Origin of the sequence: Paenibacillus piri, from assembly GCF_004354045.1 — a bacterium.
Classification (GTDB): Bacteria; Bacillota; Bacilli; order Paenibacillales; family NBRC-103111; genus Paenibacillus_S; species Paenibacillus_S piri.
Genome location: NZ_SMRT01000018.1, coordinates 57,672 through 173,014, shown reverse-complemented (window position 1 = coordinate 173,014; position 115,343 = coordinate 57,672). Strand labels below are relative to the sequence as shown.

At 46.7% G+C, this 115,343-nt stretch carries 111 protein-coding genes and 8 pseudogenes (2 of these 119 cut by a window edge); 96 read left to right on the top strand and 23 right to left on the bottom strand.

Annotated elements, in window-relative coordinates:
• From E1757_RS28685 to E1757_RS37000, 3 genes are all read left to right on the top strand, one after another.
• On the top strand, positions 1–184 hold the 3' portion of the coding sequence (locus tag E1757_RS28685; RefSeq protein ID WP_133234670.1) for an ArsR/SmtB family transcription factor. Its footprint begins 140 nt before the window's first position; the window shows 184 of its 324 coding nt (coding positions 141–324); its start codon lies beyond the left edge, outside the window; it ends in the stop codon at positions 182–184.
• Positions 185–316: 132 nt separating this feature from the next.
• Entirely contained in the window at positions 317–2,338 is a 2,022-nt protein-coding gene (locus tag E1757_RS28680) for a sensor histidine kinase (protein ID WP_133234668.1), read from the top strand.
• 57 nt (positions 2,339–2,395) lie between these two features.
• Complete coding sequence (locus tag E1757_RS37000) at positions 2,396–2,527, top strand: hypothetical protein (protein ID WP_281282549.1); 132 nt, start codon at positions 2,396–2,398, stop codon at positions 2,525–2,527.
• A gap of 159 nt (positions 2,528–2,686) precedes the next feature.
• On the opposite strand, the gene E1757_RS28675 is transcribed toward E1757_RS37000, so the two are convergent.
• Genes E1757_RS28675 through E1757_RS28665 form a run of 3 tightly spaced genes read right to left on the bottom strand, consistent with a single transcriptional unit; the run spans position 2,687 to position 7,932 of the window.
• The gene (locus tag E1757_RS28675; RefSeq protein ID WP_133234666.1) at positions 2,687–2,914 is read right to left on the bottom strand and encodes a hypothetical protein; all 228 of its coding nucleotides are present in this window, start codon (positions 2,912–2,914) and stop codon (positions 2,687–2,689) included.
• On the bottom strand, positions 2,911–3,192 hold the full coding sequence (locus E1757_RS28670; RefSeq protein ID WP_133234664.1) for a DUF5132 domain-containing protein: 282 nt from the start codon (positions 3,190–3,192) through the stop codon (positions 2,911–2,913). The genes E1757_RS28675 and E1757_RS28670 overlap by 4 nt, the downstream gene beginning before the upstream one ends.
• Before the next feature lie 48 nt (positions 3,193–3,240).
• The gene (locus E1757_RS28665) at positions 3,241–7,932 is read right to left on the bottom strand and encodes a cation-translocating P-type ATPase (protein ID WP_220446546.1); all 4,692 of its coding nucleotides are present in this window, start codon (positions 7,930–7,932) and stop codon (positions 3,241–3,243) included.
• A 170-nt stretch (positions 7,933–8,102) separates the two neighbouring features.
• Here E1757_RS28665 and E1757_RS28660 point away from each other — a divergent pair, with 170 nt between their 5' ends.
• The 3 genes from E1757_RS28660 (at position 8,103) to ppk1 (ending at position 11,273) form a co-directional block, all read left to right on the top strand.
• Positions 8,103–8,312: a hypothetical protein gene (locus tag E1757_RS28660; protein WP_133234662.1), complete on the top strand. Its 210-nt coding sequence runs from the start codon at positions 8,103–8,105 to the stop codon at positions 8,310–8,312.
• A gap of 183 nt (positions 8,313–8,495) precedes the next feature.
• On the top strand, positions 8,496–8,873 hold the full coding sequence (locus E1757_RS28655) for a hypothetical protein (protein WP_246079610.1): 378 nt from the start codon (positions 8,496–8,498) through the stop codon (positions 8,871–8,873).
• Positions 8,874–9,104: 231 nt separating this feature from the next.
• Positions 9,105–11,273 (top strand): polyphosphate kinase 1, encoded by a 2,169-nt coding sequence (gene ppk1, locus E1757_RS28650; RefSeq protein ID WP_133234660.1) that lies wholly within the window; start codon positions 9,105–9,107, stop codon positions 11,271–11,273.
• Here the strand turns inward: ppk1 and ytfJ are convergent.
• A complete protein-coding gene (ytfJ, locus tag E1757_RS28645) occupies positions 11,267–11,641 on the bottom strand; it encodes a GerW family sporulation protein (protein ID WP_133234658.1) in 375 nt (124 codons plus the stop codon). The genes ppk1 and ytfJ overlap by 7 nt on opposite strands.
• 396 nt (positions 11,642–12,037) lie before the next feature.
• Between ytfJ and E1757_RS28640 the strand changes: the two genes are divergently transcribed.
• From E1757_RS28640 to E1757_RS28545, 20 genes are all read left to right on the top strand, one after another.
• Positions 12,038–13,648, top strand: a complete 1,611-nt coding sequence (locus E1757_RS28640) for a gamma-glutamyltransferase family protein (protein WP_133234714.1) — start codon at positions 12,038–12,040, stop codon at positions 13,646–13,648.
• A gap of 24 nt (positions 13,649–13,672) precedes the next feature.
• A complete protein-coding gene (locus E1757_RS28635) occupies positions 13,673–14,656 on the top strand; it encodes an N-acetylglucosamine kinase (RefSeq protein ID WP_133234656.1) in 984 nt (327 codons plus the stop codon).
• Positions 14,653–15,990 (top strand): 6-phospho-beta-glucosidase, encoded by a 1,338-nt coding sequence (locus E1757_RS28630; protein ID WP_133234654.1) that lies wholly within the window; start codon positions 14,653–14,655, stop codon positions 15,988–15,990. The genes E1757_RS28635 and E1757_RS28630 overlap by 4 nt, the downstream gene beginning before the upstream one ends.
• A gap of 324 nt (positions 15,991–16,314) precedes the next feature.
• Positions 16,315–17,652 (top strand): extracellular solute-binding protein, encoded by a 1,338-nt coding sequence (locus E1757_RS28625; protein ID WP_133234652.1) that lies wholly within the window; start codon positions 16,315–16,317, stop codon positions 17,650–17,652.
• Positions 17,653–17,719: 67 nt separating this feature from the next.
• Entirely contained in the window at positions 17,720–18,541 is an 822-nt protein-coding gene (locus E1757_RS28620) for a sugar phosphate isomerase/epimerase family protein (RefSeq protein WP_133234650.1), read from the top strand.
• A gap of 1 nt (position 18,542) precedes the next feature.
• Positions 18,543–19,670, top strand: coding sequence for a Gfo/Idh/MocA family protein (locus E1757_RS28615; RefSeq protein WP_133234648.1), 1,128 nt, complete (start codon positions 18,543–18,545; stop codon positions 19,668–19,670).
• Between the two features lie 24 nt (positions 19,671–19,694).
• Positions 19,695–20,567, top strand: coding sequence for a carbohydrate ABC transporter permease (locus tag E1757_RS28610; protein ID WP_133234646.1), 873 nt, complete (start codon positions 19,695–19,697; stop codon positions 20,565–20,567).
• Between the two features lie 24 nt (positions 20,568–20,591).
• Positions 20,592–21,419, top strand: coding sequence for a carbohydrate ABC transporter permease (locus E1757_RS28605; protein WP_133234644.1), 828 nt, complete (start codon positions 20,592–20,594; stop codon positions 21,417–21,419).
• Positions 21,420–21,533: 114 nt separating this feature from the next.
• Complete coding sequence (locus E1757_RS28600) at positions 21,534–23,327, top strand: sensor histidine kinase (RefSeq protein WP_165972328.1); 1,794 nt, start codon at positions 21,534–21,536, stop codon at positions 23,325–23,327.
• Positions 23,324–24,904, top strand: a complete 1,581-nt coding sequence (locus tag E1757_RS28595; RefSeq protein WP_133234640.1) for a response regulator transcription factor — start codon at positions 23,324–23,326, stop codon at positions 24,902–24,904. Before E1757_RS28600 ends, E1757_RS28595 begins: the two co-directional genes overlap by 4 nt.
• Before the next feature lie 11 nt (positions 24,905–24,915).
• Positions 24,916–26,199 (top strand): MFS transporter, encoded by a 1,284-nt coding sequence (locus E1757_RS28590; protein ID WP_246079609.1) that lies wholly within the window; start codon positions 24,916–24,918, stop codon positions 26,197–26,199.
• Positions 26,200–26,260: 61 nt separating this feature from the next.
• Entirely contained in the window at positions 26,261–27,328 is a 1,068-nt protein-coding gene (locus E1757_RS28585) for a Gfo/Idh/MocA family protein (protein WP_133234638.1), read from the top strand.
• Positions 27,329–27,358: 30 nt separating this feature from the next.
• A complete protein-coding gene (locus E1757_RS28580; RefSeq protein WP_133234636.1) occupies positions 27,359–28,234 on the top strand; it encodes a sugar phosphate isomerase/epimerase family protein in 876 nt (291 codons plus the stop codon).
• A 28-nt stretch (positions 28,235–28,262) separates the two neighbouring features.
• Positions 28,263–29,108 carry a sugar phosphate isomerase/epimerase family protein gene (locus tag E1757_RS28575; RefSeq protein WP_133234634.1) on the top strand — a complete coding sequence of 282 codons (846 nt, stop codon included), beginning with the start codon at positions 28,263–28,265 and terminating at the stop codon, positions 29,106–29,108.
• 24 nt (positions 29,109–29,132) lie between these two features.
• The gene (locus E1757_RS28570; protein ID WP_133234632.1) at positions 29,133–30,221 is read left to right on the top strand and encodes an alanine racemase; all 1,089 of its coding nucleotides are present in this window, start codon (positions 29,133–29,135) and stop codon (positions 30,219–30,221) included.
• A gap of 85 nt (positions 30,222–30,306) precedes the next feature.
• Positions 30,307–31,926: an N-acyl-D-amino-acid deacylase family protein gene (locus E1757_RS28565; protein WP_133234630.1), complete on the top strand. Its 1,620-nt coding sequence runs from the start codon at positions 30,307–30,309 to the stop codon at positions 31,924–31,926.
• Positions 31,927–31,957: 31 nt separating this feature from the next.
• Entirely contained in the window at positions 31,958–32,422 is a 465-nt protein-coding gene (locus E1757_RS28560; RefSeq protein ID WP_133234628.1) for a RidA family protein, read from the top strand.
• A gap of 529 nt (positions 32,423–32,951) precedes the next feature.
• The gene (locus tag E1757_RS28555) at positions 32,952–33,845 is read left to right on the top strand and encodes a sugar phosphate isomerase/epimerase family protein (protein WP_133234626.1); all 894 of its coding nucleotides are present in this window, start codon (positions 32,952–32,954) and stop codon (positions 33,843–33,845) included.
• A 345-nt stretch (positions 33,846–34,190) separates the two neighbouring features.
• Positions 34,191–35,159 carry an NAD(P)-dependent alcohol dehydrogenase gene (locus E1757_RS28550; protein WP_133234624.1) on the top strand — a complete coding sequence of 323 codons (969 nt, stop codon included), beginning with the start codon at positions 34,191–34,193 and terminating at the stop codon, positions 35,157–35,159.
• A gap of 351 nt (positions 35,160–35,510) precedes the next feature.
• Entirely contained in the window at positions 35,511–36,491 is a 981-nt protein-coding gene (locus E1757_RS28545) for a phosphotransferase (RefSeq protein ID WP_133234622.1), read from the top strand.
• Positions 36,492–37,019: 528 nt separating this feature from the next.
• On the opposite strand, the gene E1757_RS28540 is transcribed toward E1757_RS28545, so the two are convergent.
• The 5 genes from E1757_RS28540 to E1757_RS28520 form a co-directional block, all read right to left on the bottom strand.
• A complete protein-coding gene (locus tag E1757_RS28540; protein WP_133234620.1) occupies positions 37,020–37,490 on the bottom strand; it encodes a DUF2306 domain-containing protein in 471 nt (156 codons plus the stop codon).
• A 66-nt stretch (positions 37,491–37,556) separates the two neighbouring features.
• Complete coding sequence (locus E1757_RS28535; protein ID WP_133234618.1) at positions 37,557–38,201, bottom strand: TetR/AcrR family transcriptional regulator; 645 nt, start codon at positions 38,199–38,201, stop codon at positions 37,557–37,559.
• A 673-nt stretch (positions 38,202–38,874) separates the two neighbouring features.
• A complete protein-coding gene (locus E1757_RS28530) occupies positions 38,875–39,684 on the bottom strand; it encodes a YheC/YheD family protein (protein ID WP_133234616.1) in 810 nt (269 codons plus the stop codon).
• A 150-nt stretch (positions 39,685–39,834) separates the two neighbouring features.
• The gene (locus E1757_RS28525) at positions 39,835–40,629 is read right to left on the bottom strand and encodes a DUF6492 family protein (protein ID WP_425464867.1); all 795 of its coding nucleotides are present in this window, start codon (positions 40,627–40,629) and stop codon (positions 39,835–39,837) included.
• Between the two features lie 78 nt (positions 40,630–40,707).
• On the bottom strand, positions 40,708–41,736 hold the full coding sequence (locus E1757_RS28520; protein ID WP_133234612.1) for a mannose-1-phosphate guanylyltransferase: 1,029 nt from the start codon (positions 41,734–41,736) through the stop codon (positions 40,708–40,710).
• A gap of 397 nt (positions 41,737–42,133) precedes the next feature.
• On the opposite strand from E1757_RS28520, the gene E1757_RS28515 reads away from it, so the two are divergent.
• The 8 genes from E1757_RS28515 to E1757_RS28480 all read left to right on the top strand — a co-directional run bounded on the left by E1757_RS28515 (position 42,134) and on the right by E1757_RS28480 (position 49,802).
• Positions 42,134–43,075: a DNA-binding transcriptional repressor DeoR gene (locus tag E1757_RS28515; protein WP_133234610.1), complete on the top strand. Its 942-nt coding sequence runs from the start codon at positions 42,134–42,136 to the stop codon at positions 43,073–43,075.
• A 234-nt stretch (positions 43,076–43,309) separates the two neighbouring features.
• A complete protein-coding gene (gene deoC, locus E1757_RS28510; protein ID WP_133234608.1) occupies positions 43,310–43,975 on the top strand; it encodes a deoxyribose-phosphate aldolase in 666 nt (221 codons plus the stop codon).
• Between the two features lie 25 nt (positions 43,976–44,000).
• Complete coding sequence (locus E1757_RS28505) at positions 44,001–44,396, top strand: cytidine deaminase (RefSeq protein ID WP_342774605.1); 396 nt, start codon at positions 44,001–44,003, stop codon at positions 44,394–44,396.
• A gap of 87 nt (positions 44,397–44,483) precedes the next feature.
• On the top strand, positions 44,484–45,662 hold the full coding sequence (locus tag E1757_RS28500) for a NupC/NupG family nucleoside CNT transporter (RefSeq protein ID WP_133234604.1): 1,179 nt from the start codon (positions 44,484–44,486) through the stop codon (positions 45,660–45,662).
• Positions 45,663–45,692: 30 nt separating this feature from the next.
• Positions 45,693–46,874, top strand: a complete 1,182-nt coding sequence (deoB, locus tag E1757_RS28495; RefSeq protein WP_133234602.1) for a phosphopentomutase — start codon at positions 45,693–45,695, stop codon at positions 46,872–46,874.
• Positions 46,875–46,893: 19 nt separating this feature from the next.
• Positions 46,894–47,601, top strand: a complete 708-nt coding sequence (gene deoD / locus E1757_RS28490) for a purine-nucleoside phosphorylase (protein WP_133234600.1) — start codon at positions 46,894–46,896, stop codon at positions 47,599–47,601.
• 53 nt (positions 47,602–47,654) lie between these two features.
• Complete coding sequence (locus E1757_RS28485; protein WP_133234598.1) at positions 47,655–48,956, top strand: pyrimidine-nucleoside phosphorylase; 1,302 nt, start codon at positions 47,655–47,657, stop codon at positions 48,954–48,956.
• Positions 48,957–49,247: 291 nt separating this feature from the next.
• Entirely contained in the window at positions 49,248–49,802 is a 555-nt protein-coding gene (locus E1757_RS28480; protein ID WP_133234596.1) for a dihydrofolate reductase family protein, read from the top strand.
• Between the two features lie 663 nt (positions 49,803–50,465).
• On the opposite strand, the gene E1757_RS28475 is transcribed toward E1757_RS28480, so the two are convergent.
• Positions 50,466–50,912, bottom strand: a complete 447-nt coding sequence (locus tag E1757_RS28475) for a YybH family protein (protein WP_133234594.1) — start codon at positions 50,910–50,912, stop codon at positions 50,466–50,468.
• An 89-nt stretch (positions 50,913–51,001) separates the two neighbouring features.
• Entirely contained in the window at positions 51,002–51,694 is a 693-nt protein-coding gene (locus tag E1757_RS28470; protein WP_133234592.1) for a nitroreductase family protein, read from the bottom strand.
• A gap of 107 nt (positions 51,695–51,801) precedes the next feature.
• Between E1757_RS28470 and E1757_RS28465 the strand changes: the two genes are divergently transcribed.
• From E1757_RS28465 to E1757_RS28425, 9 genes are all read left to right on the top strand, one after another.
• A complete protein-coding gene (locus tag E1757_RS28465; protein WP_133234590.1) occupies positions 51,802–52,566 on the top strand; it encodes an ArsR/SmtB family transcription factor in 765 nt (254 codons plus the stop codon).
• A gap of 354 nt (positions 52,567–52,920) precedes the next feature.
• Positions 52,921–53,319, top strand: a complete 399-nt coding sequence (locus E1757_RS37125; RefSeq protein ID WP_342774604.1) for an FAD-dependent thymidylate synthase — start codon at positions 52,921–52,923, stop codon at positions 53,317–53,319.
• Between the two features lie 107 nt (positions 53,320–53,426).
• Entirely contained in the window at positions 53,427–53,846 is a 420-nt protein-coding gene (locus tag E1757_RS28455) for a hypothetical protein (RefSeq protein ID WP_133234588.1), read from the top strand.
• 430 nt (positions 53,847–54,276) lie between these two features.
• Positions 54,277–54,609 (top strand): winged helix-turn-helix transcriptional regulator, encoded by a 333-nt coding sequence (locus E1757_RS28450; RefSeq protein WP_133234586.1) that lies wholly within the window; start codon positions 54,277–54,279, stop codon positions 54,607–54,609.
• Between the two features lie 231 nt (positions 54,610–54,840).
• On the top strand, positions 54,841–55,569 hold the full coding sequence (locus tag E1757_RS28445; protein ID WP_133234584.1) for an NAD(P)-dependent oxidoreductase: 729 nt from the start codon (positions 54,841–54,843) through the stop codon (positions 55,567–55,569).
• A gap of 14 nt (positions 55,570–55,583) precedes the next feature.
• Positions 55,584–56,042: a DUF2269 family protein gene (locus E1757_RS28440; protein ID WP_133234582.1), complete on the top strand. Its 459-nt coding sequence runs from the start codon at positions 55,584–55,586 to the stop codon at positions 56,040–56,042.
• A 427-nt stretch (positions 56,043–56,469) separates the two neighbouring features.
• A complete protein-coding gene (locus E1757_RS28435) occupies positions 56,470–57,339 on the top strand; it encodes a phosphotransferase (protein WP_133234580.1) in 870 nt (289 codons plus the stop codon).
• Between the two features lie 491 nt (positions 57,340–57,830).
• A complete protein-coding gene (locus E1757_RS28430) occupies positions 57,831–58,466 on the top strand; it encodes a hypothetical protein (protein ID WP_133234578.1) in 636 nt (211 codons plus the stop codon).
• A gap of 203 nt (positions 58,467–58,669) precedes the next feature.
• Complete coding sequence (locus E1757_RS28425; protein WP_133234576.1) at positions 58,670–59,380, top strand: aspartate/glutamate racemase family protein; 711 nt, start codon at positions 58,670–58,672, stop codon at positions 59,378–59,380.
• Between the two features lie 172 nt (positions 59,381–59,552).
• Here E1757_RS28425 and E1757_RS28420 read toward each other — a convergent pair whose 3' ends face one another.
• Positions 59,553–59,942 (bottom strand): MmyB family transcriptional regulator, encoded by a 390-nt coding sequence (locus E1757_RS28420; RefSeq protein WP_165972327.1) that lies wholly within the window; start codon positions 59,940–59,942, stop codon positions 59,553–59,555.
• A 195-nt stretch (positions 59,943–60,137) separates the two neighbouring features.
• On the opposite strand from E1757_RS28420, the gene E1757_RS28415 reads away from it, so the two are divergent.
• The 20 genes and pseudogenes from E1757_RS28415 (at position 60,138) to vanX (ending at position 75,260) form a co-directional block, all read left to right on the top strand.
• On the top strand, positions 60,138–60,377 hold the full coding sequence (locus E1757_RS28415) for a hypothetical protein (protein ID WP_133234574.1): 240 nt from the start codon (positions 60,138–60,140) through the stop codon (positions 60,375–60,377).
• 113 nt (positions 60,378–60,490) lie between these two features.
• Complete coding sequence (locus tag E1757_RS28410) at positions 60,491–61,138, top strand: HAD family hydrolase (RefSeq protein ID WP_281282548.1); 648 nt, start codon at positions 60,491–60,493, stop codon at positions 61,136–61,138.
• A 251-nt stretch (positions 61,139–61,389) separates the two neighbouring features.
• Positions 61,390–61,596 carry a barstar family protein gene (locus E1757_RS37340; protein WP_133234710.1) on the top strand — a complete coding sequence of 69 codons (207 nt, stop codon included), beginning with the start codon at positions 61,390–61,392 and terminating at the stop codon, positions 61,594–61,596.
• A gap of 55 nt (positions 61,597–61,651) precedes the next feature.
• The gene (locus E1757_RS28400) at positions 61,652–62,095 is read left to right on the top strand and encodes a cell wall hydrolase (protein ID WP_133234570.1); all 444 of its coding nucleotides are present in this window, start codon (positions 61,652–61,654) and stop codon (positions 62,093–62,095) included.
• A 342-nt stretch (positions 62,096–62,437) separates the two neighbouring features.
• Positions 62,438–62,947 carry an AAA family ATPase gene (locus tag E1757_RS28395; RefSeq protein ID WP_133234568.1) on the top strand — a complete coding sequence of 170 codons (510 nt, stop codon included), beginning with the start codon at positions 62,438–62,440 and terminating at the stop codon, positions 62,945–62,947.
• 414 nt (positions 62,948–63,361) lie between these two features.
• A complete protein-coding gene (locus E1757_RS28390; protein WP_133234566.1) occupies positions 63,362–64,057 on the top strand; it encodes an HAD-IA family hydrolase in 696 nt (231 codons plus the stop codon).
• Positions 64,058–64,092: 35 nt separating this feature from the next.
• Complete coding sequence (locus E1757_RS28385) at positions 64,093–64,521, top strand: GNAT family N-acetyltransferase (RefSeq protein WP_133234564.1); 429 nt, start codon at positions 64,093–64,095, stop codon at positions 64,519–64,521.
• Positions 64,522–64,697: 176 nt separating this feature from the next.
• Positions 64,698–64,799 (top strand): annotated as a pseudogene (locus E1757_RS37335) (VOC family protein); the annotation flags it as partial.
• Between the two features lies 1 nt (position 64,800).
• Positions 64,801–65,112, top strand: coding sequence for a hypothetical protein (locus E1757_RS36695; protein ID WP_246079606.1), 312 nt, complete (start codon positions 64,801–64,803; stop codon positions 65,110–65,112).
• Positions 65,113–65,309: 197 nt separating this feature from the next.
• Positions 65,310–65,891, top strand: a complete 582-nt coding sequence (locus E1757_RS28375) for a TetR/AcrR family transcriptional regulator (protein ID WP_133234560.1) — start codon at positions 65,310–65,312, stop codon at positions 65,889–65,891.
• Between the two features lie 69 nt (positions 65,892–65,960).
• Positions 65,961–67,229 (top strand): phytoene desaturase family protein, encoded by a 1,269-nt coding sequence (locus E1757_RS36995; RefSeq protein WP_133234558.1) that lies wholly within the window; start codon positions 65,961–65,963, stop codon positions 67,227–67,229.
• Complete coding sequence (locus tag E1757_RS28365; protein ID WP_133234556.1) at positions 67,219–67,494, top strand: EamA family transporter; 276 nt, start codon at positions 67,219–67,221, stop codon at positions 67,492–67,494. The genes E1757_RS36995 and E1757_RS28365 overlap by 11 nt, the downstream gene beginning before the upstream one ends.
• A gap of 408 nt (positions 67,495–67,902) precedes the next feature.
• On the top strand, positions 67,903–68,454 hold the full coding sequence (locus E1757_RS28360) for a dihydrofolate reductase family protein (RefSeq protein WP_133234554.1): 552 nt from the start codon (positions 67,903–67,905) through the stop codon (positions 68,452–68,454).
• A gap of 406 nt (positions 68,455–68,860) precedes the next feature.
• Positions 68,861–69,307 (top strand): dihydrofolate reductase family protein, encoded by a 447-nt coding sequence (locus E1757_RS28355; RefSeq protein ID WP_220446545.1) that lies wholly within the window; start codon positions 68,861–68,863, stop codon positions 69,305–69,307.
• 324 nt (positions 69,308–69,631) lie between these two features.
• The gene (gene vanR-A, locus E1757_RS28350) at positions 69,632–70,327 is read left to right on the top strand and encodes a vancomycin resistance response regulator transcription factor VanR-A (protein ID WP_133234552.1); all 696 of its coding nucleotides are present in this window, start codon (positions 69,632–69,634) and stop codon (positions 70,325–70,327) included.
• On the top strand, positions 70,317–71,474 hold the full coding sequence (gene vanS / locus E1757_RS28345) for a vancomycin resistance histidine kinase VanS (protein WP_133234550.1): 1,158 nt from the start codon (positions 70,317–70,319) through the stop codon (positions 71,472–71,474). Before vanR-A ends, vanS begins: the two co-directional genes overlap by 11 nt.
• A 189-nt stretch (positions 71,475–71,663) precedes the next feature.
• Positions 71,664–72,491, top strand: coding sequence for a glycopeptide resistance accessory protein VanW (vanW, locus tag E1757_RS28340; RefSeq protein ID WP_133234708.1), 828 nt, complete (start codon positions 71,664–71,666; stop codon positions 72,489–72,491).
• Between the two features lie 162 nt (positions 72,492–72,653).
• Positions 72,654–73,622: a D-lactate dehydrogenase VanH gene (vanH, locus tag E1757_RS28335; RefSeq protein ID WP_133234548.1), complete on the top strand. Its 969-nt coding sequence runs from the start codon at positions 72,654–72,656 to the stop codon at positions 73,620–73,622.
• Entirely contained in the window at positions 73,615–74,646 is a 1,032-nt protein-coding gene (vanA, locus tag E1757_RS28330) for a D-alanine--(R)-lactate ligase (protein WP_133234546.1), read from the top strand. Before vanH ends, vanA begins: the two co-directional genes overlap by 8 nt.
• Before the next feature lie 5 nt (positions 74,647–74,651).
• On the top strand, positions 74,652–75,260 hold the full coding sequence (gene vanX, locus E1757_RS28325) for a D-Ala-D-Ala dipeptidase VanX (protein ID WP_133234544.1): 609 nt from the start codon (positions 74,652–74,654) through the stop codon (positions 75,258–75,260).
• A gap of 7 nt (positions 75,261–75,267) precedes the next feature.
• Here the strand turns inward: vanX and E1757_RS37330 are convergent, their stop codons facing one another.
• A complete protein-coding gene (locus E1757_RS37330) occupies positions 75,268–75,438 on the bottom strand; it encodes an FAD-binding oxidoreductase (protein WP_133234542.1) in 171 nt (56 codons plus the stop codon).
• A 133-nt stretch (positions 75,439–75,571) separates the two neighbouring features.
• On the opposite strand from E1757_RS37330, the gene E1757_RS28315 reads away from it, so the two are divergent.
• From E1757_RS28315 to E1757_RS28300, 4 genes and pseudogenes are all read left to right on the top strand, one after another.
• Positions 75,572–76,261 carry a FadR/GntR family transcriptional regulator gene (locus tag E1757_RS28315; RefSeq protein ID WP_133234540.1) on the top strand — a complete coding sequence of 230 codons (690 nt, stop codon included), beginning with the start codon at positions 75,572–75,574 and terminating at the stop codon, positions 76,259–76,261.
• Between the two features lie 91 nt (positions 76,262–76,352).
• Positions 76,353–76,568: pseudogene (locus tag E1757_RS28310) on the top strand (FtsW/RodA/SpoVE family cell cycle protein); the annotation flags it as partial.
• A gap of 6 nt (positions 76,569–76,574) precedes the next feature.
• Complete coding sequence (locus E1757_RS28305; protein ID WP_133234538.1) at positions 76,575–77,639, top strand: undecaprenyldiphospho-muramoylpentapeptide beta-N-acetylglucosaminyltransferase; 1,065 nt, start codon at positions 76,575–76,577, stop codon at positions 77,637–77,639.
• A 129-nt stretch (positions 77,640–77,768) separates the two neighbouring features.
• Positions 77,769–77,915 (top strand): annotated as a pseudogene (locus E1757_RS28300) (IS110 family transposase); the annotation flags it as partial.
• A 112-nt stretch (positions 77,916–78,027) separates the two neighbouring features.
• Here the strand turns inward: E1757_RS28300 and E1757_RS37325 are convergent.
• The 4 genes and pseudogenes from E1757_RS37325 to E1757_RS28280 form a co-directional block, all read right to left on the bottom strand.
• Positions 78,028–78,235, bottom strand: a pseudogene (locus tag E1757_RS37325) (transposase); the annotation flags it as partial.
• Between the two features lie 127 nt (positions 78,236–78,362).
• Positions 78,363–79,139 (bottom strand): YheC/YheD family protein, encoded by a 777-nt coding sequence (locus E1757_RS28290; protein WP_133234536.1) that lies wholly within the window; start codon positions 79,137–79,139, stop codon positions 78,363–78,365.
• Between the two features lie 575 nt (positions 79,140–79,714).
• Complete coding sequence (locus E1757_RS28285) at positions 79,715–80,455, bottom strand: YheC/YheD family protein (protein ID WP_246079605.1); 741 nt, start codon at positions 80,453–80,455, stop codon at positions 79,715–79,717.
• A gap of 38 nt (positions 80,456–80,493) precedes the next feature.
• Positions 80,494–80,830, bottom strand: a pseudogene (locus tag E1757_RS28280) (aspartate 1-decarboxylase).
• A 918-nt stretch (positions 80,831–81,748) separates the two neighbouring features.
• Here E1757_RS28280 and E1757_RS28275 point away from each other — a divergent pair.
• Positions 81,749–82,318: a dihydrofolate reductase family protein gene (locus E1757_RS28275; RefSeq protein WP_133234534.1), complete on the top strand. Its 570-nt coding sequence runs from the start codon at positions 81,749–81,751 to the stop codon at positions 82,316–82,318.
• Positions 82,319–82,812: 494 nt separating this feature from the next.
• On the opposite strand, the gene E1757_RS28270 is transcribed toward E1757_RS28275, so the two are convergent.
• The gene (locus E1757_RS28270; RefSeq protein ID WP_133234532.1) at positions 82,813–83,730 is read right to left on the bottom strand and encodes an AraC family transcriptional regulator; all 918 of its coding nucleotides are present in this window, start codon (positions 83,728–83,730) and stop codon (positions 82,813–82,815) included.
• Between the two features lie 288 nt (positions 83,731–84,018).
• On the opposite strand from E1757_RS28270, the gene E1757_RS28265 reads away from it, so the two are divergent.
• The 4 genes and pseudogenes from E1757_RS28265 to E1757_RS28250 all read left to right on the top strand — a co-directional run bounded on the left by E1757_RS28265 (position 84,019) and on the right by E1757_RS28250 (position 87,583).
• A complete protein-coding gene (locus tag E1757_RS28265; RefSeq protein ID WP_133234530.1) occupies positions 84,019–85,026 on the top strand; it encodes an aldo/keto reductase in 1,008 nt (335 codons plus the stop codon).
• Between the two features lie 151 nt (positions 85,027–85,177).
• Positions 85,178–86,059, top strand: a pseudogene (locus tag E1757_RS28260) (aldo/keto reductase).
• A gap of 113 nt (positions 86,060–86,172) precedes the next feature.
• Positions 86,173–87,024, top strand: a complete 852-nt coding sequence (locus E1757_RS28255; protein WP_133234528.1) for an aldo/keto reductase — start codon at positions 86,173–86,175, stop codon at positions 87,022–87,024.
• Positions 87,025–87,286: 262 nt separating this feature from the next.
• A complete protein-coding gene (locus E1757_RS28250; protein WP_133234526.1) occupies positions 87,287–87,583 on the top strand; it encodes an RNA polymerase alpha subunit C-terminal domain-containing protein in 297 nt (98 codons plus the stop codon).
• 202 nt (positions 87,584–87,785) lie between these two features.
• Here E1757_RS28250 and E1757_RS28245 read toward each other — a convergent pair whose 3' ends face one another.
• Positions 87,786–88,481, bottom strand: a complete 696-nt coding sequence (locus E1757_RS28245; protein WP_281282547.1) for a glycosyltransferase — start codon at positions 88,479–88,481, stop codon at positions 87,786–87,788.
• Positions 88,482–88,637: 156 nt separating this feature from the next.
• On the opposite strand from E1757_RS28245, the gene E1757_RS28240 reads away from it, so the two are divergent.
• The 10 genes from E1757_RS28240 (at position 88,638) to E1757_RS28195 (ending at position 97,876) form a co-directional block, all read left to right on the top strand.
• Positions 88,638–88,826 (top strand): dihydrofolate reductase family protein, encoded by a 189-nt coding sequence (locus E1757_RS28240; RefSeq protein WP_246079604.1) that lies wholly within the window; start codon positions 88,638–88,640, stop codon positions 88,824–88,826.
• A gap of 231 nt (positions 88,827–89,057) precedes the next feature.
• A complete protein-coding gene (locus tag E1757_RS28235; RefSeq protein WP_133234522.1) occupies positions 89,058–89,492 on the top strand; it encodes a DUF1801 domain-containing protein in 435 nt (144 codons plus the stop codon).
• Positions 89,493–90,668: 1,176 nt separating this feature from the next.
• Complete coding sequence (gene plsY, locus E1757_RS28225; RefSeq protein WP_133234518.1) at positions 90,669–91,292, top strand: glycerol-3-phosphate 1-O-acyltransferase PlsY; 624 nt, start codon at positions 90,669–90,671, stop codon at positions 91,290–91,292.
• A gap of 235 nt (positions 91,293–91,527) precedes the next feature.
• On the top strand, positions 91,528–92,007 hold the full coding sequence (locus tag E1757_RS28220; protein WP_133234516.1) for a DinB family protein: 480 nt from the start codon (positions 91,528–91,530) through the stop codon (positions 92,005–92,007).
• A gap of 141 nt (positions 92,008–92,148) precedes the next feature.
• Entirely contained in the window at positions 92,149–92,796 is a 648-nt protein-coding gene (locus tag E1757_RS28215) for a class I SAM-dependent methyltransferase (RefSeq protein WP_133234514.1), read from the top strand.
• A 552-nt stretch (positions 92,797–93,348) separates the two neighbouring features.
• Complete coding sequence (locus E1757_RS28210) at positions 93,349–94,533, top strand: NAD(P)/FAD-dependent oxidoreductase (RefSeq protein WP_133234512.1); 1,185 nt, start codon at positions 93,349–93,351, stop codon at positions 94,531–94,533.
• A gap of 56 nt (positions 94,534–94,589) precedes the next feature.
• On the top strand, positions 94,590–95,450 hold the full coding sequence (gene sigJ, locus E1757_RS28205) for an RNA polymerase sigma factor SigJ (protein ID WP_133234704.1): 861 nt from the start codon (positions 94,590–94,592) through the stop codon (positions 95,448–95,450).
• A 353-nt stretch (positions 95,451–95,803) separates the two neighbouring features.
• Positions 95,804–97,003, top strand: coding sequence for an NAD(P)/FAD-dependent oxidoreductase (locus tag E1757_RS28200; protein ID WP_133234510.1), 1,200 nt, complete (start codon positions 95,804–95,806; stop codon positions 97,001–97,003).
• Positions 97,004–97,051: 48 nt separating this feature from the next.
• Positions 97,052–97,186, top strand: coding sequence for a hypothetical protein (locus E1757_RS36990; protein ID WP_281282546.1), 135 nt, complete (start codon positions 97,052–97,054; stop codon positions 97,184–97,186).
• A 42-nt stretch (positions 97,187–97,228) separates the two neighbouring features.
• Positions 97,229–97,876, top strand: coding sequence for an HAD family hydrolase (locus E1757_RS28195; RefSeq protein WP_133234508.1), 648 nt, complete (start codon positions 97,229–97,231; stop codon positions 97,874–97,876).
• A 354-nt stretch (positions 97,877–98,230) separates the two neighbouring features.
• On the opposite strand, the pseudogene E1757_RS28190 reads toward E1757_RS28195, so the two are convergent.
• Positions 98,231–98,971 (bottom strand): annotated as a pseudogene (locus tag E1757_RS28190) (MerR family transcriptional regulator).
• Positions 98,972–99,671: 700 nt separating this feature from the next.
• On the opposite strand from E1757_RS28190, the gene E1757_RS36985 reads away from it, so the two are divergent.
• Positions 99,672–99,800, top strand: coding sequence for a hypothetical protein (locus tag E1757_RS36985; protein ID WP_281282552.1), 129 nt, complete (start codon positions 99,672–99,674; stop codon positions 99,798–99,800).
• Positions 99,801–99,845: 45 nt separating this feature from the next.
• Here E1757_RS36985 and E1757_RS28185 read toward each other — a convergent pair whose 3' ends face one another.
• Positions 99,846–100,754 (bottom strand): AraC family transcriptional regulator, encoded by a 909-nt coding sequence (locus tag E1757_RS28185; RefSeq protein ID WP_246079603.1) that lies wholly within the window; start codon positions 100,752–100,754, stop codon positions 99,846–99,848.
• A gap of 363 nt (positions 100,755–101,117) precedes the next feature.
• Between E1757_RS28185 and E1757_RS28180 the strand changes: the two genes are divergently transcribed.
• The 6 genes and pseudogenes from E1757_RS28180 to E1757_RS28155 all read left to right on the top strand — a co-directional run bounded on the left by E1757_RS28180 (position 101,118) and on the right by E1757_RS28155 (position 106,922).
• A complete protein-coding gene (locus E1757_RS28180; RefSeq protein WP_133234506.1) occupies positions 101,118–101,807 on the top strand; it encodes a GntR family transcriptional regulator in 690 nt (229 codons plus the stop codon).
• Positions 101,808–101,830: 23 nt separating this feature from the next.
• Complete coding sequence (locus tag E1757_RS28175; RefSeq protein WP_133234504.1) at positions 101,831–102,991, top strand: Gfo/Idh/MocA family protein; 1,161 nt, start codon at positions 101,831–101,833, stop codon at positions 102,989–102,991.
• Between the two features lie 85 nt (positions 102,992–103,076).
• Positions 103,077–103,256, top strand: a pseudogene (locus tag E1757_RS36675) (SDR family oxidoreductase); the annotation flags it as partial.
• 120 nt (positions 103,257–103,376) lie between these two features.
• Positions 103,377–104,342 (top strand): ABC transporter permease, encoded by a 966-nt coding sequence (locus tag E1757_RS28165; RefSeq protein ID WP_342774602.1) that lies wholly within the window; start codon positions 103,377–103,379, stop codon positions 104,340–104,342.
• Positions 104,343–104,355: 13 nt separating this feature from the next.
• Positions 104,356–105,216 carry a carbohydrate ABC transporter permease gene (locus E1757_RS28160; protein WP_133234503.1) on the top strand — a complete coding sequence of 287 codons (861 nt, stop codon included), beginning with the start codon at positions 104,356–104,358 and terminating at the stop codon, positions 105,214–105,216.
• Between the two features lie 80 nt (positions 105,217–105,296).
• The gene (locus E1757_RS28155; RefSeq protein WP_246079602.1) at positions 105,297–106,922 is read left to right on the top strand and encodes an extracellular solute-binding protein; all 1,626 of its coding nucleotides are present in this window, start codon (positions 105,297–105,299) and stop codon (positions 106,920–106,922) included.
• Positions 106,923–108,132: 1,210 nt separating this feature from the next.
• On the opposite strand, the gene E1757_RS28150 is transcribed toward E1757_RS28155, so the two are convergent.
• Positions 108,133–109,101 carry a helix-turn-helix transcriptional regulator gene (locus E1757_RS28150; protein WP_425464866.1) on the bottom strand — a complete coding sequence of 323 codons (969 nt, stop codon included), beginning with the start codon at positions 109,099–109,101 and terminating at the stop codon, positions 108,133–108,135.
• A 377-nt stretch (positions 109,102–109,478) separates the two neighbouring features.
• Between E1757_RS28150 and E1757_RS28145 the strand changes: the two genes are divergently transcribed.
• The 4 genes from E1757_RS28145 to E1757_RS37320 all read left to right on the top strand — a co-directional run bounded on the left by E1757_RS28145 (position 109,479) and on the right by E1757_RS37320 (position 111,190).
• Complete coding sequence (locus E1757_RS28145) at positions 109,479–109,958, top strand: hypothetical protein (protein WP_133234502.1); 480 nt, start codon at positions 109,479–109,481, stop codon at positions 109,956–109,958.
• Positions 109,959–110,072: 114 nt separating this feature from the next.
• Positions 110,073–110,549, top strand: coding sequence for a GyrI-like domain-containing protein (locus E1757_RS28140; RefSeq protein ID WP_133234501.1), 477 nt, complete (start codon positions 110,073–110,075; stop codon positions 110,547–110,549).
• Positions 110,550–110,744: 195 nt separating this feature from the next.
• Positions 110,745–110,960, top strand: a complete 216-nt coding sequence (locus tag E1757_RS28135; RefSeq protein ID WP_133234500.1) for a hypothetical protein — start codon at positions 110,745–110,747, stop codon at positions 110,958–110,960.
• Positions 110,948–111,190 carry a GNAT family N-acetyltransferase gene (locus E1757_RS37320; RefSeq protein WP_133234694.1) on the top strand — a complete coding sequence of 81 codons (243 nt, stop codon included), beginning with the start codon at positions 110,948–110,950 and terminating at the stop codon, positions 111,188–111,190. The genes E1757_RS28135 and E1757_RS37320 overlap by 13 nt, the downstream gene beginning before the upstream one ends.
• Positions 111,191–111,361: 171 nt before the next feature.
• Here the strand turns inward: E1757_RS37320 and E1757_RS28125 are convergent, their stop codons facing one another.
• Positions 111,362–112,144, bottom strand: a complete 783-nt coding sequence (locus E1757_RS28125; RefSeq protein ID WP_133234498.1) for a stalk domain-containing protein — start codon at positions 112,142–112,144, stop codon at positions 111,362–111,364.
• A 357-nt stretch (positions 112,145–112,501) separates the two neighbouring features.
• On the opposite strand from E1757_RS28125, the gene E1757_RS28120 reads away from it, so the two are divergent.
• The 3 genes from E1757_RS28120 to abc-f form a co-directional block, all read left to right on the top strand.
• Positions 112,502–113,098 carry a class I SAM-dependent methyltransferase gene (locus E1757_RS28120; protein ID WP_133234496.1) on the top strand — a complete coding sequence of 199 codons (597 nt, stop codon included), beginning with the start codon at positions 112,502–112,504 and terminating at the stop codon, positions 113,096–113,098.
• Between the two features lie 27 nt (positions 113,099–113,125).
• Positions 113,126–113,377: a DUF6756 family protein gene (locus E1757_RS37120; RefSeq protein ID WP_342774607.1), complete on the top strand. Its 252-nt coding sequence runs from the start codon at positions 113,126–113,128 to the stop codon at positions 113,375–113,377.
• A 478-nt stretch (positions 113,378–113,855) separates the two neighbouring features.
• On the top strand, positions 113,856–115,343 hold the 5' portion of the coding sequence (gene abc-f / locus E1757_RS28115; RefSeq protein ID WP_133234494.1) for a ribosomal protection-like ABC-F family protein. 432 nt of this gene lie beyond the right edge of the window; 1,488 of the gene's 1,920 nt are visible here — the first part of the coding sequence; it begins with the start codon at positions 113,856–113,858; the stop codon falls past the right edge of the window.

The following is a 115,343-nucleotide window of genomic DNA, read 5'->3' as shown; positions in this document are numbered from 1 at the left end:
CATCTGTCCGGAGGATCTGAAGCTCGGTTTGGGCGACATTTCGTCGTCCAAGCTGTCGTATCACTTGAAGGAATTGAAGGACGAAGGCTTCATTCAGGAGTGCAGGGAGGGAAAGCGGATATACTATCTCCTTAAGCCTGACCGGTTAAAGCGCTTGATTGAATTGCTCCTCGGGTTCTACTAGACGTGAAGCAAATAGTATTGGCGCTTGACGGAGCTGCACATGCTGGTCATATCCCCTCACACATCCCGACAGGAAAAGATCCCGAATTTATCCGAGAATATATTATAATATCCGAATGGAGTGGAAGTCGGCGTGGCAGCATGGTTGAGAAGATGCGGCATTGTATTGATTTGGCTCACTATAGCGGGAATGCTTGCCGCCTCCCCGACCGTAACGGCTGCACAAACACAAGCCGGCGGCGGCATGAAGCTGTCCCTCGTCGATGAGATTTCGACTTACAGCTTGAACAGGCAGATGGACATTCTGGAAGATCCGCAAGGAAAGTGGTCGATTGAGGACGTTCAGTCGCCGGCCATGCAGGATCAGTTCCGGCCGGCCAAGGGCAAATCCTCGTTCGGGTATACCTCGTCCGCGTATTGGGTGCGGGCTGTCATTGTCAATGACTCTTCCAATTCGCGGTGGGAAATCAGCGTATTGAATCCGCTTATGGATCGGATCGCCATCTATCCCGCGGCCGAGATGATCTCGGTCCACCGGCACTATCCCACCTATCAGGTGCTGCTGCAGCCCGGAGAACAGACGACGATATACATGCGGTTCGAAACGTACGGCTCCATGATGTTGCCTCTGCAGCTGATCGCCCAGTCTGCACTGTACGATTCGATGCACAACCAATTGCTGTATAGCGGGATCTATAACGGAGTGCTGTTGGTCATCATGGTTTTCCAGATGGTCCTGTTTCTGTATACGCGCAATCGCGCTTATTTATATTATGCGCTGTACGTCATTTCGTTTTGTATTGCCGTCTTGATCTGGAACGGATTTACGCTGCGATGGTTCGGTCTCGAACCGGTTGAAGGGAGCGGAATGGCTGCTGCCGGCTTCTGGAGCAGTCCGTCCGGCTTGTATGACATGTTTTACGTGCTTGGCCGGTGGTTCGGTTGTTTGTTTGCGGTGAACTTGTTGATGCCCCGCGATTATTCGCGTTTGTCGGACTGGATTTGCCGCGCGCTGAACGTGTTTTGTCCGCTTCTATGCATCAGCATGCCCTTCTTATATCCGTACGGGATGGCAAGTTTTCTGTTCTGGTTCAAGTATGTCAGCCTGTTCCTCATGATGCTCGTTCTCATCTTGTGCGCGGTCAAAGGGAGCCGGATCGCCTTCTTCCTGGCCATTCCCAAGGTTCCGGTCGTCCTGATCGCGATCGTGCCGAAAGCCCTGCTTATGTACGGGCTGCTGCCGAACAATTTTTTGACGCGCAATATTGCGCAATTCGGTGTGATCGGCGATTTCGTCTTCATGGCGGTATTACTGTACGCCCTGATGAATCAAATGCGCAGGAAAGAGGAGACGACTCTGCAGGCGCTCGTCGTAACTTTGTCAAGCTGGAACGCCAGTCTGAACAAGCGGGTGGAAGAACAGACGGAGAGCCTGAAGCAGGCGAACGTCAAGCTGATCGAATCCGAAGCGTTCCGTACCCGGATGCTGCAGAACATCTCGCACGATGTCCGCAATCCGTTGTCCTATGTCCAGAGCGGCGTTCAGGCGCTGCATGCCAAGCTGGAGATGAGGCCGGAGGAGCAGGATCGTCTGCTGCGCAAACTTCGCGATAAAGTGCAGGATGTCAACCGGTTTATCGACGATCTGCTTGACTTGACCCGGTGGGACGAAACGACGGAAGACAGGGAGGCCCGGTTGGTTATTTTCAACGAGTGGATGGAAGAAATGGGCGAAGCGCTGGCTGCGGATATTGAGTATGCCGGGCGTCGTTGTGTGCTGAGTCTGGAGCCGGCCGGGACGGACGTCGACGTACGGATGAATCCCCATGCAATCAAGAGAGTGCTGGCCAATCTAATCCATAATGCATGCAAGTATACACCGCCCGGCGGCACGATCACAATCCATGTCAGCTATCCGGCCGATGCGGTTCGCGTTGTGGTCGAGGATACGGGACCCGGGATCAGCCCGGAACTGTTGGAGCGCATATTTCAACGGCATTATTCGGGCGTGGGGTCAGAGAGCAGCGGTCTGGGCCTTGCTATCGCCAAAGACCTTGTGGAACGGCACGGAGGTGCGATCGGGGCGGAAAGCGGTGTGGGGCAAGGAAGCCGATTTTATTTTACACTGCCTGTCGTCAGGACGGATGATCGATGATGAACTGTGCCTTTAATTAGGGAGACTTTTGTGGACATCCGTTTTAGAGGAACGGAAATGTCCATTTTTTTTGTGAAGATGAAGGTAGGAGGAGGAGGCCGAAATCGGGCTTACCCGGTAAGCTTGGACAGCGCATTGGACGGAGCGGAAGCCGTCATTTTGGCAGCGCCGGATACCTCGGCCGGGTAACCGGCGACATTGTTCCGCGGCTGCAGCCCGATACGCTGCTTGTGCTGCGGCGGCCTTTCTAGGTCAGCTGCCGGAGCGCGGCGACGTCGCCAATGAGCCTGGAGGGCTCCTCCAGCATCCCCCTCCGGAAATTTGGCGGGAAAAAGGTTATTATCTAATTTATGACTTCATCCGCGGAAAAGTTATCCAGCTTAGAAGATTTAATCTCGACTTTTTCCCTTTTTCCCGGACTAGACCGATAAATTCTCCAAGAAATTGTTCCCATTTCAAACCTATTTCCTTTTTTGCACTATCATTCTCAAGAACGCATCTTACGCTTTGATTTAATGCCAGCTCCAGATGGGATAATGCTTCGCGTAAATGAGTATCTATATTTTGCTCTGTCATTTATAAACGTTCTCCTCGTATTTGTCGTCATCAAGTAATGCAATTTCTTTGTCCAGCTGTTTTTTCATCCTTTCAAACTGGGCTTCCGCTATGATATCTTCCACTTCCTGCCGCGCAATTTGCACCAAGGATTTGCCGCGGTTGATTAAATTGGAGCCGCCCTCCAATCCTGTTGCGGCTATAGGTCGAAAAATCGATTTGGCGATTGGAAGCAAAGCCGAAGCCGCCACGGCAAGGGCTGCGCCGATTATTAATTTGTCAACATTTTTTTGCAGCATACAGATGCAGATCCTCCTTACAGTGCTAATGTGTAATAACTGCGGCGGTTAGGCCGCAGCATAAGTGTTGGCCGGATAGACAGGTTTACGTTCCCTTATTTTTGAAATCAGAGTTAATACCGGTTTCGACAAGAGCGATACTGACCCGGCAACTCCGAGGATTGGAATCCAATATTGGAACGGCATGCGGGCAGTATGGAAAAATCCGGCCAATGGCGGAATGTATAAAGCTCCTAACAAAGCCAGCCAAGAAATACATAACGAGCCAAGTAAAAACCGGTCCTTCATCCAATCGCGCGCCGTTTCTTCAGAGCCTTCTCGCCGCCAGGAGAAGGTTTGGATCAATTGTCCGGCGACCAACGTTGCAAACGCAACGCTCTGGGCAACCGGTAAAGGTGTACCGGCTGCGAGACTTGCCGCAAATAAGCCCAGCGAGCCTAACCCTAACAGAACGCCTCTTGTTACAACCTTTTGGTACAGCTCCTTGTCAACAATATCCGTTCGTTTCGTCTGCTTTGTTTTATTACCCGGATTTACAGCCAAAACCATTGCCGGTAAAGCATCGGTCAACAAATTCATAAGCAGAATTTGAATGGGGACTAATGGAATGGGCAGCCCGGCCATTACGGCGGCGCTCGTTACGATAATCTCCGCCAAATTACCGGTTAATAGGCAGCCGAGCGCTTTGCGGATGTTGCCGATAATGGTCCGGCCTTCTTTGACCCCGTCAACAATCGCGCCAAAATGATCTTCGGTCAGCACAAGATCTGCAGCTTCCTTCGTTACTTCCGTCCCCGTCCGTCCCATGGCTATTCCGACATTGGCTTGTTTGATGGCGGGGGTATCGTTGACGCCGTCTCCGGTCATGGCGACAATATGACCCTGGTTTTGAAAGGCCGTTACAATACGAAGCTTGTGCTCCGGCGTAACCCGAGCAAATATCGATACTTGATCAACAATCCGGCTCAGTTCATCGTCAGGCATCCGGTCAAGCTCATAACCGGATACAACCTTCTGCGACCCGTCGTAAATTCCGAGCTGCTTCGCGATGGCAATGGCGGTAATCGGATGATCGCCTGTTATCATAACCGGCTTTAATCCCAAGGCAAATGCCTCCCGGATATTTTCCGCGACCTCGGATTTTGGAGGGTCTATCAGCCCTGCCATCCCTACATAAATCAGTTCCTTTTCATCGTCGATTGTTTCCCCGTCGTTTATACGCTCATCAACGGGCTTATATGCGAAAGCGAGAACACGCAGCGCTTCGGCTGAAAATGTTTCGTTTTGCTGCAAAATTTGCTGCTTTTGATCTTCGGTTAAGGGGTAAACATCCCCGTCTTTCTGATACCGGTTGCAGTGGCGGAGAATGGTTTCTACCGCTCCTTTGGAAAAGAGGTAGCATTCCTTTTCTTGCCGGGTATCCTTGCAGACGACGCTCATTTTGGCCGTATTGGAATCAAAAGGGATTTCCATTCCGCGGTGCCAATGGGACATATCCTTCAGCCACAGGCCGTTTTTGGCCGCAAGCGCAAGAAGAGCGCCTTCCGTCGGGTCCCCCTTGGTCGTCCATTGGCCGTCCCGCTGTTCGAGCAGGCTGTTATTGCATAATAAGCAAATATGCAGCATTCGATCCAAATCAGGATCGGCGATGGGGCCGTCGCAATGCTCCGGTTCCATCACTGCTGCGGCAGTAGCTGCGACCTCGGGAGAAAGCTCCTTCAATGTCCCCGACGGTTCATAGCCGTTGCCCGTTACAGTCCATGTACGGTTTACCGTTGAAAGAGACTTTACGGTCATTTCATTTTTGGTCAAGGTTCCTGTCTTATCTGTACAAATAACGGTTGTCCTGCCTAAAGTTTCCAAGGAGGAAAGCTTTCGAATCAGCGCATTTTTCTTCGCCATACGGTAGATCCCCGCACTTAACGCTATCGTTATGGTAACGGGTAGTCCTTCAGGAATAGCAGATGCCGCCAAGGTGATCGAAGTCGTTATCATCTGCGGTAAAGGGATGCCGCGGATCAGTCCGGCTGTAAATACTAATCCTCCGGCCACAAGAGCGCCTTTGAAAAACTTTTTGCTAATGGACGTAACCTTGTGCTGTAATGGCGTAACATCTTTTTCCTGCTGCTTCAAAAGGGACATTAAATGGCCCATTTCGGTATTCATCCCTGTTCTGACTACAATGCCTTTCCCTTTGCCTCCACATACATCGGTCCCCATAAAAAGCATGTTGGTCCGTTCGGATAGAGGACAATCCCCGGTCAGAGCATGTTCGTTCTTTTCCACGGGAATAGATTCCCCGGTCAAAGCGGACTCGTTGACGCGTAAATTCCATGAACTGATCAACCGGATATCCGCCGGAACGCGGTCTCCCGCCTCCAGGCAGACGATATCCCCCGGTACCAATTCCGCTGCATTAAGCTCCGTTTGTTGTCCGCCCCTAACTGCCTTGCACACCGGAGACTGAAATTGGCTTAACGTTTCCATCACTTTTTCCGCTTTGCGTTCTTGAATTGTGCCGATCGCCGCATTGGCGAGCAGGATTGCGCCCATTGCAATACCGTCAAATATTCCTCCGGTGAAAATGGCTAAAGCGGTTGTGCCGAGCAGAACCAAGGTTGTAAATTCCTTAAATTGCCTCAAATAGGAAACAAGCCAAGGGGGCGTTTTTTTGCCGTCAAGCCGGTTCCAGCCGTACTTATTCCTTATGGAAGCAACCTGCTTAGGTGTCAGTCCAACCTGTTGATCCGCTTGCAGCCTGTCAATAACCTGATCGCCGGAAAGGGCATGCCACACGGATGCTTCCGAAGCGGCCGCAATCTCTGCTTTGTACGCCGGCGGCGGCGGAGAAACTAAAGCTTCGCTAACTTTTTTGGTTCTCGTCATGAAAACAAGGGATAATGCATCCCCCGCCAAATTGGCAACAGGTGCGCTAAGCAGACCTAACGTCGCCAGCGCGGATCCCAGAACATTCCACTTCTTGGTAAGCTGAACATGCCGGTTAACGGTATGATTCATTTTCTCTGCAAACAGAGCGCTTTCTTGCACTTGGTTCAAATCATCAATTGAAATCGACGGTACTCCGGCTTCCTTGTAAAACCGGTTAACCGGATTCGATTCCTGTCCGGCGACAAATAATACTTCCTCGCCTTGCTGCTGCAGTCCCGCGATCCGTTCAATCACTTCGCCTTGCTCTAACATGGACCAGCTAGTATCTATGCGGTATTTAGAAATTTCGGCGCCGCTAATGTTCAAGCTGTTATGTAATAAACCAAGCCGCCAGCCCTTCTCAATAAAGGATGCGGCGACAGAGCCGTAACCGTTAACGGAAGCCCCCTGATGTCTGGCAATCAATCCGAGGCATCCGCCGTTCATATTCCCTTGTTTGCCGGCAAATAGAACGTCATATCCTTTTCTTGTAAGCCGTTTGGCCTTAAGCTCATAGGAGCCGCAATCAATTCCGTGCTCCTGCAAATATTTGCAGCTGCCGAGCAAGATCTGGCTATCGCTTATTTTGCCTCTTATTCCTTGTTCTTCTTCTTCCACGTGAAAAGCGGTTCGGATAGTCCGGCACGTTTGTTTCGCCTTGATCCGCATTTCCTCTTTCCACGGATGGCTGCTTCTTTCCATTAATGAAGCTGCTAAACAAATCATTTTATCGGAATCTTGTTCATTATTGGTATAGCATTGGATTTCTTCAATTTCCGGGTTGTTGAAAAGGAGCGGCGAATCTTCAAACAAAATCGTTTTTGTCCGGGCCAGCCGGGATAAGGAGCCCTTTTCCGGAACTATATAGCTCCTCTCATCAGAAACAAGCTCGGCCTGATTCCAGGCTAATTGAGCGGGTATGGCCACCGGCCGCGGATTTGCAGCCAAAAGGACGGCAATGGCCCGCAGCGGATTGCGCGTTATAGCCCAGGTAGCCGCCGCGGCGATCATGCCCAGCTTGCCCGCCTTATCGCAATAGCTTTGTATTTCCGGCGGCAAGGAAGCCGATTGATGTCCGTTCCATACGGAACGGCTTCGTTTCCAATTCACATATTGCAATAGGCTGAGCCCGGCAAGCACCACCAGGTTTTCGCGCATTAGCGCCAGAGCAAGCGCGCCTGCACCCAAGATGAGATCCGCATTGATTTGTTTCTTATCCGAATACGTTTGAATGCCCCTCTTCAAGAACGGATAACCGGTTGCTATAGATATGAACGCTGATAAATAAAAGGGAGCCGGACTTCTTGCCAAGGCAGAGCGTCCCGTAAATAGCTGCTTGGCTCCCAACACGGCCAATCCGCCCATGGATAAAGCCAATGGTATCGGTATTTTTTCCGCAGGTTCTTTCCTGTTTTGATCTGTTAACACAGGGAGGACCCGCATTTCATCGGGAAGTTCCGCTTCCGGCTCAACTGCAATTGCAGCTGCGGCTTCCTTCTTGGCTTCATCCCGCCCGCCAGAGTCGGTGCCGGCATCGGAATGAACAGCGGTCTTGTTTTGTGAACAAATGTGTTCTTCTATTTCTTGAATGTACTTGAAAATATGCCCGGCTTTAACCTGCTTTTCATCATAAACAAGCAGCAATCTGCCCGTTACAATGCAGGGCTCGGCTTTATAAATCCCTTTGCAATCGGACAATCTTTCGGTAAGAATCTTTGCAGTATATTGATTTCCCTGCAAGCCGCAGATTTCCATGCGTATTCTTCCCGGTATGGCGCGAAGAAATCTGGTCTTGTTTCGTAATTCTGTCATCTTAATTCTCCTCGCCCGTGTGTAGAGGTAACAATTATTGGGTTATTATTCACCGCTTTGACTGAAATATGCATTCGCTGAAAGCGGTTTGTCATTCGGTTTGGATACAAAGTATAAAAAATTTCAAATTATGGAATTATTTAATTAATCTTATTTATGGAGGGATAGTTATGATTAAATCGCCTTTAGGTTTTATCTTTGCCGCTGCGGCTATTGTGCTCGCCGTGTCTCCGGAAGCAAGAAAAGCCGCCCGTAAGCTTGCTGTAAAAGGAACGGAAATGTTGCTCGAGGTTGCAGATCAAATAAAAGACCGTACCCCGGCATTTCAAGCCGAAATAAAGGACAATCAGAAGCATGCTGAACAACCGTTGCTGCCGTAATTCCGGGAAATTCAGGCAATACGCTTTCGGATGAATTATAAAAGAACAACGGGGAACAATTTCTCCTATATAGGATTCCAATAAGAAAAAACAATTTAAGGAGAGATTCAGATGCTGCAAGGCGGTTCTTTATACGGAGGTCTTATTACCGGAGGTATATCTCAAATACAGGATACAATGAGCTTGACTAAAGGACAGATGGACAAAAAAGAATTCGCGGTTCAAACGACAGGGAATGTAACGGGAGCATTGGGCGTAATGGCGGGGATTGAATACGGAGCTGTAGTCGGCACTGCGCTTTTACCGGGAGTAGGGACGGTTATCGGAACCGTAATCGGAGGGATTCTGGGAAATAAATTAGGACATACCGTCGGAGTTCAAGCAGGCCATGCGCTTGTTGACAACAAATTCGTAAACAGTATAACGAAATCTGTGGCTGATGTAACGCAATCGGTCACACAATCGGTTGCCAATGTTACGGAATCGGTAACGCAATCGGTTGCCAATACAGCGGAATCGGTAACGGAGTCTGCGGCCAACATAACGAAGCAGGCAACTTAAACGTTTCTATATCCCATGTATCCTTTTGCATTCGGAAAAACACTCGCCGGCTTTTGCCGCGGCGGGTTTTTCTCCATCTTTACAGTGAGAGGAGGAGTAGAAATGGAAAATAAAAGCGATGAAAATAACCCCGGCACTATTGTGTTCCGGCCCAGTGCAACATGGAAACTGTTTCGAAAACTAGGGGCTTTATTATTGAGAAAAAAAGGATAAACCGGGTGGAGGCGCGCTGTGAAAACCGTTGCGGAACGCAAATCTGACATCAACTACATCAATCGCGAAATAAGCTGGCTTCAATTTAACAAGCGCGTTCTTCAAGAGGCTCAAGACGAGAGCACTCCCTTATTGGAACGGACTAAATTTATATCCATTGTTTCAACCAATTTGGATGAGTTTGTAAGCATTAGGGCTGCCGGGATTATCGATAAAATCAAATCGGGCCATAACGATGCGGATTTCACTGGTTTTACCCCGCGGCAATTACTGGAAAACATCATCACGATAATAGAGCAATTGGTTGCTGATCAGTATAAAACCAATGAACGAATTACGGAATTGTTGAGGCAAGAGGGGATTGAGTTTGCCGCTTACCGTGATCTGGAGGCCGGGCAGAAGAAGGAAATCGAAGCCTACTATTTTCAAAAAGTATTTCCTGTGCTTACTCCTTTGGCCATTGACAAAAGTCGTCCTTTTCCATTACTTCGCAGCAAAAGCGTGTATGCGGCCGTTGTTTTAAAACAATCTTCCGATGTAAACGGGAAGGAACTGTTTGTTGCCTTGGTTGAAATCCCGCCTAATTTAACGCGGTATATTGAAGTGCCTGCCGGGATGAAGGGAAACAAACGGCAATATATACTGCTTGAGGATGTAATAAAGGAGTACATTCACACGTTGTTTTCCATGTATACGCCGCTTTCCGTCCATACGTTCCGCTTAACCCGCAATGCCGATTTGGAGGTAAACGAAGAAACCGCAGACGATCTCCTTGATGAAGTAGAGAAGGTATTGCGAACCCGGAAGTGGGGGACGCCGATTCGTCTGGAGGTTGAAAAGGGATTCGATCCGTTTATATTCGATCTGTTAAAGAAAGAACTTGAACTGGATCACAGTATATTTATAACGATCGACGGGCCAGTTGATTTGAGCTATTTAATGATGTTTTCCAATTCCATGCAAGACTACGCGCATCTCAAGTACCCGCGGTTTGAACCTGCCTATCCGGGAGAATTTAAGAATACGGCTGATTTCTTCTCCGTTTTGCAAAAAAAGGATGTGCTTGTATTTCACCCCTACGAGTCATTTGAGGCGGTAAACGATTTTATTTTTCAATCGGCGACGGATCCTTTGGTAATGGCTATTAAGATGACCTTATACCGTGTAAACGGGGATTCGCGAATTATCCGGTTTCTTAGCCGGGCGGCAGAAGCGGGTAAGCAAGTGACGGTTGTTGTCGAACTAAAAGCCCGGTTTGATGAAGCCAGAAATATTGAATGGGCGAAGGAGCTGGAGAAAGCGGGATGCCACGTTGTATACGGACTGGCCGGATTGAAAATCCACGCCAAAATGATTTTGGTAGTCCGCAGGGAAGCGGATGAGCTTAGACGTTACATCCATGTTGCAACCGGAAATTACAATGAAATTTCGGCGCGTATATTTACAGATATAGGTTTGTTTTCCTCTAACCCGGGTATTGGTGAAGATGTGTCCCAACTATTTAACAAAATTACCGGTTTTTCCACTCCGAGCCTTTGGCATTTCCTTAACGCGGCTCCGGAGCATTTAAAACAGCGGTTGTTCAGCCTTTTTCAACGCGAAGCGGAAAATGCCGCATCGGGAAAACCTGCAAAGATCATCGCCAAGATGAACGCATTATCGAATAAAGCTTTAATCGATGAATTATATGCGGCATCCCAGGCTGGAGTCCGTATCGATCTGATTGTTCGCGGCATATGCTGCCTGCGTCCCGGAGTATCCGGTTTAAGCGGCAATATTACCGTGCGCAGCATAGTAGACCGCTTTTTGGAGCATTCCCGGATATTTTATTTTGAGAACGCAGGCGCTCCGCAAGTGTGGATATCCAGCGCGGACTGGATGACCAGAAATATGGACAAGCGCATCGAGCTGATGTGTCCTGTCTTACATGAAGATCATAAATCTAAAGTCATCCAATATTTATTGCTGCTGCTGCAGGATAATGTAAAAGCCCGGCAGCTGCTTCCCGATGGGCAGTACACTATGGCTCACAATGATCTGCCTCCTTGCCGCAGTCAATTTGCAGCGGGCGATGCGATTGTTGAGCTAAATAACGTTGTGGATATTCATGACGGCTATATTGTCCCTTTAACGGCTTCGGTACACGGGGTAGCTCCTTATAACAACGGGTCGAGCTTAGTTCACTGAATGTTGGTCGAGCCTGACTGGTAATGATTGATTAAAGATTGCAACTTATCTAGCAGATGGGGCGCCATATCCAACATTTTATTGTATATATTGGACGAATCTCCAAGACATACCGTTTGAACGCCCGTTTTGCCTATGATTAAAAAAGCAAGCGGTGTTACGGACACGCCTCCTCCCGTACCGCCGCCGAATGACTCACTCAAGTTGTTCCCTCCTGCCGCAAATCCGTAGCTTACTTTACAAACCGGTATGATCAAGGTGCCGTCCGGCGCCGAAACCGGTTGGCCAATCGTTGTATTGACGTTCACCATCTCTTTTAACTGTTCCATCGCCGTTTGGACAAAAGCTTGCAGCGGATGCTCCGACATAAGATTCACCTTCCGCATCATACTTCTTTTATGTCATTGTGGACATGATCGGGTAAGAATAAACGGTCTCTATTCAAAGAGAAGATACTTGCGTACTTTAATCGGGCAGACGAAAGTGAGAAGAGGTTTGAAAAACAAGGGTTTGTTGGCAAATAACGAATGAAGCGGCATGGTAGAAAAGCCGACGCAACCGTAAATATGAAATTTTTATGAATCTTTTGTAAGCGCTATCATTAAACTAGTTATAGGAAAAGAGATGCTGTTCCATACTTGGTAAGGGCATTTTGAGTATTGACACTGGAGAAAAACAAAGGCAATATATTCATCAAATCGCTCCCCCAAGGTGGGATTTGCCGATTTCAAACGATGCAGAAGAAGGGAGAAATGCTGGTGACGATGCAATATGATGGGCTGTATTATCCTTATTATTCCAGAAGAATGGTCCAATATGCAAACCGGGGCATGGTTTCAACTACCCAACCTTTGGCGGCAGAAGCCGGGCTTGAAATGCTTAAGCGGGGAGGGAATGCCATCGATGCCGCCATTGCTACAGCCGCTTGTTTGACAGTTGTTGAACCCAACTCCAATTCCATCGGCGGTGATACATTTGCCTTGGTATGGACGCAAGGCAAGCTGCACGGACTCAATGCAAGCGGACCGTCGCCCGGCTCTATTTCGCTCGATCAAGTGCGGGCGGCCGGTCATGACAAGATGCCGACCTACGGCTTGCTCCCGGTAACGGTTCCCGGAACGCCGGCCTCCTGGGCGGTATTGTCCGAGCGGTTCGGACGGTTGCCCCTGTCGGAGGTGCTGGCCCCGGCCATCCGCTACGCCGAGGAAGGCTTTCCCGTATCCCCAACGATCAGCAGCTACTGGAAGCTGGGCTATCACAACATCAAGGCTCTGAATGATGACGCTTTGTACGGCTCATGGATGGAGGTCTTTGCCCCAGGCGGCCGGACCCCGCACAGCGGCGAGCTCTGGCGCTCATCGGGACATGCCCAAACGCTGCGCTCTATCGCCGACACGAACGCGGAATCGTTTTATCGCGGCGAGCTGGCCGAGCGGATCGATGCTTTTTTCCGGGAGCATGGCGGCTATTTGAGCAAGGAGGATCTAGCGGCGTACAGTCCGGAGTGGATGGAGCCGATTAGCGTGAATTATCGGGGGTACGACGTCTGGGAGATGCCGCCCAACGGACAAGGCCTTATTGCGCTGATGGCGCTAAATATTCTCAAGGGACTAGAGTTCAATGCCAAGGATACGCCGGAAACGCTGCATAAGCAGATAGAAGCCGTAAAGCTGGCGTATGCTGACGGGCTTCGCTACATCACCGATCCCCGAAACATGGAGGTAACGGCGGAGGAACTGCTGTCCGAGAGTTATGCGGCGCAGCGCCGTTCGTTAATTGGCACGGAAGCGCTGATGCCGGCTCCCGGGGAACCGCCGAAGGGCGGGACCGTGTATTTGGCGGCAGCGGACGGGGAAGGCAACATGGTGTCGTTTATTCAAAGCCATTCCGGGGATTTTGGCTCGGGGCTGGTGATCCCAGGCACCGGCATCTGCATGCAGAACCGGGGTGCGGGTTTCTCGCTGGATCCCGATCATCCTAACGTGTTGGCTCCCCGCAAAAAAACGTACCACACCATCATTCCCGGCTTTATCACCAAGGATGATCGGCCGGTGGGCTGCTTCGGCGTGATGTGCGGTTCGATCCAACCGCAGGCGCATGTCCAGGTCGTCATGAATGCGATTGATTTTCACCTGAATCCGCAGGCATCACTGGATGCTCCGAGATGGCGCTGGCTGAGGGAGAAGACGATTGAGGTCGAACCTCAGTTTCCGGACCATCTCGCGCAAGCGCTGGCACGCAAAGGCCATAACGTGCAGCGGGCGCTTGATTCGGGCATGTTCGGACGCGGACAAATTATTTGGCGTGACCCCGAAACCGGTGTGCTGGCAGGAGGCACCGAACCGCGGGCCGACGGCCACGTGGCGGTATGGTAAGCAAATAGCGAACAGGAGGCTAATATGCCGTACGTACTAGGGATCGATGGAGGAGGCAGCAAAACCTATACGGTGGTTACCGACGAGCAGGGCAATCGGCTGGGCCAGGGTGTCTCCGGGCGCAGCAATCATCAAAACTTCGGCGTGGATAAAGCAATGGCGAATATTCGCGAATCGATAGACATCGCGCTCGCGGAAGCGCAGCTGGCGTACGAAGATATCGCTTTTGTGCAATACGGCTTGGCAGGGGCCGACCGGCCCAAAGATTTTGAATTGCTGCTCCCCGCCTTGGGCCAGCTTCCGTTCCGCAGCTGGGATTTGGTCTGCGACACGATGACGGGCTTAAGGGCGGGCAGCCCTAACAATATTGGCGTTGTGCTCGTTTGCGGCAACGGCACCAATGCAGCCGGGCGCAACTGCCAAGGCCAATCGGTGCAGACCGGCGGCCTTGGCCCCTTGTACGGAGACCGAACGAGCGGTCCCGATTTGGCCCGGGAAACGTTCAGCAGCGCAGTCCGTTCATGGGAGCTGCGGGAGCGTCCGTCGCTGCTGACGGACCTTGTACCCCGCTATTTCGGCTTTGCGACGATGGAAGAGCTTGTAAACGACTTTCTCGACCGCGATGTCCAGAAGGTGCCGGGCGAACTGGCGATTGTACTCCATCAGGCGGCGGATGCAGGCGATGAGCTGGCGATTGAACTGCTGCGCGGCTCCGGGAAGGAGCTGGGGCTGGCGGCTAATTCGGTCATCGAGCGCTTGGGCGGGTTCGATGCTTCTGCGACCATACCGATCGTGCTGGTCGGCAGTGTGGTGCAAGAAGGCCGCAACCCCCATTTGCTGCAGGCTTTACGGGAGAAGATTGCGGAGAAACATGCCCATTTCGAGCTGATTGTGCCCAAGCTGTCACCGGTATACGGCTCGGTGTTGCTGGCGATGGATCATCTGAAACTGCCCGTAACGGAGGAGATCATGGATAAATTCATAAGCTACGGAGGGTACAAATCATGAAAAAATCAGGTTTGAAAATTGCCGTTATCGGCGGAGGATCGTCGTACACGCCCGAGCTGGTGGAAGGATTTATCAAGCATTACAAGGAGCTGCCGGTTACGGAGCTGGTGTTGGTCGATGTCGAAGAGGGCAAAGACAAGCTGGAGACGGTGGGCCGTCTGGCAGAGCGGATGATTGCGGCGGCCGGAGTTCCCATCCGGCTCGGCATGACCTTGAACCGGCGGGAAGCCATTGCCGGAGCCGATTTTGTGGCTACGCAAATGCGCATCGGCTTATTGGCGGCACGCTCTCGCGACGAGAAAATTCCGCTCAAGCACGGGCTGATCGGACAGGAAACGACCGGTGCCGGAGGGTTCGCCAAGGCGCTGCGCACTATTCCGGTCATTCTGGATATTTGCAAGGACATGGAGGAGCTCGCGCCTGACGCATTCCTCGTCAATTTCACCAATCCTGCCGGAATCGTCACCGAAGCGGTAATCAAGCATTCGAGCGTCCGTACGGTAGGGCTGTGCAATCTGCCGATCGGTACCCGTATGCAGATTGCGGACATTTACGGCATCGATGCGGCGAGGGTGCAAACCGAAATGGTGGGCATCAATCACTTGAACTGGACGACCCGTATTTGGGTAGACGGCGAAGATATGACCCGCAGCTTCTTGAGCAAAGCGGCGGGATCGAGCGGACTGACGATGAAAAATATTCCTGATTTCGAGTGGGACGATGAGTTTCTGCAAGCGGTTGGCGCATTGCCGTGCAGCTATCACCGGTATTACTACATGCGCAATAAGATGCTCAGCCATATGCAGGAAAAATTTCAGGAGCACGGCACTACGCGGGCGGATGATGTGCTAAGGGTTGAAGAGGAGCTGTTCGAGCTGTATAAGGACAAGGCGCTGACCGTGAAGCCCCCTCAGCTGGAGAAGCGGGGCGGAGCTTTTTACTCCGAAGCTGCGGTCAATCTGATCCGGGCGATTTACAACAACACGGGCAATATCCAGACGGTAAACGTCAAAAACAACGGAGTTTTGCCGTTTCTGCCGGACGACGCCTCGGTCGAAATCAACTGTGTCATCGATGCCGCAGGAGCGCATCCGATTCAGCCTTCAGCTCCGGTTACCGCCCATATGCGAGGTATGCTTCAAGTGGTCAAGGCGTACGAAGAGCTAACGGTGAAGGCTGCAGTCGAAGGCAGCTATGAGGCTGGATTGGAGGCTTTGACCCTGCATCCTTTGGTGGGCGACGCGACTCTCGCCAAAGTGGTGCTGGATGAGATTTTGCAAGAAAATAGGGTGTGGCTGAGTCTATTCCAACAAATTCCAACGCCATCCAAATGAGTTAAAACAGAGCAGCGGTGTCACATTATCTGCGGTAAAAAAGCGAAAATAGCCGGCGATTTGAGATCGCTTGGCTTTTTTCTTTTTTCGGGACACACTAAAGCTGACATAAACATTGAAAAATCAGATTTCAAATGAATACGCTTACTTTAATGTTATAAAAACTAACATAAAATCAAGAAAACAGTCAAAAAAATGGATCCAGTTTAAAAATTTAAACATTTTTATATTTCTATGGGATGGTTAAGCGGATACAAATGAGCTTATAATTGGTATGTGAGGTTTGGTGTTAAGGATAATGACATTGAAAAGGGGAATGGTCTAGTGAAAAACGCGATTCGCAAAACAATGTTGGTTACTGCTTCGGCTGCAATGGCAGCTGCGATTTCAGGCTGTGGAGGTACGGAAGCGCCTGAGCAGGCCAGTGGCAATGGAGGCACTGCCCCGGCAAATGATTCGAAAGAACCCGTAACATTGACCATGGAATACAACTGGTCCAGTCCAAACGTAGACAATTTGATTTACAAGGAGCGGATCAAAAAGTTTTTGGAACTGAATCCCGACATCAAGATTGAAGCCCAGGATGTCCCGTCAGCCCAATACCGCACCAAACTTCGTACAGAAGCGGCGGGCAACAGCTTGCCGGATATGTTTGTCATGTTCCCGAGTGTAGAGATTGAGCCGTACATTGCCGCCGATGTGCTCATGCCGCTTGATGAAATTATGGGCACCTGGAAAGATATATTGCCGCCTCAAGCGCTGGCAGGATACAACGTCAACGGCAAGCAATATGCGGTTCCGACCAAAATGACATTTGTTGACATTATTTATTATCATAAGGATATGTTGGCGAAAGTCGGCTATAATGAGTTCCCTAAAACTTACGAAGATTTCCTCGATCTGGCCAAAAAATTAAAGGATTCCGGTGTTACCCCGCTGGCGATCGGCAATAAAAACAAATGGCCGATGCAATCGACCTTTATGTCGCCAGTAGAAGACCGGATTCTCGGCAGTGATTTCTTGATAAAAGTAAACAAAGGCGAAGCTAAGTTTACCGATCCTGACTATGTCAAAGCTTTAAACGTCATTTCCGATCTCGTGAAGATCGATGCCTTTAATGCGGATATCAACACCATGGATGAAGTTCAGCAGCAAGATTATTTCTTGCAGAAGAAAGCGGCTATGACGATGACCAGTTCCACCATCGATACGAAGTTTAGAGGCGGCAATCCGGATAAAGCGGCTGCCGAAAATATCGGTATCGCCTTGTTTCCGGCGATCAGCGGAGGTAAAGGAGATCCAACGAAGAGCGCGGGTGTTATTCAATACGGTATCAGCTTGAGCAAGAACCTGACCGGCGCTAAGAAGGAAGCGGCTTTCCGGTTCCTGAAATATTTCTACGCGCCTGAATTGTACCAAAACCTGATGAGCAAAGGCATTGTCGTGCCGGCCAAAGTTGAGGCGCCTGCAGACACCAGCCCGTACTTGAAAGAAATGCTGAAGTTGACGCAGAACGGCTCCGCACTCGTGTTTGACGCCGTAATGCAGCCTGCGGTGAAAGATTCGATCGAAAACGGCATTCAAGCTATCATTACGAAACAAAAGACGGCCGAGCAAGTGGCTAAGGAGCTGCAGGAAGCCGTGGATAAATCGAAAAAGTAGTACATGGGAGTATGAGCATTGTTAACGCCAGCATTGTGAATTTGACCGGATTAGGGAGGTTAGGGCATTGAACGTTTCTATCGGAGGCTTCTCCTTTTATCAGCTGCTTAGCTCTGGGGAAATGGACATTTACGGTTATTTGGAAACCGCCCGGCATCGTTTCGGATTAAAGTCCGTCGACTTATGGAACGGCTTCTTCACGGATCGGAGCAACCCTTACTACCCGGTTGCCGATGACGGTGATTTACGGAAAATTAAACGATCCTTGGATGAGAAACAATTGACGGTTGCCAACTTTGCGATTGACCGGGCCCATTTATGGGACCCGGACCCCGGCATCCGGGAGATCCTGCACAAGAATGCGCTGGACTATCTGCGGGCGGCTGAGCTTCTGGGAGCCCGGACGGTGCGGATCGACACAAGTCGCGGACCTGTGGAGCCTTCGGAGGAACAGTTCGAATACACCGTGATGCGGTATAAGGAATACGCGCAGCGAGCGGCGGACTTCGGATACACGATAGGGCCGGAAAATCATACCGGCATATCGCTCGATCCGCATTGGATGAAGCGTCTCGCTGAAGCGGTCGACCATCCGGGTTATGGCGTGCTGCTGCATATCGGACGATGGCAAGACGCGGAGGAGCCTGGTGAACCATTGCTTGCACCTTGGGTGAATCATGTTCATCTGGATGCAGCCAGGTTATCCTCGGAAACAACAGCGGACATCATGCGAATGCTGATGGATCAGGGCTATCAAGGAGACTGGGCTGTTGAATATAACGCCCAGTCTCATCCTTACATTGAGCTGGAATGGGCATTAGCCTCCGCCAAGCGCCTGTTGGCCAAGGCCGGAGCCGCCGGCCCGGAGCAAGGAAACGGAGGACAATAGGGTGCAGCGAATAAGAATCGGCGTCATCGGCGCGGGCATTATCGGAAAAGTGCATTTGCAGGAGTATGCCGGAATTCCCGGCGCTGAAATTGTAGCTGTGTGCGATATCAACGAGCAAGAAGCGCGCTTGTCGGCGGAAAAATTCGGGATTCCGAATGTGTATACGGATTACAAGGAAATGCTGGCAAGAGACGACATCGATGCGGTGGATGTGTGCCTGCACAATAATTTTCATGCTCCTCTTACGATCGCCGCTCTCAGGGCAGGGAAGCATGTTTATTGCGAGAAGCCGATTGCCGGCTCTTATTATGATGGAGTTTCGATGCTGGAGGCAGCCCGCGAATGCGGGAAGAAGCTGCACATTCAGCTCGGAACCTTTTACAAGAAAGAAACTAAAGCCGCTAAGGCACTGATTGAAGACGGACAATTAGGCCGGGTGTTTCATGCACGTTCGAACGGTTTCCGCCGCAGGGGCCGGCCATATGCAGACGGTTTCGGCACCGTGCATTTTACCCGAAAAGCCAGTGCCGGAGGCGGCGCTTTGTTGGATATGGGCGTTTATCATATCGCCCAGATGCTTTATTTGCTTAATGTGACGGAAGTGGAGCGGCTTACTGGAAGAATGATCCAGGAGATGGATATGGACCCGGAACGCCGGCAGATCAGCGGGTTTGACGTAGAAGAGCTGGCGCTGGGCTTCGTTACCTTCAAAGGCGGGGTGACGCTGGATATTTTTGAAGCTTGGGCTGTAAATCTGGGTGGAATTGAAGGCAGCAGCATTGTTGGCTCGAAGGGCGGCATCCGCTTGCCATCGTACCACTCAGGCGAGCAGACAGGGGAATTCAGCTTCCATACGACAGTGGTGGATCTCGACCTGAACAGCACGATTGATCTCAATCGCATGGATGTCCGCTGGCATCGGATGCGGGAAACCGAAGAGGCCTACGATTCCTCGCAGAAGCATTGGATTGCCTCTTTGCAAGGAAGAGTGGAGCTCCTGCCAACGGCGGAAATCGCGCTTGCGACCATGCTGATCAGTGAAGGCTTATATTTATCGGACGCATTGGGGCGCGAAGTCACGGCGGGTGAAATTGCAGCCAAATCCCGATCGCTTGCTGTCAATATGTAACTTAACTGTGAACGGAGGCTGCATATGCATGCATTAAAACGAGCAGGATGGACGGCGTTTTTCGGAATGCTGCCGGCCATGGTGATTTATATCGGAATCGCGCTGGTACCGATCGGCATGTCCTTTTATTATTCGTTCTTCAACTGGGACGGACTGTCTCCGATGAAATTTACCGGATTGGACAACTATGTGATGACCCTGAAGGACGGTATTTTCTGGAAGGGGGTTTCCAACAATATTTTTATGATGGTTACCGGGATTTTCGGCCAATTGCCGGTAGGGCTGTTGTTTGCGCTGCTGCTCAACCGCTCGCTCAGAGGGATCAAAGCCTATCGTTCGGTCCTGTTTATGCCGGTAGTTATTTCAGCGGTTATCGTGTCGATTATTTGGGGCATGGTATTTAAGATTGAATCGGGTTTGCTGAACGGCATGCTTGATTTGATCGGCCTGGATGCTTGGAGGCAGGATTGGCTCGGCAGTCCGAAATTCGGAATGCTTTCCGTCAGTATCACGTACATTTGGCAAAACTACGGATTTTTTATGGTCATTTTTTTAGCGGGCTTGCAAAATATCCCGGAAGAAATCAAGGAAGCCGCCGTTATGGACGGAGCGACCGGATGGAAGCATTTCTGGTATGTTACGCTGCCGATGCTGAAAGAAACGATCTGGGTCACACTGATTTTCGCCATTAGCAATAGTTTCCGCGTATTTGATCTGATTTATGTAATGACGGGCGGAGGTCCGGCTCATAACACCGAGGTCATGACGATTTACATGTACAACAGTGCTTTCCAAAACATGAGTTTCGGCAACGGAAGCGCGGTTTCCATGCTCATTTTATTGTTCAGTCTTATCGCCATTTACGCCGCCAAATTGCTCACACAACGCAACCGATAAGCAACTATGGCGAAAGGAGGCACTATGCAGCTATCACGGGTTAAAACTTCGTCGCTTCATATATTTCTGGCAATTGTCAGTTTGGCGAATGTGCTTCCTATCCTTTGGATGATGATCAATGCCTTTAAGGCCGAAGAAGAGTTTTCGGTCAATCCCATGGGACTTCCGAAAGTGTGGGACTTTAGCAACTTTTCAAAGGCATGGCAGGTCGCCCATCTGGGAACATATTTCTGGAACAGTTTGTACGTAACGATTGCTTCTATTATTTTAACGGTGCTGCTTGGCGCGTTGGCTTCCTATTTTATCGCCAGATTTGAGTTCAAGTGGTCCAAATGGGTATACGGCTTATTCGTGATCGGGATGACCATTCCGATTCATGCTACCCTGGTGCCGATCTTTATATTAATGAAGAAACTCGGAATTTTGAACACACATCTGTCTCTCGTATTGCCGTATACAGCGTTCCATCTTTCGATTACCATCTTCATTCTGGTTGGTTTTATGAAGTCGTTTCCGAAGGATATTGAAGAATCGGCGATCATCGACGGGGCCGGAGCTTACCGGATTTTCTGGTCCATTATTTTGCCGATGACCCGCCCGGCTTTGGCGACTGTCATCATTATCAACTTCATTTATAACTGGAACGAGTTTTTGTTTGCCCTGGTGCTGATCAGTAAAAACGGCCTCAAAACGCTGCCTCTCGGACTTGCCAACTTTGCCGGGACTGAAATGAAATTCCAGACGATGCAGATGGCCGCTTTAACCATGGCGCTGCTGCCTGTGGTGACATTCTATCTGCTGCTGGAGAAACAACTGGTACAGGGGATGACCGCGGGAGCGGTAAAGGGATAACGAATTTCCAGTAGCATCCCGCTAGAACCTTCCTATATGATAGAAGGAAGAAGACGGATACCGGACAACCTGGCTCGTCAGCTCCAGGAATCCGTTAGGGGGAGGCACCAGGCAATGAAGAAGAATCCATTCAGATGGGCAAACATCAACTTGAGAAAAAAATCGGTGGCAATCTTCGTCCTGTTGGTTACGCTCCCATCGCTGCTGGTCGGCTATGCGTTTCTGAACCGGTACGATATTATTTTACGCCAGCAGTTTATCGATTCTACAGAAAAAAATCTGAACACCATTGAGATGAACCTCTATGAAAAGATTAAAACCGTAGGCGATATGACCGATTATATGATTTATCAAAAAGATTTCCGGGGATTTATGCAAACGGTGGAAACGCCGGAGACGCTGGATCAGCTTAATGCCTACCGGGCCTCTATCGAAGGCTTCGTCGCTTTTCAGCTGATGTCCAAAAGCTATATTAAATCGATTACCTTAAAAGGGTTAAACGGCAATACGATGCAGTTGGGCGAGCCGGTCGAGGGGCCGGAGCAGCCCTGGATCGATCTGGCGAAGCAAAACCGGGGCGGGATCGTATGGTCGAATTCTTATCCGCTGTTCAGTCCCTGGTCCGGACCGAAACGCGTAATTTCCTTATTCCGCATTATTAATTCATTTGATGATTTATCGAAAACGGCGGGACTGGTCATTGTCCGGTTGAATGAATCGGAAATTTCCACTTTGCTGAAGGCGGCGGTTCCCGAGCAGCAAGGCTCGATCTTTATTTTGCGGCCGGACGGTACGGTGATGGCAGGTGGGGAAGAGCAGCTTATAGGCAGGCTCTATCCCAATGAAGAACTGCTAAAGACCGTATCCAAGTCTTCGGGCCAAGTTGCGGAAATGGAAATTAACGGAAGCAACTATGTAGTCATTTATAAGAAAATGCGCTCCACCGGTTGGAGCATTGTCACCATGATCAAAGAGAAAACGATGGTCGCGGAAACGAATGGACTGAAGGTTACGCTGCAAATCTTGTTCTTGCTTGTATTTATATTCGGTTTGCTCGCATTAATCGGCTTCGAGCTGACGATTATCCGTCCGATTCTTGAGCTGAAAAAACAAACAAGCCGGTTGAAAATCGGCGATTTCTCAGCCCGTGTGACGGCCCGCTCCCGTGATGAAATCGGGGATTTGGGCCGGCAGTTCAATAACATGGTGTTAACGATCAAGGATTTGATCGACAAGAAATATAAGCTGGAAATTCAGCAAAAGGAGTCCGAGCTGCGTATTCTGCAGAGCCAGATGGACCCACACTTTCTGTACAATACGCTGGATATGATCAGATGGACGGCACGACTGGAGAAGGCGCCGGAAACCAGTCAGCTGATCGAAGCGTTATCCGGGTTTTTCCGGATGAGCTTGAACCGCGAGAAGCAGACGGCGACCTTGGGCGATGAGCTGGAGTTCGTCCGCGCTTACCTGAATTTACAGCAGAAGCGGATGGGCAGCAAGCTGAGCTTCTCGTTGCTGATGGAGGCGAATCTGGAACAGGTTGTACTGCCTAGGCGGCTTATTCAGCCAATGGTTGAAAACAGTATCAAGCATGGCTTCGTCGCCAGACGCCAAGGGATCATCCGTGTCCGCTGCTACCGGAGCCCTCTGGACGAGCTAATTATCGAGGTGGCGGATACAGGAAGCGGATTCGCGGCGGATCGTTTGAATGCCGTCTATAACGCAATTCATGGAAAAGGCCTTGATGAAAGCGTATCAGGGCATGCGCTCAGCAACATTAACGAGCTGATCTCACTTGTTTATGGAAGCGGATTTGGCATTGAATTTCCAACGGAGTACAACCAGGCTGGAGCTTGCGTTCGATTAAGAATTCCAATTCAAACGAACGGTCAGGAGGCCCTATGACTATCAAATTGCTGATTGTAGATGACGAGCCTATCATTTGCCGGGGACTGAGGGAAACGATCCCGTGGGAGACAATCGACGCGGAAGTCACGGGCGAAGCTTCCGACGGAGCGGAAGCGCTGGAACTGATCGACCGATTGCCGGTCGATCTGGTGTTGACGGATATTCATATGGACGGCATGGACGGGATCGCCTTATCCAAGAAGCTGCGGGAGCTTTACCCGCAGATACGGATTATGATCTTGAGCGGGTATGACGATTTCGAATACGCGCGGCAAGCTATCCGCATCGGTGTCGAGGATTACCTGCTGAAGCCGGTCGATGTTGATGAACTGATGGCGATGGTGAAACGTATTGGCGGTGAGTTGACGCAGGAGGCGGAGCGCAACAAGGGGATCGTTCGCGATGGATGGCTCCATTGGCTGAATCACTTGCTGAATAGCGGCGGTGCTTTGTCTGAAGGCATCCGGCCGCCGGCGATTCCAGCTGAAGTGCGCAGCTTCCGGTTTTTGGCAAGCCAGCTGGAGGATTATGCGATCTGGGCCGAAGAGGCTGCGGAGGAAGAACAGCAGACGGTTCGGCAAACCTGGGAACAGTCGGTGCATCATGCACTGACTCAGCTTGGATGTGAAGCCGTATCTTTTTTTCATCATCCGAATTTGCTGATTACGTTGTGCATGGAGGCCAAAGAAAACAACCGGGAGCAGCTGATTGCCGCGTTAAGCGATGCAGCATCGCCGACTGCGGAGAGACCGTGGACCCTTTTTGGCGTATCGGCTGAATTTCACGATTTGAACGGCGCTTATGCTCATTGTGAAGCGGCTATTGCAACCGTTCAGCTCGGCGGCGCGATGGAAGACCGGACCGTATTATTTCAGGAGGAGATAGCCCGGAGGCAAAAACCACAAGCCCTGCTCACATCTGTGGAGATTGAAAAGCAGCTGCTGAACGCGTTGTTCAACGGGAGCATCGGCGAACTTGAAGAGGTGCTGGAGAAATTAATGGCACAATCCAGGGAACGGGAGTATTTGCCGGCGGATATGATCCGGGCCGCCAAAGAGCTGAAGATTGTGATTCGGCGCAGGTTAAGAACAAGCAGTGTTGAGCTGACCGATGAAATCGAAGCCTTATTATCCGGTGATGTCGATCCGTATGCCTGCAACTCGTATCGGGCTCTGGAGGCGCGGATCCGCCGTGAGCTATTGTCGCTGTTTACTCTGATCCAAGCCTCGGTCAACGGGAAAAATCATTGGACGATCGATCGTGTCAAAAAGTACATCGAGGCGCATTACAGCACGGATTTAAAAGCGTCTGAGGTAGCGGCCTGGTTGAAAATTACGCCGAATTATTTCAGCATCGTCTTTAATCAGTCGTTTGGCAAAGGGTTTGCCGAATATTTAAATGAAGTGCGGATCGGGCATGCCAAAGCTTTTCTCAGCGGAACACATGACCGGGTATTCGAAATTGCCGAGAAGGTCGGGTACAACGACTATAAATATTTCTGCTCCATGTTTAAGTCAAATACAGGAGTTACGCCTACACAATACCGCAAGCTTGCGGAAACGACACCGACCTAGGAGCCTGTCCGGTGATTGACTTTCGCGACGAGCGATGGAATGCCGTCCCGTTGGACAGACTTGCTTGTTCGGATAAGGAGATGAAGCGCATCATGGAGGCGGCTTCCGGACTGAAGACGCGGTCATTTGCCGTTATCAAGAGCTTTAACTTTTTTGTTTACGGCGCAATTGCGATTTACTCTTCATTTTTTCCGCTTTATCTAAAAGAGGTCGGGGTACCGTCGCTGCAGATCGGCATGCTGCTCGCCGGGGGGCCGTTTATTGCCATACTGGCCAATCCTTTCTGGGGATACTGGAGCGATCGGTGGCGTAATATCAAGCTGGTTCTGATTGTGCTGCTGATAGGCAATGCGGTTGTTATGCAATCCGTCTTTTTGGGAGTTACGGGCACCTTGCTGTTCGTGCTAATGCTGGTCTACTTTTTTTTCCAAAGCCCCTTGTTTTCACAAAGCAGCAGTCTGATTCTGGATACGATTGAACATACGGGCCGGCGATTCGGAGAGTTTCGGGTCTGGGGGTCGCTGGGTTGGGCGATGATGGCTGCAGCGGCGGGGCCGATACTCAGTTTTCTGGGGATTGAGCGGTTTTGGGTCGTATACAGCGTGCTGATGCTGATTGCTATAGCCATAGCCTTCGTTCTTCCACGGGGCAAACCGCGGCCGAAAGCGGACGTGCAGCGAGGCGGTTATATGCGGATTTTTGCGAACAGGCAATTTGTCGCTTTTCTTGTCATCAGCGTTTTAATTTCCGTTCCGAACGGGATGAATTTGACGTTTATGCCGATTTACATTTCCGATTTGGGGGGAAAGGAAGGGCTGGTCGGGCTGGCGGCCTTTTTAACGTCCATCTTTGAAATTCCGGTTTTTCTGCTGTTTGACCGGCTGCTGCCCAAAAATAACCGGACGATGATTTTATGTCTGGCCGTGGTCAGCTTGCTGTATGCAGGCAGATGGCTGCTGATGTCACTGGCGACCTCGCCGTATGAGGTGGTCGGCATTCAAGTTCTTAACGGGGTCACGTTTGGCGGCTACTATTATATCGGCACGCAGTTGACCTTTAAGTTGGTTCCGATGGAATACCGGGCTTCGGGTCAGGCGTTATATGCGCTTAGTTGGGGCGGCTTGTCCGGAATTATAGCCGGCATTGCCGGCGGCTGGGTGTTCCAAAATTTGGGTGCAGTGGCCATGTACCAGTTTGGTTCGATATTGGCCTTGATGGGGCTGGCAGGGTTTTTGGGCGTTTTTGCGCTTATGAAACGGAGCGCGTCTGCTGACATGAATTTAGATGAAAAGTAATAACATGAAGAGGAATGCAACACGGTTCAAATACGATACATTCCCAGGAGGCGTAATAACGGTGAATAAACTAAAAGTTGGCGTCATTGGCTCAGGCTCTATTTCCACCATGCATCTGGATTTGTACGCAAACAATCCGGAGGTTGAACTCGTTGCAATATGTGATATGAACCGCGCGCGTGCTGAGGAAAAAGCGGCCAAATACGCGATTCCCCATGTATATGCGGATGTCCGCGAGCTGTTGGCCAATACCGAGGTAGAGGCGGTCAGCATCTGCACCTGGAACAATACTCATGCCGAGTTCAGCATTGCGGCGCTCGATGCGGGCAAGCATGTGCTGTGCGAAAAGCCGCTCTGTCAGACGGTAGAGCAGGCGCTGCAGGTTGAGGAGGCGGTTCGCCGCAGCGGCAAGGTATTCCAGGTCGGCTTCGTACGCCGTTACGGCCAGACGACGCAGATGCTGCGCAAGTTTATCGACTCCGGTGACCTGGGCGACATTTATTATGCCAAAGCCAGTTGTTTGCGGCGTTTAGGCAACCCTGGCGGTTGGTTTTCCGATAAGGAGCGGTCTGGCGGCGGTCCTTTGATCGATTTGGGCGTACACGTGATCGATTTGTGCTGGTATCTGATGGGGCGGCCGAAGGTGGTATCGGTGTCGGGCAATACCTATAACAAGCTGGGTAACCGGGCGAATGTAAAGCATTTATCGTTTTATCAGGCCGCAGACTACGAAGCTTCCAACAATGATGTCGAGGATTTGGCCAATGCCTTGATCCGGTTTGAAAATGGCGCTTCCTTGATGGTGGATGTCAGCTTTACTCTCCATGCGGTTAAAAACGAGCTTTCCATCTCGGTACATGGCACCAAGGGCGGTGCTCAGGTCGAACCGGAACTGCAGATCGCTACGGAGAAGCATGATATGATGCTCAACTTGCTGCCGCAGGCCGATAAGCTGACGTTCGATTTTGTCGCTGGTTTTCAAAATGAAATCAACCATTTTACCGGCTCCTGCTTAGGCCGTTTGGAGACGCTTAGCCCGGTGGAAGACGGCGTTGAAATGATGAAGATGCTGTGCGCGGTTTATGAATCGGCTGCTCTAGGTCAAGAAATTCGGTTTGACGGTAAGTAAGCGTTATAATTAAGAGAGGGAGGGTGTCTGATGAAGCTGACGAATAAGGTTGGTGTTATGGTAGATAGCTTTGGTATCGGCGTCCGGGAAGGTTTGCTGAAAGCGCGTGAGGTTGGAGCGGACGGCGTACAGATCTATGCCGTTAGCGGAGAAATGGACCCGCAGAATTTGAACGCAACCGCCCGGCGCGAATTAAAACAATATATTGAAGGTTTAGGCCTGGAGGTATCCGCCTTGTGCGGCGATTTAGGCGGCCACGGTTTCCAGGACCGCAAGGCCAATCCTGAGAAGATTGAGACATCCAAGCGGATTCTGGACCTTGCACTCGAGCTTGGAACCCAGGTTGTGACGACTCACATCGGTATTATCCCGGACGATCCCGGCAGTGAAGTCTACGATGCGCTGCAATCGGCCTGCGAGGAGCTGGGGCAATATGCGAAGAGCATGGGGTCTTATTTTGCCATCGAAACAGGGCCGGAGCCTGCCGCCCATCTCAAAGCTTTTCTGGATACGCTCAGCACAAACGGCGTGTCCGTCAATTTTGATCCGGCCAACATGGTCATGGTGACCGGGGACGATCCCGTCAACGGAGTCTATTTGTTGAAGGATTATATCGTCCACACCCATGTGAAGGACGGAATCCGTCTGCGTGAAGTTGATCCGCGGATCGTGTACGGCGCGCTTGGCTTTGACCCGATGGCTCATGAGCATATCGCCCAAATGGCCGCTGGCGGCGACAGCTTCCGCGAAGTGCCGCTTGGGAAGGGCCGGGTTGATTTCGACCGCTATTTCGCGGCTTTACAGGAAATTGAATACGGCGGGTATCTGACCGTTGAAAGAGAAGTGGGTGAACAGCCGGAGGCAGATATCCGCAAGGCTGTTCAATTTATACGCGCATATAAATGATAATGAAGCCGGGAAAGGAGGATTTGAAGTGAAGACGAGTTTAAGCGTGTGGAGCTGCCATAAATATTTTTATGATCAAACCTGGAAAAACATAGATTTCATCCGGTTTGCCGGACAACATACGCGTGCCGAGGGGATTGAGCTGCTGCATCGCTTCTGGTACTCCGATGTCGAGAGCCGGAATGAAATTGAGCAGGCGCTTCAACAGGAAGGGCTTGAGGCTGCCTGCGTAGGCGCAAGCAACAACTTTGCTTTGCCGGATGCGTCCGGACGTGCCGAGCAGCTTCGTCATATTACGGAGTCGGTCGATATTGCAGCCGGATTCGGAGCGAAGACGGTGCGCGTGTTCTCAGGCAACCGCCAGGAAGGGGTTAATTTTGAAGCGGCGCGCGGCTGGATCGTGGAAGGCTTGAAAGCGGCGGCGGATTATGCCGGAAGCCGTGGAGTAGTGCTCTGTCTTGAAAATCACGGCTTGTTTGCCGGAAAGTCGGCACAGGTGCTGGACATTATCCGGGATGTGAATTCAGAGGCCCTGCGCAGCACGTTTGACATGGGCAATTTCCTGCTTGTTGACGAGCAGCCGGCAAACGCGCTGTCTGCCTTGCTTCCCGTTGTTGCCCATGTTCATGCCAAAGATTTTGTGCGGGTGCCGGAAGGCTTTGCAGGCGAAACCTATACCGCTCTGAGCGGCGGCCGGTATGCAGGCAAAGTGCTTGGAGAGGGCGGCGTAGATGTGAAGGGGCTGTTGTCACAGCTGCATACCGGCGGTTATGCCGATTGGGTAACCGTGGAGTATGAAGGCAATGATGAGCAGAAGCTTGGCTCCATCCAGTCGGTAGAGTATGTCAAACAAGTTTTGGAGTCAATCAAGTAGACCAATTAGCAGAGGAGATCGGACATGCGGGAAACTCCATGCCTTGTAATCGATGTTACGAAGATGAACGCCAATATCAAGACGATGGCCGAAGCTGTGCGGCAACGCGGCGTAACCCTTCGGCCCCATATAAAAACACATAAGACCCCATCTATCGCCAAAGCTCAGCTGGATGCCGGGGCCATAGGTATTACCGTAGCCAAAGTTTCAGAAGCCGAAGTGATGGCGGCACATGGCATTGACAATATTTTTATAGCCTATCCGCTTATTGCGGCTTCCAAAATCGAAAGAGCGGTGAAGCTCAGCCAGCAGATTCAACTGGTTGTCGGCGTCGACAGCGATGAAGGGGCACGCCGCCTGTCGGAAGCGGCCGGGCGGCTCGGACATGAGCTGCAAGTAAGGCTGGAGATTGACACAGGGCTGCAGCGGACGGGCATCCCCTACGACCAGGCTGTCGCATTGGCCGGCCGGATTCATGCACTCCCGCATCTGAAGCTGACGGGAATCTTCACTTTCCGTGGGGCGCTGCTTGATGGCAAACCGACGATGGACCTGGAGCGGGCGGGCCGGGAGGAAGGCGAGCTGATGGTTCGTCTTGCCGGGCTGATGCGGGCGGAAGGTATTCCGATCGCCGATGTGAGCGTCGGTTCTTCACCGACAGGTTTATATGCCGCTCAAGTGGAGGGGGTGACGGAAGTCCGTCCGGGAACTTATGTGTTTTACGACCGGATGCAGGCCGCGTTTGGCGTTTGTTCGCTGGAGGATTGCGCAGGCGTCATTGAAGCGACGGTGATCAGCCGCCCTTCGGAGCATTACGCCGTCATTGACGGCGGCAGCAAGACGTTTGCTACCGATGTTCAGCCGGGAACGGGCCCGCTGCAGTTGAAGGGCTTCGGCCATATTCTCGAAGCGCCGGACGCTGTGCTGGAACGGCTTTCCGAAGAGCATGGCGTCATCCGCCTGGAGCCCCATCATGCGCTGAAGGTCGGCGACCGTGTACGGATTATTCCGAACCACATTTGCAGCACATTAAATTTGCATAATTACTTTTATTTTATTGATGGCGAGCAGTCGGAGAAGGTGCCGGTATTGGCGCGCGGCATGCTGGAGTAGACGTAGACGGAGATTGGCGGAATACGGAAATCATGGGCAGGCTGAATGAGAGGAATGTCGCCAGGGAAGGGGAGACTGAACTTCAATGCTGGACTTAATTGTTAAAAATGGTAAAATCGTTGATGGGACGGGGAATCCATGGTTTTACGGCGATGTCGGGGTGGCGGACGGTGTTATCGCCGCCGTCGGGCAGCTGGATGTGGAAGCTCATCGTGTCATTGACGCGCGAAAACGCGTTATCTCGCCCGGGTTTATCGATGGGCATTGTCATTCCGATCTTATGATTTTGGATTATCCGCATAGCGAAATCAAGCTTAGACAAGGCGTCACAACAGAAGTCATCGGCAACTGCGGCTTGGCTCCGGCGCCGTTGATTCCAAGCCGTGCAGAGATGCTGCAGACGTATATTCAGCCGGTGCTGGGATCGACAAGCTGGAAATGGCCGTGGGAGACTGTCGGCGAGTATATGGCGCATTTGGCCGGTTCCCGCCCATCCGAGCATGTGGCGACTTACGTGGCTCATGGCGCACTGCGCATTGCCGCTATGGGCTTCGAAAACCGGCCGGCGACTTCGGCCGAGCTGAACCGCATGAAGCAGCTGCTGGAAGAAGGGCTACTAGCGGGTGCAATCGGCTTCTCGATCGGGCTGCTGTACGCCCCGGGCAGCTATACCTCGAAGGAAGAGCTGGCGGAGCTTTGCCGGGTGCTGCCCAAGTATAACGGACTTTTCTCTACGCATATCCGCGGGGAGGGCAACAATCTGATCGCTTCCGTCAAGGAGGTGATCTGGATTGCCGAGGTCAGCGGCGTGTCGCTGCATATCAGTCATCTAAAGGCTGCCGGTAAACGCAACTGGGGGAAAGCGCTGGAGGCGCTGGAGCTGATTGAAGACGCCAGGTCGCGGGGATTGGACGTTACTTGCGACGTCTATCCGTATTCCGCAGGCTCGACCACACTCACCACCGTGCTGCCGCCATGGACTTTGGAGGGCGGCATCAGCAGCACGCTGGAACGTTTCCGCGATCCGTCCTTGCGTCGGCGCGTTAAGGAGGAGCTTGGCCGGGAACAGACCGAATGGGATAATCTCGTCTGCTCTACCGGCTGGGAGGCGGTTGTCGTTTCCTCCGTCCGCCGACCCGAGAATGCCGGTCTCGAAGGCAAATCGATTAAGGAAATTAGCGAAGAGCGCAGCCAGCATCCGGTTGATTGCGTGATGGACTTACTTCTGGAAGAAGCTGGACAGGTGTCGATCGTTTACTTCCATATGGCCGACAGCGATGTCGAGCAGGTTGTAGGCTGGGAGAAATCGCTGATTGCCTCCGATAGCCTGCATTGCGAAACCGGCAAGCCGCATCCGCGGTTATACGGCTCTTTCCCGCGCTTGTTTTCACGATATGTGCGCGAGAAAAAAACGTTGTCACTGGAGCAGGCGGTGCGCAAAGTGACCTCCTTCCCTGTGCAGCGGTTTAAGCTGGGCAAACGCGGGCTAATCCTGCCGGGATATGCGGCGGATCTGGCTTTGTTCGATCCGGAAACCATTCAGGATAACGCGACCTTCCAAGAGCCGCGCCAGTATCCGGACGGCATCTCGCATGTGATTGTGAACGGCAAGGTGACCCTGGATGACGGGGAGCATACGCAGGCGCGCGAAGGAACGCTCATTCGTGCCGTTCACTGCTGCGGCAACGGACATCATCATCATTAATAATAATTCGATACGATAAGGAGATTTGACCATGTCCATCATTGAAACCCGTTTGAAAGAATTGAATATCGAGCTGCCTCCGGTTGGAGAGCCGCGTTTTGCCTATATCCCCTGCAACCGGACCGACAATTTGCTTTATTTATCCGGACAGGACTGCCGCATTAACGGAGTGCTGATGCATGAAGGCAAGGTCGGCAGCGATCTCACGATCGAGCAGGGACAGGAAGCGGCCCGTCAAGTTATTATCAATTGTCTGGCAGTGATGAAAGATTACCTCGGCGATCTGGACCGTGTCGTAAAAATCGTAAAGCTGCTCGGCTTTGTGAACAGCGCGCCGGGTTTCGGAGACCAGCCTTATGTAATGAATGGAGCTTCGAACCTGTTGATTGAAGTGTTTGGCGAAAACGGCAGGCATGCGCGTTCCGCCATTGGCACCAGCGATTTGCCGTTCCACACACCGGTTGAAATCGAACTGATCGTTGAAATCCGGGATTAGGAAGTCGCCGGTTCGTAAGATGATAAGAAGAGGCAGGTGCACTTACGGAAACGATAGTTGAATCACCAGCAAATAAGCCGTCGTCGATTACTTCGGCGGCTTTTCGTTTTTATAATATAATTCTGATCCATAGACCTTGGATAAAAGGATAACAGTTATGCACCGCGGCGCATTTTTCGCCGATAGATCGGTTAAGCTGAACCATACCATAAGTGACGGCGAAAAATAGGGGGTGTGCATAGACTTCAATATCCCTAGCTCAACACAAACATCATGAGGCCGCCTCGGGATAGATCGGGCGGCCTCATTAAGCTAAAGGCTATAATATTACATAGGATAAATGGAAGGGTTTTCCCATTTACATATCGAATTTACATTTAAATGGGCTATAATTTTTAAACCCTAATAGAAATAAGAATATAGCATGGACATGGAGAGATGATTGATGTTAGGTTAACAGCCGGAAATATGAATTTCATCTCATGGAGAAATTGGAGATTTTTAAAATGTAGAAGGAGGATCGTGTGACATGAAAATCGGTTTGAGCACGTACAGCTTGCTTCCTGCCATTAAAGCTGGAGAAATGTCCGTACTTGACGTGATTCAGTGGATTGCAGACAACGGTGGGGAGCATATGGAAATCGTCCCCTACGGGTTTACACTGGTGGACAATCCGGAACTGGCGGATTCCGTCCGCGAGAGAGCAAAATCGGTGGGAATCGAACTGTCCAACTATTCGATGCCGGCCAATTTCGTTCAAGGTACGGAGGAGGCTTTTGAGGCGGAAGTTGCACGAGTCAAGCAGCATGTCGATCTGGTGGCCCGTTTGGGCATGAAGCATATGCGGCATGATGTGACGGCCTTTACGATTAGGCCGGAACAGATGACAATCGGTTGGTTTGAAAATAGCCTTCCGCATATCGTGCAGGGCAGCAGGCTAATCGCCGATTATGCGGCTCGATACGGGATTACAACTACCATTGAAAATCACGGTTTTAGCGTCCAAGCGAGTGACCGTGTACAGCGCGTGCTGTTGGCTGTAGACCGGCCCAACTTCAAGACTACGTTAGATGTCGGCAATTTCATGTGCGTGGATGAATCGTCCATTATTGGGGTTAAGAAAAATTTGCCTTATGCCTCGTTAATTCATTTTAAAGATTTTTATTTTCGTCCGTACGATCAGCCTCCGGGAGGCGGAGATTGGTTCAGAACGGCTCATGGCAATTATTTGAGAGGCGCCATTATCGGTCACGGGGATATCGACATTCGCAGAGTCGTTAAACTAATCAAAGAGTCAGGCTACAACGGGTATGCGACCATCGAGTTTGAAGGAATGGAAGAGTGCAGGCTCGGCTCAAAGATTGGCATGGACAATTTACGCCGATTTTGGGAAGAAGACAAAGTAAGAGTGACAGTTCTTTGAGCTACATATCAAAATGTTTTTAAAAATCATCATATAAAAGATAAAGGACTTCAAGATCATTTGAAATTAGAATGTAGTACGCTATCGGAAAAGAAGATAAGACGCGGTTGCCAGCATGTATCGGCAGCCGCGTTGCGCGAACGGTCAGATTTGCTTAACGAATAATCTCCAAATATACGGCAAAATAATCTGGTATTCCATACGGAGTCGACATAACCCAACTTTAGTGGCGCTGTTCGCCAAAGCAATTGCCTTACACGCTGCCAACATGAATTGTAGTGGAACTTGCCTCGAATTACATCGTATAAATGGAAGGATAAGGAAGATGTATTGAGGAGGTAAGGGATGAAAGCGATTGTATATGAACGTTACGGGCCGCCGAATGTACTGCAGCTGAAGGAGGTCGCCAAACCGGTACCGAAGGACGACGAGATATTGATCAAGGTCTATGCTTCAACCGCCGCTGCTGGGGATTGGCGCTTACGTAAGGCAGATCCTTTCCTGGCTCGGTTGTTCAACGGTCTGTGGAGACCGAAACGAATCAAAATTCTCGGATTCGAACTGGCGGGCGTGGTTGAATCGACGGGTAGAGCCGTTACTCGATTCAAACCGGGGGATGCCGTCTATGCCGCCTGCGGAACCGGCTTTGGAGCGTATGCTGAATACAAGTGTTTGCCTGAGAACGGCGGCGTCGCAATCAAGCCGGCGAACATGACATTCGAGGAGGCAGCCGCGGTTCCAGTCGGCGCCTATACTGCTTTGCAATTTCTCCGGAAGGGCAACATCCGTCGTGGCAGTCGCGTGTTCGTCTATGGCGCTTCCGGCAGCGTCGGGACGTATGCTGTGCAGCTAGCTAAGCATTTCGGCGCGGAAGTGACCGGATTATGCAGCACGTCGAATGTGGAGTTGGTTAGATCGTTGGGTGCCGACTGGGTCATCGATTATACGAGAGAGCAGTTCGCGGATGACGGTCCTGTCTACGATATCATTTTCGACACGGTCGGGAAAAGTCCATTTAGCGCTTGTATCAAACGTCTGACACCTGTCGGCTTCTACCTGCGAGCGGTCCATATAAGCCCTCTGTCGATCGTTCGAGGGTTATTGATCAACTTTACAAGCGGCAAGAAGGTGATTGGCGGAGCAACGAAGGAAAATGCGGAGGACTTGATGTATCTTAAGGAACTGATCGAGACTGGCATGCTGCGTTCGGTCATTGACCGCCGTTATATGCTGGAGCAAGCGGCGGAAGCTCACCACTATGTGGAGCAGGGTCATAAAAAAGGCAACGTGGTTTTAACCGTTCGGCAAGATTGATATGATGTGAATGGGTACTTACCGATATAAATTAAAGCTTATCGTGCTTTCAACTAACTAATTTCCTGACTATTTGCTAAAAACTCGAAAATCGGGTGTAAGTCGAACGTTCTGGTCAGAATGCGACAAACCCTCGTATTGTGAATATCCCAATAGCTTCCACTATAATAAACTTATGTGATTAACGGGTAACGATAGCGAAATAAACATCATGGGGCCGCCGCGGAATTGATCGGGCGGCCTCATAATCCGCTCGGGCAGGATAACGTAAAACATAGATTTAGCAGAGAGGTTACAAAGGACCCTACGAGGAATATAAACTTATGTAGTGTAAATTTAGGAGTTGGTCAAATGGAGACAATGTTATCAGAAGAAATGATCCGAGATGATCTAATAAAAACAATCCATCGCCTCTTCAATTTAAATGTACTTGAATCTACTCCAATAAAACGAGGTTGGTTAAACTTAAAATGGAAAGTTACAACTGATTCAGGTCGATTTTTACTTAAACAATACAATAAAAGAAGATTGAATAATCCAGAGGCGCTATTGTTTGCATTCTCCCAACAGGCTAGACTATTTGACCAAGGTCTTGCGTGTCCCAAGTTGCTATCACATAATGAAAGTATTTTGCTTGAAACTGATAATGGAGAGCGCTTCATGGTGATGGAATATTGTCAGGGCAAACTAATTCCACCAGGTAAAACTAATATACATCAAATATACGATTTAGGTCGAGCAACAGGAAAAATGCATCGATTGTTAAATGATGGAACACTTAGTATTAAAAAAAGCCCACAATTTATTCCTCCAAGCCGTGAGGAGCGTTTAGCACATTGGAACTCAGTTTGGGAACAGGCAAAGGAAGCTGGTAAAACTCAGTTGCTTGCTGATATAGAAACTCAACGTAGAGCAACTGAAGATATAAATATAGAAATACTCGAATTACTTCAATTAGGGTGGGCTCATCGTGACCTTTGGATCGATAATCTTTTATTTAATGATAATCGATTAACTGCAATTCTTGATTTTGATCGGCTAAGATATGACTATCCGCAGCTTGATGTTGCTCGTGCTGTTATATCATGTGCGTTAGATGATAATTTAGATGTCTCCCTTGCCTCAGCATTTATTGAAGGGTACAGCGAAGAACGCACCGTGGTAAAGGGTTACTTAACAAATTCATTAAGGTTGTTGTGGTATATGGAAAGCACATGGTGGATAAATGCTAACATGGATCAACATAGTGTACCGCCCGCTCGCTTCGCAAAGGAAATGCTTTGGCTTGCTGAAAATCACAAAAATATGTCCGCTTTATTAGGAAATATTTAGTTACTATGAATCAATTATATGAAATAATTTAAATAATTTACTATTATTCGTTAAGCTAACGGAGAACGATAGTTCACTAACAATGCCACGATGCTGATGCGGACGCTCGGAAGCCTTTCCCCGCTATCGGTAGTTTAGTTCAAACAAGTGACTTGGTTTTATGATTAATAGGGAAGGGATCTGTAACATGAACTCTAGGAACGCAAACTATTTAACAGCTATAGCAGTTTTATTGATATATATATTCATCGGGTACCTATTTGATATTGATGTCTTAAAGATATTTACTATCCGAACAAATGAATACAACATTAGCATTATTGGAGTTGTTATATGGATTTTAACATCCGTTTTTATTCAATACATTCGCAAACTTTTCTCAAAGAGGTAATAGCAAAAATGTGACGTTAAGCTAATGGGATACGATAGTATCATACACAAGCTGCTGCAGCTTGTTGAACGATCGGGCAGAAGAGTTAACTTGTAACATGCTTAACCGTATCATAAGCAACGGCAAGTTTTTTTAAGCTAAATCTTCCTGGGAGGACGTCTGAATCGCCTCGTGGTAAAGAAAATGAGTGGACTTCCGATAATGGTTGGAATAAACCAAAGAGACAACTTCGGAATACCCGTAAGTGCAGTGACGGGCTCACCGTTCACAACAAGTACCGCAGTAATGATTCCGATGTACGAACCAAGCATACCGATAATATGTTTACTCAACCAGTTGGACCAACGCAGTTTCCGTGCTAAATAACCATAGAGGGCCTGCGCGTAGGAAAATAAGGCAATGTAAAAAAGATATTGCAATTCAGACCATTTCATCATGGACATAATGACAGCAGTAAGGAATACAAAAATATAGTGGATATGATAAGTCTCGCCAAGAACAGTATGGAGACCTTTTTGTTTTCGGACGAAAATGGCACAAGCCCCGGAAAGCAAGCATATCGTCCCAGCGGCAATATGAGCAATGAGTAAAAGTGAATAAATCGACATCTAAATTTTCACCCCCTCAAATTGAAATTTAATGAACAGTGTTCAGTTAACGACTTAAAAACAGGCCTATTGATGAAAGGCCTTGTAAATCATCTGCTTTGCATGTGCTGTGAGTTTCATAGTGCGATCTTCATCAAACATGGGTATTTGTATCGCCAATACAACAATTCCATGCATCACCGCCCACAGGATATCACTGTAATCTTTAGGGTCACCTGGCTGCATGGCTCCCTGATCAATGGCATATCGCACGGTATCGACGAGTACTTGGAAAGCGTGAATCCTTGGTACTTCTTCCTCATGTCGAGACTCCAATAAATAATCGATCCTCCACATGAACATTAGCTGGTAATAGACGGGATTGTTCAATCCGAAGAGGACATAAGCTTCGCCCAGACGGTCGAGTCGCTCCCAAGGGTCATCGCTGCTTTCAGCTGCGCTGGTTAGTTGGCGTTGAAATCGCACAAAGGCATCATCTACGACAGTAAACAACAAATCATCCTTGTTACGATAATACAAATATAAGGTTGCTGCAGAGTAACCGATCCGTTCTGCCAGTTTTCGCATTGAGAAATCCTTGTATCCAAGCTCCAGAAACATTTGGCTCGCAGTTTGTAGAATAAGGAGCCGAAGCTCTTCCTTCTGCTCACCGCGCCGACGTCTGCCGATTTTGCGATGTCCTCCTTCCTTTTTTACATACTCCTTCGGCATAAGCTCCCCCAATAAGTGAACAGTGTTTATTTAATTTAAACAATTTTTCCCTTTAAATGCAAGCTCAATTAATAATTGCCGTAACAGACTGCCAAGAGAACCGTATCACAAGTCATTAAGGGACTATTTGGAATTATTATCTGCTATGCATGAAAACTTTTCTTTTTACGGAATGAAAAATATACGATCGATTTCAATCAAAATCCATGATGAGATATATTGGAGTACAGTGGCAACAATCAAAGGTGTCGTCCGCGGCGTTCTAGTAGGGCAACGAATTGGCCGAAGAACTATACAAGGTATTATCGAGTTGGAAATCGATCTACCAGACTGCGGCGCCGTGGCTTGACATGGAGCCTCTGTGGGCATGATGGTCGTCGATGCGGCGATTCCCGAAAATCGGGTATCGCCAAGGCAATCAGCCTATCATGCCCACCCCTCCATATAAAGCTGATTTTAGCGTACTTGGACGCGTTCCGGAAATACACTGTGAGCTGCGGCAGGATCTGCCCCCAGTTTTGTGCCATGATTTGATAATGAGCGGGTACTTGCTTTCCCAGTTACCTTCAAATCGACCCAACTCTAACAGTGCAGCCACTTCGGTAGCGGCTTTGTAGATCGGTCTGCTATCGCTGTAAAGGCTTATTTGAAGCGAAAGGCTAACAAGCCGCAGTCAACTATTTCGGGAAAGGGATCGCTTGCTATACCGCTTCGGCTTGGACTTGGCCAGAGGGATTCGCTTCAAGGCTCTGGCGTAATTTAGCACTTTGCGGGCGATGCTCTTGTTGGCCAAGTGCCGGAATATATAAGGGTCTGGATTCGTGTTCAGCTCGATGATCCAAGGGCGCAGTCGGTGGTCCAGGCCAATATCCGCGCCGACCATGTTGAGTCCGGGATATGTGCGGCTGAGAGCTTTGGCAGCGTCATATCCGGCTTTGGAAAGAGTCTTCTCGATGTTGGACAGGTTCTCTCCGGAAGTAAAAGGCTTCAGCAACGTCCGAACTTCCGTCGGTTTGCCGCCGCTATGGTAATTCGTCACGATCTTCCTCGGGTGAGCGACCCGCCCGATCATGGCGGTCATCTCCCAAGCGCGCTTGCGATTGCGTTGGACCATAACGCGGATATCGAACCGGCGGCCCTTGTATTTCAAGAGATGGATTCCTTTCTGAACCAAATAAGGGCGTTTGCGTTTGTTGCGAACGATAGACTGATACATGGAATGGAACGAATCGAACACGCGCTTCTTTTCTTTATTCTGATACGAAAAGGAGCCGTTGCCTTGTTCTATGCGCATAACTCCATTGCCGTAAGAGCCCGCTTCCGGTTTGATGTAAACCATGGAATAGCGGCGAAGCATCTCGCGAAGCGATTTTTCATTCATTCTGCGGGTTTCCGGCACCAGCACGCGGACTTTCGGGTCTTTCAAAATGGCCTTTGTTTTCAGCCATTTGCTTAAAACGTACTTTCGAGCGGATATTTTCAAGCTTCGACACCTCCTGCCATGTAATATATGCCGACCTCTATCCCGCCTGATTCAGGCAAATGTGGAGATGGCGATGAAATTTGGGCATAAACGAAAGCCGGCTTCATCTGCGAGATTGAAGCCAGCTTAATTCGCGTATGGCTTATCCGGCTACTTTGCGCTTCGAGCGTAACTCTTTCTTTTGTGAAAAGACAGCGATCGGTAGCGCTGGGCCAGCTTGCCGACGGCAGACCCCGACAGAGCGGATGGGTTGGTCGACAGACTTTTGTTAAGCGCGCTTTTGAGTCGAACTTTCCCGGCGTTAACGGAATAAACGTAATTTCCATACGTCTCAAATTCAGAAAATCCGAACTGCTTTTTTCGGTTGACGCTTTTCAGAATGGCTTTAAACCACTTCATTCCGTGCCTCGCTTCGATTTTGTTCTTGAGCGACCGCAGCTTCTTTTTGTCGAACAACATGTAGTGCGTCACGAAAGAACGGGGACGTGGGGCTTTTCTTCCGAGCAGCTTGCGATAGGTGACGAAATATTCAGGCTGGCTCCAGTTTCGGCAATAGAACAGTTGCTTGCCGTCGGCGTAGAACCGGTGCGGCCGGATCAACACAGTATCGGCGTCGACAACCAAGAAATGCCGCTGTCTCGCAACGGAACTGCTGCCGAGCTTCAACAGCTGCTGGTATAACCAGCCGGATCTCTCCCATCTTTTGGAACGGTACGAGATCTGTTTTTTTCGCAGGGGGAGAACCGTACTTTCATGAATGAAGGCACAGCCTTTGCGATGGCAGACGGCTTTGATTTTGGGGCTGTCCGGCGCCACGACGAAAATCCGGCCGATGGGATGCCGCACGTATTTTCTTACACTGTCGATCACATAGGGAAGCGTGCCCAAATCTTTGTCGATGGCCGGAATGACGACGTCGATTTTGATATCAGAGTTAGATGCCAATGAGAATCTGCTCCTTTTCATAGTCGGTTATCATCAGAATATGCTGCGCCGATCGTTTTGGGTTGGGACTTTCGCCCCTTACTTTCCCGTCGACAGCCATTTTTTCAACCATGGCTCCTCGGATTTAGGGCAGATGAGCAATCCATTGGAAGTCAGGGTGACGATAAGGTCGCTAACCCCGATAATGACCGCCTTCCGGTCATCCACAAATACGAGATTTCGGGCTGCATCCATCAGATCGACCTCGCCCTGGATGACGTTCCCGCTCGGATCCGCTGGCAGGTGTCGCAGCAGAGAGCCCCAGGAACCGATATCGTCCCATCCGCAATTTACCGGCAAGCAGTAGATCGTCTTTGCTTTCTCCAGAACGGCATAATCGATGGAAAGCCGAGGCATGTCGGCGTATGCGGCATCCGGGTCTGACGGGTTTTGAAGCAGGGGGTTCCAAATCGCCGGCTCGCAGGATTGGATGCAGCGGGCCATGGTCTCCGGTCGGCAGACAAGGATGCCGCTGTTCCAGTAGATGCCGGGTTCGTTCATGAGTTGTTGGGCCCGTTTCTCGTCCGGTTTCTCCAAAAAACGGGCGACCCGGAGTATTCCGCTTACGGAGCTTGCCTGGCCGGCATCCGGGTCGGGCGTGGTGGACAAATATCCGAAGCCGGGCTCGGCTCGGTTGGGCCGGACGCCGAGCGTTACGATGGCATCGGGCAACAAAGCAACATCCGCTGCTGCGGAGACGGCTGCAAGGAAGGCCTCCTTGTCAGCAATATATTGATCTGAAGGAACGAACGCCACCGGTTCGTCGTCTCCGGTTTGAAGGAAGCGAAAGACGGTCAATGCGATGCAAGCGGCGGTATCATTCTGCCGGGGCTCGACGATCAGCTGATTCGGCGAAAAATCGGGCAACTGTTCTTTCAACAGAGGCAAGTAGTGCCGGGGCAGCGCGATAAAGAGGCGAGAAGCGGGCACGAAATCGCGAAAGCGGTTCGCCGTCTCTTGAATCAAAGTTTGCTCGGACAGGAACGGCAGGAACTGCTTGGGCAAATCGTCGTTGCTTCGTGGCCAAAAACGGGTTCCTTTTCCCCCCGCCATAATGACGATTTTCAAGGAATGCACCTCCTAATGACAAAAGACTGACCGTATTTTTATCATTGTATGCATGTTTCAAGCCTCTGGAAACGGCAGACGTACAATGGGCGGCAAGACGAAGGTAAGGGCGCCGAATTGTTGCTAGAAGTACATATTCCCAAAATCGACCACTCACTTTTATTCTGGTCATGCCGGGGAAACGCAAAAAAGGATTCAGTGATCAGCTGTGAATGGCAAACTGTAAAAAGGGGAACTTAATCCAGTACATCTCAAACCGCCGATTCATCTCCCACCTGTAGAAGAAGATCAAGGAAAATAAAAAAAGCCAAGATTCGCTTGTACTTCCCATCATGAAGATTATAATATGGAGAAGGGACCATCTGACGAAAAATATTAGACAAGTGGGTTGGAAGTCATGGATGCTGAAAAGCAGAGGTTAAGCATAGAAGCGGCAAGGCTATATTATTTATCCGATTACAGCCAGCAGGATATTGCACAGAGGCTCGGGGTTTCACGTCCGACGGTCTCCAGAATGCTTCAGTTTGCCAAAGAGCAAGGTTACGTTCGCATCGATATTGTCGATCCGCTCGAGGATTTGGATGCTTTAGGTCTTGAGCTCAAAAAAAAGTATATGCTGGATACCGTTCTGGTCTGCTATTCACCGCTTAATGAGTATCAAGAAATTCAAAAGCATATTAGCAGAAAAGCGGCCGAATATCTTCAAGATATAGTACAAGACGGCGATATTATAGGCGTTACCTGGGGAACCACCATGTATTCGGTAGCCCGGCAGCTGGAGCCGAAGCAGGTGAAAGGCGTCGAGGTCGTCCAGTTGAAGGGCGGAGTCAGCCATTCCCATGTCAATACATATGCCGCAGAAACGGTTAATTTGTTTGCGGAAGCTTTTCATACGGCTGCAAGGTATTTGCCGCTTCCGGTTATCTTTGATAGCATTACTGTCAAGGAAATGGTAGAAAAGGACCGTCACATTCAACGCATTATTCAACTGGGCAGGCAAGCCAATATTGCCGTTTTTACGGTAGGCACAGTGAAGGAAGACGCTCTATTGTTCCGTCTGGGCTATTTTAATCAAGAAGAGCAGGAACGTCTTCAACGGACAGGTGCGGGGGATATTTGCTCCCGATTTTTTGATGCGCAAGGAAATATATGCGTTGATGAAATCAATAATAGGACGGTCGGGATTGATCTTCCTGATCTTCGAAAGAAAGAGAAGTCGATTCTCGTGGCCGGAGGACAAAGGAAGATCGAAGCGATTCGGGCGGCACTGACCGGTAAATACGCTAATATTTTGGTAACGGATCAATATACGGCGCAAGCTTTATTAAGACAGAACTGATAAATATCAAACGAAGGCCTACTGTAGAAATACGGTAGGTTTTTTGTTGTCATAAATATGATTATATTCGTGCATTGTTGGGTATCTATATTATACCAAAGTTTCCATGAACATAATTTCAAACTGAGTTTTACAATTGTTCAAATTCGTGCTATGATACCTATGAAGTCATTCACAATGAATTAATAAATTAATAAAATACGAATTCTAGACAAAATATAAGGAGTGATCTGCATGGATCTAGCCGGAATGATTGACCACACGTTGCTGCGAGCGGATGCGACCAAAGCGGAAATTACCGAACTGACGGAAAAAGCGAAGAAATATAAATTCGCATCGGTATGCGTCAATCCTATATGGGTTGCTTACTCAGCTGAGCAGCTGTCCGGGACAGGCGTTAAGGTATGTACGGTTATTGGATTTCCACTTGGAGCAACAACGCCTGCCGTTAAGGCATTTGAAGCGAAGGATGCGCTTGCTAACGGAGCCACAGAAGTGGACATGGTCATTAACATCGGCGCTTTGAAGGATGGAAATAATGAATTCGTCGAACAGGATATTCAAGCGGTAGTCGATGCAACCAAAGGGAAGGCGATTGTTAAAGTTATTATTGAAACCAGCCTTCTAACCGATGAAGAAAAAACACGTGCATGCGAGCTGTCGGTTAAAGCCGGTGCAGACTTTGTAAAAACCTCGACAGGCTTCTCGACAGGCGGAGCAACACCGGAAGATGTCGCGTTAATGCGCAAAACCGTTGGGGAACATGTCGGCGTGAAGGCGTCCGGAGGCGTTCGCAGCCTGGAAGATATGAAGAAAATGATCGCAGCGGGAGCTAACCGGATTGGTGCAAGCTCTGGTGCTAAAATTATGGAAGGCGGCCAATCCGAGACTTCTTATTAAAACTCCAGATCAAGGAGGACGAAGGATGAAAGAGCAGCTTATTCAAGAAGCAATCGAAGCCCGCAAGCAAGCATACTCGCCTTATTCCCATTTCCAGGTGGGAGCTGCTTTGCTGACGGACGGGAAGATCTATCGCGGATGCAATATTGAGAATGCTTCCTACGGTCTGACGAACTGTGCGGAGCGTACTGCCGTATTCAAGGCGGTTTCAGAAGGGCATACGATGATCGAAGCTATTGCGGTCGTTGCGGATACGGAAGGAGCCGTATCACCTTGTGGAGCTTGCCGGCAAGTGCTGGCGGAATTTTCCGATCAGAATACCATCATTTATTTAACGAACCTTCATGGCAACACGGAAGAATGGACGATGGCCCAGCTGTTACCGGGTGCGTTTCAAGCTGACGACATGAAGAAGAAATAATCCGTCAGGATTTTTCTTCTTACGATGGTGTTGTAAGCGCTTAAGTTAGGCATACTTAAAATTACAATAACATTGGAGGATGACATCATGAGATATTTGATTGCTGTTTTAGGCGTGCTGGTAGTATTCGTTTTAACCTACGCAGTAAGTAACGACCGCCGCAATATTCGTTACCGTCCGTTGTTTATAATGGTTGTTTTGCAAACGCTGCTTGCTTTTGCCCTGCTGAATACAAGTGTCGGCGAATTCCTCATAGGCGGCTTTGCGTCGATATTCGAGAAGCTTCTGTCGTATGCAGGGGAGGGCGTCAACTTTGTGTTCGGCGGTATTGCTAATGAAGGACAACTCCCTTTCTTCTTGAATGTGCTGCTGCCGATCATTTTTATTTCAGCTCTGATCGGTATCCTGCAGTACACCAAAATCTTGCCTTTCATCATTAAATATATCGGTCTTGTATTGAGTAAAGTAAACGGTATGGGTAAACTGGAATCCTACAATGCTGTAGCTTCCGCGATTCTAGGACAATCCGAAGTATTCATTTCGGTGAAAAAACAAATCGGCATGCTGTCGAAGCAGCGTCTATATACACTGTGTGCCTCCGCTATGTCTACTGTATCCATGTCCATTGTTGGCGCCTACATGCAAATGATCAATCCGAAATACGTAGTTACTGCGATCGTATTAAACCTGTTCGGCGGATTTATTATTGCTTCGATTTTGAATCCCTACGTTGTTTCGAAGGAAGAAGATATCCTTCAGGTGCAAGAGGATGAAAAGCAGTCTTTTTTTGAAATGCTGGGCGAATATATTATGGATGGTTTCAAGGTAGCGATCACGGTTGCTGCAATGCTTATAGGTTTCGTTGCCATTATTGCCATGATTAACGGGATCTTTAGCGGTATCTTCGGAATCTCGTTCCAAGAGATGCTCGGCTATATCTTTGCTCCGTTTGCCTTCATGATGGGGATACCATGGAAAGAAGCTGTTGAGGCAGGAAGCATTATGGCCACCAAGATGGTTTCGAACGAATTTGTAGCTATGCTCGATCTTGGCAAGCATACCGGATTGTCAGCGCGGACGGTTGGTATCGTGTCGGTATTCCTTGTATCATTTGCGAACTTCTCGTCTATCGGCATTATCTCCGGTGCTGTAAAAGGGCTTCATGAAAAACAAGGAAACGTTGTAGCTCGTTTTGGACTGAAGCTGTTATACGGAGCAACTATGGTCAGCGTGCTTTCGGCTACGGTCGCAGGATTGTTTTTATAATCTAGATTAGAACACAAAGGAGCCGTTGAAATGGTTGATTTTAAAAGAATTCATCTCATCGTCATGGATTCGGTTGGGATCGGAGAGGCTCCGGACGCCGCTAAGTTTGACGATTACGATGTGGATACGCTCGGCCATATAGCCCGCGAGCGTGGGGGATTGAATATGCCTAATATGGCCAAGCTAGGATTGTCCAATATTCGGGAAATTCAAGGCGTTCCTAAAGCAGAGAAGCCGATGGCTTATTTAACTAAGATGCAGGAAGCCTCCAGCGGCAAGGATACGATGACAGGCCACTGGGAAATTATGGGTCTTCGAATCGATACTCCGTTCAGAGTGTTTCCCGACGGTTTCCCAGCAGAGCTGATTTCACGAATTGAAGCGAAGACCGGCCGTAAAGTCATTGGCAACAAGCCAGCCAGCGGCACGGAAATTATTGCCGAGCTTGGAGAAGAGCACGTCAAGACGGGGGCACTGATCGTATATACATCAGCAGATTCCGTTCTCCAAATCGCCGCTCATGAGGATGTAGTCCCGCTAAAAGAGCTGTATGAGATTTGCGGGTTTTGCCGCGAAATTACGCTTGACGATCCTTATATGCTAGGGCGAATCATTGCACGTCCGTTCGTTGGCGAAGCGGGGCACTTTACCCGTACGGCGAACCGACATGACTATGCGTTGAAGCCATTCGGCCCGACTTCCATGAACACACTGAAGGACGCAGGCTTCGATGTCATTGCATTAGGAAAAATATCTGACATTTATGACGGCGAAGGAGTTACCAAAGCGATCCGTACTGTTTCCAATATGGATGGCATGGATAAATTGGTCGCAGTTTTGGACGAATCCTTCACAGGACTCAGCTTCATTAACCTCGTTGATTTCGATGCTTTATACGGTCATCGTCGCGACCCGCAGGGATATGGACAAGCACTGGAGGAATTCGATGCGCGGCTTCCGGAAATATTCACCAAGCTGAAGGCTGACGACCTGTTGATTATTACCGCTGATCACGGTAATGACCCGACTTATCGAGGATCCGACCATACCCGTGAATACGTGCCGCTGCTTGTCTACTCGCCTCGTTTTAAACAGGGTGGACAAGAGCTTCTGCTTCGCAAAACATTTGCCGATATCGGGGCAACCGTCGCTGAGAACTTTGGCGTAGCCTTACCGGAGCATGGCACTAGCTTTTTGAAGGAATTGAAATAAGATTTAGGAGGCAACTTGGATGAGTGTTCATATTGGAGCTAACCAAGGTGAGATTGCGGAGACGATTCTGCTTCCCGGCGATCCGCTGCGTGCAAAATATATAGCTGAGACGTATCTTGAGGATGTAATTTGCTACAATCAGGTTCGCGGGATGCTTGGCTTCACGGGAACGTATCAAGGCAAACGAATTTCTGTACAAGGATCGGGAATGGGGATACCTTCCATCAGCATCTATGCTAATGAGCTGATCAGCCAATACGGAGTGAAAAATTTATTCCGTGTAGGCACCTGCGGCGCGATGCAAGAGCATGTACATGTTCGTGACGTTATCCTGGCTCAAGCCTCCTGCACGGATTCAAGCATAAACCGCCATGTGTTCGGAGGCTTCGATTTCTCCCCGATCGCCAGCTTTCCGCTTTTGAAAGCGGCGTATGAGCGTGGCATGGCTAAAGGCTTGAAGCTGCACGTGGGCAATATTTTTAGCTCGGATGTATTTTATCGTGACGATAAAGCCATTGTTCAAAAGCTTATGGATCATGGAGTTTTAGGCGTCGAGATGGAAACGACCGCACTTTATACGCTCGCAGCCAAATTCGGCGTCAACGCATTGACGATTCTGACCGTAAGCGATCATTTGCTGACTGGGGAAGAAACGACGGCTGAGGAACGTCAAAATACATTTAACGAGATGATGGAAGTAGCCTTAGATACGGCGGTTTCTTTATAAAAGTTGAATACCATAGATCTGTTCAAATATACAAGCGGAGGAGAGACAGGACGATGAGAATGGTAGATCTAATCGAGAAAAAACGTGACGGCAAGGAATTAACAACCGAGGAAATCAATTTCATTATCGAAGGCTATACGAAGAATGAAATTCCCGATTATCAGATCAGTGCTTGGGCAATGGCGGTTTTTTTCAAGGATATGACGGAGCGGGAACGGGCGGACCTCACAATGGCCATGGTCAACTCCGGAGAAACCATCGATTTGTCCGCTATTGAAGGCGTAAAGGTTGACAAGCATTCCACCGGCGGAGTAGGGGATACTACGACGTTGGTTTTGGCGCCGCTTGTTGCGGCACTCGATGTGCCGGTTGCAAAAATGTCCGGACGCGGTCTTGGACACACGGGTGGAACAATCGACAAGCTCGAAGCCATCGAAGGGTTCCACGTAGAGATCAGCAAGGAGCAATTCGTGGATTTGGTGAACCGTAATAAAATTGCGGTTATCGGTCAAACAGGCAACCTGACTCCGGCAGACAAGAAGCTGTATGCACTCCGCGACGTAACGGGAACGGTGAATTCCATTCCATTAATTGCAAGCTCCATAATGTGTAAAAAAATCGCCGCTGGCTCTGACGCTATCGTACTGGATGTCAAAACAGGCGCGGGTGCATTTATGAAAACAGCGGAGGATGCCAAGGAGCTCGCTCAGTCTATGGTTCGCATCGGCAACATGGTTGGCCGAAAAACCATGGCGGTAATCTCCGACATGAGCCAGCCGCTCGGCTATGCGATCGGAAATGCACTGGAGGTTAAAGAGGCCATTGATACCCTGCAAGGGAAAGGGCCGAAGGATTTGGAGGAGCTGTGCTTAGCGCTTGGTCGTCAAATGGTATTCTTGGCGAATAAAGCTACCTCGCTTGAAGATGCAGAGGAGAAGCTAAAGGAAGTGATTCGTAACGGCAAGGCGTTGGAGAAATTCAAGTCGTTTATTGAAAATCAGGGTGGAGACCCAAATGTTGTCGATCATCCCGAGAAGCTTCCTCAAGCCGCTTATCAAATCGAAGTATTGGCTAAGGAAGATGGCGTTGTAGCTGAGATCATCGCGGACGAGATTGGCACAGCGGCCATGCTGCTTGGAGCTGGACGTGCGACCAAGGAATCCGAAATCGACCTCGCTGTAGGTTTGATGTTGAACAAGAAGATTGGCGATCCTGTTAAAGTAGGCGACTCTTTAGTAACGATTCATGCTAACCGTCAAGATGTGCAGGAAGTCGTCGATATGATTTATGCCAATATTCGGATTGCAGTACATGCCAAAGCACCAGTCTTGGTTCATGGAATTGTAACGAAATAATATAAAGAAAGCTTGAATTCCCAGTGAATTCAAGCTTTTTTTATAATAACAGAATTCATATGTTTTCAGCGGAGCTGAACAATTCTGATATTGCAAAAAAAGCTACATCAAAAACACGAATGTATCTTCATCGACGTTCCCCACAAAGTATAGCAGATCAACTCTGCTTTTAGGGAATCGCTCTGACGGACAGCATTGTTAAAAAGATATCCTCTCTTTTATTAATATGACATAAGGTGGCGTATTTGAGGTCTATAATAGGTGGTAGATTAACGAAAGGAGTATCAAATCATGAAACGAAAAATAATTTTAGATTTAGCGGTTACTTTAGATGGTTTTATTGAAGGGAAAAATGGTGAAGTTGATTGGTGCATTATGGACTCTGAGATGGGGTTTATTAATTTTTTGAATCAAATTGATACAATTTTATATGGAAGAAAAAGCTATGATTTATGGGGACAATTTACTCCGGAAATTGAACATACGGATTCTGAAAAAGAATTTTGGGAATTGGTTCATAGTAAAGAGAAATATGTGTTTTCCAGGACGCAAAAGGGGACTGATAATAAAGCAACATTCATAAATGATAGTATTCTTGAAGAAATAAATAAATTAAAGAATAAGCCTGGTAAAGACATCTGGCTATATGGTGGAGCAAGTCTTATTACAACTTTTATCAATTTAGGACTTGTTGATGAATTTAGATTATCTGTTCACCCTGTTGTTTTGGGAGAAGGGAAACCGCTGTTTGTGGATATAAAACAGAGGTTGAATTTAAAAATGGTTAATACAAGAACGTTCTCCTCAGGCGTTGTACAACTAATTTATCATTTGGATGGGAACTAATAATATTGCACACTCCAATGATAAAATCGTTATATGCGAGGAATCGGTTGAAAGCGGAGTTATCTAGCATATGCTCTGACAAATCTTTTAGATTCTTTGCAAAGAAACGAGCTCTCTGAGGATGGTGCCCATGAGAACTCTTCTGTGTAGTGTGTTGTGGCAAACGTTTGTAGTGCAAGCTGTAATCATTCGTTCCGCTAACGGGGAACGATAGCTCAACAACAACGTGAAGGCTGTCGGGAGTTGACACAAGAGCTCAATAAACTACACAACGAGGCTGCCCGGTTTCGATCGGCAGCCTCGTTACCCTTCCGCAACTACGTTAGCTGGTAACTGCCTGACGTCATAAATAATGAAGTCTATGTCCCATATCGATAAACAAAGAAAGAGTGCTTAATAGCACTCATATCTTTGCAAAAAAGTCTTGGTAATACCTGCCATGGGGTGGGTCCTCTGCGTTCTATCGATCGATTACGACAAATCTATCGCAAATTTTTGTATTGCTTCTTGACGCGGCTCTTAGCATGATTTTAAAAATTTACCCGAATCCGAAATGGAGTCATCGGAACGTGGCTTACTATATAAGGAACCAGTTCAGCGAATATTTGCTGGTGCCGAATCTGACGATCAGGCCCCGCAGCGGGGCGCCGAGAACACCGACTCCTACACATGTGAGTCGATCTGCGCCGAGCCTGAAAGCGGCGTGGAGTCGAGGTATCTGACCTCGTAGACACGCTCGGCGAACTTCCAGCCGTTCTTTGTGCGCTGGTAGCGGTCATGGTACACGGCGTAGTTCAGCCCGCTTCTACCGTCGCGCAGGCGCGCGAGCTCTGAGATGTAGGCACGGCCGACTGCGGTATCGCCCTCGAGCTGGATCGTGCCCGGGTGTGTAGTTTGTACGAAATAGTCCCACTGACTCTGTAGCCGCTTGCTCCCGGCGCGAATCTGCTCCCGGCCGACGAATTCGGCGAGTTGGGGAATCCGCCACACGCCGTCCTCCGTGAACAGCGACGCAAGGCGGTCGGGGTCGCGCATCATCACCGTGTCGGTGAACTCGCCGCGCAGCGCCTCAATCTCGAAGCGATCAACAATGTTTTGAAAGTCGCTCATTGGTTATTCCTCCTCTGTATGTGCGTTTCACTGTTTTCTCATTTCGTTGTATGATTCCGTAAACGGTCTGCAGATGGGCAGCCAGTCTGTCAGATTGCGTTAAAAGAAGATACTTCTTCCACTGGGAAGCGGAACTTGCGCTGCTTCGTCTCCACCGGGGAGAGGCCAACGGCGATAATTAAAATGGGTTTCAAGTGAGCCGGGATGCCGAACGTCTCGGAAACTGCAGCCGGATCAAATCCGCCAATGGGAGTTACCCCGTAGCCGTGTTCAAATGCGGCGAGTTGAAAGCCGTATGCCGCAGAAGAAGCGGCAATGATCACTTCCTCTTTATATTTGTCAGGCGAATTTACATGATATGAGCGAATGGAACTGATCACTTTTTCCTTGTATGCTTCTGGAGTATACTGTTTTGTTACGAGATCATCCGCTATTTGCTCAGCACGCTCATAAGCCTGCAAATTCGCCAACACAATTACAGATGCCGCAGCATCAGTAATTTTTTGCTGGCCGAAGGCGGCGGTACGTAGAGCTTCCTTTTTATCTTTGTCGTCGATGATAAGAAAGTGCCAAGGCTGAAGGTTAAAGCCTGAAGGCGCTTTGACGGCGAGTTCGACAAAAGCAAGCAAATCTTCCCGGGCAATCCGACCTTCGGGATCGAAAGCACTAGCGGAAATGCGATTCTGTAATGTTGAAGTCGTTCCCACAAAGATCAGCTCCTGTTCATTTTTAACGCGATTTGCATGCCGCCGGCTGACAAACAAATCCGTTTGTGCTATCATGTGACTATAAAGTCACTTATGATATCTTTATCATATGTTACTGAATGGTAACATGTCAAGCGGTTTAAATCATTTTTTCAGCTCGACAAGAAGAGAAGGTGTTTCAATTGGAAAAAGATATATTCAAGGCGCTTGCGGATCCCAGCCGCCGTACGCTTTTGGATCTGCTTTATGCCTCGAACGGGCAGACGCTGAATGAGCTTTGCGCGCCGCTCGACATGTCTCGATTCGGTGTCATGAAGCATCTAAATATATTGGAGGAAGCCGGGCTTATTACGACTAGAAAAGTAGGCCGTGAAAAGCTTCATTATTTGAATGCGGTACCTATACGTCAAATTTATGAGCGATGGGTAAGCAAGTACACCGAATCTTGGGTGATCGGATTAACATCCCTTCAAAACGAACTGGAGCGTGAAACGAAAATGGAAAACACACCCCGTCATGTAAATCGGATAGCGATTAAAGCAACTCCGGAACAAGTTTGGCAAGCCATTACGGATCCAGCCAAGACATCGAAATTTTGGCACAATTGCGCCATCCGGTCCGATTGGCAAATCGAATCTCCATTCGAACTATGGAACGGGGAAGAGAAGAGAGCGGAAGGGATTATTCTCGACATGGATCCTCCGAGTAAACTCGTGATGAGGTGGCGATTTGTTTCGTTTCCGGGTACGGAAAACGACACCCCGATACGTATTACGTGGGAAATCGGTTCACATGCCGAGCTTAAGGGCGTAACCCTCGTAACCGTTGTGCATGATGAATTAGAACAAGCCGCTCATACCGCTAAAATTATTGAAAACGGATTTCCGATTGTGCTTTCGGGCTTGAAGACGTTGCTCGAAACCGGGGAGGCGCTCGCTGGCGGATAAAACCCCAATATAGGTGAAATTGAATATATTGAATCTGCTCTCAAAAAAAGGAAGCCACACTCTATCGAGTGTAAGCTTCCTTACTTACTGCTGCTTGTATTCAATTTTGGGGGCAGTTTAAACCATGCAATCCCACATTTTAAGAACTTATTTATTTGATGATCGAAAAAACACATTATATAATGTGTAACAATTTGTCGGGTGATACATAACCGAAGAGCCAGTTTTTTATACCCAAAAGCGGATGAATGGAGATCTAAGCCTGAGAATTCCAAACAGGGCGGCGGAGACATAATTTCTTGGGAACTTGGTGAGAAACATACGCAGGAATTGTTGTCGTATATCGAGCTAGGGATGAAAAAGTATGAGCAGGCATTAGCAGATGGAATTTGCGCTGAACAAGCTCGATTGTTCTTACCTTCATATGGAATGTATGTCCGTTGGTACTGGACAGCGTCCGTTCAATCGGTTGCTCATTTCTTGATACAACGATTAGAACATGATGCTCAAAAAGAAATTCAGGACTACGCGAAGGCGGTCTTAGAACTAACCAAATCAATATATCCAACTTCTCTTGGTTTCAAGAGAGACAGTGGAGCATTGAGGGACGGGTACGATAGCTCAATAAACAATATTAACAAAGCTGCAAACAAACTTGAAGAACTGGAGACTAAACTGGACGAGCTTCTGGGTCAAATCCCTTATTTTGCCCTGAGGATCGCAATGAGCTATTTGAGTTATTCCAGTACATGAGACAGATGAACTCACCAATTCTTGACAAAACTAATTCGATTCGTTAGTCTGAAAATGAATCGGACAGGATGATTTGATTTATCGACTTAATGGTAGCAGGAGGAAAAATGAAACGGATATCTCAATTAAATGACCGCATTGGGAGGGTTTTATTATTCATATGTACCATAGGCGCATTTTCTTCGTTTATCTTAACCATCGAAAATGTTGCAAGTGCTGACTCTGCCACCAAGGTTGTCGAGATCTGGCGCATGTACGGTTTTATTTTATTTACGGGACTTTTCTTGCTTTTAACTATATATCCTCGACGTTATGCCGGGTTATGGGAACTTGCATTTTTCCACAAGGCTGCTGTATCGGTGACGATTCCTCTTACCATTCAACAGATTACTCCTGACATTCAGTTCGTTGCTATGATCGATGGTATTCTTGCGCTCATTGTTCTGATTGCTTACTTTTTGACGAAAGGATATTTGGCGTGGCAGCGGTTCTCTAACGGGAACGATAGTGCAATAAACAATACTTGAACCATTTTTGATGAGACGGTTTGTGTCGGATGACAAGAACCATGATCTCATTCCTGACGCGTCTCTTTGAAGGAAAAGAGGAAAATCCACGAGATCGTATGCGCTTGGGCCTTCGGATTAAACTTACTGACAGGATTATGCAACGAATTATGGAACCAAAGTGTCGGTTGTCAAGAACATTATCTCATAAATAGCCGCGTAAATCGCGGCTTTTGTATTTTATGGGATCAAGTTCTTGTCAAAAACCAATGACAAGAACTTGATCCCATTCCCGATTTGACAAGTACTTGATCTCATTCCCGACGGATAGTAGGGCGGAGGTGAGTACTGCTTAGTTTCAATGATTGACTTGATTGTAGCGCTATCGTAAAATTTTGTTATGTTAATTTTATGTAATGTACTTACTTAAAAGTAAGGGGATGATTTATCAATGATTCATCAGCGTGAATGTCCGGTTGAGACACTCATTCATGTTTTAGGCGGCAAATGGAAGCCAATGATTTTATGGCATTTGATTGAATCCAAAAAGAGATTCAACGATCTGGAAAAGCTTATACCTGATGTTTCACAAAAAATGCTTACACAACATCTCCGAGATTTGGAACGAGAAGGCATAGTCGATAGAACGGTCTACCCTGCTATCCCTCCAAAAGTAGAATATTCTCTGAGTGAATACGGCAGAACATTGATTCCCGTAGCAGAAGTCATGTGTGCTTGGGGAGAAAATCATAATAAGCGGAAATATGAAGAGTCAGCGTCATAAAGCTGGTTCAATGAACTTGTACACTAATTCAATCAACTCAAAACAAAAGCTGCCACGGGATACCGGGCAGCTTTTGTTTACCTACGGTCGCACTCATTATGGCATCCCTTTTTATAATGCTTACTTTTAAGTAAGTACCCTACTTTAAAGTGGGTTCTTAACATAATTTTGAAGCGATGCTAAGCTTGAGTTAACCAGATATTGAGGTCCACTCATGAGGAGGAAAGAATAATGAAAATTATTGTTTTTGGAGCGACGGGGAATACAGGGAAAAGAGTGTTGGTACAAGGGATAAAAATGGGGCATGAAATGACCGCATTTGTGCGAAATTCTGAAAAGCTTTATGATCAACTAGGTGAGCATTCCGCCAAGCATGTGAAGGTGATCGTGGACGATATTATGGACCCGGTGAGCGTCGGTGAGGCGCTCGTGCATCAAGACGCCGCTATTATTGCAGCCGGCCATGCGGGCCAGGGAGAAGAGTTTGTTCGTATCGTCGATAACATTATAAGCCAATGTGAATTCCAACCTAGTTTCTCTGGGCGGGTATGGATTATGGGAGGAGCCGGCCTGCTGGATATTCCATATACGGATCTTATCGGCAACAATTTACCCGGCTTCCCACCTGAGTATAGAAATCACAACCGGAATTTCGAAAGGCTACAACAGACTGGGCTCGATTGGTCCATTATGTGTCCGGGAACAATGATTGATTCGAGAGAGCATCCAGATGTAGTTCATCTACATGTAACAACGGACACCTTGCCCGTTCCGATTCCGGAGACGATCAGGGAATATTCCGAGGCAGATATAGCCGGTCACTTGTTCAGCCGACTTCAAGAGCTGAATGTTGCTTATGACGATGTCGCAATATGTATGTTGGACCATCTTGAGCTCGGAGGAGCGTTTAAAAGAAAAAGGGTCGGTCTAGCCTATCAAAGCAATATTTCGGTGCGCTGAGGAGAAGGGGGATAATGGGTTTGTTTGGATTACTGCTCGTTTTGCATATATTGGCTTCGATCGCCATAATTGGCTTTGCTTTCGTGATGCCCATCATTCGAAGATCCGCTAGAACCGTCGGCCAGCTGTACTTTGCTTTTGGTATAACGACCAAACTTGCCATAATGCCTAAAATTGGCGGAGCCGTACTTATTTTAACCGGGGTTTGGCTTATGATCATAACCAAGATGGGGTTATCCCAAATGTGGCTGAATGTATCTATCCTTTTATCGCTGCTCATGGTCGTCATGATCGACGGATGGATCGAGCCGCGTATGAAAAAGATCATAAAGCTCATATCTGAAAGTCAAGACCAGGATAATGAAATACCCGCCGAGTTCGGACTGCTGATAAAAAAGATCGTACCAATCGAGAGGGCAGCACAGCTGCTGATGATTGCCATAGTGGCGCTTATGGTCGTTAAGCCATTTTAAAGAAGCCGATGGGAAGTTCTTGTCAACCGACAACCGATAGAATGAGCTGTCGGGTGACGAGAACATATATCGTTTGCCGATTTGGGACAAGAACATATATCGTTATCCGCAGTTGAGAAGTATTATCATTTGTGTTAAGTGAGGATGAACAAAAAGAAGGTAGGAGTGTTGTTTTTCATTTAGCTAACGAATGCGTTAGTTGAATAGCAAAATAAAGTTCAGGTGCCGCGGCAGCCTGCTTGTTTTATTAAACTAAGGCAGGATAGTTTAATAAAACGAAACTTTATATTGAGTCCCGTCTAGAACCAGCATATCATCTTATTGAATGGATTTTCTAAAAATGGATTTACTCAAATATTAAAAAACTGATAAGAACTATTTTTAGTTACAGATTCATTTAATCGATTGTTAGAGGGGTAAATTTCCAATGTTGGAAAAAGTAGATATTAGCAGCATCATCAATAATCTCCGTAAAAAAGGCATAATTGATAACATTGATATGGCGACAAATAATAAGACTGGGTCTACCGAGGGACTTGTTTATACTCTTTCAACGCACAACGAAGCAAAATATGTTTTAAAGATAGATCATCCGCAACAAATTTCCTTAGCGGAACACTTTCTTAGTACATATCGGCACATTAGCCTTCTCCCTAAAAAACTTTATACGGATCCTGAAAAGGCGTTTATTCTGTATTCATATATTACTGGTACGACTCACAAAGATCGTGGTTTAAAAATTAATTGGTTGACAATTTTAATTAAAGAGTTATTCAATCATTATGAAGAATCTCCACAAAATGACAAGTGGGGAAGGCTACAAAGACCAATTCAAACTTGGAGTGAATGGAATTATCGGAGTTTGGAGGATACAAGAAATAATTGGGGTAACCTTTTGCCAGTTGAGGATTATGATAGAGTGAGATCAATTGTTGAGAACATATCGAAGAGTGCAGAGCTTGAATCAAGATATTTGCTGCACGGAGATACTGGTGTGCATAATTTTGTGTTTCATGAGCTCTCACTAGTCGGTGTTATCGACCCGGCACCAATGATTGGTCCTTTGCTATATGATTTTACTTACGCTTTTTGCTCTTCTCCAGACGATTTGAACCTAGAAACTTTAATGGGAACATTCACATTGCTCAAACATGAACCTATTGAGAGATCCAGGCTAATCGAAGAAGTAATCTTTCAACTTTATTGTCGAATTGGGATCTGTATACAATTCCATCCTCATGATTTGGAAGATTACTTAAAAGCGTGGGAATATTGGAAGTCCTTGCCCATTAATTAATACTTGATTTCATTATTTGAATGTTCTAAGTTATTCAACGACGGGGAACTATAGCTGATCCCATTCGATGGTTCGAAATCAATGTTGAATATTAATGATGAATAAAAGCGTAGTCCAAGGGTGATGACTGAACTAACCGATACGTTGTTCAATCACAATAAGTCCGTCGGCACAAATCTCTAGGCTGAATAATTGTAAATTATCGCTAAGAACCAGTACAAATTAGTATATGGGGGAGCCTCATGATAAGTTCTTTCTAGGTACTGCTCCCCTCGTCTCAAGTACCCTGTCCGAGAAATAGGACAGAAAAAAAGGCACAATTCACGTAAAGGTGAGATTGTGCCTTTTTTCTTTTAAAGCTTTTTTATTAACTAACTGGAAGTAATGTGTAGTAAAGGGATATAAAATCTCAAAATAAATGCAAATTATGGTAATGTAAGATTATTAGTCTTTAAATCATTGCTTAGTTAGGCAAGAAATGAGGAGAACAAATGACTACTGTTGGAATCTTAGGGACGATTCATAATAATGATTTAAGAGATAAATATAGATGTACTCTTGACCTTTATAGGGAAATAATTATGGAATTCAATCCAGATATTATCTGTGGTGAAGTTCACCCACAAAGCTGGCGAAGGTACTTAGAAAATAAAAACGAAAGAGGTTATTGGGGAGAACCCGCAAGTGAATATTGGGAGCTGATATTCCCTTTATGTGATGAATACAGTATCGAGTTTGTGCCCATAGACTGGTTTGAACTGGATGTCTGGAACAATTTTGCTCCATTTGATGGTTTTACAAACGAGGAAAAGATTGAGCTTGAGAAAATGGATGACAAATGGTTCTCTAAGCAAATGAATACTCATTCTTGTGGACAAATTCCCTTTAACTCTAAAGAGTTTGATGATTTAACTAAGCTAAAATATGAGTGGTTATTTCAAATCAATCCAGTTTCGCAAAATTTCCGGTGGATAGTCAGGAATCAGATTATGATTCAGCGGGCAATAAATTCAATAAAAGCAAATCCGGATAAAAGGATTCTTTGTATTATTGGGGCAGACCATAATTATTTCTTTTTTGAGGAATTAATAAAGGAAGCAATTACATTAAAATATCCTTTAAGATAATTAATTGAGCTAAACCTTCTAAATTTTTCAAGGAACGCTTCGATAATGAAACTAAAGTATTACGCCAACGGAGAACGATAGCTCAATAAACTACAAAAACGCGGCAATCAACACGATTCCGTGGCCGCGTTACGCTAACAATAAATTGAATTCATAAATTCCTTGTGAGAAAATGTTGTTAATAATTAGTGAGGTGCTGGATAATGAAAACTATAGGTCTTATTGGTGGAATGAGTTGGGAGTCATCTCTGCTCTATTACCAAATCATTAATCAATATGTAAAAAAAAGGCTAGGCGGGCATCATTCCGCTAAAAGTCTCATGTATTCGGTAAATTTTCAAGAAATCAAGACTTTACAGCATCAAGGGAATTGGGATGAGGCCACAAAAATTATGATTGATTCAGCGCAAAAACTTGAAACGGCTGGAGCAGATTTAATCGTCATCTGTACAAATACAATGCATAAAATGGCACAAGAAGTAGAAAGATCGGTAACTATTCCGTTAATTCATATTGCAGACTCATCAGCAATTAAAATAGTTAAAGATGGAATTAAGAAGGTCGCGTTACTGGGGACTGCATTTACGATGGAACAAGATTTTTACAAGGGCAGGCTTACTGAAAAGTTTGGACTTGAGGTTATTGTGCCAAATGAAGTAGATCGATCGGATGTACATGACATCATATATCAAGAGCTTTGTCTTGGTATTATTAATGAAGAGTCTAAGCAAACCTACTTAAAGATCATAAATAATCTTAAACAGCAAGGAGCAGAAGCCGTTATTTTGGGATGTACAGAAATAACACTACTCATCTCACAAGACGATTGCAGTATACCCGTTTATGATACAACAAGACTTCATGCTGAAAGTGCTGTCGACTTCGCTTTAAAAGGGACCATCCAGGATGCATAAGCCAAAATAAATGGTAACTTGTTAAGCTAAACGGATACGTTAGTTCAATAATGATACTAATGATACCGCGGCAGCCGGCCATTCACGAACGGCTGCTTTTTCATTGAACTAAAGGGCGGGATAGCGCAATCACGGTTCTTGAGTGATGTCCCTAATGCAAGTCAAAAGTGACTTATCTATGCTCCCGAGTGCTCATTAAACTTTGCAAACGCGCAGCCGTATCCGTTGAAGCTGTATAAATCATGATCTTCAGATCCGGATCGGTCGGCGGTTGCAGAGTCACATATTCAAACTCCATCTCTCCGATACGAGGGTCGTACATCCGTTTGTGGCAATCTGTTACGACCTGAACGTCATGTAGCGGCCATATCTCGCGAAACAGCTGGCTGATCTGCATAAATTCCTCAATAAGCTCCTTAAACCTCGTATCATTAGGGAAGTGTGCGTAATCCGCACGAAAGCGTGCAATAATGATCTGTGCTTTGGCTTCCCAATCCTTTATGTTCGATTTTAGCTTGGCGTCCGTCAAAAGACGCCTCATCCAATTGGTTCTCTGCTGCATATTATTTGAAAATGCCGGTAATTGGAAGTAATGTGCAATGCCACTTCATATTCTGACGGTCACTAGCAAGGGCCGGGTTTCTTGCCTTTATGATTCTCAAATAACAACTATACCTCTATTTAAAAGCCCGTGTATAAAATGGATTTTTACAGGGGATTTTAATTCAATTCCAACATGAAGGAGTTGAAGTAATCGATGACCCAACCTAGAGACGAGTATGGGGTACTAGGTAATAAAATCGAAGCGGATTCGGATGTGAATGAGGATCGTAGTCGAGAGGAGCAATTAGATGACTCATTTGAAGCCTGGTATGGGAATATTGGTGATCAGGTGAGGCAAAAGTTGGATCTTACGAACGTTCCGCAAGCCAGTGTGTTTGATTCCGCCGTCGAAACGGATGAAGATCCTTCCTCGGTTCGGAAGACTTTGCTGTAAGTAATAAGCCCTCGAGCTCACCCGCGAGGGCTTTAATTTTTTGCATAATAACAAATCAAACCTTTTATCGATTTGGAACCAGGGAATGAATAGAAATCTACAAAAATCATTAGTTGGTTAAGTGTATTCTCTTTGATATGGACGGTACAATCCAGGACAGTGAGAGATTAGCGACTGAAGCAAATCGTCATGGATTCCGGATTGTATTGGGATGTGAGGCAACGCCGGAGGAGTTGGATTTTCTCGTAGGTAAGCCTGCGTTAGCTACACTGAACTCCATGTTTCCGGGACAAGGAGATCTCATCTTGGAACATGGGGTGGAGTTCTATTTGGCCCGGTCACACAGCATTACTGGCTACTCTGGTATCGTTGAGTTGCTCGAACAATTGCGTGAAGCGGGATTCCGGCTCGGTATCGTTTCTTCCAAGCACCGCCGATTTATCGTGCCTGAGCTGGAATCGAAATCGTTGCTTCAGTTCTTCGAATGTATTGTCGGTCAAGAAGACACTGTGAAGCATAAGCCCGACCCTGAGCCATTACTTCTTGCTTCAAGTGTTATGGGAGTTAGACCTGAGGAGTGCGTTTACATAGGCGATCAGCCGACGGATGTGCTGGCAGCCCGGGGGGCTGGTATGGTTAGTGCGGGCGCTCTCTGGGGAGAAGGAAAGCTAGAGAAGCTGGCCCCTGTGGATCCAGATTTAATGTTCAAAGAACCAGTAGAAGTAATTGAATTTTTTGTTAGCCGTAATTTGACAGCGTAATCTGTGACAAAAACGCTAACGAATACGATAGCTCAATAATCAACCTCGGCAGCATGCCATTCCGATCGGCTGTTTTTTGTTGAACTAAGGAAAGGTAAGCATGGTAAAATGATGTTGCATTGATGATGGAGGTGATCTATGGGCTATAAATTTTCCATTATTGACGATGAAAGTGGTTAAGTGACAACCCTAACGAACTTGGACAATGGGTAGGCTGCACGCTTGAGGAGAAACGTGCTTGGTCACAGGTTATACGTTTAAGCATTCACAAATTTCATACAATAAGAAGTAAAGAACAAGTTAACACAATTGATGGAGAGCTTATCCAGGACGTGGAGACCTTTTACATTGCCCTTGGAGAAGCAGTAAATGGTCCTTTTGGTTATTATGGAGCTTGTCTGAATGGTTTTGAAGATTGTTTATGTGGAGATTTCGGCTTAGTTCCTCCCTTAGAGTAACACATTCGCTTCACCTACAATATGATGAGTTTAGGAAATCTAAAGAGGTGAGCCAATGGCAGTCGTAAAAGCCAGGAAACAGGATATTGATATGTTGGCAAGGTTGCTTCGAGCTGAAGCTGAGACCGAAGGCGAAATGGGTATGGTCCTTGTTGGAAATGTTGGCATTAACCGAATAAGAGCGAATTGCTCCGATTTTAAAGGACTCCGGACAATTCCCCAAATGATCAACCAGCCGCATGCGTTCGAAGCGTTGCAACATGGTTTGTACTATCAAAACGCAAGAGAGAGGGAACGCCGTCTGGCGCAACGGGCTGTGAATGGGGAGCGGAATTGGCCAGCCAAATTCTCCCTATGGTATTTCCGTCCAGGAACGTTCGAAAATCCCGGACCATGTCCGCCAACTTGGTATAATCAGCCGCTCGTAGGACGATACAAGAAGCACTGTTTTTATGAACCGACCGCGGAAGAATGTGAAAATGTATATAATACGTTTTAATTTTATAAACGAAAAGAGCTCAGGATCTCTTAACCTGACTTGTCACAGCCAAGTATCGGATGACAAGAACATTAGCCGAATGAGGCCTGCTTGAATTGCAGGCTTTATTTATTATCGGATCAAGTTCTTGTCATTTGTCAATGACAAGAACATTGTCCGATTGCCAACGAGCTTTGCCAGTCGGCAGCCTGTTTAACGAACGGGAAAGAAGGTTAAAAAAAGGAAAACCATGATGGGTGGAGAATAAGTTGTTGTCGGGTTAGAGATTAAACTAACGGGCAGTTTAGCGACAGATAGACATCCAATATATTGTGCTTATCCAGTTAAATGGAGGGTCTAACCATGGGCATTAGGAATTATCTGATTGAAGGCGTTTCCGGCACCGGCAAAACTTCGGTCTGCAAAGAATTGCAGCGGCGCGGCTACCATGCCATTAATGGTGACCGTGAATTGGCTTATCAAGGCGATCCAGAAACTGGTACACGGACGGATGGCGTCACGCACGAGCACCACATATGGCATGTAGATAAAGTAAAAGCTTTGGTCGCCAACCAGGATGAGGCGGTAACATTTTTCTGCGGTGGTTCTAGGAACTTTTCGAAATTCATAGATCTATTTGACGGCGTGTTTGTCCTCGAGGTCGACCTTGACACATTGAACCGGCGGCTTGACGAGCGACCGGAAAATGAGTGGGGCGGAAAGAAAACGGAACGGGAACTCATTGCGCGATTGCACCAAACGAAAGAAGACATTCCGAAAAACGGAATTATAATCGATGCCACCGCACCGATCGCGCACGTTGTTGACGAGATCGTCCGTCAAAGCGAAGCAAATAAACGCCAACGACAGTAACTCGGTCGCTCACGGACAGCCCAATACACCGGTGCACCTGGATACGAATAGTCCCATCCACTGCGGGGGCTTAGTTCAATATCAAGAAACTTTGAATGCAAGCTAAATGGCGTGCTAATCGGCACGTCATTTAGCTTTGTTAATTACAGAAACAATTCAGTGTTATTTGCCGAGCAAAATCGTATGTAAATTGGAAGGTAAATTCACATTTTCTCCTCCAAAACGGAACCCGTTAAAGTAAGATCATGAGTCCGCCGCGGGATCGATCGAGCTGCTTCATTAAGCAAAAGGGCAGAATTGCGTAAAAAATTACTCTAAAAAAGGAAATATGGAATTGTCTGAAGAATTCATTAACAAAACTAACTGATTTTCACTAAGAACACTCTACAAACTACAATAATCGAGGATAAAAAAATGTATAAAGCAGTTATTTTTGATTTGGACAATACGTTATTAAATTATAGTTTGTCTGAAACTGAATCAATGAGGAAAACCTGTAATGACCACAACCTCTTTATTGATGACGTAATCCAATGGAATTTGTTTTGGAGATCTTTTTCGGAACATAATTTCCGTCATTGGATGGATTTTGTAAATGGCGGTGAAGTAAAAACAATAGGTGATGTATTGAGATTTTCATTTAGAGACACTCTTGATCTGGAGGAGGCACTTCATAGTAAGTTATCAGACACTTACTGGAATTATTTTTGTAATACTTGCATTTTTGAAGATGGAGCAGAAGAGATACTGCCTATTTTAATGGCTAAATTTCAATTAGGTATTATTACAAATGGAGTAAGTGAATCTCAAAGAAAGAGGCTTAAGGCTGGGAAAATACATGATATTTTTAAGTCCATTGTTATATCGGATGAAGTAGGCATAAGGAAACCTAATAAAGAAATATTTAATATTGCTTTAAGTGACTTTAGTTTAAGTAACAATGAAGTCCTATTTATTGGGGATTCATTACAAGATGACTATCATGGTGCAATGAATTCAGAAATCGACTTCTGCTTTTATAACCGCCAAAATATAGAGGTTTCTAATGACATTAAACTCAAATATAATATTAGAAATCTTTTAGATCTTGTCACAATTTTGGGGTTGTAATAATTACAAGAGGCTGTATAGGAGTTGATATTGATATGATTCGTGAAGCTGAACGATCTGATAAAAACCAACTGTGGGAGCTCTATCGTATGTTAGTACCAAATAGTAAGAAAATGAATGTTCTCGAAGAACAAATTGATAGAATCAGAAGTGACCCTAATAACTTTCTATTTGTTTTTGATGATGGCAGTGCAATATTGGGGACAGTGACGCTAAATATTTGTATCCAAGCGTTGCATGGGACAAGACCGTATGGAGTTGTCGAGAATATTATTGTTCATGAGAATCATCGAAGTAAGAGTATTGGACAACAACTTTTACAATATGTTGAAGAGTATTGTAGGTCTATAAATTGTCATCGGATTATGCTTCTAAGCAATTCAACCCGTGAAAGAGCTCATCAGTTCTTCGAACGAGAAGGATATGACGGATTGGTTAGTAAAGGGTTTAAAAAATATCTCTAATTCAGCTTAAAGGGATACGATAGCGCAATGAAGACACGAAGGCAGCCGATCACGACGATCGGCTGCCTTTGTTCAGAAAGGGCAGAATAGTTGAATCATTATTGCGGATGTATTATGCATAGAGGTACAACTGAATAAAAAAATTACCGAAATATGACTGGTTTCATGATGATGTCATGTGGAGAATTGTTCCTCGAATTGCTACTATAGAAATTCCTGTTTCAGATCTTAAGAAATCGATTGAATGGTACTGCAGGAATCTTGGCACAAGAGTCGTACATGAAACAAAGACAGATGCGATGTTGCATTTACAAGGAAGCAACAAGTGGCGTTCCAACGCTGTTTTTGTGTCAAACGAAAGATGTCAGCAACAAATTAGGATTTCTCAACACAAACACAAACATCAGACACAGTGTGATTGATTTTTATGTACTTGACTTAGTTCGGTTTCATAAGTTCTTATCGGGTCAAGACGTCAATGTTGGAAAACTTAACTATAATATAGGCGAAGGTTTGAGGGGCTTTGGTTTTAGTGACCCTGATGGGAATATTTTTTCGGCATGCAACATCATCCATCATGGTCAAGTTTAATTGGCATTCATTAAGCTAAACGGGTACGATTGTGTAATGAGCAGATAGCCACAGCTTTCTGATTTTTAATGAAGTAACGGGCAGGATAACGGAATGATTTACTGCCTACAAAGCTTATCTTGACTGCTGGATGGAAGTGGTATATTCTAAGGTCAGTAACCACTGACAGTCACATGCTTGATGAGAGGATTTTGAAAATGGATGACAGTAAGTTGGGGGTTAGCGACAGGCTGTTACTCGCTGCAATCAATTTGATCTCGGAGAAGGGCTACAATGGCGTCACTACACAGGAGATCGCCACGGCCGCCGGTCTAAGCGAAAAGACGCTATTTCGCCATTTCGGCAGCAAACAGAAACTCCTTGAATCCGCCATTGACCGGTTTCACTATGCCGAAGAGATGCGGAAATTTTTCGAGGAGAAGCTGGTTTGGGAGTTGGAGATTGACCTGCTTACTGTCTGCAGGACATACCATGAAATCATGAACCGCAACCGGAAGTTGATTCAGATCAGCACCAAGGCTCAATTGCCCGGTTTTAAAGAACGGATGCAGCAGCACCCGCTGCAACTTCTAGAATTTCTGACGAACTACTTTATCGCTATGGCTGAGAAAAGGAAAATGATCTGCACAAATCCAAGGATTCAAGCGTTTACGTTCATGATGTCGCAATATGGTGCATTCGTCAATGATTTGGAAGCCGGCAAGAACTATCCGAATATCGAGTTGGAACCTTTCATGCAAGAGAGCGTAAAAATATTTGCTAGGGCTTTTAGCACCTAGCAAATATTTTTACCTATATGTCAGTAAGTACTTACTGACTGTCATTATTATATGGAGAGGATGATTAGGATGACATTAGAAAAGAACATTTATGATGCCGCCGTGATCGGCGGGGGACTTACCGGGCTGACGGCAGCCGTTTATTTGGCAAGGGCAGGGAAATCCGTAATCGTTTTTGAAAAAGAAAGCAGGCTGGGAGGTCTTGCCCAAACGACAAAGATGAATGGTGCGCTATTTAACCTCGGTCCTCATGCTATGTATGAAGGAGGGGCAGCGCTTCGCATTCTAGTTGAGCTCGGCTGCCTGCCAAAGGGAGGCTATGCGTCCAAGGGCAGCATGATCGGGATTTTACAGGGGAGAATTTTAGAGTTGCCGAGCGATTTAACCCCGGAAGAAAATAGGGAGTGGAGCAGCCTGATGGGCGGATTGAATCAAATCGAAACCGAATCGATTCGATCGATCAGTCTAGAAGAATGGGCAAACCTAAACATTCGTCAAGAACGTGTTCGTCTCTTCTTCCTTGCGATGTGCCGACAATGGTCCTACTGCGATGATATGGGAGTACTAAGCGCTGGATTCGTGCTCCGGCAAGGTCAGCTCGCTGGTAAAGGCGTACGTTATGTAGAGGGGGGCTGGCAGACAGTTGTAGACGATTTGCGCGATGCGGCTGCCAAAGCCGGCGCTGCTATTGTTGTAGGTAATGGTGTCGAGCAAATCCTGATCGAGAACGGACGCCTCAAAGGAGTTAAGCTGTCGGATGATTCTGAAATCAAGGTATCAGCCGTCATCGCGGCAACGGGACCGCATGAAGTATGCCGATTCGTGCAAGGTGCAGAGCGGATGTCAGTCGGCAGATGGAAAGAAGAATCGCGGCCTCTCTATGCCGCATGCCTGGATGTGGCTTTGAAACAATTCCCTTGCCCGGAGCGAGTGTTTGCGCTCGGGTTAGATGAACCTCTCTACTTCTCGAAGCATTCTGGACCTGTCACACTGAGTGACAACGGCTCACTTGTACTGCATGCAATGAGGTATAACGATAACAATAATTTGAGAGATGCAAGGGCGGATGAGAAGGCGCTGACCGATCTCATGGACCTTCTGGAGCCTGGCTGGGAGAAGGAAGTCGTTGCCATGCGTTTTTCTCCTAATGTTCTCGTAGGCTACGATTCACATACAATACACCACAATGGGGCAGGTCCGGCTCCAGGTCCGGTCGTTCCGGAGGTTCTGGGTCTATATGTCGCCGGTGATTGGGTAGGAGCAGAGGGACGACTTGCAGATGCGGGCATCGCAAGCGCCAAACAAGCCGCCGAAGAGGTGCTTCGCTATGCAAATTAACGAATCAACTGGCATGAAGTTCGCCTATTTGCTAGCTGTATTAAACGCTGTCTTCATCGGAATCTCGTTCATGTTCGTCAAAACGACGCTTGACTACACAAGTCCAATCGATTCCTTGACATTTCGATTTTCCGCAGCGTTTGTCATCCTCTCCATCATGGCAGCGTGTAGTTTGTTCAAGCTGAACTACCGAGGCAAGCCGCTGCATCAATTGTTGCTGCTGGCAAGCATGTATCCGATTGGATTTTTTATGCCTGGGTCCTGAAAGAGAATATAGCCTGGTACCATCTACTCGGTTCAGTATTTATTATCGCTGGAGTGATCGGAACAAATCTTTTGGGGCAGAAAAAGGCTGACCGACTAGCGGCATCCGCAAAACTAGCTTGAACAAAAAAATGTCAAATAATGATAGTCTTTTAGAATTTAAACTTTGGAGGCTGTAGAAATATAACATCCCGTTACCTCTCAAAATAATTTCTGCCAAAAAGAAAAATCAATTATTTAAGCAAGTCAGAGAGGAGTTAAGTATTTTTGAAAAAGATTTGACCATAACAGAGATGGATAGTGAACGTAGCATTAACATAACGGGAAGGTCCAAAGTAAGCACATTAGCAATCTATAAGAAACCGGGCCTGCTATTCTTTGATAAAATATAGACAGTAAGAGGTTGAATATGGGACGTTTAATCCTGCAAATGAATGTGACGCTGGACGGTTGCTGTGACCATACGCAGGTGATTGCAGATGAGGAGCTCCACCAGTATTCGGTGGACATGATGGACCAGTCCGACGGTCTGCTTTTTGGACGCGAAATCTATCAGTTGATGGAAAGTGCCTGGCCAGCCATAGCCAGCAGCGGCGCCGGACCTCAATTCTTGGTCGACTTCGCACGCAAGCTCGATCGGAAACCCAAGTACGTGGTCTCGCGGACGCTGGATCAAGTATCGTGGCAGAACTCTTTCTTATTGAAAGGGCCTGTTTCTGAGGAGGTGCCACAGCTTATGGCAGAAGGGAAGAACTTACTCGTTAACGGCGGTCCCGGCCTCGGTTCCAACCTGGCACAACTGGGATTGGTGGATGAGTATCACTTCCTGGTACAGCCCATCGTTGCCGGACGTGGTCCTCAATTGTTGGGTGGAATTCGTGATCGACTGGACCTGAAGCTGACCGGGACCATCCCTTTCGGCTCTGGCGTCGTGCTGCTCCGCTACACACCCGCTCGTTGACTGCCTGGCTGATAACCGCGGCTTGGCACTGCCAGACGAATAATACGAGCACAAGATGTAGCCGGCAAACATTTGTCGGCCCATATTAAACATACTAGCGTAATAGACTGGCGCCCGTTGGTTAAGTCAACGGGCAAAATTCTTCCAATATGTGTTATTATAAAAAAGGATGTTTCTTTGTATAAATTTGCTCAATAAACGAGTTCGTCACCATCTGAAATGGCAGAACAAGCAGACCTTGGTCTCGTTGGAAACTGAAAATTGGAGGGTGTTATTGAAATGGCTAAACTGATCTACGCTGCTAACATATCATTGGACGGGTACATAGAGAACGAGCACGGCAATATCGATTGGGGGATCTCCGATGAAGAGACGTATGCGTTCTGGACTGACTTCCAGCGGACGATTGGCACCTATCTCTACGGGCGTCGAATGTACGAGTCGAATGTACGAGTCGATGGTGTACTGGGAGACGACGAGCACCAGCGGCGATCAACCGGAGGTAGTGCGGGAATTCGCACAGATTTGGCGAGCGGCTGAGAAGATCGTGTATTCCCGGACGCTTCAGGCGGTTTCAAGCGCCAGAACTAGGATCGAGCGCGAATTCGATCCTGATGCGATCCGGAGGCTGAAGGAGTCCTCAGGAGCCGATATTTCGATTACCGGCCCCGAGCTTGCTGGGCAGGCGATGAGCGCGGGACTGATCGACGAGTGTCATCTGCTTCTTAATCCGATCGTCTTGGGTGGAGGTAAGCGAGCATTGCCGGACAACCTCCTCATGCGGCTCGAGCTGCTCGGTGAGCGCCGCTTCCGCAGCGGCATTGTTCAGCTTCACTACCGCGTGACCGTCTGACCGCGACGCTAGAGTGAAATTCATCTCCTCCTCATCAAAACATAGCATCAAACCCTTTGGAATTGACCTGAACATTCTGGGTAGGTTTGATTCCGGAATGCAATCACTGGCGACTGTTGTCGTGTGACAAGAACATAGTAACATTAGAAGCCGCTGATTATGCGGCTTTATATTTTATGATATCAAGTTCTTGTCAAAACACAATGACAAGAACTGGTCCTTATGAAAATCTTAATAATTTCTCATGCGAGAAATCATAAATATAGTTACCGAATTTAGTAAAATAGTAGGATGTTGGGTTCTGTCTGAAAGGAGATGAAAATCATGTGCGCTAAAGTTCTCATTGTGGACGATGAACGCGAAATTGCCGATTTGGTTGAGCTATACTTGAAAAACGAGAATTATACGGTTTTCAAATACTATACTGCCAAAGAAGCGTTGGAATGTATCGATAAGACCGAGCTTGACCTTGCCATACTGGATATAATGCTTCCCGGTTCGAGCGGTCTCACTATTTGCCAAAAGATACGGGACAAGCACACCTATCCAATTATCATGCTGACCGCGAAAGATACGGAGGTAGATAAAATTACAGGGCTAACAATCGGCGCGGACGATTATATAACGAAACCCTTTCGCCCGCTGGAGTTAATTGCGCGGGTCAAGGCGCAACTACGCCGCTACAAGAAATACAGCGGAGCTGTGGTGCAAAGTGAAAATGTTATTGTCCACTCTGGCCTTGTCATTGATATTAATACGCACGAGTGTTTTTTGAACGAAAAACCTCTATCCCTTACACCTACTGAATTTTCAATCCTGCGCATCCTCTGTGAAAACAAGGGGAATGTGGTTAGCTCCGAGCAGTTATTTCATGAGATATGGGGCGACGAATATTTCAGCAAGAGCAACAACACCATCACCGTGCATATCCGGCATCTGCGCAAAAAAATGAATGACGCCATTGATAATCCAAAGTATATAAAAACGGTATGGGGGGTTGGCTATAAGGTTGAAAAATAAAAATAAGAATAAAAAAACCGATTATTCCAAACTAACACGAAAACTCTACCTGTATATTCTTGTGATTGTTATGGCATCAATTGTATTCGTGTCGTTTTTGCGTTTATTTATCCTGCAGCAAGCACTTGGGGAGTGGAGCGTACGTTTTTTGGAAAACAGTTTTAACTTAGAGCGTCAGGACGCGATGACAATATATCAGTATACCATACGGAATAATATGGAAATCTTTATTTATGTGGCGATTGCCATTAGTATTCTTATTCTATGTCGCGTCATGCTTTCAAAATTTGCAAAATACTTTGACGAGATAAATACCGGCATTGATATACTTATTCAGAACGAAGATAAACAAATTGAGCTTTCTACGGAAATGGAGTTCATGGAACAGAAGCTGGGCACATTAAAACGAACTCTGGAAAAGCGAGAGCAGGATGCAAAGCTGGCCGAACAAAGAAAAAATAACGTTGTTATGTACTTGGCGCATGATATTAAAACGCCCCTTACATCCGTTATCGGTTATCTGAGCCTGCTTGACGAGGCGCCAGACATGCCGGTAGAGCAAAAGGCAAAGTATGTGCATATCACGTTGGACAAAGCGTATCGCCTCGAACAGCTAATCGACGAGTTTTTTGAGATTACGCGGTATAACCTCCAAACGATTACGCTCACGAAAAAGCACATAGACCTATACTATATGCTGTTGCAGATGACCGATGAATTTTATCCCCAGCTTGCCTCGAATGGAAAACAGGCGGTTATCCATGCTTCCGAGGATTTGACCGTATTCGGCGACCCCGATAAGCTGGCGAGGGTCTTTAACAACATTTTGAAAAACGCCGCTGCATACTGCGAGGACGACAGCTTCATTGACATTACGGCGGGCCTCTCCGGGGATGTGGTGTCCATCGTTTTCAAGAACGCCGGAAGCATCCCCAAAAATAAGCTCGCTGCCATATTTGAAAAGTTTTACAGGCTGGACGATGCTCGTTCTTCCGATACGGGCGGCGCGGGACTTGGATTGGCGATTGCAAAAGAAATCATTGTTCAGCATGGCGGGCAGATTTACGCGGAAAGCAATGATAACTACACGACGTTCACGGTAGAGCTTCCGGCCTTGCCAGACTTGGTTGATAAAAGGAGTTCTTAAGAAATGAACATCGTTTCTTAGGAAAATCTCAAGGTCCCACTACTTTTTCTTAGGAAATTAACAATTTAATATTAAAAAATGGCTCGTTCTTATGCGGTAGACTTAAACCGTAAGAAAGAGCTTTTTTCGTTTCGCCAGAGAAGGATATGACAAGTTATGCGTGGATTAAAATACAAGGCAGGTGCTCACATGGGTAGAAAAAGAGTGACACAAATATTCCCTTTCCTGTTGCCGGTCAGGGTAATGCAGCGGAAGATGTGTTTTTATGCCGGGATGCGGTTTGATGGTCGCCGCTACGCGGAAACCATTGACGGGAAGGAGCTTCCTTATAAGCTTTTTGAAACGGGCTGCGCCTTATACAACGGCCATACCGGCTTTGATATGGCATATCAAAAAAACAAGGTGTTTAACCTGAAGCTGGCGGCAAAGACACTGAACGGCCTTTTGATAAGACCGGGTGAAACCTTTTCCTTTTGGTGGCTTGTACGCCATGCGGACAAGCATATTCCCTATAAAGACGGTCTTACGGTGACAAATGGCAAACTCACTACCGCGCCGGGCGGCGGCTTGTGTCAAATGAGCAACCTGCTGTTTTGGATGTTCCTGCACACGCCGCTGACGGTCACCGAGCGGAGCGGCCACGAGGTCAAGGAGTTTCCCGAACCAAACAGTGACGAAATCAAAGGGGTGGACGCAACAATCTACGAGGGATGGATTGACTTAAAGGCGCGAAACGATACCGATTGTACATATCAAATTTCAGTGGCGTTCGATGATGAAAACATCATAGGGACGGTGTTCGTGGACAAGCGGCCCCAAGTTCTGTACAGAGTTGCAAACGGCGGCATTGAGTATTCCCGCGAAAGCGGCGGGATTTATGAATACGTCAAGGTTGAGAGAGCGGAAATTGACGCGGATACCTGCGAAATAACAGGGCAGAAGCTGTTTTACACCAACAAATGTGAAATCCGCTATCCCCTGCCAGAGAATGTGGAAATTAAGGAGCCGAAAATATAGGGTAACGGCAATCCGTTTCGCCACTCATCTCCGCGTGCTCTGTAGTTTGCCGTCACTCTGCCTGTAACTTATCACTCCTCTTCATATATTTCAATTTACTGCGATCGGCATCCCCGTTTCATTTCTTATTGGTGCCTTTCGTAGAAAGGAATGGTCTTAATTATGAATAACATCGGCATTACCTTTTATGGATGCGAGCAGGATGAAGCAGATGCATTCCGTGCCCTTTCGCCACGCTTTGGCGTTATGCCCTCGATAATTAACGCCCCCGTGTCGGAAGACAACGCCATATCAGCCCCTTGCAATCGATGTATCAGCGTAGGACACAAATCCGAGGTTTCCGCGTCTATTCTTCTTGCGCTGAAAAGAGCCGGCGTGAAATATATCTCTACCCGAAGCATCGGCTGCAATCATATAGATACAACTGCCGCTAAGAGAATGGGTATCGCTGTCGGCAATGTGGCGTATTCGCCGGATAGCGTTGCCGATTATACCATGATGCTGATGCTTATGGCAGTACGCAACGCGAAATCTATTGAGCGCTCTGTGGAAAAACATGATTTCAGGCTGGACAGCGTCCGTGGCAAGGTACTGCGCGACATGACAGTCGGCGTGCTGGGAACCGGCCATATAGGCAAAGCGGTTATTGAGCGGCTGCGGGGATTTGGATGTCATGTGCTGGCTTATGATCGCAGCCAAAAAGTAGAGGCAAACTATGCCCCGTTTGATGCGTTGTTGCAAAATAGCGATATCGTTACGCTTCATGTGCCGCTCAATGCGGATACGCGCCATATCATCGGCCACGAACAAATAAGGGGAATGAAGCAAGGCGCGTTTATTATCAATACAGGGCGCGGTGCGCTTGTAGATACCGATGCGCTGGTTAAAGCATTGGAAAACGGAAAACTGGGCGGCGCCGCATTGGATGTATTGGAGGGAGAGGAAGGGCTTTTCTACTTTGATTGCACACAAAAACTAATTGATAATGAATTTTTACTGAAACTTCAAAGGATGCCGAACGTGATAATCACGCCGCATACGGCTTATTATACCGAACAGGCGTTGCGTGATACCGTTGAAAAAACAATTAAGAACTGTTTGGATTTTGAAAGGAGCCTGGCGCATGGATAGAGTAAAAGTTGCAATCCTGTTTGGCGGTTGCTCGGAGGAGCATGATGTGTCGGTAAAATCCGCAAGTGAGATCGCCGCTAACATTGACAACGAAAAGTACGAGCCGTTATACATTGGAATTACGAAATCCGGTGTTTGGAAAATGTGCGAAAAACCGTGCGCGGAATGGGAAAACGGCATTTGCTATTCAGCCGTGCTCTCACCGGATAAAAAAATGCACGGATTGCTTGTTATAAAGAACCATGAATATGAAATCCACCACGTTGATGTAGCATTTCCGGTTTTGCACGGCAAGTCGGGTGAAGATGGATCAATACAAGGTCTGTTTGAATTGTCCGGTATCCCCTTTGTGGGCTGCGATATTCAAAGCTCCGCGATTTGTATGGACAAATCGCTGGCATACATCATTGCGAAAAATGCTGGCATAGCTACTCCCGAATTTTGGGTTATTAATAAAGACGATAGGCCGGCGACAGATGCGTTCGCCTATCCTGTTTTTGTTAAACCGGCGCGTTCAGGCTCATCCTATGGCGTGACAAAAGTCAATGGCGCGGACGAATTGGACGCCGCAATTGAATCGGCAAGACAATATGACAGCAAAATCTTAATTGAGCAGGCTGTTTTGGGCTGTGAGGTCGGTTGTGCCGTATTGGGAAACAGTTCCGAGTTGATTGTTGGCGAGGTGGACCAAATCAGGCTGCGGCACGGTATCTTTCGCATTCATCAGGAAGCCGAGCCGGAAAAAGGCTCTGAAAACGCAGTTATAACCATTCCCGCAGACTTGTCGGCAGAGGAGCGAGGACGGATACGGGAAATGGCAAAAAAAATATATAAGGCGTTCGGCTGTAGAGGTCTTTCCCGTGTTGATATGTTTTTACAAGATGACGGCCGCATTGTGCTTAACGAAGTCAATACCCTGCCCGGTTTCACGTCATACAGCCGTTATCCCCGTATGATGGCCGCTGCAGGTATGACGCTTCCCGAACTGATTGACCGCCTGATCGAATTAGCGTTAAGGGGCTGATAAGCATGGAAAAGGGATTTGTTTTTTTAGATGAAATATTGCACGGTGTTCGCTGGGACGCCAAATATGCCACATGGGACAATTTTACAGGGAAACCAGTAGACGGATATGTGGTCAATCGAATAGTGGGAACACATGCCGTAGCCCTTGCGCTGCTGGAGGTGCAGAAGCAAGCGGCGGCTCTTGGGTACGGTTTGCTGTTATGGGACGGGTATCGGCCCAAACGTGCGGTAGATTGCTTCCTGCGTTGGTCCGAACAACCGGAAGACAACCTCACAAAAGAAAAATACTATCCGAATATCGAGCGAACCGAGATGGTTGCAAAAGGATATGTGGCGTCACAATCAAGTCATAGTCGTGGAAGTGCTATTGATCTTACGCTTTACCACTTAGATACGGGGGCACTTGTTTCCATGGGAGGCAGCTTCGATTTTATGGATGAGCGTTCACACCATGCGGCAAGAGGGATTGCAAGCATGGAAGCGCAAAATCGCAGACTTTTGCGTTCCATCATGGAAAACAGTGGGTTTGAACCATATAGCTTCGAATGGTGGCACTATGTACTAAGAAACGAACCATATCCCAATAGCTATTTTGATTTCCCTGTTTTATAGTGATTTTCTAAATAAGCTTGTTCATGTTCAGCACAATGCCGCCGCGCACCGGTATGGTGCCGCCCGCCAAATTCGTACCCGAGCCACGCGGCACGACCGGAATGCCGTATTCATTCGCCGTCCGCAGCACGCCCGCCTCCTCTTGGGTCGTCCCCGGCAGCAGTACCGCATCCGGCATTGATTGAAAATCGGCGTCGCATCGTACGAATACGCATACAATTCATTCGGCGTATCTATATAATAAGTGTCACCGACAATGGCTGTCAGAGAGTAGAATTATCGATACAAGCTGCGGGATGGAGAGATAGGCCATGAATTTGCAAAAGAAAAATTACGAAATCATTACGGACGAGCTCCGGCGCATCATCGAAGCGGGACTGATCAAGCCGGGCGAGAAGCTCGATACGATCGATCAATTGGCGGCGCAGTACCGCGTCGGACGGTCGACGGTGCGCGAGGCGCTCAGCCATCTGAAGGCGCTCGGTCTCGTCGAATCGCGGCAAGGCGGCGGCACCTACGTCAAGAAGCCCGGGCTCGAACCGCAGGAGGTGCTGGAATCGCTGCAGACGTCGAACGCCGAACTATCGCAGGTGCTTCAGGTGCGCAAGATCCTTGAGGTCGGCGCGGCGGAGCTTGCCGCCAAACACCGCACCGCCGAAGACGTCGAAGAGCTCGGCAAAATCATCGGACAAATGCGGGACGCCGTCGGCAACGAGGAGATCAGCCAGATCTACGATACGAACTTTCACCTCGCTATCGCCAAGGCATCCAACAACGCGATTCTGGAAACGATTGTGACGCACATTTCCGCGGCGATGTTCCGCACCATTAAGGATAGCCGCAGGCTGTGGCTTTATAGCGGGAAGGATATGGCCGGCAAGCTGTTCGAGGTGCACATGAAGCTATTCGAAGCGATCTGCGACAGAGATCCGAAGCTGGCCGCAGCGACGATGGCGAAGCATCTCGCCCAGGTCGAGAACGCTTTGCAGTCAGTAAAATGAAACATTTCACTGTACGCTGCCCCTATAGTAACTGATACAACTATCCATGGCATCCAGCTACATAACTTTTTTGCCTGAAACACATATTACTCTTGTTATTACGGCTCCTGATACGTTCGCCAGCCTCATCGCCGTTGGCATTATCGGCATGATTGCTGTGAAAGTCATCATTAGCATCGGCGTGGTGATCGGGATGTACCCGGTCACGGGCATTACACTGCCGCTCATAAGTGCGGGAGGGTCATCATTGACGCTTATATTGACATCGATCGGCATCCTGCTTAATATATCCCGTTATTCGAGGTGACATGGCATGAAAACCATCGTCTTTACCGGAGGAGGTTCGGCGGGACACGTCACGCCGAACATCGCGCTGATGAGCAAGCTTCAGCAATTAGGCTGGGAAGTCTGCTACATCGGTTCAGCCGCCGGTATCGAGAAAGACATTATCGAGCGCGAAGGCGTTCCTTTTTATCCGATTTCCTCCGGGAAATTGCGCAGATATTTCGATCTCAAAAATTTCAAAGATCCTTTCAGAGTCATTAAAGGCGTTTACGAGTCTTATAGATTATTACGTCGTTTGAAGCCCGTCATCGTTTTTTCGAAAGGCGGGTTCGTTTCCGTCCCGGTCGTTCTTGGAAGCCGGATGAACAAGATCCCGGTCATTATCCATGAGTCAGATATGACGCCGGGACTTGCCAACAAAATTTCGATTCCTTTTGCAACGAAGGTTTGTATCACGTTTCCGGAATCGATGCAGCATGTGCAGGATCAAAAAGCGATTTTAACGGGACTTCCGATTCGTGAGGGAATTTTAAACGGGAAAGCTTCAAAAGGCTATCACCTCTGTGATTTTCATTCCCAGAAGCCTGTTATTCTGATCATGGGCGGCAGTCTTGGCTCTCAAGTTATTAACCAGGCCGTCAGGGATAATCTGGACAGGTTGCTTGCACAATTCCAAATTGTACATATTTGCGGCAATGGAAATGTCTCCCAAGATCTCTCCGGCAAGAGAGGGTACAGACAATTTGAGTATATTTCTGACGAGCTTCCGGATGTCATGGCGATGTCGGATTTGGTAATTTCCCGGGCGGGAGCCACTTCGATTTATGAATTTCTCTTATTGGAAAAACCGATGCTTCTCATTCCACTCTCGCTGCAGGTGAGCAGAGGCGATCAAATTTTAAATGCTAAATCGTTCCAAAAGGCCGGCTACGCCGATGTGCTTCCGGAAGAAGAGCTAACCTCCGAATCCCTCGTTGAACGTGTTGAAACGCTCTATGTGAAGTGTGAAGCCTACAAAGAAGCCATGTCATCCCGCTTTGAAACGAATGCGGTAGAAACGATTGTCAAGCTGATTGAAACGTATAGCAGCTAAACGTCCTGATTTCGCTAGTAGGCGATTGTCACACTCTTTCCGATTTTAAATAAACTACACTATAACCGTGACAGACACCTAAGGCTTTATACGGCGCCTGAATCCGAAATCCGGCCAATTTCGGTCCGGCTCGGGAACTGGCTTACCATCAAAGAAATTAACTTCGTTCTGGTGAATCCTGCGACAACCAAAAGAAATAAGGAGAATCGGGATAATTCTCCCTCTAAAAGCGATCCGAAGGATGCTCTTGTTATTGCAGATGTAGTAAGTCGCGGGGGGGTATCCTTCAGAGCTTTTTCCTGACATCGAGTCACGGTAGCTGACTAAACATTGCTGAATCGAATTAAGCGTTATGGCAAGACAGTGACCAGAAACATGAGCCAGAAGGGCGCAGCTCCGTCGGGTACATGAAAAAAGTGGACAACTCGTTCCAGTTCTGGCTCCAGGACTTCACCGATTAAGGGATACTTTTCACCCCACGTTTCTTCAAACCGCTCCAACTCCAGCAACGCAGCCGATGCACTTTTGAATAATTGTTTTCGGATAACATGCCGAGATGCTTGGCTGAAGCCCGTCAAATTGTTCACGCAGACGAGCCAACATACTGGATCTGCTCAACCTCCGAAATGGATAATCTGATGTAACTTATGTCCCATTTGAAATCTTTTCAATGGTTTTACATTTCATTTTACAGACCCCAACTATCGAGTGCCCTCGCACTACTTATTTTGCGCTTTTCCTGCCATAGCTGCGGGCGTAACGCATCATCCGGACGTATGCTGCTCGGTCGAACTTTTTGAACGGATGGAATTGAGGATGGTTGCTGTTCACTTCCAGCACCCAAAGCCGCCCGCTTCGGTCGTAGGCGAAATCGACGCCCATCTCGCGCATGCCCGAACGTTTGGCGCTTAGCGTCCGTACGATGTCCAGCGCTTTGCGGGTTAAATGGCGGATGCGCGCCTTGCCTTGTTCTTCCGGCAGTCCTTTTCGATTATGCAGCGACACCATCGACATTAGTTCTCCGCCCTGATAATAATTGGTTACAATCTTGCCCGCCCGTCCGACCTTGGCCGCCATCCCGGTACATGTCCAGCTTCCTCCCGGCTTACGCTGCACCATAACGCGAATGTCGTACGGTCTTTCTCCCGCCCGGTCAAGTCGCACTGTCTTCTGAATAATCATTCGCCCCTGGCGTTTCGCCAGTATATGCCGGTAAACGGAAGACGTTGATTTGAACCGGATACTCCGTTTGCCCCGCTGCGAGGAACGCAGCTTGAACCCGTTTCGCGTCCGCGTCAGCTTGAAGATGCCGATTCCGAGCGAACCGATATCTGGCTTGATATAAAGCGAGGAATGGCTAGCCGTCATCTTTCTCATATTGGGGAGCGTGAGCAGTCTTGTATGGGGAATGTTTTTTTTCAGCGAACGATTCGCGGACAAATATCGGCAGACCCGCAGTTTGCCTCTGATAGTGCGGCTGCGATAGTTCTTTTTGAACACAATGAATCACCTCCCCGGTACTATATGACCGGCTTGGCGGAAGTTCGTGTGCGCTTGTCAAATTCCGCGAATGTCCCCTCGCTCCGGCACGGGGAACGGGAGAACTATGCGGAGGATTTTTTTGGGTAGGTCATTTCGAGATGGCTTATCCTAGCAAAGTGCTGTTCCATAAGTATTCCTCACCTTTATTTTGAAAAGGTTTACATGACAATACCGTATATCGGTGGGTGTCCGAATTCAAGCAGGGTGGGGCGCAAGCCTTCCCGGGCAGTGGCCAACTGAAGTCGGATGACAAGGCCTTGCGGGATCTGCGAAGCTATGTGCTATCTTCAACGTATCCCGAAGCGGTTATTACCAATGGACCCAACGCAAGGAAAGCGAGCGAGCCAAACGCCGGAAAGAGCTGGAGCGGCGCATAATTCTTGTCCTCCGACAGGTATGTTTGTGTTGTTGGGGGCGGCTGTCGGGTGACAAGAACATTATAACATTCCCGACGGTTCGAAAAGGAGCATCGCAAAAATGCAGGCGCAGCGGCAGTTGTTGTTTTTACGCTAAACGGAGTTCCAACTTACTGTTCATCTTTTAATTCCTGAGTATCTGAGAATCCTTTTGTACATCGTTTTGTTCTTCAAAGTGTTAAAGATGCTCATATCAGGCTGTGTATTAATCTCCAAGACCCAGGGATTCATTTTATGATCAATTGCTATATCAACTCCGAATGCTCGTTTACTTCTATAACTTTTATTAAGAACAGCACTTGCATTTTTCCCTAAACTCTTAATTTTTTGAATGTACTGTTTCCGTGATTCATCATTCAGATGTGACTTGAGCAAGGTATCTATAGGTAAGGGAGTTCCACCCGAATGATAATTTGTTACTATTTTATTTCGTTTCGCTTGTCTTCCAATAATCCCAGTAACATCCAACATTCCTTTTTTATTCTTTTGTACCATAACTCTGATATCAAACGGACGATTTTTGTATTTTAACAATACAATTCTTTCTTGAACAATATATTTATCTCTAATTAATTTCCTTTGAATCGAATGAAATAAAACATTTAATGAGTTAAAATTACGTACATTCGATCCGGTGCGTAAAACAAAGCTATTTTTTTCCTTAGTAATTTTATATATCCCATGACCGCCTGTTCCCTCATCAGGTTTTAAGTAAACTGATCCATACAATTTCAGCATAGTTTTAATGTTAGACAAGGTTGCTTTTCGAGTGTCCGGCAAAAATGAGCTTATCATTTTATATTTCTTCATGAAATTATACTTTCCCAATTTTCCCATTTTATATTTTACCTTTTTCACACGATCAACCTCCAATTGCTTTAAGCTTGTTTTGTGAATCAAAGTGGATCTGGAATAGCTAGGGTTTTCGTTTCAACTGAAGTGATTCGGTTCTTCTCTTCGACAAAAGCGACCTTAGGTTCAAGGGCGGCTATTTCAGATTCGTCCATCAGCCCCAAGCTTAAGATGATCACGATATCGCCAGGCTGGAACAGGGGGCAGGGGGACCGTTCAAACATATTTTTCCTGAGTTTTCGGCCGCTGGGAGCGCATACGTTTTCCAAATGTTCGCTTCTATCATGAGTCCAGTGTCGATCGTAATGCTTCCGACATAATTTAGATCAGCTTCCGTCACGTGGCTCGGTAGATATTCCCTTTATGCATCAATCGAAGCATTGATCGGTCTTCTAATACGAAAGTATTTACCATATACATACGCTTCAGCATTGGCGCTGGACTGTGCGGTTACCTATTTGATTGTCTACGTTAGTCAAAAGTCACAGCTCTTGCTTGTCAGCAATATAAAATAAACAGATGATAAAGCATTGTATTTGAATTGTAAAAATATAGGCAGGGCGCAAGAAATCAATTACAACCAGGGATCCTGAGATCTTTTATAACCCCATCAACCACGCAGCCCTTTAAATGGGAAACGGAAAACTTTTACATACATTCGGCAGTGCGGGAGTACGATTGCTTGCTGATTTGAACTCGGCTGGAGTTCGTATTAGTTTATGTTCTATGATGAGAAATGAACAGGGCCTTGAATTTCTCAATCGTAGAGATTCAAGGCCCTTTTATTCTATTAATGGATGAAGGAGGCTGCAGTACAAGTAACGTTCACTTTGCGTTAGCGCTGATGTGCCTATCAGACCGTAATTTGATACCACAATCAATAATGAATATTACCAGTGTGTTGAATGCTCGCTTCCGGGATTTGTTCAACCAATTTAATCTATCGGCCATGGAGGAATTCTTGCCATCGCATGTGGAGCAGTACGTAACGGGTCAAATTTTGCCTGAGCATTCGGATCGACAACGGCAATCAATTTTGACAGGCTAATGAGTTTGAAAAGTTCCAATAACTGAAAAAACGGTACAAGGGGAGAAAAAGTGAGGTAGCCGTGCTTCTTCGGCAGCTCGTTGAACTAACTGGCAGTTTTGCGCAACATTGTTGTCTTCAAAAAAATTCAAATTTCCACTTGAACCTTACGTAACGTAATGATTTATAATGAACGTAACAGCAGGATGAAACGCGGGCCAACGGCCAAAAAAATCGAACCAAATAAATTCGAAATCGGAGGAGAAACGGACATGAGAAAACTCGTATTGTTCATGCATGTGTCGTTGGACGGGTATGCGTCGGATTCGAACGGAGGACTCGATTGGATTCCGTACAACGAGGAATTAGAGAAATACGCCGAGGAGATCGTAGCCGAAGTCGGAGCTCCCGTTTACGGACGCACGACATATCGCATGATGGAGAGCTACTGGCCCACGATGCTGGACAATCCGAATGCGTCGAGGCACAGTATGGAGCATGCCAAATGGGTGCAGGATGTTAAGAAGATCGTCATTTCCGGCACAATGGACAAGGTGGAATGGAACAATACGATGCTGATCAAGGACAATATCGCAGACGAAATCAAGGTACTCAAGGAGCAGCCCGGCAAAAATCTCGTTATCTTCGGCAGCCCGGGAGCGGCGAAGACGCTGCTTAAGCTCGGCCTGATCGATGAATTCCTGCTTACAATTTGTCCGGTCGTCCTGGGCGGCGGAAAATCGGTATTCGACGGCGGCGGCGAGAAAATCAGGCTCAAGCTGCTGTCCAGTCGAACGCTCAAGTCGGGCATTATCGCGGCCCGCTATGAGTTGGAGAAATAGCCGTACAAGGTGTTCCGCTAACGGGTACGAGGGCTGCTGTCGGGTGACAAGAACATATATCGTTTGCCGATTTGGGACAACAACATGTATTGTTTCCCACAGTTGAGAGAAGTTATCAACGGCATTAATATAGACTTGGAATCTCAGTCAGGGGCAAAATCGCCACTTCCACTGGTAGAAGCGGATTACGAAGTGCCTGAAGCAGCAATGTTTATTAACGAGACAAAAATCACTATTTGGTAAGTTAATAGCCACAATGCGGGTAACCCTCGCCTTGTGGTTTTTCATTATACTTCTGTGTTCGTTCCGTTAGTTCTGGCGGTGAACCAACACTTGAAATATTTGATCCTGTGACTAGAAATAGTGATAACAAAGTTAGTTGAATCTTAAGACTCTATTCCAACCTCTTGAGGACGGACAGCCGAGCAGCTGTCCGGTTTTTACCGTTAGATTGCGTTCTTTGGATTTCGGAAGCTCCCTCCTGAGCAGGAGGATTATGCGTGTACTTTATTGTCATACCTTTCCTTCAGGCGCTTTATGTCTGCTCTTGGAGGAGAACCGAACATACGGGAATATTCACGGCTGAATTGTGATGGGCTTTCATAGCCTACCCGGAATGCGACATCAGCGGCATCCGCTGACTCGGATAACAAAAGGCGCCGGGCTTCCTGCAATCGCAGCTGTTTTTGAAATTGAATAGGGCTCATAGCGGTTACCTCTTTGAAGTGCCTGTGAAACGAAGAAATACTCATACTGGCTACTTCTGCAAGCTCTTCAACTCGCAAAGGCTTATCACAGTTATTGATAATTTGTTCGATAGCTTCCCTGATTCGATAGGTGCTGCTTCCTTCCATTGCGATTTGTGCCAGCGTAACCCCATATGGCCCTTGCAAAAGCCTGTATAGAATTTCCCTTGTATAGATAGGTGCAAGGTACGGAATGTCATTGGGATTGTCAAGCAAACGAGCTACTCTGAGTATCGCATCCAGTATAGGTAACTCTATCTGACCGACAAACATAGCACGCTTAGCATTTTCTTTCGGGGTTATTTGAATTTCAGAGTCATTTAAAACCTCTAAAATTTGATTCTGTGTAAATTCAAGTTTGAAACAGACATACGGAGCGTCGGAAGAAGCCTGCATGACCCGGCCGATTACCGGTAAGTTCATGGATGAAATAAGATAATCGGCTGGACCATACTCAAAACGCTCTTGCGCCAGCAATATTTCTTTCACACCTTGAGCTATGAAACATAAGCAAGGCTTGTAAACTCCGTAGACTGCCCTGGTCACATTAGAGCGGTGAATAAAAAATATAGATGGGATATTTGTCTGGTAAACTCCGTCCTGTCCCGAATGACGCGCAATCAGTTTGGCGAGCTCTTCCTGCCGTTTTAGTATTTCTTCAGACATAGGCGCCTCCTTGTGTTATATCCTTTTCAATTATAAAGCATATACGCTTCTTGCGTAAGAGGTGTTGAGAGAATTAGGCAATCATTTAAGACAAATAGGATAACGATCCCTTTTTAATTTGTTGCATAATAAAATTATATTTTTATGAAGGTGCAATGCTTTTGCAATTGAACAACCATCTGATGTAGCTACTTTAATGAGATGATTATTCGTCCTTCACATCAAGAACGGTAATTTGGGATAACCATGAAAGGAAAGTAAAAACAATATTGGGAGAGGTGAATTATTATGAAAAATCGTTCTTTAGGACATACCGGATTAAAAGTAACGAATTTGTGTCTGGGCACGATGACTTTTGGCAATCAAGCTGACAAAAAAACCTCCTTCGAGATTCTTGATAAGTCGTTCGATGCCGGTGTGAATTTTATCGACACAGCAGACGTGTATCCCATCGGGAGGGCTTCCTATGCCGTCGCGGGTGCAACCGAGTCGATTATAGGAGAATGGCTAGAGGGGAAACGAGACAAAGTGGTGCTGGCATCCAAGTGTTTCGGCGCGATGGGACCTGGAGCAAATGATCGGGGGTTAAGTAGGAAGCATATCATAACCGCCGTTGAGGATAGCCTTCGCCGCCTAAAGACAGACTATCTCGACCTCTATCAAGCTCACCAATTTGACCCGAGCACTCCCATGGATGAAACATTACGTGCGTTTGATAATCTCGTTGAGCAAGGTAAGGTCCGTTACATAGGAGTATCCAATTGGCGTGCTTGGCAAGTGGCAAAAGCCAATGGAATTGCAGACAGAAAAAATTACGCCCGCATCGTGAGCATTCAGCCGCGCTACAATCTGTTGTTTCGTATGATTGAGGAAGACTTGGTTCCGATGGTACTTGATGAAGGACTTGGCATTATCAGTTACAACCCACTTGCGGGAGGCATGCTCACGGGCCGCTATACGAAAAATGCAAGTGTCGAAGAGGGGACTCGTTTCGGACTCGGAAACAATGCGGGTTCGTTGTATCAGGAACGTTATTGGCAAGAGGCGCAATTCGACGCTGTTGAACGATACCAATCTTGGTGCCGAGAGAACAATTTTGATCCAGTCACGACGGCCTTGCGCTGGGTTACACAACAACCGGGAATCACATCCGCAATCATTGGTGCAAGTCGTCCAGAGCAATTGGACGCGAGTCTTCGTGCTGCTGACATGGATGAATTAACATTAACAGAACAGGAACTGGCATGGCTCGATGGACTGTGGTTCTCATTGCCTCGTCGTCGCGAGTTTAGTTAAGAGCACTTGAGATATCCGAAAGACCATTTTCTTTCTTCACATTAGTGAGGGCGATGAATTTTACAACAAGCGGGCTAACTAGCTTAGTAAAATTGATATTTATGCTCTTAATTGAATGAACCAATATTATTTGAGAGCGAGGAACTATCAAATGGAATATGTGAATCTCGGAAATACAGGCTTAGATGTGTCCCGAATTTGTCTTGGTTGTATGATACGGCGAATATATATTCAGATGGAACAAGCGAGGAAATTGTTGGACGAGCGCTAAAGGATTATGCCAACCGGGATGAAATTGTCCTCGCTACGAAGGTTTGGGGGCGTATGCACCAAGGTCCAAATGGTGCAGGGCTATCCCGAAAGGCAATCATGAGTGAAATTGATAAAAGCCTCAAGAGATTGGGAACCGACTACGTTGATTTGTATCAAATCCATCGTTGGGACTACAATACGCCCATCGAAGAGACCATGGAAGCTATGCACGACGTGGTCAAAGCTGGCAAAGCAAGATACATCGGTGCTTCAGCGATGTATGCGTGGCAGTTCCTAAAGGCACTTCATGTGGCAGAGAAAAACGGATGGACACGGTTTGTATCCATGCAGAACCATTTAAATCTCATATATCGTGAAGAGGAGTGCGAGATGCTGCCACTTGTAGGGAAGAAAAAATCGGTGTGATTCCATATAGTCCGCTTGCATCAGGAAGATTGACGCGTGATCGTGGGGAAACAACTCATCGCTCCGAAACCGATCAAGTTCAAAAAAGAAAATACGATGCGATGGCAGATGCTGATCAATCTATTGTGGATCGCGCGGCGGAACTGGCAAATAAACATGGAGTTCCCCGATCACAAATCGCACTTGCTTGGTTGTTGCAAAAACAACCGGTAACAGCACCTATTGTAGGGGCAACGAAGTCGAAGTTGACTCACCTTGAGGATGCGTTAGGTTCACTTTCGGTGAAGTTAACACCTGAAGAAGTTGCGTATTGGAAGAACCGTATGTTCCTCATCCAGTAGTTGGAGCAAACTGAAAAATGACAAGAATTTGTTCCGATTGTTGAGACACCAGAAGACTTAACAGGTCCAACGACAAAATTTTATTCGTGATTAATTAAAAACAAATATTAATAAAGGAGAAATCGGTATGAGGTACGTAGAATTAAACAATGGTGTGAAAATGCCAATTTTGGGATATGGTGTGTTCCAAATTCCAGATCATGAACAATGTGAAAGGTGTGTACTGGATGCAATAGAGGTAGGTTACCGCTTAATCGACACTGCTCAGGGCTACGGCAATGAAGCGGCTGTAGGAAAAGCTATTAGAAAATGCGGGGTTCCAAGAGAGGAATTATTCATTACTACAAAGATCTGGATTTCCACTTATGGATACGAAAATGCAAAAAAATCTATCGAAGGATCATTAGAAAGACTTCAGCTTGATTATGTAGATTTATTATTAATTCATCAGCCGTTTAATGATTACTATGGAACATATCGTGCAATGGAAGAACTAAATAAGGAAGGAAAATTGAGAGCAATAGGTGTAAGTAATTTCTATCCGGACAGATTAGTCGACCTGATAAAATACAATGAAGTTGTTCCAGCAGTAAATCAGGTTGAAACACATGTATTTAATCAAGAAGTAAAGGCTCGAGAAATTATGAAGAAATATGGAGTGCAAATCCAGGCCTGGGCACCTTTTGCGGAAGGAAAAAACAACTTATTCAGTAATGAAACATTAAACGCAATTGGAGATAAATACAATAAATCCAGTGCTCAAGTCGCTTTGAGATACTTGATCCAAATTGGTGTATCAGTGATTCCTAAAACGGTGAATAAGGAAAGAATGAAACAGAATATTGATGTATTTGATTTTGATTTATCAAATGAGGATATGGATGCCATTGCTGCTTTAGATAGAGGAGAAACTTTGTTCTTTTCACATTATGATCCTGAACACGTTGAACGTTTAACCAGCATGGTAAGAAAGTTTTAATATATAGTCCAACGCAAGATACATTCCTTCCGCACAGATTATTCGGCGTGAAAATTAGGCAAAACTTTGACGCTGTGAATGTACAGGGGCGGACAGTTCAGCCGTCAACAAACTGAAGACATTGATAGAGCATCCCTCGTGTCTTTGAGCTGCGTAAGCTAACCAACCAAACGTACAATCAAGCAATTTATGAGAAACTTAATAAACTCCAAAATGTTATACTTGGAAATAAAGGGTTTTCATGAAAAGGAGGACAATTACGATGGCAAATAATACAACCTTGAGGACTTGTAAAAATGGTCACAACTACTATAAAAGCTCTGATTGCCCAACATGTCCTATATGCGAGGCAGAAAGAGTGATCGAGAGTGATTTTCTCTCCAAGATAGGTGCACCTGCCCGAAGGGCTCTTGAACGGAACGATATTACCTCACTCCAACGCCTGTCAGAGTATGCTGAGACGGATATCTTGAAGCTACATGGAGTCGGTCCGAGTACGATTCCAAAGCTAAGAATCGCAATGGAGGAGTTTGGTTTATCATTTAAGAAATCGAAATAACATGTCGATCAGATTAACCGTTACTCCAGCTTCGATCACCAGAAATATACTGCCTAAAGAAAAAATCTCAGAATCGTATCACAAGTCATTAAGTTAACGGGTAACTTGTCTGCTACTAACTTATGAAACAGCAGCAATATTGACCTTGGACAATCCGGTATAAAAAAATCGGCCCAGATTGACTGGACCGTGGCACATGCCGTTACAAAACTTTTTTAGCAACATATGGAATATAGCGGTTCGTATACCTGACTAATTTGCACCTGCCCATGTATTCTTTCGTGGATGTTTTTTGAGTATGAGAATTTACATTTTTTCTCCTCACACAAACATAATTATATTTCGACACGGAATAAATTTTATATCCTTTTTTTCTGCATCCGCTCAAAAAAGCAACATCACTTCCATGCAGCTTTTTTTCATTAAACTTTACATTATTCCACACAGATTTCTTAAACATCAACGTACCGCCCTTAATCATGCCCCGATATCGGTTTTGTCCGCCTCCTCTATATAACATAAGTGCTTTTTTGGGTTCAAAATATATAAAGCAGGCATTTTTCCCAATGACGGGAACGTTTTGTCTACGCATTTTATTGACGGACTCTACCAAATAGTAGCGGCCATAATAATCATCATCATCGAATTTTGCTATAATGCTATGTTTTGCCCTCTGAATGCCAAAATTTAAACATTTGCCCAGCTGATATCTCTGAGGGACTTGATAAACAGACACATTCTTATATTGGCTTGCTTTTCTTCTCCACTTATTAATGTCCATGTCATCCCGGTTTAAAACAATGATCATTTCTTTATTTTTATAACTTTGCCGTTCATAATTCGCGAATACATTGTTCATAAATGAAGGCCGCTCCGTACAAGCGATAATGGAAACCAACGTTTACCATCCCTTTCGTCCCATAGATTAAATTGAACTAATTACTATTTTTGGAATTAATATATGTAATCATCTTTACAGAGTAACGGCGGCTGTTCCCGTTTGTAACCCAATCCATTGTACCGGTTTCGACATAAGCTAAAGGAGCAACGGAATGTGAAAGGAACGTACACCCTGGCACAACTGGGATTGGTGAATGAGTATCACTTCGTGGTACAGCCCATCGTTGCCGGACGTGGCCCCCAATTGTTGGGGGGAATTCGTGATCGACTGGACCTGAAGCTGACCGGGACCAAACCTTTCGGCTCTGGCATCGTGCTGCTCCGCTACACACCCTTTCGTTGACTGCTTGGCTGATAACCGCGGCTTGGCACTGATACGGTGGAGCAGGAGGTCAATACGATGAGCGAAGGAAACAGACAACCCTACATCAGTTTGTTAAGCTAACGGGGAACGATAGCTCAAACATCAGGAGAAGGCTGCGGGTCGACTCCGTTTTTTTGACAGCCGTTCTGCATACATGATACTTTAACTTTGAATTCTTACATTGTGAAAAGTAAGGGGGAGTACTTATCTATGTATGAACAGAAAACAAAAGAAACCGACAGCAGCGTCATTGAGTTTATTGAGAATGTCGAAAATCTTAAGAAGCGTGAGGACGCCTACAAATTGTTAGATACATTCACCGAAACGACAGGTTACCCAGCGAAGATGTGGGGACAGAGTATCATTGGCTTTGGTTCGTATCACTACAAATACCAATCTGGTCACGAAGGTGACGCACCGTTAGTTGGCATTTCACCTAGAAAAGCCAAGATCAGTCTGTATTTTGCGACAGGCGACACGGAGCGAGATGTGTTATTGCCGAAGTTCGGAAAACATACTTCAGGGAAAGCCTGCGTCTACATCAACAAAGTAGCCGACATTGATGTTGATGTATTGAAGGCATTGATTAGCCAATCTGTAAAGTTTCTGAAAGAGACTTACCCAAATGGCGATATGAAAGAATAACCGCTAAACTAAACGGATACGATAGTTCAATAAAACAACTAAGACGCGGCTGCCGTATAGATCGGCAGCCGCATTGTGTGGAATAACCGGGAGCAGATTGCCGTGGCAATTGCTCCCTGGTTTCGTTGAAGTAATGGGCAGCCAAACAACAGGTGAAGGTTACTTGTCCGGGGAACCGAAAGAAATGATTTCCTGTCTGCCTGAGGGCATACCGCTAGAGGGCATACCGCCGAATGGCATACCACCAGAGGGCATACCACCAGAGGGCATACCGCCAGAGGGCATACCGCCGAATGGCATACCACCAGAGGGCATACCCCCGAATGGCATACCGCCGAATGGCATACCGCCAGAGGGCATACCGCCGAATGGCATACCGCCGAATGGCATACCGCCAGAGGGCATACCGCCGAATGGCATACCACCAGAGGGCATACCCCCGAATGGCATACCACCAGAGGGCATACCCCCGAATGGCATACCGCCGAATGGCATACCGCCAGAGGGCATACCGCCGAATGGCATACCACCGAATGGCATACCACCGAATGGCATGCCACCGAATGGCATACCTCCGAACGGCATACCGCCAGGAGGCATACCTCCTCCAAAGCTTCTTAAAGGTTGACTATTCACATATTCTCCTCCATTCATAATTTAGAAAATAGACATTTGACTATGTATTGTATGATCAATGTCAAATTCCGTTCGTTGAAAAATGTAAAATAGGCTTGAACCAACAGAGCCAATCAGGATTTCAGGTTTATAAACGGATAACGATAGCGCCATCAAACTGTTACGTGGCAACGATATACAGCTTCGTTAAGCTATTGGGCAGTATACGTAAGTGCGCAGAAGTGAGTTTGTTATGGTGCGAGAGGCATTAATTAACAGAAAAACAAAAGAAACAGAAATTAAACTGGAGCTTAATCTCGATGAATACAGTGAAGGCAACATCAACACAGGAATTGCAGTAAATTCAACATCGTACGAGACACTCTAGACATCACCCCAAGTAAGTAGATACATACTTAACGGGAACGATAGTTGAACAAAACAAGGAGCAGTACTGCCGCGGCAGCTGCTACTTGTTTTTATTAAGCTATTAGGCAGGATTATTTAGTAATCGTATGGAATATATCGGTAATCAGGTCTGTGTAAAGGAGAAGAAAAGTGATGATTGATATTTTAAAGCTTTTTGCGGCCTTAGCTTTGGGCTACCTTTTAGGCAGCCTTAATACAGCGGTGATTGTAGGGAAAATATACGGCAAGGACATACGAAGCCATGGAAGCAAAAGCGCCGGGCTTACCAATACTCTGAGAGTTCTTGGGAAATCAGCTGCGGTGTTTGTTCTTGCGGGAGATATATTAAAAGGAATAATTGCTTGTTTTATAGGCTTGTTCCTTGGAGTTTACTTTTATTCAGGAGAGGCTAATGATTGTGTAAGCCTTTTAGCGGCAGGCGCAGGAGCCGTGATAGGGCATAACTGGCCAGTATATTTTGGGTTTAAAGGAGGCAAGGGAGCACTTACAGCAGTGGCTGTGCTGTTTATGGTTGACTGGGTTATGGCCCTTTTGTCCCTTGGCCTTTTTGTGATAATAGTAGCCTTAACCCGCTATGTTTCTTTAGGCACAATATGCTCTACATTGCTTTTTGCGGCCATTTCATTTATTCCCGTTTTTGGGAATACCTTATATTTTTATATATTTGCATGCCTAATGGCGTTTATGGTTATTTTCAGGCATATGGGAAATATACAAAGGCTGCTTTCAGGAACAGAAAATAAACTTACTTTTTGACTTTTTCGCTGCGTTGGTTGTAAATGAGGGATTCTAGCTGTCTATTTTATTGAGGTAAGGTCCACAGTCAATTTTTCCAAAAATCATTAAGCTAACAGATAATGATAGTTGAATAGCAAAATAAAGAGCAGGTGCCGCGGCAGCCTGCTTGTTTTGTTGAATGAAAGGGCAGGATAGCGGGACTGTATCGCGAATCATGGTAGGAGTAACAAATGTTACAGGAGGAGGCTGCGGCATGTTGAAGCTATTCGAGTATAACTGGCAAGTTCGCAAAGATTGGTTTGACTGGTGCGATAAGGTGAGCGGGGAAGAGTTGTTGAAAAGACGCGTCGGCGGCATAGGAGGCATCCTCCCCACGCTGCACCACATTGTGGCTGTCGAGTATGGTTGGATATGTGGTGGAATACAAGAAAAAGCGGTTGACATCCCTCCGTTCGAGAAAGTGGCCGGTTTGCAGCAAATTAAGGATTTTTCCGCCCGCTGCCACTTGGAGGTCGCTCTATTTGTTTATGATTGGAATGACAGTCTGGAGGATCGCATTATGATTGATATTACGGATGAAGGGGAACGGGAAGCCCATAAATACGGTGAAGTTATGCGGCACGTGATCGCTCACGAGATCCACCATATCGGTCAATTGTCCATATGGTCGCGAGAAATCCGAAAGAAGCCGGTTACTGCAAATTTGATAGGCAGAGGGTTATTCGATATTTAATGTCGAAAGCATAATAAATAAATAGAACGCGGTTTCCGGCATGGATCGGTAGCCGCGTTGCGCTAACGGAAGTTATGCGTAACAACCCATTTGTTCTAAATTAGTGGTATAATCTAGTAAATTAATGAGGAGAGCGTTCCCGTGGATGATAACGTTGAAATTGTAAAAAGATTTTATGATGAAACCGTACATTACGAGTGGAATCGGTTGGATCGCCACAAAGTGGAGTACGAGCTTAGCAAACGATACATGATCCGATACGTTAAGCCGACAGACCGCGTATTAGACCTCGGAGGCGGACCAGGGAAGTATTCACTCTACCTTTCAGAACTTGGCTGCGATGTAACACTTGCCGACCTTTCTCAAAACAATGTAGAATTTGCGCTGAATAAGGCACAAGAGCTTGGATTGCCTCTTAATGCTATTTGCGCAGATAGCCGTGATTTAACGGCTTTTAATGATGGATATTTTGACCACATACTATGCATGGGACCGATGTATCATCTAAAAGAAGAGAACGACAGGGTAAAAACGATAAACGAATGTTTGAAAAAATTAAAACCTAATGGGCTTCTTTTCGTATCATTTGTCTCTTCTTTTTCATTCGTTTGGGATTATCTCATTCGCAATCCAGGTTTGATTCTCAAGGAAGAAAGAAAATCAGAACTCAATATTATTCGTGATGACGTTAATTTTGCCGGGCATGGATTTACGGAGAATTTTTATATCCGCCCAACGGATGTACTTCCATTTTTTGTAAATTCGAACTTGAAAAACTACATATGGTGAACTGCGAAAGCTTTTTATATTTACGAGAACCTGAACTTCTTGCACAATCACCTGAAGTAATAAATGCTTGGTTGGACTTGGCAGAGCAAGTATCTGAACGTGATGACCTAATGAGTTTAGCTGAACACTTCATGTATATTGGAAGAAAAAAGGATGCGGGGTCAATTAAATGTTAAGCTAAACGGGTACGATAATACAATAATGCACATCAGGATAAAACTGCCGCTTTGAAAGGCAGCTTTGTGGACGCGTGTCTAAAGAAATATTAAACGTATTGTAGATATTTTTTTGGTATGTGTAATTCTGATTGGTTTATATTTAGGTTATTTTATATTTTTTGATAAACCTGTTGTTTCTGGTCAAATTGATTCACTCGATAAGTCTATCTAACATAACTAGTCCCATACATGTGAAAGCAAACAGCCCCTCCACCGTTTGATGGAAGGGATCAACTCAAAAAATGCTTTTGAACAGTCTACGCTCGTTTACACTGTCACAAATCAGATCCTTACGTTGTTATATGTGTGAAAAATGTAAAGGAGATGAACAGAGATGAACGACTTGACGTGTATGATCATTGGAGGCGGCCACGCAGGGCTTGGGGCGCTCAAAGCAATAAAGGAAGAGACCCGGGGCATGGCGAACGGACAGCGTATTCGGTTTGTTCTGATCGACAAGCAGCCCGGTCACGTGCGCAAAGTGATGTTGTTCCGGCCGGCCGCAGGCGGGGAAGAGATTATGGTTCCCTGGACGCGTTATTGTTCAGAAGGAGTCGAATTCTTGCAAGGTACGGTTACTTCCGTAGATAGCGAGGCAAAACGGATTCGATATACGGATGCGCAAGGAAATGATGCCCGAATTCATTATGACCTTTTAGTCGTAGCGGTCGGAAGCATTGTTCGTCGACCGGATCCCGAGAAGGGAGGGATCGCCTTGACCGACCCGCAAGCGGCGGCAGACATCCGGGAGCGCTGGCGTGACAATCTGCGGAAGGCTGCCGCCGAGACGAACCCTGAGGAACGAAAGCGACTAATGACAATCGCGGTTGCGGGGGCGGGTATCAGCGGCATCGAGTCGTCCGCCGAGCTGGTGATCGCCATGCGGAAGGAATCGGCGGCACTAGGACTGAACCCATCCGATATCTCCGTCTATTTGTTAAATGCGAACGAGCGGCTGTTCCCAGAAGGGCCGGAAAAAGCTGGACGAAAGTTGGAGATGACGCTCAGAGAATGTGGAGTGACAGTGCTTCACAATCGTAAGGCAATGCGGGAGCAAGCAGGAGTGTTGACGTTGAGCAATAGTGATCGTCTGCCGGCTGGCCTATGTATATGGACGATTGGTCTGATACCGAATCCGGCCCTCCGCAGCATGGGCTTGCCGCTTACTTCTGATGGTCAAGTGCTGGTGGATGAATGTTATCGCGTCCAAGGGATGTCGGGCGTATACAGCATTGGCGATTGTGCGAGAATCGTCGATCCGAGTACCGGCAAGGCAGATCAGATGACGTGCAAAGAAGCTGGGCCGCAGGCGTTAAGACTGGGAAAAATCATGATGGCTGATCTGGAGGGCCGTTCCGCGCCGGTTCACAAATCGTTTTTGGATACCTTCGGCATCGGCCTTGGGCAAAATCGCGGGTTGATGTGGGTACGCAAATGGGGACTTGATATCATCATAACGGGGAAGCTTGCGTGGAAAGTCAAAAAGCTGGGATGGGATTTTGCTAGCTGGCTCCGATAGAAACAAAAGGACCAAGTTGATATATGTCTAATAGCTCGGAGAAGGTGAGACGGCGGATGGAGGAACTGTACGATCAATATAGAGCGCTTCTGTTCACATTGGCTTATCAGTTGACTGGCTCCGCGGAAGACGCGGAAGATGCGGTGCAGGATGTATTTGTTAAGGCGTGCGACGTACATCCCGAACGTTTGGAGGAGCCGAAAGCGTATTTGTGCAAGATGGTAACCAATCGCTGCCTCAATCTGCAAAAGTCGGCGAGGAAGAAGAGGGAGATGTACGTCGGTCCCTGGCTCCCTGAACCGATTCGGACGCCGGAGGCGGATCAGCTCGAGATGACGGTCGTCCGCCGCGATCTGCTATCTTACGCTATGCTCGTACTACTCGAGCGGTTATCTCCGACAGAGCGGACAGTTTTCGTCCTGCGTGAGGCGCTGGGCTTCGATTATCCCGAAATAGCCGAACTGCTGGGCAAGCAAGAGGCGAATTGCCGCAAATTAATGAGCCGGGCAAAAAGCAAGATGGGAATATCCGAAGATGAGCCAGTCGCGGCCGAAGCGGTCGAACATGAATGGGTTAGCCGGTTCCTCGCATCCCTCGAGCAAGGTAACGTTGATCATGTGATGTCTCTGTTGACCGAAGACGTCATGCTCGTCGCTGACGGAGGCGGAAAAGCAACCGCGTATAAGCGTCCGATACAGACTCGCGATCATGTGGCCAGAGCCCTGCTCGACGGATTCCAGAGCATAGGGAATTATCAGGAAAGACTTCACCTCGAGGCTGCTCATTTAAACGGTGAAAACGGTATAGTAATTCGTTCGAAGGACGAAACTTTGGCCGCTATATTTATACATCTCCGACTCGGAAAGATTGCCAGATTGTATGCCGTACGAAACCCGGATAAGCTTGCCCGGATTTAGTCAGTCGACTGCGGATTTTTCCAAGTCTCCTTCAAAGTTAAATAATTTACAAAGTAAGGGCCATCCCACAAAGGATGGCTCTAATGCTTGCCGTTAAAGACAGCGCGGAGAACCGTATCACAAACATAAGCCAAGGATCATTAAGCTAAAGGGATACGAGAGTTAAGTGACGAAAGGGCTGCCGTGTGGCAGCCCTTCGCTCAACTTTCTGGCAGATTTACTCAACAAACTGGCACGAAAGAACGGCTGATTAAACGGGCCCATGCAAGGTTTCCCATTCGTTCGTTTCCGATGTCACAAATCAGAGCCTTACATTGTTATATGTGCAAAACGTAAAAAGGAGCTGTGGAAAGATGAACGACTTGACATGTATAATCATCGGAGGTGGCCATGCAGGGCTTGGAGCGCTCAAAGCAATAAAGGAAGAGACCTGGGGCATGGCGAACGGACGGCGGATTCGGTTTGTTCTGTTAGACAAGCAGCCAGGTCATGTGCGCAAAATACTGTTGTTCCGGCCGGCCGTTGGCGAGGAAGAAATAATGATTCCCTGGACGCATTATGGGTTTTCAGAAGGAGTCGAATTCGTGCAAGGTACGGTTACGTCAGTGGATAGTAGGGAAAAACAGATTCGATATGAGGATGCGCAAGGAAATAATGCCCGAATTCGTTATGACCTTTTAGTCGTGGCGGTCGGTAGCGTCGTTCGGCAACCGGATCTTGATCAGGGTGGCATTTCTTTAACCGATCTGCAAACCGCGGCAGTCATCCGGGAGCGCTGGCGCGCCAACCTGCGGAAGGCTGCCGGTGAGACAAATTCTAAAGAACGTAAACGTTTGTTGACGGTCGCGGTTGCGGGAGCGGGCATCAGCGGCATCGAGACGTCCTCTGAACTGGCACTTGAGATGCAGAAGGAAGCATCGTCTCTAGGACTAAACCCGTCCGATATTTCTGTCTATTTGGTGAGTGGACAGGAACGATTGTTCATGGAAGGACCCGAGAAAGTTGGACGAAAATTGGATCAGATACTCAGTGAATGTGGAGTGACAGTGCTTTACAACCGTAAGGTGATGCGGGAGGAAGCAGGAGTGATGACGCTCAGCAATGGCGATCGTCTGCCGGTTGGTCTATGTATATGGACGATTGGTCTGATTTCGAATCCGACCCTTCGCACGATGGGCTTACCACTTACTCCTGATGGCCAAGTGCTAGTGGATGAATGTTATCGCGTCCAAGGGGCACCGTGCATATACAGCATTGGCGACTGTGCGAGAATCGTCGATCCAAAAACCGGCAAGGTAGCTGCGATGAGGTGCGCAGAAGTAGCGATACAGGAAGATCGACTGGGGAAAATCGTGATGGCCGATCTGGAGGGCCGCCCCGCGCCGATTCACAAATCGGCGCCGTTGGATCTATTCTGCATCGGCCTGGGGGAAAATCGCGGATTGGTGTGGGGACGCAAATGGGGACTTAATATAATTGTAACGGGAAAACCTGCGTGGAAATTCAGGAATGCTGCATGGGATGCAGGCAGTAAGCTTCGACAAAAAACATGAGACCAAGATTGCATTATGTCTAACAGCCCAGAGAAGGTGAGGCGGCGGATGGAGGAACTGTACGATCAATATAGAGCGCTGCTGTTCACGCTGGCTTATCAATTGACAGGGATGACCAGAAAACCATTCAACGATCCTACTGGAGCCAGATTGAAATACAAATGGTATCAAATAACGGCGTGATGGCACGCATGGTTGCCGCAACTGACAAAGGAGAACGAAACAATGAAAAAGTACATACTCTTCGATCATGATGGTGTTCTGGTTGATACTGAATTCTGGTATTACAAAGCGGGAGAACGCGCTCTGGCTGACATTGGATTTACCTTGGATAAAGATCAATACCTCCGCGACATGACCCAGTCATTGGGCACTTGGTCCCAAGCTAGGGCGGCAGGTATTGATGAACAGACCATCAGTAAGCAGCGTGAGGTCCGTAACGTCTATTATCAGGAATATCTAAAAACAGAAGCCATAGAGATTGAAGGCGTAGTTGAAACTCTAGCCGAACTGTCAAAGTACGTCCGCATGGCCATCGTGACGACTGCAAAACGTGCGGATTTTCAACTTATTCATGAACAGCGCCAGATTAGACAATTCATGGAATTCGTCCTTGTTCGCGAAGACTACGAGCGCACCAAGCCGCACCCGGAACCATACTTGACCGGCCTAAAGCGCTTCGGAGCTACCAAAGAAGAGACCCTGGTTGTAGAGGATTCAAACAGAGGGTTGAACTCAGCGGTGGCGGCTGGTATCGACTGTGCTATTGTCCATAACGACTTCACAAAAACACATGACTTTTCACAGGCCAGCTATCGAATCAAGGCTCTGATTGAACTAAAGGACATTATCCTGAATGTAACCGGCTCGTGATAGTAGATTAAAGGTTCGCCAATAGAAGGTGAGCCTTATTTGAAGGGCTGCCAAAGGAACTTGACTATATGACACCAAATATGTAAGAGGACAAGAACATACATCCATTCGAATCAATATGCGAAAACAGGCTACACACAGACACATAGGCTGTCGGTCAAAAACGGATTACTTTGTTAGACTCTAACGGGACACGATAGTGCAAAAACAAGGGAGACAGATCGCCGCGGCCGGCAACAGTCCCTTGTTTTATTGAAGCAACTGGCAACGCTAGTGGAAGGTTAAGGGAGCAGTTCGCCGCGGCTGGTAGCAGCTCCCTTTTCATTAAACTAAAGGGCAGGTTACTGTAATAGATTATTTAGAATTATCGGCGTATACTGCCATCGCTTCGCGCATGAATGCTGCCAGACCGTCACCAAACTGGTCGATGTTTTTAGTGAACCGTCCATCATCCACATACAGTTGCCCTAATCCTTTGAAAGCTTCGAGCGAGTAGTAGTGGCCCTTGCTATTCAAAAATTGATACCATTCACCAATTGCCGCTTGAGCTTCTTCTGATTCAGGGGCGCAGTTCCGAACGGCCGCAATTTATTCGAAAATCGCAACCATTTCTTCAGTCATTCCTGCTTGTTCTTCCCTAGACAGGCTTCCAATTGAAGCGTTAGCCTTGTCGACGGCCTCATCACCCCAACGTTCCCGTGCTTCCTGTTCGTATGGGTTATGGCTAAAATCAAAGCCTTCAAATTTCTCTTTGTTTGACATTTGAATCTCTCCTTTCGTGTACCGTATTGTCTTATCAATCGTCGCTATCATTTTATCAAGGTGGGCACGTTTATCGAGTAGCATCTTTCGATGCAATTCCAACGCTTCCAGTCGATCGAATGACGGGTCGTTGATAATCTCACTAATTCTTTTTAGCGGGAGGCCGATTTCTCTAAAGAACAGGATTTGTTGCAGCATCTCGAGATTGGTGTCGGAGTATAGGCGATAACCGGCGTCTGTTACCTGAGCGGGTATTAACAATCCAATTTCATCATAATGGTGCAGCGTACGGACGCTAATACCGACTAAATCTGCTACTTCTTTTACCCTCAATTGTTATGACCTCCTTCAACACCGATTATAGAGTATCACGCAACGTGAGAGTCAACGCCAAGATTTCATCCAGTCAGAAGAAACCACGAAAATGTTGGGACTCTAGAGGATGAAGACATTAGAGAAGCTATATTTGGTGCCATGCAAGGAAGAGGAGTGTTTCGGAGATTTAAAGATGGAATTAGGTGTATTCATATATAGTGGAGGAATGAAGAGCTTGATTGCGCTAACGGAGAAGAAAGGGTGACATTTTCGATATTGAAAAAGTTAATTACGGTTACGCTTCTTGGCTTGATTAGTATAGTAAGTATACAAAACAAAATCCCCAAATTAGTAGAAAAGTAAAGGCGTATGTAATGGGCTTTGAATTGGAAAAGAAAAAAGCAACAGCCCATGGGATTAATAAATTCCCAATGTATGTTGCCGCTGTAACCATAAGGAGCTAGCCGCCGAAGGTGGGGAGATCATTGGGGGGGAGTCGTAACAAGGTAGCCGTATCGGAAGGTGCGGCTGGATCACCCCGGGGATGACCCTTACTACTCGCGATTGGAGTGTTCCTTTTGAAACAAATTGACAAGAATATTATCCCATTCCCGACGATGGTTACATAACATCGTAATGACGAACGAAAAGATTATTCCGACCAACTTCTTTAATCGATCATTTGGTTCAGAGTTATTACGGGTACGGGAGTCTGGAGATGGAACCGATCCATCGCCGTACCAGGCTGTGGGCCGCACTGCAGTCGCTCAGCAGCGGCACATGGAGAGGCAACATCTACGATGTGAAACGGATCGTTCAAGCTCTGGAGACGGGAAAAAGGCGTTAGTCTGGATATAGAACCGGCAAAAAGCGGCTCTGAACCGGGGCTGCTTTATCGTTCTTTCGGGATTTCACGCTCTGCGCAGCTTCTGTATCCGCTCGGGGTCATGGCGGTCCAGCGCTTAAATTGGCGGCAGAAGTGGGCGCTTGTTTTATACCCAAGCATCATGGCTATATGATCAATGGATAGGTCCGTCTGAAGCAACAGACGCTGGGCCTCGCTTAACAAAATTTCCGACATATATTTTCGGGGAGCTTTCCCGTAAACCTGTTGAAATATCCGATTCACATGGGACGGACTCAATTTTAAGGATTCGGCTATATCTTGGACGAATGTTCTTTCGCTATCTTCCATTTGGCGATGAAGCAGGCTGCTACGGATCGAATTCTCAATATATTCGGCGATGCGGCCGGCCAGCAATTCCTTTTTCGTAAGCACGACGTTGTCGGTTTGTGACAGCTGCTCCACCAAAGTTCCCAAAAGCTCAAACACGGCTGCGTACACCTTCATGCTTTTTGCGGCGGAAAGCGATCGACTCCTGTTTTCAGTCGCAAGATTGCATAAGTCCGTTAGAAAGGGGGCCAATTCCTTGACAAGGGGAGAAGCTGCTTCGTAACAGGCGGCTTGATGGCGCTCAAGCTCCTTGGAGAAAGCGGGATCGGCTACGCTGAAATGCACGCAAAAATAAGTGAAGCCATGCGAGGCTGCCGACTTGCACGAATGGATGATTCCCGGACGTATGAGAAGCAGGTCTCCCTTTTTTTGATCGTAAATCTGGCCTTCAACGACCATCTGCATGTCCCCTTCGATCATCCAATGAAGCTCGTACATAGGGTGTTCATGGGATGGATATGTCCACCGGGAACCCACTTCGCGAACATGCAGCCCCATCAGATGAAAGGACATTCGAACATCGGGAAGCCTGCCCAGTTCAACGGAATCAGCGATCATTACAAACATAGTATACGTCCCCCTTATTCATCCGATCTATTCCCAATCCCATTATACAGCGTTTTCAATTGCGAGGAAATGCAAGAAATGGGTAATTGTTTTTCGCGATTAGCGCATCGTCAACTCCGCTGTAATGGTGGTATGTTAGTATTATCAATCGCCAAAGGCAACAAAAAATCTATTCGCAAGGCGTCATCAGCATATTATGGCTGGAAGAATGAATCCATGCAAAGAGGGCGGCAGTTTAAGCTTATAAAGCTATCCGGTTCACTTCCCTCAATCTTGTATACTAGGGTACTAGTCATCCTGATTTTGTTTGGAAACGCTTGAAGTATGAATGGCGGCTCGTCTTTCCGCGGGCGGGAGGGTCTTATGAGTATTCAGATTGACGCTTTAAGAGACAAAAGAGGACTCATACGGGATTTCGTTTACGAAACCTTGAAGAAAAACATCATGGAGCTGAGACTCGAGCCGGGGCGATTTATCTCGGAAAAAGAACTGGTCGAAATGCTCCAAGTGAGCAGGACGCCGATTCGTGAAGCATTGGTTAAACTCACTCAGGAGGAATTAATCGAAACCACTCCTCAGAAGGGCTCTATCATATCGCTTATCGATTTGCAGCATGCGGAAGAATCCCGGTTTGTCAGAAAAACTTTGGAATCCGCCGTTGTTCGGGAAGCATGTGAGCTGCTCGGCAAGGAACAGGTGCTTCATCTGCAAAATCTCGTCTCGCTGCAGGAACTGTGCGAATCCGAACAGAATTACGGGCGTCTGTTTGAGCTCGATGAAGAGTTTCACAAAGCGATTATGATCGGCTGCGGTCGGGCCCGTACGTGGGGACTTATTCAACAAATAGCAACGCATGACAATCGCATCCGGTTTTTACGGCTTGCTTCCGATTCCGACTGGCAAATCATACTTGCCCAACATCATGGAATTGTTCGCGCCATCAAGGAGAAGGCTCCCGACCAAGCGGAAAAAATATTAAGAGATCATTTGGAGCTGGTAGTGATTGAAAAAGAATATTTAAAACAAAAGTACGCCAAACTTTTTAAATTTTAAATAAATCTAAGGAGTGATAGACGATGATTAAAGTAGCTGTTATCGGGACCGGCGGAATCGCAAATTCGCATCTGGAGGCGTATGTGTCCTCGTTTAAGGGAAGATGCCAAGTCGTTGCGTTATGTGACATTTACGAGGAAAAGGCAGTCCGGTATAAAGAGAAATTTCAGCTCGACTGTAGGGTCGAACAAGACTACCGTGAACTGCTGGACAGCGATATCGATCTGGTGTCGATCTGCACCCCGCCGTATACGCATGCTCAAATCGCTATCGACTTTTCGCGTGCCGGAAAGCATGTATTGGTAGAGAAGCCGATGTCTTCTTCCTTGGAAGAATGTGACCGCATGCTGGAAGCGGCTTCAGAGTCGAAGCGCATTTTGTCCGTAATTGGGCAAAATCGGTTCAGGGATCCGATCATGAAGCTGAAGCGCACGCTCGACACCGGAAAGTTAGGCAAAATCATACATGCACAAGTCGATTCCCACTGGTGGAGAGGGCACTGCTATTACGATCTGTGGTGGAGAGGCACTTGGGAAAAGGAAGGCGGAGGCTGTACGCTGAACCACGCCGTTCATCATATTGACATGCTGCAGTGGATGATGGGGATGCCGGACAAAGTCCATGCGGTGATGAGCAATACGTCGCATGATAACGCGGAAGTCGAAGACATTTCCATAGCCATTCTTTCTTACGGCAACGGAAGCCTGGCGCAAATTACAAGCTCTGTCGTGCATCACGGAGAGGAACAGCAGCTTATATTCCAAGGGGAAAAGGCAAGAATTTCCGCACCCTGGAAGGTTTATGCATCCACCTCCAAGGAGAACGGATTTCCGTTTCGGAACACCGCGCTCGAGGAGGAGCTTGAGAACACGTACAACAGCATGGCAGATCTCCCTTATACCGGGCACGCCGGACAAATCAACGATGTGATGTATGCGATCGAAAGCGGATCGCTGAAGGTACTCATTGACGGCCGTGAAGGACGCAAAACGTTGGAGCTGATCACGGCCATCTATGAAGCGGCGGCTACAGGCAAGAGCGTAAGCCTGCCTTTAACTAAGGACAGCCTGCTCTATTCGAGAGACAGCTTGCTCGCGAACGCTCCGCATTTTTACGAGAAGACCTCGTCGGTAGTTTCCTTCTCGAAGAACGAGATTACGCTCGGCAGCGATTATAAGAAATAACACAAAACAGGAGATGAATGCTATGCAAGCACAAGACGCATGAATCGCGCCCCGAAAGGAAAGCCGGCCTGGTTTGTGAAAAGGAAACGAAGACGGCTCTTTAACCGTCCGGTCTCATAAATTTATAACCCATACGCCAATGAGGAGATTCGGAAAGCCTGAAGATCTTATGGGCACGTTATTGTGGCTTGCGGACGATAATATGTCCGGTTTTGTAACCGGTATCACGGTGCCGGTAGACGGCGGGTTTATATCCTACTCGGGATCAGCACCACTGACTAGTGGTAGGGAAGCGAGCTCAAGCTGCAGCTGCTTTTTGAACAGGCTCTATAAGTATAAATTTAATTCTGAGCGAGTTGAGAAACTAGAATGGGGGTTGTAGTTTATGAAAGCAATGAATAGCAGTATTGCTTTGGATGAAAATAGCATTGTAAAGCCGTTGAAAAAAAAGAAAGGATTGTTTTACTATATCAAGCATGATTTTATACTTTACTTTATGTTGATCATCCCTGTTGCATATATTCTGACATTTAAATATGCTCCCATGTATGGCATACAGATTGCTTTTAAAGATTACAACATTTTTCAGGGCGTCAACATGAGTCCGTGGAATAACTTTGCAACATTCAAGCAAATTTTTGTAACAGAACAATTTTATCAGGTTGTCAGAAACACTTTGATGCTTAACGGTTTGGATTTGATTGTGGGATTTCCAGCGCCGATCATTTTGGCCATTTTAATCAATGAACTTGTATGGAACAAGTTTAAAAAAGTAAGCCAGACCATCCTGTATTTGCCGCATTTCCTTTCCTGGGTTATTATCGGCGGAATTGTTACTCAGCTGCTTTCTCCTACGGGGATGTTAAACTCGTTAATTAACAACATGGGGGGAGAATCATTACCGTTCCTTACGAACAAATATGCATGGGTGGCAACTTATACTTTGGTTGGAGTGTGGCAGAACGCAGGCTGGGGTACAATTTTGTATCTTGCAGCTATGACGGGAATCGACAAGCAGTTGTATGAGGCTGCTGAAGCAGATGGGGCAGGAAGACTGAGGAAGATTTGGCATATTACGCTGCCGGGTATCAGACCAACCATTGCGATCCTTCTGATCCTGCAGCTCGGCAATATTATGGCTATCAACTTCGACCGTCCATTCACCATTCAAAACAACCTTGTTATGGACTTTGGCGACGTTATCAGCACCTATGTTTATCGTGTAGGTATTCAATCTGCGAACTTTTCAGTCGGTGCGGCCGTCGGCCTGTTCCAGTCTGTTATCTGCTTAATATTCCTGATAACTTCCAATTATATTACGCGCAAACTAGGCGAAAATGGCATTTGGTGAGGAGGTACTGACAATGGCACAAAATATAAAAAATAAAATTTTTGACTATACAGCGGCATTTACTGTTTTACTTGCGGTTTTTGTATGTCTGGTCCCTTTTCTCTATATTCTTTCGCAATCACTTAGCTCCAATAGAGCGATAATATCTCAGGCAGTTACCATCTACCCCATAGACTTTAATATAGAAGCCTATAAAGTTGTGTTCGGTGACGCCAGCATGCTGTATTCATTGTTTTATACAGTGGTCCTGACGGCTGTATTTGTGCTCCTTGCATTGACGGTTACCATATTGGCGGCGTACCCGCTGACTAAAAAAAGACTCAAGGGCAGAAGCTTTTTATTGCTAATGATGTTATTTACCATGTATTTTAGCGGCGGTTTGATTCCTGATTATCTGAATGTTAAAAATCTGAGTCTGCTGAACACTTCGTATGCGCTAATTCTTCCGGGGATGATGAGCGTATACTATATGATCATATTGAAATCGTTCTTCCAGAGCTTGCCTGAAGGCCTGGAGGAAGCTGCACACCTGGACGGATGCAACGAGCTGCAGATTCTGCTCAAGATTGTGCTGCCTCTTTCCAAACCGGCGCTTGCCACAGTCAGCTTACTATATGCGGTATTCAGGTGGAATTATTTTCAGGATGCCCTTTTCTACATTACGGAGCAGAAATTATATACGATACAGCTTAAGCTGTATAATGTCATCAATCTTTCGCAGCAAATGACCGGTGAGAATGTCAATGTAAATCTGCCTTCAGAGGCATTGAAAGCGGCAAGTATTATGTTTGGTACAATTCCGATTCTTCTGGTGTATCCGTGGCTCCAGAAGTACTTTGTATCCGGCATTATGATTGGTGCCGTTAAAGGTTGATATGGGTACGTGAAATGGATTATTTCATCCAGTTCGCGAATTTATATATAATTTGATAATATCAAAAAGGAGTGGTTTCTTTGAAGGCAAAGGCAGTAAGACCTATCTGCATTTCTGTGGCAGCGCTAACAATTGCGTCGTCTATATTGGCCGGGTGTCAGAGTAATTCGCCAAGCGGCGCACAAGATGGTAAAGCAAGTACACAAGATAGTAAAGCAAGTGCTCCAAAAGAACATCGGACATTAACTGTCGAAGTTTTCGACAGAGGCAAGCCTGGTCAGCCGGATTTGAATAATAACTTCTGGACAAAGTATATCAACGATAATTTCGGCAAGCAGTTTAATGCTACAGTAAAGTTTGTTTCAGTTCCTAGAGCCCAGGAAGTAGACAAGTTGAATGTATTGATGGCAGCCGGCGAGGCGCCTGACATTTCCTACACATACAACCAGGGCGTTGTTTATAATTATGTACAGCAGGGTGGTTTGGCAGAGCTTGATTCCGTTCTCAAGCAATATGGACCTACGCTTACAAAGTATCTTGGCGATGATGTATTAAAGTATGGTAAATTTAATGGCAAGCAATATTCTGTACCAGGCAAGAGGACTGTTCTCGCAGGTTCAAATACGTTTATCCGTAAAGACTGGCTCGATAAACTGGGTCTTCCTGTTCCTACTACATCGGAACAATTCTATAACACCATGGTTGCATTCAAAGAGAAAAACCCTGGAAATGTAACCGGAGTTATTCCATATGGCTACTCACTGCAACCTCAAAATCCCGGGCTGGGCTATGTACCGGAAGCCTTTAAACCATCTAACCTTACTGAAGAACAGTTTGCTACGCTTCAGCCGCAAGCTATTTGGCAGGCAAATTGGAGTATGCCAGGGTTTGATAAAGCTGTTCAATATATGAACAAGATGTATAATGCAGGCTTGATTAGCCCGAATTTCGCAACTGACAAGGATGGAAAACTGTTGGATGCGGATATTTCCAATGGAAAAGTCGGAGCATTCCAGACTAACTGGGACGGTCCGTACAGGACAGCTCCCGGCACCTATGCCAACCTTGCAAAAAACGTTCCTGGCGCTGAGCTTATTCCTATCGATCCATGGCAGAATGATGCAAGCAAACATCCTAAAAACGGGTACAGCCCAAATGGTATGTATATAATTATACCTAAATCAAGTAAGAATGTTGACCTTGCCATACAGTACCTCAACTGGATGGCTGATCCCAAGGTAACCCTCTTCCTCCAGAACGGTCAGGAAGGCGTGGACTACAACATGGTTAATGGTGTTCCAAAACAGACAGGAACAACAAATACAGGCGAAAAGATGATGACGGTTGCTAACAACCTCGACTATGATATACTTTCAAACGGTATCGAACTTGGTGATCAGCAGAAGAATAATGCAGCAATTTCTGCAGGATATCCTGGTTATGAAAAGGAGGCAGAGAATGCTTTAAAGGTAGGGATGACGGACTATTATACGACTTACTTCTATTCAATACCGAATGCAGCCGATGCAAAAAACAACGCAGAGCTTAGAAATCTTTCAGCTCAAATGCTTGCAAAACTAATTGTTGCTAAGCCAGCCGAAGTGGATAGCCTTTATAAAACATTGGTTCAACAGTACATGACTCAGGGTGGCCAGGCAGTTCAAGACGAGTATGTAAAGAATTACAAGGCTCAGAATGGTAAATAATAAGTAAATTGATAATCTAGAAACTGCTTCATTATGAAGCGGTTTCTTTTTTCCAATAAAGTAAAATTCGGGGGAAGTGATAACCAATCACAAGATTTCACAAGCCGGGTTAAGAATATATAAGCGATTGATTGTGACACAACAAGCCACCATACTGAAACAAATGTCGGGTGACAAGAACATTATCTCATTAATAGCCGCGTAAATCGCGGTTTTAAACGATTCTCCATAGAGGGAGTTATGCTCAACAAGGGCGTTCAGATTCCATCTGGACACTCTCACATGATACTTGTCCACGCAGTTGAACTAGTTATTGCATACGATACACCATAATCAAATTCGATTAAGGGAGGTGTATCACGTTGTCATGTTCGTGTGGATGTGGGGGAAAGTCCCGGGAAAAGAAACATAACAAATTTGACCAAAATCGCATGATCAGTACACGAATTGGAAATGCCATGCTGTCTATTCCATCATTTATATGTAAAGGTCGTAAACGTCGTCGTAGAACAGAAGTGGATTCTGTTACTTTATTCCATAATCGCCATTTTACGATCACCCAAATATCAATCACAGGAAGTGCCGAACCATGCATTCCATTAATCGCTGTAGGAAAAAGCTTTACCGACGCCAGGGCTTGTCTGTTGAAAAATGGTTTTGTAGCAGTGGGGGTAACAGAAATACATGTGAGATTTGTAAGATTCCGCCACAATATGGGTCGGAAACAGCTATGATATATCCTACGGCATTCCCGACTTAACCTTACTGCACTATAGGATAAGTTCAATGAAGCGCTCTAGTGCGACAAAGGTATTGGCTCCCTTATTGCGTTAAAGGGACACTATAGTTCAATAACGTCAGGGCTGCCGAGAGGTAGCTCTCTTTTAAACTAAAGGGCAGGATAGTTAAACAAGATTTAGGAAGTTGCAAACAAATTCACCTCGAAGCTACGTTCGTTTCATTAGAATTGTTCACCATTGTTTGATAACCTAATCCTCATTCTGCCATTGCATCGATAATTGGTCAGAGAGTATTACCCAAATCAGAAAGAAAATATTCTACTCTTGGTGGAACCTCTCCATCGATTCATTGCGCCCTCTTTATACCCAAGAGATTGAATAAAAGTGAACCTCGTTCTTATTGCCTGAACCGGCTTAGAGTAAGAAAAAACACTGAGCCGGTTACATTTATTGGATTAGCGTAAATTTCGTTAAAATGTTGGCGGTACCCCTAAACGCTCTTCCAAAATCACGCGCAGCTCATCAGGAATCCGTTCAAACTCGACCCCTTTCCCCAAAAACAAAATCCAATCCGCATAATACGCCAGCGCCCCAACATCGGTCACATCCAACTGAACATTGAAAATTCCGCTCGACTGAAACATCCCAGTAAAGGACAAAATAATCCCCGGCGGGTGCATACGCTTAAAGCGCTGAATCCCAGTCGTATCTAGCTTCACAACAAGATTGGACTCACGTGCGCCAAGCAGTTTTTTGCTTAAAATCTCTTGCTCAGACCATTTCATCTCCTGCTCAGAAATTGCCGAATCCCGCAGCATCTCAACAGGCAAATAACGAAACTCATCCGTATCAAAATCATAAACCTCGACCAGCCACTGAGCGTTCGAGTTAAAAATATGCAGCAAAAAAACGTCCATCAACTGCGGCCAGCCCGGACTCAGCTCATAAGTCAAGCGCAAGTGCTTATCTCGTACAGCAAGCGAAATCAGCTGGTTCAGCCCCGCAGGCGCTGCATCATCGAGCTCCAAAAGATTCGGATTGGCAGGATTTGTATTTTCAAAAAGCAAGATATTATTCAGCTCGATCAGCTCGTCTTGCTGGGTTTGCGACGCGATGCCGATGAGTTTTTCAGTGATTGAGCGGCGATTTTGCAGATAAGGCAGCTGCGAATTTTTCGAGGCGATAAAGCTGATAAAAATCGCCTTCAGCTCTTCTGGCGTGAAGCGGACGGCGGGCAGATACTGATTTTGCAGGACAGAGTAGCCGCCACCGCGCCCAAGCTCGGTCGTCAGCGGAAAACCCATCGCCTGAATCTCGTTAATGTCGCGGATCGCCGTCGCGCGGGAAATCTTGAACTCCCGCTGAATCTCGGCAATCGTAAAATGCGCGCGGTTATTGATGTAGCGCATGATCAGGTTCACTCGTTCTGTTTTCCTCATGATTTTTATTGTATCAAATATATAGCAAAAAAAAAATGTCAGTACTGACAGATTTACATTTTATGATTGAAAATATGAAATGAAACAAAATCAGAAATGCTGTAAAGTTCAATTAGTAAAAGCAGCTTGTGCTGACCAGGTCTTTGAAAGTATTTACGCTGACATCAAGTTTCCCACCATATCCAAAGAGCACGATCCGACCACAAGGGCGAGTAGTGAGATTAAAGACTTGATAAACATTAGTTTTCATTCTCAAATGTAAAAATTTCCTCCATAGATGTGTTGAAAATTTAAAGGCAATAAATAGTATCATTTTTTGATACATTCAGCTAATAGAATCAATCTTGTAAAAAATAAATCCACGAGGAGAGAACAAAATGTCTAATTACTCAATCAAAACAATCTCAGAAAACTACAAAATGACTGCTTTCGGTGTTTCACTTGAAGACTACAACGACTGGGCAGGTAATGCAGCAAAAACTGCAGCGAAAAAAGCTGAAATCACTGAAAACGGCAAGCTTGCTGAACTTCTCGCGCTCGCTGACGGGCAAGAATATCAAATCAACTACGTCATCGACGGCAAGGCTTGGCGCGGCTTCGGCGTGATGGGTGAGTTCGACGTGGAAGGCGCGGTCGTCCTCGATTTCCTCGCTGGCGACTACCTCGTCGTGCCTGGCACAGGCGCTGACAAAGACCGCCTTGCTGACGAAATCACAGGCAAAGTTTTCGGCGGCATGATGCAAGAAATCACAGACTACAAATACGTTGGTCCTGGTAACTCAACATTCGTCAAAGCAGCCGAAAACGGTGAATTCTACGGCGAAATGTGGCTTCGTGCAAAAAAAGTCAAAGGCTAATGCAAGCTTTTAGTGGCAAAGAAGGCTTCTTGTTTGATCGATTTAGGGATCGTTGGAATTTTGTAGCGGAGCCTGACCTCTCAGAAGTTAAATCTGGATAAAAGGAGCACTCACATGGCAGATTACACAATTGAACACAAACAATCATTCACATTGACCGCTTATGGCTTTTCAATCCATTCGAATTTCCAAGACATGCCAGCTTTGCAAAAGGAAAAAGCTGAGTTTTGGGGCGGACTCAAGGCTGACGGGCGTTTTGATAAGCTCAAGGACGCCGCAAAAGACGATCGCGAATGGTCAGTCAACGAGGTTTATCAAGGCAAACCGTGGAATTATTTCGCGGTAGAAGCTGGCAAATCAGTGGCTGACGCAACGCGCATCATCGAGTTTCCAGAGAGTGAGTACATCGTGGTCGCAGGAAATGGCGACAAGGAAACTTTGTTTGATCAGCTGACTTACCGTGCTTTTGGCGAAGTCTTGGCCCAAATCACTGACTATGCTTACATCGGCGGTCCAAATGCGACTTATCGCAAAGATAACGGCGACGGCACTTTCTACGGCGAATTTTGGGTGCCTGTGGTTAAAAAATAATAAGAAAAAATCCTGTGAAAACAGGATTTTTTCTTATTCTCAAATGGTTGAAACCTTAGACGAACTTGCAATAAAAGTTGACCTCCCGCGCTTGCACAAAACAAGCCGGTTTTCCTTAGCGTGCGGATTTCCGGCTTGTTTGAAGATATTTTCGCTTAGCGTACGTTTTCCGCGTTTTGTTGGCGGTACCCCATAATGGGTGAAAGAATGTATTCAAGTGTAAAAGAGGGATCATCAATGGTAAAGTTAGTTCGTGCAGTATTGTTACTATTTATCACCATCCAGATTTTAAGCGCTTGTTCAAAAGATACGACTGCAACCACAAAAAGTATTAAGTATGAAAATGAGAAGTATAAATTCTTCCTTACGTTACCATCCAAATGGCGCGATAAAACAGAATTGGTGAAATAAAGAGGTTCTTCGTCTTACCTGAATATCAAGATAAAGGTTACGGCAAAAGCATGATGATCCAAATAATAGAATTTGCAAGACAAGCTGGAGTAATAAAGCTGAGGTTGGACACTGAGAAACAATCTTATAAAGCGATGTCAGTGTTTCGAAGTTTTGGCTTTTATGAGATACCAAAATACAATGATAATGATATTGCTGAAATATTTATGGAATTATCCATTGTGTCATAACGATTTCAATCAATATATATTCAGCTAACGGGTACGATAGCTGAATATAGACACCGCGGCAGCCGACCCTGACGATCGCTGCCGTTTCCACGCTAAACGGGCAGGATAGTTTAACGGTTCTATGGATTACAAAGTAAAATAACACCAAGGTAACCCTCAGTGTTCTCTATTTTAATTATTATTAATTTCTTTGAATGACATTGAAATATCTTTATAGACATCTTTAACTTGGTTATAGTGATCCAGGGTACAAGAGAAAATAAGTCGATAGAACGAATCTTTGGTTTCAATATAAGTAATTAAATATACAAACCGTTTATTATTTATTAAAGAGTGAATCTCATATTGTTTCGCTGGATATCCCTGAATGATTGGCTTACTAATAAGCTCTTCTTTAATGTAATATGCTGAGTTCATTCCCATTAGAGCATTGATCGAATAATCATTCAGCGATTTAATATCTGTATTGTCTTTTTTTTCTCTAACAATAGCCAAGAAATCCTTTCGATCATTAAAATTTGCTGCTAGAGTAAATCCATCCTGTACTTTAACTTCTGCGAATTTTTCCCAGACTTCTGGTAAGGTAATTTGGACTCTATTATCATTTGATTTCAGCATATACTTAGATTCTGAAACATTTATGTTATTTTTATATTCTTCAACTCTCGCTGTTCTTGAAGAATCATCCCATTCAACATTCATTCCAGTCGCATCAGCGACACTTCTCAGTGGAAGATAAATATTTCCATTATAATTAATTGGGGGTAGCGGTCTACCCTCATCATCGTTTACGATAAAAGGGATTCCTTTGACAACAATGTGAATGCTCTCATCTAGATAGGCTTTAATTTCCTTTAGTGAAGTACTTGCCGACAACCCTGAAACATTTCCTAGTGTAAAAATCAATAGTGTAGCCATAGCAACTCTTATTTTTCTTTTAAAGAAAGTATGCATTCGATTTCTCCTTTTCTGGTTATATATTCCTTATCGGCAATTCTTCAAATACTTTTAAGAATGAAAACTCTTCCTTCTACCAGCTCATTATCAGGAGAATGCTCTGAATGATCTCAGTAAACAGCGATCCGTTGAACTAACGGGTACGTTAGTGGAACGGCAAAACGAGCAGTCTGCCTCGGCAGACTGCTTCCTATTCTCATTGAAGTAATGGGGCAGGTTAGTTTGGGAGTGTGGTATTATATTTACTCAACAAATGGGCCATTTTGTAGAATAAAGGAGTACATTTTACAGGAAATTTAATGGATTGGACAGAATGGGTATTAAGGAAAAAATTTTTATGGGCAGGTGTTAAAAATGAGTTGGGACGAAGCATATATCAATGGGAGCTTTCGGGATATGTGGGATCTTTCGTATCCGTCACAGGAGTTGGTTGCTTTTATTGCCACTATAAACTTTCCAAAGGAGTCAGTGGGTTTGGATGTTGGTTGTGGAGCTGGTCGAGAAGCAGTTTTTCTTGCCCAACACGGATTGAATATGATTGGAGTGGATCTAAGTGCAGAAGCTCTCAGGATCGCTGCTGAACGGGCAAAGGAGGCTGGGGTGCAGGTTGACTGGCGTCATGGAAATGTCTTAGATTTACCGGTTGAGGACCAGTCCGTAGATTTTGTAAATGATCGCGGCTGTTTTCATTCAATTGCCGAAGAGGAACGAGGTCAATTTGCACGAGAGATTGCCCGCATCCTCAAGCCGGGTGGCATGATGTTGCTCAGAGGTTGTCGTGAAAAAAAAGAAGAGGGTCATTTTGTCCCTGTGACAGGACAAGCAATCGATCGATACTTTGGTAAATACTTTGACCGTGGAGAATTGTTTCCAATTCAAATGGTAACCGGTATTGGTTTCAGCCGTGAAGGAATGAAAGGAAACCTAGTTGTGCTTAAAAAAAGTGAATAAAGTGGTAGTGAAACCTTTTGTTATGTAATAACTGAGTTGGTTGATAAAAATGAATCGGTATTCTTCATTGCTGAGGAGAAAAGAGAACTTCCTAAGTTTTGGGTTTGTGAAGGAAAAATAGATGCCATTCAAAATATCCTTCGAGAAAGAGTGCTGCCATTTTATGATATTTACGATGTTTTCAGCGCAATTGTTTGGTGTAAAAACAGAGGAGTCGAAAAATATCAAACGTTCCTTCAGGAAAATATTCTTACTTTAAGGAATTCGGTAGGTTATTGAGTATAGTTGTTTAGATTTGATAGGGCAGGCCATCCCACAAAGGATGGCCTTTAAACTTGCCGTTACAGATAGCGTGGAGAACCGTATCATAAATAAGGGTAAGTTTTTTGCGGAATTTCCTTGCAGCGGATGGGTGGCTGAAAAAGTCAAGAATTATGGTTGGGAGTACGCTTGCCGAAGCGTATTTGGCTGTAGTATACTTGGAACTAAGTACGTAAAGGGAGGTGAAGGTAGGATGAATCGGGAGTGTGGGAATGATCAAGTGAGCCGGCTGCCTATCGCGATGGCTGGCATCGTTCATGGTTATAAGCAAGACAGGAGAAGTCTGTCTATTCTTAACCATACGATTTCACTAATCGCGAAAAGGCTCCTACCTTAACCTGAACGGATCTAAGCGGATCGGGGCGTAGGGAATTTTCCCTGCGTCCTTTTTTTATTGGTCTAAGACGGGTAGGGCCTCGCAATAGGAGGAACCCGCTTGTTAACGATAAATTGTCAAAACGTAAAAAAATACAACGCTGCCCAACTTGTCCTGGAAAACGTAACATTCGAGCTGAATCACGGTGAAAAGGCGGGGCTCGTCGGTCGCAACGGGTGTGGAAAGACCACTTTGCTAAGCATGATTGCTAAACTGGACAGTCCGGACGAAGGAATGCTGGCTGTTCGAAAGAATGCGCGTGTCGGCTATCTTCAGCAAATACCGGACATGGAAGCCGGTACGACAGTCCTGGAAGTGCTGGTGACTGGCTTCCGGGAACTGCTCGATTGCCGGGAGCGGATGGCAGTGCTCGAATCGGCGATGTCATCGCCGGAACTGATTCAGGAACGATTAGAAGCCTTGCTCGTAGAGTATGCGAAACTACAAGAACGCTACGAGCGGGACGGGGGCTATGAGCTCGATGCCCGGATCGATCAGATTGCAGATGGTTTGCGCATCCCCCGGAAATGGTATTCCCGGGCATACGATTCGTTGTCCGGAGGGGAGAGAACGAAAGTAGGCCTCGCCTCGCAGCTTCTGATGGAGCCCGAACTTTTGCTGCTCGACGAACCGACGAATCATCTCGATATGGCTGCCGTGGAGTGGCTAGAGGAGTTTCTACTGAAATACAGGGGGGCTTGCCTAATTGTTTCCCATGACCGCTACTTTCTCGACAGAGTCGTTATGAAGATCGTGGAGCTCGAGGACGGGGAATCGACCGTGTTCCATACGAACTACACTCGATATGTGAAGGAAAAGGAGGAGCTACTTCTCCGGCAGTTCGCTGATTACCAAGAGCAACAGAAGAAGATAAAGAAAATGCGTGAGATAATTAAGCAGTTGCTGGAATGGGGGAGAATCGGCGATAACGGAAAGTTTTTCCGAAGGGCGGCCAGCATGCAGGAAGCACTCGACCGAATGGAGAAACTGAAACGTCCCGCAATCAATCGCAAGGAAGCGGAGTTCGAACTGCGGCCTTCTGAGCGATCCGGGAAACAAGTCGTCATCCTCGATTGCGTGGAGAAGCATTACTGGTCGAAGACCGTTTTGGCGGGTGTAACGGGAGAGCTTCACTATGGCGAGAAAGTGGTACTGGTCGGGGACAACGGCTCCGGCAAGTCGACCCTTCTGAAGATTATACTTGGAGAGGTCTCCGCGGACGGTGGAGAGGCGCGGCTCGGGTCCCGAGTCGACGTCGGTTATCTCGCCCAGCAGCAGCTCCCGGACAATCCGGAACAGTCCGTGTTGGACTACTATCGAGGTGAAGCCGGGCTAGAGGAAGGAGAAGCCCGAAACCGATTGGCTGGCTACCTTTTCTACGGTGCTGACGTGTTTAAGCCTGTTCGTCTGCTCTCCGGCGGAGAATGGACTCGTCTAAGGTTGGCGTTGCTAGTGAATAGAAAGCCGAACCTGCTCATTCTAGACGAACCAACGAATCATATGGACATCGCGTCGAGGGAGGTGCTCGAAGAAGCGTTGGGGGATTAT

Bases quoted from the DNA above. Each gene is read 5' to 3' on its own strand.
- E1757_RS28500 (WP_133234604.1), top strand. From the start codon at position 44,484: ATGAGATATTTGATTGCTGTTTTAGGCGTGCTGGTAGTATTCGTTTTA.
- E1757_RS28560 (WP_133234628.1), top strand. From the start codon at position 31,958: ATGTCCATCATTGAAACCCGTTTGAAAGAATTGAATATCGAGCTGCCT.
- vanH (WP_133234548.1), top strand. From the start codon at position 72,654: ATGAATAACATCGGCATTACCTTTTATGGATGCGAGCAGGATGAAGCA.
- E1757_RS28440 (WP_133234582.1), top strand. From the start codon at position 55,584: ATGGGTTTGTTTGGATTACTGCTCGTTTTGCATATATTGGCTTCGATC.
- E1757_RS28535 (WP_133234618.1), bottom strand. From the start codon at position 38,201: ATGCCGAAGGAGTATGTAAAAAAGGAAGGAGGACATCGCAAAATCGGC.
- E1757_RS37000 (WP_281282549.1), top strand. From the start codon at position 2,396: ATGTCCATTTTTTTTGTGAAGATGAAGGTAGGAGGAGGAGGCCGAAAT.
- E1757_RS28175 (WP_133234504.1), top strand. From the start codon at position 101,831: ATGATTAAAGTAGCTGTTATCGGGACCGGCGGAATCGCAAATTCGCAT.
- E1757_RS28200 (WP_133234510.1), top strand. From the start codon at position 95,804: ATGAACGACTTGACATGTATAATCATCGGAGGTGGCCATGCAGGGCTT.
- E1757_RS28235 (WP_133234522.1), top strand. From the start codon at position 89,058: ATGTATGAACAGAAAACAAAAGAAACCGACAGCAGCGTCATTGAGTTT.
- E1757_RS28595 (WP_133234640.1), top strand. From the start codon at position 23,324: ATGACTATCAAATTGCTGATTGTAGATGACGAGCCTATCATTTGCCGG.
- E1757_RS28385 (WP_133234564.1), top strand. From the start codon at position 64,093: ATGATTCGTGAAGCTGAACGATCTGATAAAAACCAACTGTGGGAGCTC.
- E1757_RS28255 (WP_133234528.1), top strand. From the start codon at position 86,173: ATGAGGTACGTAGAATTAAACAATGGTGTGAAAATGCCAATTTTGGGA.
- vanR-A (WP_133234552.1), top strand. From the start codon at position 69,632: ATGTGCGCTAAAGTTCTCATTGTGGACGATGAACGCGAAATTGCCGAT.
- E1757_RS28450 (WP_133234586.1), top strand. From the start codon at position 54,277: ATGATTCATCAGCGTGAATGTCCGGTTGAGACACTCATTCATGTTTTA.
- E1757_RS28635 (WP_133234656.1), top strand. From the start codon at position 13,673: ATGCCGTACGTACTAGGGATCGATGGAGGAGGCAGCAAAACCTATACG.
- E1757_RS28515 (WP_133234610.1), top strand. From the start codon at position 42,134: ATGGATGCTGAAAAGCAGAGGTTAAGCATAGAAGCGGCAAGGCTATAT.
- E1757_RS28550 (WP_133234624.1), top strand. From the start codon at position 34,191: ATGAAAGCGATTGTATATGAACGTTACGGGCCGCCGAATGTACTGCAG.
- E1757_RS36995 (WP_133234558.1), top strand. From the start codon at position 65,961: ATGACATTAGAAAAGAACATTTATGATGCCGCCGTGATCGGCGGGGGA.
- E1757_RS28580 (WP_133234636.1), top strand. From the start codon at position 27,359: ATGAAGCTGACGAATAAGGTTGGTGTTATGGTAGATAGCTTTGGTATC.
- E1757_RS28600 (WP_165972328.1), top strand. From the start codon at position 21,534: ATGAAGAAGAATCCATTCAGATGGGCAAACATCAACTTGAGAAAAAAA.
- E1757_RS28415 (WP_133234574.1), top strand. From the start codon at position 60,138: ATGACCCAACCTAGAGACGAGTATGGGGTACTAGGTAATAAAATCGAA.
- E1757_RS28145 (WP_133234502.1), top strand. From the start codon at position 109,479: ATGTCTAATTACTCAATCAAAACAATCTCAGAAAACTACAAAATGACT.
- E1757_RS37125 (WP_342774604.1), top strand. From the start codon at position 52,921: ATGAAAAAGTATGAGCAGGCATTAGCAGATGGAATTTGCGCTGAACAA.
- E1757_RS28540 (WP_133234620.1), bottom strand. From the start codon at position 37,490: ATGTCGATTTATTCACTTTTACTCATTGCTCATATTGCCGCTGGGACG.
- E1757_RS28265 (WP_133234530.1), top strand. From the start codon at position 84,019: ATGAAAAATCGTTCTTTAGGACATACCGGATTAAAAGTAACGAATTTG.
- E1757_RS28210 (WP_133234512.1), top strand. From the start codon at position 93,349: ATGAACGACTTGACGTGTATGATCATTGGAGGCGGCCACGCAGGGCTT.
- E1757_RS28395 (WP_133234568.1), top strand. From the start codon at position 62,438: ATGGGCATTAGGAATTATCTGATTGAAGGCGTTTCCGGCACCGGCAAA.
- E1757_RS28485 (WP_133234598.1), top strand. From the start codon at position 47,655: ATGAGAATGGTAGATCTAATCGAGAAAAAACGTGACGGCAAGGAATTA.
- E1757_RS28315 (WP_133234540.1), top strand. From the start codon at position 75,572: ATGAATTTGCAAAAGAAAAATTACGAAATCATTACGGACGAGCTCCGG.
- E1757_RS28365 (WP_133234556.1), top strand. From the start codon at position 67,219: ATGCAAATTAACGAATCAACTGGCATGAAGTTCGCCTATTTGCTAGCT.
- E1757_RS28220 (WP_133234516.1), top strand. From the start codon at position 91,528: ATGTTGAAGCTATTCGAGTATAACTGGCAAGTTCGCAAAGATTGGTTT.
- vanA (WP_133234546.1), top strand. From the start codon at position 73,615: ATGGATAGAGTAAAAGTTGCAATCCTGTTTGGCGGTTGCTCGGAGGAG.
- E1757_RS36695 (WP_246079606.1), top strand. From the start codon at position 64,801: ATGAAACAAAGACAGATGCGATGTTGCATTTACAAGGAAGCAACAAGT.
- E1757_RS28665 (WP_220446546.1), bottom strand. From the start codon at position 7,932: ATGACAGAATTACGAAACAAGACCAGATTTCTTCGCGCCATACCGGGA.
- E1757_RS28180 (WP_133234506.1), top strand. From the start codon at position 101,118: ATGAGTATTCAGATTGACGCTTTAAGAGACAAAAGAGGACTCATACGG.
- deoD (WP_133234600.1), top strand. From the start codon at position 46,894: ATGAGTGTTCATATTGGAGCTAACCAAGGTGAGATTGCGGAGACGATT.
- E1757_RS28435 (WP_133234580.1), top strand. From the start codon at position 56,470: ATGTTGGAAAAAGTAGATATTAGCAGCATCATCAATAATCTCCGTAAA.
- E1757_RS28135 (WP_133234500.1), top strand. From the start codon at position 110,745: ATGGGTGAAAGAATGTATTCAAGTGTAAAAGAGGGATCATCAATGGTA.
- sigJ (WP_133234704.1), top strand. From the start codon at position 94,590: ATGGAGGAACTGTACGATCAATATAGAGCGCTTCTGTTCACATTGGCT.
- vanW (WP_133234708.1), top strand. From the start codon at position 71,664: ATGGGTAGAAAAAGAGTGACACAAATATTCCCTTTCCTGTTGCCGGTC.
- E1757_RS28275 (WP_133234534.1), top strand. From the start codon at position 81,749: ATGAGAAAACTCGTATTGTTCATGCATGTGTCGTTGGACGGGTATGCG.
- E1757_RS28150 (WP_425464866.1), bottom strand. From the start codon at position 109,101: ATGAGGAAAACAGAACGAGTGAACCTGATCATGCGCTACATCAATAAC.
- E1757_RS28675 (WP_133234666.1), bottom strand. From the start codon at position 2,914: ATGACAGAGCAAAATATAGATACTCATTTACGCGAAGCATTATCCCAT.
- E1757_RS28630 (WP_133234654.1), top strand. From the start codon at position 14,653: ATGAAAAAATCAGGTTTGAAAATTGCCGTTATCGGCGGAGGATCGTCG.
- E1757_RS28420 (WP_165972327.1), bottom strand. From the start codon at position 59,942: ATGCAGCAGAGAACCAATTGGATGAGGCGTCTTTTGACGGACGCCAAG.
- E1757_RS28195 (WP_133234508.1), top strand. From the start codon at position 97,229: ATGAAAAAGTACATACTCTTCGATCATGATGGTGTTCTGGTTGATACT.
- E1757_RS28470 (WP_133234592.1), bottom strand. From the start codon at position 51,694: ATGATAGCACAAACGGATTTGTTTGTCAGCCGGCGGCATGCAAATCGC.
- E1757_RS28445 (WP_133234584.1), top strand. From the start codon at position 54,841: ATGAAAATTATTGTTTTTGGAGCGACGGGGAATACAGGGAAAAGAGTG.
- E1757_RS28140 (WP_133234501.1), top strand. From the start codon at position 110,073: ATGGCAGATTACACAATTGAACACAAACAATCATTCACATTGACCGCT.
- E1757_RS28270 (WP_133234532.1), bottom strand. From the start codon at position 83,730: ATGTCTGAAGAAATACTAAAACGGCAGGAAGAGCTCGCCAAACTGATT.
- E1757_RS28160 (WP_133234503.1), top strand. From the start codon at position 104,356: ATGGCACAAAATATAAAAAATAAAATTTTTGACTATACAGCGGCATTT.
- E1757_RS28120 (WP_133234496.1), top strand. From the start codon at position 112,502: ATGAGTTGGGACGAAGCATATATCAATGGGAGCTTTCGGGATATGTGG.
- E1757_RS28555 (WP_133234626.1), top strand. From the start codon at position 32,952: ATGAAAATCGGTTTGAGCACGTACAGCTTGCTTCCTGCCATTAAAGCT.
- E1757_RS28660 (WP_133234662.1), top strand. From the start codon at position 8,103: ATGATTAAATCGCCTTTAGGTTTTATCTTTGCCGCTGCGGCTATTGTG.
- E1757_RS28430 (WP_133234578.1), top strand. From the start codon at position 57,831: ATGACTACTGTTGGAATCTTAGGGACGATTCATAATAATGATTTAAGA.
- E1757_RS28250 (WP_133234526.1), top strand. From the start codon at position 87,287: ATGGCAAATAATACAACCTTGAGGACTTGTAAAAATGGTCACAACTAC.
- E1757_RS28165 (WP_342774602.1), top strand. From the start codon at position 103,377: ATGAAAGCAATGAATAGCAGTATTGCTTTGGATGAAAATAGCATTGTA.
- E1757_RS28505 (WP_342774605.1), top strand. From the start codon at position 44,001: ATGAAAGAGCAGCTTATTCAAGAAGCAATCGAAGCCCGCAAGCAAGCA.
- E1757_RS37330 (WP_133234542.1), bottom strand. From the start codon at position 75,438: ATGCCGGATGCGGTACTGCTGCCGGGGACGACCCAAGAGGAGGCGGGC.
- ytfJ (WP_133234658.1), bottom strand. From the start codon at position 11,641: ATGTCGGAGCATCCGCTGCAAGCTTTTGTCCAAACGGCGATGGAACAG.
- E1757_RS28610 (WP_133234646.1), top strand. From the start codon at position 19,695: ATGCATGCATTAAAACGAGCAGGATGGACGGCGTTTTTCGGAATGCTG.
- E1757_RS28570 (WP_133234632.1), top strand. From the start codon at position 29,133: ATGCGGGAAACTCCATGCCTTGTAATCGATGTTACGAAGATGAACGCC.
- deoC (WP_133234608.1), top strand. From the start codon at position 43,310: ATGGATCTAGCCGGAATGATTGACCACACGTTGCTGCGAGCGGATGCG.
- E1757_RS28475 (WP_133234594.1), bottom strand. From the start codon at position 50,912: ATGAGCGACTTTCAAAACATTGTTGATCGCTTCGAGATTGAGGCGCTG.
- E1757_RS28670 (WP_133234664.1), bottom strand. From the start codon at position 3,192: ATGCTGCAAAAAAATGTTGACAAATTAATAATCGGCGCAGCCCTTGCC.
- E1757_RS28425 (WP_133234576.1), top strand. From the start codon at position 58,670: ATGAAAACTATAGGTCTTATTGGTGGAATGAGTTGGGAGTCATCTCTG.
- E1757_RS28455 (WP_133234588.1), top strand. From the start codon at position 53,427: ATGAAACGGATATCTCAATTAAATGACCGCATTGGGAGGGTTTTATTA.
- E1757_RS36985 (WP_281282552.1), top strand. From the start codon at position 99,672: ATGGAACCGATCCATCGCCGTACCAGGCTGTGGGCCGCACTGCAGTCG.
- E1757_RS28375 (WP_133234560.1), top strand. From the start codon at position 65,310: ATGGATGACAGTAAGTTGGGGGTTAGCGACAGGCTGTTACTCGCTGCA.
- E1757_RS28565 (WP_133234630.1), top strand. From the start codon at position 30,307: ATGCTGGACTTAATTGTTAAAAATGGTAAAATCGTTGATGGGACGGGG.
- vanX (WP_133234544.1), top strand. From the start codon at position 74,652: ATGGAAAAGGGATTTGTTTTTTTAGATGAAATATTGCACGGTGTTCGC.
- E1757_RS28360 (WP_133234554.1), top strand. From the start codon at position 67,903: ATGGGACGTTTAATCCTGCAAATGAATGTGACGCTGGACGGTTGCTGT.
- E1757_RS28605 (WP_133234644.1), top strand. From the start codon at position 20,592: ATGCAGCTATCACGGGTTAAAACTTCGTCGCTTCATATATTTCTGGCA.
- E1757_RS36990 (WP_281282546.1), top strand. From the start codon at position 97,052: ATGGAGGAACTGTACGATCAATATAGAGCGCTGCTGTTCACGCTGGCT.
- E1757_RS28390 (WP_133234566.1), top strand. From the start codon at position 63,362: ATGTATAAAGCAGTTATTTTTGATTTGGACAATACGTTATTAAATTAT.
- E1757_RS28185 (WP_246079603.1), bottom strand. From the start codon at position 100,754: ATGTTTGTAATGATCGCTGATTCCGTTGAACTGGGCAGGCTTCCCGAT.
- E1757_RS28400 (WP_133234570.1), top strand. From the start codon at position 61,652: ATGGCAGTCGTAAAAGCCAGGAAACAGGATATTGATATGTTGGCAAGG.
- deoB (WP_133234602.1), top strand. From the start codon at position 45,693: ATGGTTGATTTTAAAAGAATTCATCTCATCGTCATGGATTCGGTTGGG.
- E1757_RS28545 (WP_133234622.1), top strand. From the start codon at position 35,511: ATGGAGACAATGTTATCAGAAGAAATGATCCGAGATGATCTAATAAAA.
- E1757_RS28125 (WP_133234498.1), bottom strand. From the start codon at position 112,144: ATGCATACTTTCTTTAAAAGAAAAATAAGAGTTGCTATGGCTACACTA.
- E1757_RS28640 (WP_133234714.1), top strand. From the start codon at position 12,038: ATGCAATATGATGGGCTGTATTATCCTTATTATTCCAGAAGAATGGTC.
- E1757_RS28305 (WP_133234538.1), top strand. From the start codon at position 76,575: ATGAAAACCATCGTCTTTACCGGAGGAGGTTCGGCGGGACACGTCACG.
- E1757_RS28480 (WP_133234596.1), top strand. From the start codon at position 49,248: ATGAAACGAAAAATAATTTTAGATTTAGCGGTTACTTTAGATGGTTTT.
- plsY (WP_133234518.1), top strand. From the start codon at position 90,669: ATGATTGATATTTTAAAGCTTTTTGCGGCCTTAGCTTTGGGCTACCTT.